General features: G+C 60.5%; 127 protein-coding genes, 1 pseudogene and 1 riboswitch (2 of these 129 cut by a window edge). Of the genes and pseudogenes, 85 read left to right on the plus strand and 43 right to left on the minus strand.

What is annotated here, in order from left to right; genetic code table 11:
- From atpA to RBB29_RS01390, 5 genes are all read left to right on the plus strand, one after another.
- Positions 1–438: the 3' portion of a F0F1 ATP synthase subunit alpha gene (gene atpA, locus RBB29_RS01370; protein WP_306113359.1), read on the plus strand. Its footprint begins 1,101 nt before the window's first position; only the last 438 of its 1,539 coding nucleotides appear in the window; its start codon lies beyond the left edge, outside the window; its stop codon occupies positions 436–438.
- Positions 439–456: 18 nt separating this feature from the next.
- Complete coding sequence (locus RBB29_RS01375) at positions 457–1,332, plus strand: F0F1 ATP synthase subunit gamma (RefSeq protein ID WP_306113360.1); 876 nt, start codon at positions 457–459, stop codon at positions 1,330–1,332.
- An 18-nt stretch (positions 1,333–1,350) separates the two neighbouring features.
- Positions 1,351–2,775, plus strand: coding sequence for a F0F1 ATP synthase subunit beta (gene atpD, locus RBB29_RS01380; RefSeq protein WP_306113361.1), 1,425 nt, complete (start codon positions 1,351–1,353; stop codon positions 2,773–2,775).
- 61 nt (positions 2,776–2,836) lie between these two features.
- Positions 2,837–3,262, plus strand: a complete 426-nt coding sequence (locus RBB29_RS01385) for a F0F1 ATP synthase subunit epsilon (protein ID WP_306113362.1) — start codon at positions 2,837–2,839, stop codon at positions 3,260–3,262.
- A gap of 119 nt (positions 3,263–3,381) precedes the next feature.
- A complete protein-coding gene (locus RBB29_RS01390) occupies positions 3,382–3,732 on the plus strand; it encodes an H-type lectin domain-containing protein (protein ID WP_306113363.1) in 351 nt (116 codons plus the stop codon).
- A 151-nt stretch (positions 3,733–3,883) separates the two neighbouring features.
- On the opposite strand, the gene RBB29_RS01395 is transcribed toward RBB29_RS01390, so the two are convergent.
- Complete coding sequence (locus tag RBB29_RS01395; RefSeq protein ID WP_306113364.1) at positions 3,884–4,804, minus strand: manganese-dependent inorganic pyrophosphatase; 921 nt, start codon at positions 4,802–4,804, stop codon at positions 3,884–3,886.
- A 258-nt stretch (positions 4,805–5,062) separates the two neighbouring features.
- On the opposite strand from RBB29_RS01395, the gene RBB29_RS01400 reads away from it, so the two are divergent.
- Together RBB29_RS01400 and RBB29_RS01405 are read left to right on the plus strand one after the other, a co-directional pair.
- Positions 5,063–5,431: a diacylglycerol kinase gene (locus RBB29_RS01400; RefSeq protein WP_306121090.1), complete on the plus strand. Its 369-nt coding sequence runs from the start codon at positions 5,063–5,065 to the stop codon at positions 5,429–5,431.
- 167 nt (positions 5,432–5,598) lie between these two features.
- A complete protein-coding gene (locus tag RBB29_RS01405) occupies positions 5,599–6,063 on the plus strand; it encodes a hypothetical protein (RefSeq protein ID WP_306113366.1) in 465 nt (154 codons plus the stop codon).
- Between the two features lie 76 nt (positions 6,064–6,139).
- Here RBB29_RS01405 and gcvP read toward each other — a convergent pair whose 3' ends face one another.
- The 4 genes from gcvP to RBB29_RS01425 form a co-directional block, all read right to left on the minus strand.
- A complete protein-coding gene (gene gcvP, locus RBB29_RS01410; protein ID WP_306113367.1) occupies positions 6,140–8,989 on the minus strand; it encodes an aminomethyl-transferring glycine dehydrogenase in 2,850 nt (949 codons plus the stop codon).
- Between the two features lie 79 nt (positions 8,990–9,068).
- Entirely contained in the window at positions 9,069–9,428 is a 360-nt protein-coding gene (gcvH, locus tag RBB29_RS01415; RefSeq protein ID WP_306113368.1) for a glycine cleavage system protein GcvH, read from the minus strand.
- 21 nt (positions 9,429–9,449) lie between these two features.
- Positions 9,450–10,574 carry a glycine cleavage system aminomethyltransferase GcvT gene (gene gcvT, locus RBB29_RS01420; protein ID WP_306113369.1) on the minus strand — a complete coding sequence of 375 codons (1,125 nt, stop codon included), beginning with the start codon at positions 10,572–10,574 and terminating at the stop codon, positions 9,450–9,452.
- Between the two features lie 154 nt (positions 10,575–10,728).
- Positions 10,729–10,815: riboswitch (glycine riboswitch) on the minus strand.
- Positions 10,816–10,906: 91 nt separating this feature from the next.
- Complete coding sequence (locus RBB29_RS01425) at positions 10,907–11,665, minus strand: helix-turn-helix domain-containing protein (protein WP_306113370.1); 759 nt, start codon at positions 11,663–11,665, stop codon at positions 10,907–10,909.
- Between the two features lie 133 nt (positions 11,666–11,798).
- On the opposite strand from RBB29_RS01425, the gene RBB29_RS01430 reads away from it, so the two are divergent.
- Complete coding sequence (locus tag RBB29_RS01430; protein ID WP_306113371.1) at positions 11,799–12,152, plus strand: hypothetical protein; 354 nt, start codon at positions 11,799–11,801, stop codon at positions 12,150–12,152.
- Positions 12,153–12,248: 96 nt separating this feature from the next.
- Here the strand turns inward: RBB29_RS01430 and RBB29_RS01435 are convergent, their stop codons facing one another.
- Positions 12,249–12,659, minus strand: coding sequence for a group III truncated hemoglobin (locus RBB29_RS01435; protein ID WP_306113372.1), 411 nt, complete (start codon positions 12,657–12,659; stop codon positions 12,249–12,251).
- A 125-nt stretch (positions 12,660–12,784) separates the two neighbouring features.
- Between RBB29_RS01435 and RBB29_RS01440 the strand changes: the two genes are divergently transcribed.
- Positions 12,785–14,395, plus strand: coding sequence for a cyclic nucleotide-binding domain-containing thioredoxin-disulfide reductase (locus tag RBB29_RS01440; RefSeq protein WP_306113373.1), 1,611 nt, complete (start codon positions 12,785–12,787; stop codon positions 14,393–14,395).
- Positions 14,396–14,399: 4 nt separating this feature from the next.
- Here RBB29_RS01440 and RBB29_RS01445 read toward each other — a convergent pair whose 3' ends face one another.
- A complete protein-coding gene (locus tag RBB29_RS01445; RefSeq protein WP_306113374.1) occupies positions 14,400–15,032 on the minus strand; it encodes an MSMEG_1061 family FMN-dependent PPOX-type flavoprotein in 633 nt (210 codons plus the stop codon).
- Between the two features lie 229 nt (positions 15,033–15,261).
- On the opposite strand from RBB29_RS01445, the gene ileS reads away from it, so the two are divergent.
- From ileS to RBB29_RS01470, 5 genes are all read left to right on the plus strand, one after another.
- Positions 15,262–18,288, plus strand: coding sequence for an isoleucine--tRNA ligase (gene ileS, locus RBB29_RS01450; RefSeq protein ID WP_306113375.1), 3,027 nt, complete (start codon positions 15,262–15,264; stop codon positions 18,286–18,288).
- A 137-nt stretch (positions 18,289–18,425) separates the two neighbouring features.
- Positions 18,426–19,262 carry a signal peptidase I gene (gene lepB, locus RBB29_RS01455; protein ID WP_306113376.1) on the plus strand — a complete coding sequence of 279 codons (837 nt, stop codon included), beginning with the start codon at positions 18,426–18,428 and terminating at the stop codon, positions 19,260–19,262.
- Positions 19,259–19,942, plus strand: a complete 684-nt coding sequence (gene rnc, locus RBB29_RS01460; protein WP_306113377.1) for a ribonuclease III — start codon at positions 19,259–19,261, stop codon at positions 19,940–19,942. Before lepB ends, rnc begins: the two co-directional genes overlap by 4 nt.
- Before the next feature lie 264 nt (positions 19,943–20,206).
- On the plus strand, positions 20,207–21,103 hold the full coding sequence (locus RBB29_RS01465; protein ID WP_306113533.1) for a mechanosensitive ion channel family protein: 897 nt from the start codon (positions 20,207–20,209) through the stop codon (positions 21,101–21,103).
- Between the two features lie 73 nt (positions 21,104–21,176).
- Positions 21,177–21,365 (plus strand): PLDc N-terminal domain-containing protein, encoded by a 189-nt coding sequence (locus tag RBB29_RS01470; protein ID WP_306113378.1) that lies wholly within the window; start codon positions 21,177–21,179, stop codon positions 21,363–21,365.
- 354 nt (positions 21,366–21,719) lie between these two features.
- Here RBB29_RS01470 and RBB29_RS01475 read toward each other — a convergent pair whose 3' ends face one another.
- Together RBB29_RS01475 and RBB29_RS01480 are read right to left on the minus strand one after the other, a co-directional pair.
- On the minus strand, positions 21,720–22,769 hold the full coding sequence (locus tag RBB29_RS01475; protein ID WP_306113379.1) for an AI-2E family transporter: 1,050 nt from the start codon (positions 22,767–22,769) through the stop codon (positions 21,720–21,722).
- Between the two features lie 63 nt (positions 22,770–22,832).
- Positions 22,833–23,564, minus strand: coding sequence for a Crp/Fnr family transcriptional regulator (locus tag RBB29_RS01480; protein ID WP_306113380.1), 732 nt, complete (start codon positions 23,562–23,564; stop codon positions 22,833–22,835).
- A gap of 82 nt (positions 23,565–23,646) precedes the next feature.
- Here RBB29_RS01480 and RBB29_RS01485 point away from each other — a divergent pair, with 82 nt between their 5' ends.
- On the plus strand, positions 23,647–24,051 hold the full coding sequence (locus tag RBB29_RS01485; protein ID WP_306113381.1) for a hypothetical protein: 405 nt from the start codon (positions 23,647–23,649) through the stop codon (positions 24,049–24,051).
- Between the two features lie 35 nt (positions 24,052–24,086).
- On the opposite strand, the gene RBB29_RS01490 is transcribed toward RBB29_RS01485, so the two are convergent.
- Both RBB29_RS01490 and RBB29_RS01495 read right to left on the minus strand, forming a co-directional pair.
- The gene (locus RBB29_RS01490) at positions 24,087–24,464 is read right to left on the minus strand and encodes a phage holin family protein (protein WP_306113382.1); all 378 of its coding nucleotides are present in this window, start codon (positions 24,462–24,464) and stop codon (positions 24,087–24,089) included.
- The gene (locus RBB29_RS01495) at positions 24,465–24,794 is read right to left on the minus strand and encodes a YqjD family protein (RefSeq protein ID WP_306113383.1); all 330 of its coding nucleotides are present in this window, start codon (positions 24,792–24,794) and stop codon (positions 24,465–24,467) included.
- Between the two features lie 149 nt (positions 24,795–24,943).
- On the opposite strand from RBB29_RS01495, the gene RBB29_RS01500 reads away from it, so the two are divergent.
- Both RBB29_RS01500 and RBB29_RS01505 read left to right on the plus strand, forming a co-directional pair.
- Complete coding sequence (locus RBB29_RS01500; protein WP_306113384.1) at positions 24,944–25,114, plus strand: DUF1328 domain-containing protein; 171 nt, start codon at positions 24,944–24,946, stop codon at positions 25,112–25,114.
- Between the two features lie 79 nt (positions 25,115–25,193).
- Positions 25,194–25,691: a Dps family protein gene (locus RBB29_RS01505; protein ID WP_371931393.1), complete on the plus strand. Its 498-nt coding sequence runs from the start codon at positions 25,194–25,196 to the stop codon at positions 25,689–25,691.
- A gap of 68 nt (positions 25,692–25,759) precedes the next feature.
- On the opposite strand, the gene RBB29_RS01510 is transcribed toward RBB29_RS01505, so the two are convergent.
- Positions 25,760–26,578, minus strand: a complete 819-nt coding sequence (locus RBB29_RS01510) for a response regulator (RefSeq protein WP_306113386.1) — start codon at positions 26,576–26,578, stop codon at positions 25,760–25,762.
- A 142-nt stretch (positions 26,579–26,720) separates the two neighbouring features.
- Here RBB29_RS01510 and RBB29_RS01515 point away from each other — a divergent pair, with 142 nt between their 5' ends.
- The 7 genes from RBB29_RS01515 (at position 26,721) to RBB29_RS01545 (ending at position 31,744) form a co-directional block, all read left to right on the plus strand.
- Positions 26,721–26,867: a NepR family anti-sigma factor gene (locus tag RBB29_RS01515; protein WP_371931394.1), complete on the plus strand. Its 147-nt coding sequence runs from the start codon at positions 26,721–26,723 to the stop codon at positions 26,865–26,867.
- Positions 26,864–27,418 (plus strand): RNA polymerase sigma factor, encoded by a 555-nt coding sequence (locus RBB29_RS01520; RefSeq protein ID WP_306113388.1) that lies wholly within the window; start codon positions 26,864–26,866, stop codon positions 27,416–27,418. Before RBB29_RS01515 ends, RBB29_RS01520 begins: the two co-directional genes overlap by 4 nt.
- A complete protein-coding gene (locus tag RBB29_RS01525; protein WP_306121092.1) occupies positions 27,415–29,163 on the plus strand; it encodes a sensor histidine kinase in 1,749 nt (582 codons plus the stop codon). Before RBB29_RS01520 ends, RBB29_RS01525 begins: the two co-directional genes overlap by 4 nt.
- 81 nt (positions 29,164–29,244) lie before the next feature.
- Positions 29,245–29,376 carry an entericidin A/B family lipoprotein gene (locus RBB29_RS01530; protein WP_306113390.1) on the plus strand — a complete coding sequence of 44 codons (132 nt, stop codon included), beginning with the start codon at positions 29,245–29,247 and terminating at the stop codon, positions 29,374–29,376.
- 194 nt (positions 29,377–29,570) lie between these two features.
- Complete coding sequence (locus RBB29_RS01535) at positions 29,571–30,095, plus strand: hypothetical protein (RefSeq protein WP_306113391.1); 525 nt, start codon at positions 29,571–29,573, stop codon at positions 30,093–30,095.
- A gap of 142 nt (positions 30,096–30,237) precedes the next feature.
- Positions 30,238–31,206: an endonuclease/exonuclease/phosphatase family protein gene (locus RBB29_RS01540; protein WP_306113392.1), complete on the plus strand. Its 969-nt coding sequence runs from the start codon at positions 30,238–30,240 to the stop codon at positions 31,204–31,206.
- A gap of 82 nt (positions 31,207–31,288) precedes the next feature.
- Positions 31,289–31,744, plus strand: coding sequence for an AAC(3)-I family aminoglycoside N-acetyltransferase (locus RBB29_RS01545; protein ID WP_306113393.1), 456 nt, complete (start codon positions 31,289–31,291; stop codon positions 31,742–31,744).
- A gap of 107 nt (positions 31,745–31,851) precedes the next feature.
- Here the strand turns inward: RBB29_RS01545 and RBB29_RS01550 are convergent, their stop codons facing one another.
- The 3 genes from RBB29_RS01550 to RBB29_RS01560 all read right to left on the minus strand — a co-directional run bounded on the left by RBB29_RS01550 (position 31,852) and on the right by RBB29_RS01560 (position 34,066).
- Positions 31,852–32,700 (minus strand): MBL fold metallo-hydrolase, encoded by an 849-nt coding sequence (locus RBB29_RS01550; protein ID WP_306113394.1) that lies wholly within the window; start codon positions 32,698–32,700, stop codon positions 31,852–31,854.
- Positions 32,701–32,781: 81 nt separating this feature from the next.
- On the minus strand, positions 32,782–33,558 hold the full coding sequence (locus tag RBB29_RS01555) for an SDR family NAD(P)-dependent oxidoreductase (RefSeq protein WP_306113395.1): 777 nt from the start codon (positions 33,556–33,558) through the stop codon (positions 32,782–32,784).
- 55 nt (positions 33,559–33,613) lie between these two features.
- Positions 33,614–34,066, minus strand: a complete 453-nt coding sequence (locus tag RBB29_RS01560) for an Rrf2 family transcriptional regulator (RefSeq protein WP_306113534.1) — start codon at positions 34,064–34,066, stop codon at positions 33,614–33,616.
- Between the two features lie 90 nt (positions 34,067–34,156).
- On the opposite strand from RBB29_RS01560, the gene RBB29_RS01565 reads away from it, so the two are divergent.
- Positions 34,157–34,765: a gamma-glutamylcyclotransferase family protein gene (locus RBB29_RS01565; RefSeq protein WP_371931403.1), complete on the plus strand. Its 609-nt coding sequence runs from the start codon at positions 34,157–34,159 to the stop codon at positions 34,763–34,765.
- Positions 34,766–34,954: 189 nt separating this feature from the next.
- Here RBB29_RS01565 and RBB29_RS01570 read toward each other — a convergent pair whose 3' ends face one another.
- A complete protein-coding gene (locus tag RBB29_RS01570) occupies positions 34,955–35,641 on the minus strand; it encodes a response regulator transcription factor (RefSeq protein WP_306113397.1) in 687 nt (228 codons plus the stop codon).
- Between the two features lie 165 nt (positions 35,642–35,806).
- Here RBB29_RS01570 and ribA point away from each other — a divergent pair, with 165 nt between their 5' ends.
- The gene (ribA, locus tag RBB29_RS01575; RefSeq protein WP_306113398.1) at positions 35,807–36,898 is read left to right on the plus strand and encodes a GTP cyclohydrolase II; all 1,092 of its coding nucleotides are present in this window, start codon (positions 35,807–35,809) and stop codon (positions 36,896–36,898) included.
- Between the two features lie 337 nt (positions 36,899–37,235).
- Here ribA and RBB29_RS01580 read toward each other — a convergent pair whose 3' ends face one another.
- The 10 genes from RBB29_RS01580 to RBB29_RS01625 all read right to left on the minus strand — a co-directional run bounded on the left by RBB29_RS01580 (position 37,236) and on the right by RBB29_RS01625 (position 46,433).
- Positions 37,236–37,931 carry an ABC transporter ATP-binding protein gene (locus RBB29_RS01580; protein WP_306113399.1) on the minus strand — a complete coding sequence of 232 codons (696 nt, stop codon included), beginning with the start codon at positions 37,929–37,931 and terminating at the stop codon, positions 37,236–37,238.
- Complete coding sequence (locus tag RBB29_RS01585; protein ID WP_306113400.1) at positions 37,931–38,638, minus strand: ABC transporter ATP-binding protein; 708 nt, start codon at positions 38,636–38,638, stop codon at positions 37,931–37,933. The genes RBB29_RS01580 and RBB29_RS01585 overlap by 1 nt, the downstream gene beginning before the upstream one ends.
- Entirely contained in the window at positions 38,635–39,579 is a 945-nt protein-coding gene (locus RBB29_RS01590) for a branched-chain amino acid ABC transporter permease (protein ID WP_306113401.1), read from the minus strand. The genes RBB29_RS01585 and RBB29_RS01590 overlap by 4 nt, the downstream gene beginning before the upstream one ends.
- Positions 39,576–40,502 carry a branched-chain amino acid ABC transporter permease gene (locus tag RBB29_RS01595; RefSeq protein ID WP_306113402.1) on the minus strand — a complete coding sequence of 309 codons (927 nt, stop codon included), beginning with the start codon at positions 40,500–40,502 and terminating at the stop codon, positions 39,576–39,578. Before RBB29_RS01595 ends, RBB29_RS01590 begins: the two co-directional genes overlap by 4 nt.
- 105 nt (positions 40,503–40,607) lie before the next feature.
- Positions 40,608–41,849 (minus strand): MFS transporter, encoded by a 1,242-nt coding sequence (locus RBB29_RS01600; RefSeq protein WP_306113403.1) that lies wholly within the window; start codon positions 41,847–41,849, stop codon positions 40,608–40,610.
- An 80-nt stretch (positions 41,850–41,929) separates the two neighbouring features.
- Complete coding sequence (locus RBB29_RS01605; protein ID WP_306113404.1) at positions 41,930–43,561, minus strand: hypothetical protein; 1,632 nt, start codon at positions 43,559–43,561, stop codon at positions 41,930–41,932.
- A 10-nt stretch (positions 43,562–43,571) separates the two neighbouring features.
- Positions 43,572–43,913 carry an arsenate reductase (glutaredoxin) gene (gene arsC / locus RBB29_RS01610; protein WP_306113405.1) on the minus strand — a complete coding sequence of 114 codons (342 nt, stop codon included), beginning with the start codon at positions 43,911–43,913 and terminating at the stop codon, positions 43,572–43,574.
- Positions 43,910–44,968 (minus strand): quinone-dependent dihydroorotate dehydrogenase, encoded by a 1,059-nt coding sequence (locus RBB29_RS01615; protein ID WP_306113406.1) that lies wholly within the window; start codon positions 44,966–44,968, stop codon positions 43,910–43,912. Before RBB29_RS01615 ends, arsC begins: the two co-directional genes overlap by 4 nt.
- Positions 44,965–45,303 (minus strand): DUF952 domain-containing protein, encoded by a 339-nt coding sequence (locus RBB29_RS01620; protein WP_306113407.1) that lies wholly within the window; start codon positions 45,301–45,303, stop codon positions 44,965–44,967. The genes RBB29_RS01615 and RBB29_RS01620 overlap by 4 nt, the downstream gene beginning before the upstream one ends.
- A gap of 143 nt (positions 45,304–45,446) precedes the next feature.
- A complete protein-coding gene (locus tag RBB29_RS01625) occupies positions 45,447–46,433 on the minus strand; it encodes a TraB/GumN family protein (RefSeq protein WP_306113408.1) in 987 nt (328 codons plus the stop codon).
- 219 nt (positions 46,434–46,652) lie between these two features.
- Here RBB29_RS01625 and groES point away from each other — a divergent pair, with 219 nt between their 5' ends.
- A complete protein-coding gene (groES, locus tag RBB29_RS01630) occupies positions 46,653–46,940 on the plus strand; it encodes a co-chaperone GroES (protein WP_306113409.1) in 288 nt (95 codons plus the stop codon).
- Positions 46,941–46,978: 38 nt separating this feature from the next.
- Positions 46,979–48,619 carry a chaperonin GroEL gene (groL, locus tag RBB29_RS01635; RefSeq protein WP_306113410.1) on the plus strand — a complete coding sequence of 547 codons (1,641 nt, stop codon included), beginning with the start codon at positions 46,979–46,981 and terminating at the stop codon, positions 48,617–48,619.
- Positions 48,620–48,846: 227 nt separating this feature from the next.
- Here groL and RBB29_RS01640 read toward each other — a convergent pair whose 3' ends face one another.
- From RBB29_RS01640 to greA, 3 genes are all read right to left on the minus strand, one after another.
- A complete protein-coding gene (locus RBB29_RS01640; protein WP_306113411.1) occupies positions 48,847–49,299 on the minus strand; it encodes a hypothetical protein in 453 nt (150 codons plus the stop codon).
- Positions 49,300–49,408: 109 nt separating this feature from the next.
- On the minus strand, positions 49,409–50,428 hold the full coding sequence (locus RBB29_RS01645; RefSeq protein ID WP_306113412.1) for a hypothetical protein: 1,020 nt from the start codon (positions 50,426–50,428) through the stop codon (positions 49,409–49,411).
- Between the two features lie 32 nt (positions 50,429–50,460).
- Positions 50,461–50,931: a transcription elongation factor GreA gene (gene greA / locus RBB29_RS01650; protein WP_306113413.1), complete on the minus strand. Its 471-nt coding sequence runs from the start codon at positions 50,929–50,931 to the stop codon at positions 50,461–50,463.
- A gap of 345 nt (positions 50,932–51,276) precedes the next feature.
- Here greA and RBB29_RS01655 point away from each other — a divergent pair, with 345 nt between their 5' ends.
- From RBB29_RS01655 to RBB29_RS01670, 4 genes are all read left to right on the plus strand, one after another.
- Positions 51,277–52,062 (plus strand): DUF2927 domain-containing protein, encoded by a 786-nt coding sequence (locus RBB29_RS01655; RefSeq protein WP_306113414.1) that lies wholly within the window; start codon positions 51,277–51,279, stop codon positions 52,060–52,062.
- Positions 52,063–52,217: 155 nt separating this feature from the next.
- Positions 52,218–53,852: an electron transfer flavoprotein-ubiquinone oxidoreductase gene (locus RBB29_RS01660; protein WP_306113415.1), complete on the plus strand. Its 1,635-nt coding sequence runs from the start codon at positions 52,218–52,220 to the stop codon at positions 53,850–53,852.
- 108 nt (positions 53,853–53,960) lie between these two features.
- Complete coding sequence (locus RBB29_RS01665; protein WP_306113416.1) at positions 53,961–55,676, plus strand: tetratricopeptide repeat protein; 1,716 nt, start codon at positions 53,961–53,963, stop codon at positions 55,674–55,676.
- On the plus strand, positions 55,663–56,502 hold the full coding sequence (locus RBB29_RS01670) for a 4-(cytidine 5'-diphospho)-2-C-methyl-D-erythritol kinase (protein ID WP_306113417.1): 840 nt from the start codon (positions 55,663–55,665) through the stop codon (positions 56,500–56,502). The genes RBB29_RS01665 and RBB29_RS01670 overlap by 14 nt, the downstream gene beginning before the upstream one ends.
- Here RBB29_RS01670 and RBB29_RS01675 read toward each other — a convergent pair.
- A complete protein-coding gene (locus RBB29_RS01675; RefSeq protein ID WP_306113418.1) occupies positions 56,499–57,500 on the minus strand; it encodes a polyprenyl synthetase family protein in 1,002 nt (333 codons plus the stop codon). The genes RBB29_RS01670 and RBB29_RS01675 overlap by 4 nt on opposite strands.
- 55 nt (positions 57,501–57,555) lie before the next feature.
- On the opposite strand from RBB29_RS01675, the gene RBB29_RS01680 reads away from it, so the two are divergent.
- The 3 genes from RBB29_RS01680 (at position 57,556) to RBB29_RS01690 (ending at position 58,821) form a co-directional block, all read left to right on the plus strand.
- Positions 57,556–57,771: a DUF2007 domain-containing protein gene (locus RBB29_RS01680; protein WP_306113419.1), complete on the plus strand. Its 216-nt coding sequence runs from the start codon at positions 57,556–57,558 to the stop codon at positions 57,769–57,771.
- A complete protein-coding gene (locus tag RBB29_RS01685) occupies positions 57,764–58,540 on the plus strand; it encodes a tRNA1(Val) (adenine(37)-N6)-methyltransferase (protein ID WP_306113420.1) in 777 nt (258 codons plus the stop codon). Before RBB29_RS01680 ends, RBB29_RS01685 begins: the two co-directional genes overlap by 8 nt.
- 110 nt (positions 58,541–58,650) lie before the next feature.
- On the plus strand, positions 58,651–58,821 hold the full coding sequence (locus RBB29_RS01690) for a YdcH family protein (RefSeq protein WP_306113421.1): 171 nt from the start codon (positions 58,651–58,653) through the stop codon (positions 58,819–58,821).
- Here the strand turns inward: RBB29_RS01690 and gcvA are convergent.
- The 6 genes from gcvA to RBB29_RS01720 all read right to left on the minus strand — a co-directional run bounded on the left by gcvA (position 58,818) and on the right by RBB29_RS01720 (position 64,920).
- A complete protein-coding gene (gene gcvA, locus RBB29_RS01695; protein WP_306113422.1) occupies positions 58,818–59,768 on the minus strand; it encodes a transcriptional regulator GcvA in 951 nt (316 codons plus the stop codon). The genes RBB29_RS01690 and gcvA overlap by 4 nt on opposite strands.
- 290 nt (positions 59,769–60,058) lie before the next feature.
- Entirely contained in the window at positions 60,059–60,226 is a 168-nt protein-coding gene (locus RBB29_RS01700) for a hypothetical protein (RefSeq protein WP_306113423.1), read from the minus strand.
- 78 nt (positions 60,227–60,304) lie between these two features.
- Positions 60,305–61,711: a heme peroxidase family protein gene (locus tag RBB29_RS01705; RefSeq protein WP_306113424.1), complete on the minus strand. Its 1,407-nt coding sequence runs from the start codon at positions 61,709–61,711 to the stop codon at positions 60,305–60,307.
- A 153-nt stretch (positions 61,712–61,864) separates the two neighbouring features.
- Positions 61,865–62,587: an acetoacetyl-CoA reductase gene (gene phbB / locus RBB29_RS01710; RefSeq protein ID WP_306113425.1), complete on the minus strand. Its 723-nt coding sequence runs from the start codon at positions 62,585–62,587 to the stop codon at positions 61,865–61,867.
- Positions 62,588–62,774: 187 nt separating this feature from the next.
- Positions 62,775–63,950 carry an acetyl-CoA C-acetyltransferase gene (locus RBB29_RS01715; protein WP_306113426.1) on the minus strand — a complete coding sequence of 392 codons (1,176 nt, stop codon included), beginning with the start codon at positions 63,948–63,950 and terminating at the stop codon, positions 62,775–62,777.
- Between the two features lie 133 nt (positions 63,951–64,083).
- Positions 64,084–64,920, minus strand: coding sequence for an EAL domain-containing protein (locus tag RBB29_RS01720; RefSeq protein WP_306113427.1), 837 nt, complete (start codon positions 64,918–64,920; stop codon positions 64,084–64,086).
- A gap of 112 nt (positions 64,921–65,032) precedes the next feature.
- Here RBB29_RS01720 and RBB29_RS01725 point away from each other — a divergent pair, with 112 nt between their 5' ends.
- Both RBB29_RS01725 and RBB29_RS01730 read left to right on the plus strand, forming a co-directional pair.
- On the plus strand, positions 65,033–65,602 hold the full coding sequence (locus tag RBB29_RS01725; protein WP_306113428.1) for a DNA-3-methyladenine glycosylase I: 570 nt from the start codon (positions 65,033–65,035) through the stop codon (positions 65,600–65,602).
- 157 nt (positions 65,603–65,759) lie between these two features.
- Positions 65,760–66,671, plus strand: a complete 912-nt coding sequence (locus RBB29_RS01730; protein WP_306113429.1) for a DMT family transporter — start codon at positions 65,760–65,762, stop codon at positions 66,669–66,671.
- 24 nt (positions 66,672–66,695) lie between these two features.
- On the opposite strand, the gene RBB29_RS01735 is transcribed toward RBB29_RS01730, so the two are convergent.
- Together RBB29_RS01735 and RBB29_RS01740 are read right to left on the minus strand one after the other, a co-directional pair.
- Positions 66,696–68,258, minus strand: coding sequence for a PepSY domain-containing protein (locus RBB29_RS01735; protein WP_306113430.1), 1,563 nt, complete (start codon positions 68,256–68,258; stop codon positions 66,696–66,698).
- 9 nt (positions 68,259–68,267) lie between these two features.
- A complete protein-coding gene (locus RBB29_RS01740) occupies positions 68,268–68,603 on the minus strand; it encodes a hypothetical protein (RefSeq protein WP_306113431.1) in 336 nt (111 codons plus the stop codon).
- A gap of 239 nt (positions 68,604–68,842) precedes the next feature.
- Between RBB29_RS01740 and RBB29_RS01745 the strand changes: the two genes are divergently transcribed.
- Genes RBB29_RS01745 through RBB29_RS01775 form a run of 7 tightly spaced genes read left to right on the plus strand, consistent with a single transcriptional unit; the run spans position 68,843 to position 74,102 of the window.
- Positions 68,843–70,942 carry a TonB-dependent receptor gene (locus RBB29_RS01745; protein WP_306113432.1) on the plus strand — a complete coding sequence of 700 codons (2,100 nt, stop codon included), beginning with the start codon at positions 68,843–68,845 and terminating at the stop codon, positions 70,940–70,942.
- Positions 70,943–70,951: 9 nt separating this feature from the next.
- On the plus strand, positions 70,952–71,275 hold the full coding sequence (locus tag RBB29_RS01750; protein ID WP_306113433.1) for a hypothetical protein: 324 nt from the start codon (positions 70,952–70,954) through the stop codon (positions 71,273–71,275).
- A 39-nt stretch (positions 71,276–71,314) separates the two neighbouring features.
- On the plus strand, positions 71,315–71,749 hold the full coding sequence (locus RBB29_RS01755; RefSeq protein ID WP_306113434.1) for a hypothetical protein: 435 nt from the start codon (positions 71,315–71,317) through the stop codon (positions 71,747–71,749).
- Positions 71,749–72,402: a MotA/TolQ/ExbB proton channel family protein gene (locus RBB29_RS01760; protein WP_371931404.1), complete on the plus strand. Its 654-nt coding sequence runs from the start codon at positions 71,749–71,751 to the stop codon at positions 72,400–72,402. The genes RBB29_RS01755 and RBB29_RS01760 overlap by 1 nt, the downstream gene beginning before the upstream one ends.
- Positions 72,395–72,775 (plus strand): biopolymer transporter ExbD, encoded by a 381-nt coding sequence (locus RBB29_RS01765; protein WP_306113436.1) that lies wholly within the window; start codon positions 72,395–72,397, stop codon positions 72,773–72,775. Before RBB29_RS01760 ends, RBB29_RS01765 begins: the two co-directional genes overlap by 8 nt.
- On the plus strand, positions 72,772–73,161 hold the full coding sequence (locus RBB29_RS01770) for a biopolymer transporter ExbD (protein ID WP_306113437.1): 390 nt from the start codon (positions 72,772–72,774) through the stop codon (positions 73,159–73,161). The genes RBB29_RS01765 and RBB29_RS01770 overlap by 4 nt, the downstream gene beginning before the upstream one ends.
- On the plus strand, positions 73,161–74,102 hold the full coding sequence (locus RBB29_RS01775) for an energy transducer TonB (protein ID WP_306113438.1): 942 nt from the start codon (positions 73,161–73,163) through the stop codon (positions 74,100–74,102). The genes RBB29_RS01770 and RBB29_RS01775 overlap by 1 nt, the downstream gene beginning before the upstream one ends.
- Positions 74,103–74,171: 69 nt before the next feature.
- Here the strand turns inward: RBB29_RS01775 and RBB29_RS01780 are convergent, their stop codons facing one another.
- Entirely contained in the window at positions 74,172–76,187 is a 2,016-nt protein-coding gene (locus tag RBB29_RS01780) for a TonB-dependent receptor domain-containing protein (protein WP_306113439.1), read from the minus strand.
- Between the two features lie 226 nt (positions 76,188–76,413).
- On the opposite strand from RBB29_RS01780, the gene RBB29_RS01785 reads away from it, so the two are divergent.
- The 30 genes from RBB29_RS01785 to rpmD all read left to right on the plus strand — a co-directional run bounded on the left by RBB29_RS01785 (position 76,414) and on the right by rpmD (position 97,161).
- Positions 76,414–77,472 carry a hemin-degrading factor gene (locus tag RBB29_RS01785; RefSeq protein WP_306113440.1) on the plus strand — a complete coding sequence of 353 codons (1,059 nt, stop codon included), beginning with the start codon at positions 76,414–76,416 and terminating at the stop codon, positions 77,470–77,472.
- Positions 77,469–78,359 (plus strand): hemin ABC transporter substrate-binding protein, encoded by an 891-nt coding sequence (locus RBB29_RS01790; RefSeq protein WP_306113441.1) that lies wholly within the window; start codon positions 77,469–77,471, stop codon positions 78,357–78,359. The genes RBB29_RS01785 and RBB29_RS01790 overlap by 4 nt, the downstream gene beginning before the upstream one ends.
- Before the next feature lie 27 nt (positions 78,360–78,386).
- Positions 78,387–79,436, plus strand: coding sequence for an iron ABC transporter permease (locus RBB29_RS01795; protein WP_306121093.1), 1,050 nt, complete (start codon positions 78,387–78,389; stop codon positions 79,434–79,436).
- Positions 79,433–80,215, plus strand: coding sequence for a heme ABC transporter ATP-binding protein (locus RBB29_RS01800; RefSeq protein ID WP_306113443.1), 783 nt, complete (start codon positions 79,433–79,435; stop codon positions 80,213–80,215). Before RBB29_RS01795 ends, RBB29_RS01800 begins: the two co-directional genes overlap by 4 nt.
- A gap of 465 nt (positions 80,216–80,680) precedes the next feature.
- Positions 80,681–81,052, plus strand: a complete 372-nt coding sequence (gene rpsL / locus RBB29_RS01805; protein ID WP_085800764.1) for a 30S ribosomal protein S12 — start codon at positions 80,681–80,683, stop codon at positions 81,050–81,052.
- A 12-nt stretch (positions 81,053–81,064) separates the two neighbouring features.
- Positions 81,065–81,535, plus strand: coding sequence for a 30S ribosomal protein S7 (rpsG, locus tag RBB29_RS01810; protein ID WP_306113444.1), 471 nt, complete (start codon positions 81,065–81,067; stop codon positions 81,533–81,535).
- A 21-nt stretch (positions 81,536–81,556) separates the two neighbouring features.
- Complete coding sequence (gene fusA, locus RBB29_RS01815) at positions 81,557–83,674, plus strand: elongation factor G (protein ID WP_306113445.1); 2,118 nt, start codon at positions 81,557–81,559, stop codon at positions 83,672–83,674.
- A 12-nt stretch (positions 83,675–83,686) separates the two neighbouring features.
- Positions 83,687–84,220, plus strand: coding sequence for a hypothetical protein (locus tag RBB29_RS01820; RefSeq protein WP_306121094.1), 534 nt, complete (start codon positions 83,687–83,689; stop codon positions 84,218–84,220).
- A gap of 84 nt (positions 84,221–84,304) precedes the next feature.
- Entirely contained in the window at positions 84,305–85,480 is a 1,176-nt protein-coding gene (gene tuf, locus RBB29_RS01825; protein WP_306113447.1) for an elongation factor Tu, read from the plus strand.
- A 105-nt stretch (positions 85,481–85,585) separates the two neighbouring features.
- On the plus strand, positions 85,586–85,894 hold the full coding sequence (gene rpsJ, locus RBB29_RS01830) for a 30S ribosomal protein S10 (protein ID WP_057795293.1): 309 nt from the start codon (positions 85,586–85,588) through the stop codon (positions 85,892–85,894).
- 15 nt (positions 85,895–85,909) lie between these two features.
- Positions 85,910–86,776: a 50S ribosomal protein L3 gene (rplC, locus tag RBB29_RS01835; RefSeq protein WP_306113448.1), complete on the plus strand. Its 867-nt coding sequence runs from the start codon at positions 85,910–85,912 to the stop codon at positions 86,774–86,776.
- A complete protein-coding gene (gene rplD / locus RBB29_RS01840; RefSeq protein ID WP_306113449.1) occupies positions 86,773–87,390 on the plus strand; it encodes a 50S ribosomal protein L4 in 618 nt (205 codons plus the stop codon). Before rplC ends, rplD begins: the two co-directional genes overlap by 4 nt.
- The gene (locus RBB29_RS01845) at positions 87,387–87,683 is read left to right on the plus strand and encodes a 50S ribosomal protein L23 (RefSeq protein WP_306113450.1); all 297 of its coding nucleotides are present in this window, start codon (positions 87,387–87,389) and stop codon (positions 87,681–87,683) included. The genes rplD and RBB29_RS01845 overlap by 4 nt, the downstream gene beginning before the upstream one ends.
- Positions 87,684–88,889: 1,206 nt before the next feature.
- Positions 88,890–89,732 (plus strand): 50S ribosomal protein L2, encoded by an 843-nt coding sequence (gene rplB, locus RBB29_RS01850; RefSeq protein ID WP_306113451.1) that lies wholly within the window; start codon positions 88,890–88,892, stop codon positions 89,730–89,732.
- Between the two features lie 3 nt (positions 89,733–89,735).
- A complete protein-coding gene (rpsS, locus tag RBB29_RS01855; RefSeq protein WP_008236480.1) occupies positions 89,736–90,014 on the plus strand; it encodes a 30S ribosomal protein S19 in 279 nt (92 codons plus the stop codon).
- Between the two features lie 3 nt (positions 90,015–90,017).
- Positions 90,018–90,398 carry a 50S ribosomal protein L22 gene (gene rplV / locus RBB29_RS01860; protein WP_085801960.1) on the plus strand — a complete coding sequence of 127 codons (381 nt, stop codon included), beginning with the start codon at positions 90,018–90,020 and terminating at the stop codon, positions 90,396–90,398.
- A complete protein-coding gene (gene rpsC, locus RBB29_RS01865) occupies positions 90,398–91,105 on the plus strand; it encodes a 30S ribosomal protein S3 (RefSeq protein WP_306113452.1) in 708 nt (235 codons plus the stop codon). The genes rplV and rpsC overlap by 1 nt, the downstream gene beginning before the upstream one ends.
- Positions 91,106–91,117: 12 nt before the next feature.
- Complete coding sequence (gene rplP, locus RBB29_RS01870; RefSeq protein ID WP_306113453.1) at positions 91,118–91,531, plus strand: 50S ribosomal protein L16; 414 nt, start codon at positions 91,118–91,120, stop codon at positions 91,529–91,531.
- Between the two features lie 363 nt (positions 91,532–91,894).
- Positions 91,895–92,515, plus strand: a complete 621-nt coding sequence (locus RBB29_RS01875; RefSeq protein ID WP_306113454.1) for a 2OG-Fe(II) oxygenase family protein — start codon at positions 91,895–91,897, stop codon at positions 92,513–92,515.
- Between the two features lie 355 nt (positions 92,516–92,870).
- On the plus strand, positions 92,871–93,077 hold the full coding sequence (gene rpmC / locus RBB29_RS01880; protein ID WP_306113455.1) for a 50S ribosomal protein L29: 207 nt from the start codon (positions 92,871–92,873) through the stop codon (positions 93,075–93,077).
- Positions 93,078–93,088: 11 nt separating this feature from the next.
- Positions 93,089–93,319, plus strand: coding sequence for a 30S ribosomal protein S17 (rpsQ, locus tag RBB29_RS01885; protein ID WP_299849197.1), 231 nt, complete (start codon positions 93,089–93,091; stop codon positions 93,317–93,319).
- A 79-nt stretch (positions 93,320–93,398) separates the two neighbouring features.
- The gene (rplN, locus tag RBB29_RS01890) at positions 93,399–93,767 is read left to right on the plus strand and encodes a 50S ribosomal protein L14 (protein ID WP_085892917.1); all 369 of its coding nucleotides are present in this window, start codon (positions 93,399–93,401) and stop codon (positions 93,765–93,767) included.
- A 1-nt stretch (position 93,768) separates the two neighbouring features.
- A complete protein-coding gene (rplX, locus tag RBB29_RS01895) occupies positions 93,769–94,080 on the plus strand; it encodes a 50S ribosomal protein L24 (RefSeq protein ID WP_306113456.1) in 312 nt (103 codons plus the stop codon).
- Positions 94,073–94,636 carry a 50S ribosomal protein L5 gene (rplE, locus tag RBB29_RS01900; RefSeq protein ID WP_306113457.1) on the plus strand — a complete coding sequence of 188 codons (564 nt, stop codon included), beginning with the start codon at positions 94,073–94,075 and terminating at the stop codon, positions 94,634–94,636. Before rplX ends, rplE begins: the two co-directional genes overlap by 8 nt.
- Before the next feature lie 19 nt (positions 94,637–94,655).
- Positions 94,656–94,961: a 30S ribosomal protein S14 gene (gene rpsN / locus RBB29_RS01905; protein WP_306113458.1), complete on the plus strand. Its 306-nt coding sequence runs from the start codon at positions 94,656–94,658 to the stop codon at positions 94,959–94,961.
- 12 nt (positions 94,962–94,973) lie between these two features.
- Positions 94,974–95,366, plus strand: a complete 393-nt coding sequence (rpsH, locus tag RBB29_RS01910) for a 30S ribosomal protein S8 (RefSeq protein WP_306113459.1) — start codon at positions 94,974–94,976, stop codon at positions 95,364–95,366.
- Between the two features lie 12 nt (positions 95,367–95,378).
- A complete protein-coding gene (gene rplF, locus RBB29_RS01915; RefSeq protein ID WP_306113460.1) occupies positions 95,379–95,912 on the plus strand; it encodes a 50S ribosomal protein L6 in 534 nt (177 codons plus the stop codon).
- 12 nt (positions 95,913–95,924) lie between these two features.
- Positions 95,925–96,284 carry a 50S ribosomal protein L18 gene (gene rplR / locus RBB29_RS01920; protein ID WP_306113461.1) on the plus strand — a complete coding sequence of 120 codons (360 nt, stop codon included), beginning with the start codon at positions 95,925–95,927 and terminating at the stop codon, positions 96,282–96,284.
- Between the two features lie 106 nt (positions 96,285–96,390).
- Positions 96,391–96,960, plus strand: a complete 570-nt coding sequence (rpsE, locus tag RBB29_RS01925) for a 30S ribosomal protein S5 (protein WP_306113462.1) — start codon at positions 96,391–96,393, stop codon at positions 96,958–96,960.
- Between the two features lie 12 nt (positions 96,961–96,972).
- Positions 96,973–97,161, plus strand: coding sequence for a 50S ribosomal protein L30 (rpmD, locus tag RBB29_RS01930; RefSeq protein ID WP_069301454.1), 189 nt, complete (start codon positions 96,973–96,975; stop codon positions 97,159–97,161).
- Between the two features lie 113 nt (positions 97,162–97,274).
- Here rpmD and RBB29_RS01935 read toward each other — a convergent pair whose 3' ends face one another.
- Together RBB29_RS01935 and RBB29_RS01940 are read right to left on the minus strand one after the other, a co-directional pair.
- On the minus strand, positions 97,275–97,943 hold the full coding sequence (locus RBB29_RS01935; RefSeq protein WP_306113463.1) for a hypothetical protein: 669 nt from the start codon (positions 97,941–97,943) through the stop codon (positions 97,275–97,277).
- 319 nt (positions 97,944–98,262) lie between these two features.
- Entirely contained in the window at positions 98,263–98,985 is a 723-nt protein-coding gene (locus tag RBB29_RS01940) for a VWA domain-containing protein (protein WP_306113464.1), read from the minus strand.
- 75 nt (positions 98,986–99,060) lie between these two features.
- Between RBB29_RS01940 and RBB29_RS01945 the strand changes: the two are divergent.
- Positions 99,061–99,447, plus strand: a pseudogene (locus tag RBB29_RS01945) (ectoine synthase).
- A gap of 10 nt (positions 99,448–99,457) precedes the next feature.
- Here the strand turns inward: RBB29_RS01945 and RBB29_RS01950 are convergent.
- Positions 99,458–100,246 carry a hypothetical protein gene (locus RBB29_RS01950; RefSeq protein WP_306113465.1) on the minus strand — a complete coding sequence of 263 codons (789 nt, stop codon included), beginning with the start codon at positions 100,244–100,246 and terminating at the stop codon, positions 99,458–99,460.
- A gap of 263 nt (positions 100,247–100,509) precedes the next feature.
- Here RBB29_RS01950 and rplO point away from each other — a divergent pair, with 263 nt between their 5' ends.
- From rplO to rplQ, 7 genes are all read left to right on the plus strand, one after another.
- Entirely contained in the window at positions 100,510–100,983 is a 474-nt protein-coding gene (rplO, locus tag RBB29_RS01955; protein ID WP_306113466.1) for a 50S ribosomal protein L15, read from the plus strand.
- A gap of 112 nt (positions 100,984–101,095) precedes the next feature.
- Positions 101,096–102,460, plus strand: a complete 1,365-nt coding sequence (secY, locus tag RBB29_RS01960) for a preprotein translocase subunit SecY (protein ID WP_306113467.1) — start codon at positions 101,096–101,098, stop codon at positions 102,458–102,460.
- Entirely contained in the window at positions 102,457–103,101 is a 645-nt protein-coding gene (locus RBB29_RS01965; protein WP_306113468.1) for an adenylate kinase, read from the plus strand. The genes secY and RBB29_RS01965 overlap by 4 nt, the downstream gene beginning before the upstream one ends.
- A gap of 389 nt (positions 103,102–103,490) precedes the next feature.
- Entirely contained in the window at positions 103,491–103,859 is a 369-nt protein-coding gene (gene rpsM, locus RBB29_RS01970) for a 30S ribosomal protein S13 (RefSeq protein ID WP_306113469.1), read from the plus strand.
- A gap of 15 nt (positions 103,860–103,874) precedes the next feature.
- Positions 103,875–104,264: a 30S ribosomal protein S11 gene (gene rpsK / locus RBB29_RS01975; RefSeq protein ID WP_165196943.1), complete on the plus strand. Its 390-nt coding sequence runs from the start codon at positions 103,875–103,877 to the stop codon at positions 104,262–104,264.
- A 110-nt stretch (positions 104,265–104,374) separates the two neighbouring features.
- Complete coding sequence (locus RBB29_RS01980) at positions 104,375–105,391, plus strand: DNA-directed RNA polymerase subunit alpha (RefSeq protein ID WP_306113470.1); 1,017 nt, start codon at positions 104,375–104,377, stop codon at positions 105,389–105,391.
- 118 nt (positions 105,392–105,509) lie between these two features.
- Entirely contained in the window at positions 105,510–105,929 is a 420-nt protein-coding gene (gene rplQ / locus RBB29_RS01985; RefSeq protein ID WP_306113471.1) for a 50S ribosomal protein L17, read from the plus strand.
- A gap of 79 nt (positions 105,930–106,008) precedes the next feature.
- On the opposite strand, the gene RBB29_RS01990 is transcribed toward rplQ, so the two are convergent.
- Positions 106,009–106,905: a helix-turn-helix domain-containing protein gene (locus RBB29_RS01990; RefSeq protein WP_306121095.1), complete on the minus strand. Its 897-nt coding sequence runs from the start codon at positions 106,903–106,905 to the stop codon at positions 106,009–106,011.
- A 172-nt stretch (positions 106,906–107,077) separates the two neighbouring features.
- On the opposite strand from RBB29_RS01990, the gene RBB29_RS01995 reads away from it, so the two are divergent.
- The 3 genes from RBB29_RS01995 to RBB29_RS02005 form a co-directional block, all read left to right on the plus strand.
- Positions 107,078–107,239 carry a hypothetical protein gene (locus tag RBB29_RS01995; RefSeq protein WP_306113473.1) on the plus strand — a complete coding sequence of 54 codons (162 nt, stop codon included), beginning with the start codon at positions 107,078–107,080 and terminating at the stop codon, positions 107,237–107,239.
- Between the two features lie 93 nt (positions 107,240–107,332).
- Positions 107,333–108,712 carry a trypsin-like peptidase domain-containing protein gene (locus RBB29_RS02000; RefSeq protein ID WP_306113474.1) on the plus strand — a complete coding sequence of 460 codons (1,380 nt, stop codon included), beginning with the start codon at positions 107,333–107,335 and terminating at the stop codon, positions 108,710–108,712.
- Between the two features lie 4 nt (positions 108,713–108,716).
- Positions 108,717–108,742: the beginning of a replication-associated recombination protein A gene (locus tag RBB29_RS02005; protein ID WP_306113475.1), read on the plus strand. The gene runs 1,285 nt beyond the window's last position; only the first 26 of its 1,311 coding nucleotides appear in the window; the start codon lies at positions 108,717–108,719; its stop codon lies beyond the right edge, outside the window.

Here is a 108,742-nt window from a genome sequence, read left to right on the forward strand (position 1 = left end):
AACACCGGTCTGTCGGTGTCTCGTGTGGGCTCCTCGGCCCAGACCAACGCGATGAAATCCGTCGCCGGTCCGGTGAAACTGTCGCTGGCTCAGTACCGCGAAATGGCCGCCTTTGCGCAGTTCGGTTCTGACCTTGACGCCGCGACACAGCAGCTTCTTGCTCGTGGTGCGCGTCTGACCGAACTGATGAAGCAGCCGCAGTATTCACCGCTGACCAACGCGGAAATCGTCTGCCTGATCTACGCCGGTGTGAACGGCTACCTCGACAAGATCGAAGTCAACCAGATCGGCCGTTTCGAAGAAGGTCTGCTGGGTCACCTGCGTGGCAAGCATTCCAAACTTCTCGACATGATCACCAAGGAAGACCCGAAGATCAAAGGCGATGCCGAAGATCAGATCAAGGCCGCGCTGGACGAATACGCAGCCGACTTCGCTTAAGGGAAAGGTGATTGGCCTATGCCAAGTCTAAAGGACCTTAAAACACGGATCGAGTCGGTCAAATCGACCCGCAAGATCACCAAGGCCATGCAGATGGTTGCCGCGGCGAAACTTCGCCGCGCGCAGGAAAAGGCCGAGATGTCGCGCCCCTATGCCGAGCGGTTCAACGCCGTGATGGCAAAGTTGGCGGCGTCGGTCGGATCCTCGGATAATGCACCCAAGCTCTTGAGCGGGACCGGGAGCGATCAGACCCATCTGCTGGTTGTGATGACTGCCGAACGCGGCCTGTGTGGCGGCTTCAACGGCAACATCGCCAAGCTGGCCAAGGCCGAGGCACAGAAGCTTCTGGCCGAGGGCAAGACCGTCAAGATCATCACCGTCGGCAAGAAGGGCCGGGACGCGATCAAGCGCGACCTGGGCGATCACTTCATCCACCACGTGGATCTGACCGAGGTCAAGAATGTGGGCTATGGTGACGCGCAAGGCATTGCCGCGGGCATTCTTGACCGGTTCGAAGCGGGCGAGTTCGACGTGGCCAAGATCTTCTATGCGAAGTTCGAGAACGTCGTCAGCCAGATCCCGACCATGCAACAGGTCATCCCCGCGTCCTTCGAGGCCGAAGAGGGCGAAAGTGACAACACTTTCTACGACTTCGAGCCCGACGAGCAGGCGATCCTGTCGGATCTGCTGCCACGCGGTGTGGCCACGGCGATCTTCAGCGCGCTTCTGGAAAACGGCGCGTCGGAACAGGGTGCACGGATGTCCGCGATGGACAACGCGACACGCAACGCGGGCGAGATGATCGACAAGCTGACGATCCAGTTCAACCGCTCGCGTCAGGCCGTGATCACCAACGAGCTTATTGAAATCATTTCGGGCGCGGAAGCGCTCTAGAAGAACCGGAGACGAAAAATGGCAAACGCAAAAGGCAAAATCACTCAGGTGATCGGCGCCGTTGTGGACGTGCAGTTCGACGATCACCTGCCGGAGATCCTGAACGCGCTCAACACGGACAACAACGGCAAGAACCTGGTTCTGGAAGTGGCCCAACACCTGGGCGAAAACACCGTCCGCGCCATCGCGATGGACGCCACCGAAGGTCTGGTGCGCGGTCAGGAAGTTGTTGACACCGATGGCCCGATCACCGTGCCGGTGGGCAACGCGACCCTGGGCCGCATCCTGAACGTCGTGGGTGAGCCCGTGGACGAAGGTGGCGACGTGGCCAAAGACGAAACCCGTGCGATCCACCAGGATGCCCCTCAGTTCGCCGAGCAGTCGACCGAATCCGAGGTACTGGTGACCGGCATCAAGGTTGTGGACCTGCTGGCCCCCTACGCGAAGGGTGGTAAAATTGGCCTCTTCGGCGGTGCCGGTGTGGGTAAGACCGTTCTCATCATGGAACTCATCAACAACATCGCCAAAGTGCACTCGGGTTTCTCGGTGTTCGCGGGTGTGGGTGAGCGGACCCGTGAGGGCAACGACCTTTATCATGAGATGATCGAATCCGGCGTTATCAACACCGAAGACCTGTCGAAATCGCAGGTGGCCCTGGTCTACGGTCAGATGAACGAGCCTCCGGGAGCACGTATGCGTGTTGCCCTGACCGGTCTGACACTGGCCGAACAGTTCCGCGACCAGTCCGGTACCGACGTTCTCTTCTTCGTCGACAACATCTTCCGCTTCACGCAGGCGGGTTCCGAGGTTTCGGCCCTTCTGGGTCGTATCCCTTCGGCCGTGGGCTATCAGCCGACACTGGCGACCGACATGGGCGCGATGCAGGAACGCATCACCTCGACCAAGGCCGGTTCGATCACCTCGGTGCAAGCGGTCTACGTCCCTGCGGACGACCTTACCGACCCGGCGCCTGCGACCTCGTTTGCGCACCTTGACGCCACAACCGTTCTGTCGCGTGCGATTTCCGAGCTGGGTATTTACCCCGCCGTGGACCCGCTCGACTCGACATCGCGTCTGATGGACCCCGCCGTTGTGGGCGAGGAACACTACCAAGTGGCGCGTGACGTGCAGGGGATCCTGCAACGCTACAAGTCGCTGCAGGACATCATTGCCATTCTCGGCATGGACGAACTCAGCGAAGAGGACAAACTGACCGTGGCCCGCGCCCGGAAGATCCAGCGTTTCCTCAGCCAGCCGTTCGACGTGGCGAAGGTCTTCACCGGTTCCGACGGCGTTCAGGTGCCGCTGGAAGAAACCATCGCGTCCTTCAAGGCCGTAGTTGCCGGCGAGTACGACCACCTGCCCGAAGGTGCCTTCTACATGGTGGGTGGCATCGAAGAGGTGAAAGCCAAAGCCGAGAAAATGGCCGCGGAAGCCGCCTAATCACACGTTTGCCAATCCGGGGTCGCTAGAGGCCCCGGGGCGGCCAGACAAGGAGGCCTAAATGGCTGACACAGTGCAATTCGATCTGGTTTCACCCGAACGCCTGCTGGCGTCGGTCGATGCCAAGGAAGTGCAGATCCCGGGTGCCGAAGGTGACATGACCGCGCTGCCCGATCACGCGCCGCTGATCACCACATTGCGCCCCGGCGTGCTGAAGGTGACAAGCAGCGAAGGCGCGGCGGAATACGTCGTGACCGGCGGTTTTGCCGAGATCAGCCCAGCGGGAATCTCGGTCTTGGCCGAACGCGCGGTGCCCAAGGGCGACATGACACAGGAAGCCTTCAACGCGATGGTGGACGAGGCCAAGGAAAAGCTCGCCAAGGCGCAGGAAACCTTCGTCAATGAGCCCGGCCCCGTGGATGACGCCGCCAAACTGCTGGCCGATATGGTCGCAATGGGTAGCGAAATCGGCCTCGGCGCCAACTGATCTGCCGTGCAGATTTGACCGGGATTTGGGGGCCTTTTGAGGCCCCTTTTTCTTTTTTCTTTCTCAATTTCGTCGAAAAGCACTGGTAAGGCTGCCGCGATGTGTTGAGTGTGTGACCGATGAAAAAGTTTTTGAAACAAGCGATTGGCGTCGATCAGGGCGAAGACGTGCTGTTCTCGGATTACGAGGACGGGGGTGAGATGTGGACGGGTAACGGCCCGCGCGAACGCCGCCACGCCCTGACCTTCAAAGAGCCGTTCAAGGCGCCGCCCGTCGTGCATGTCGCCCTGTCGATGTGGGACATGGACAGCGCCACCAACGCGCGCGCCGATATCTCGGCGGAGAACATCACCGCCAAGGGGTTTGACATGGTGTTCAAAACCTGGGGCGACAGCCGCGTGGCCCGCGCCCGCGCCCGCTGGATGGCAATCGGTGCGGTTTCCCATGACGATGATTGGGAACTCTATTAGCGCCCACCAGTATCTGCTTGGGGCAGTGTTTTAACGGGCGCGGTCGACAATAAAAACAGGTTTTCGCAACTCAGATGCCGCTGCGGATCAGCTTGGCATAATCAAAAGCCCCGCGCAGGGCGCAGGGCTTCGATGTCTATAGGACGTCGGTTCAGACCGCCAGGTTCGGAATGATCTGTTTCTTGCGGCTCATGACGCCGGGAAGGACAACCGTGTCACCGGCGACCGAGGCACCAAAGCTCTTTTCGGCAACTGTCTTCACCAGGTCGTTCGGCACGAGAAGCGTGGCCTCTTCGTTCAGGATGTCGACGACGAAAAGCAATACCTGGTCTACCCCGTCTTCGGAGGCAACGGCGGTCATGCTGTCCATCAGGCTGGCCTTGCGGTCGAGGACGGTGGCGGGCGCGGTTGTCTCCAGGACGCTCACGCGGAAGGTTGTGTCGCCCACGCCATACTCCTTGCTGTCCATGCGCAGAAGCTCGGCATCCGAAAACGCGCTGACGTCCGATTTCGCGGCAAACATCTCGGCGGCATAGTCGCTGATGTTGATGCCCAGATCGGCGGCCAGTTTCTCAGCCACGGCACGGTCATGCGGGGTGGTTGTCGGGCTGCGGAATTCCAGCGTATCGCTGAGGATGCAGGTCAGGGCCGCGCCCTTGGCCCAATCTGGCATCCGCGCGGCGTCGTCACCCATCAGGTCGACCATGATTGTTGCGGTGCAGGCCAGCGGGCGCACGGTGATGTCGATCGGCCCCTTTGTTTCCAGCCCGCCGACCAGCTTGTGATGGTCGATGATCGCCTGCACATCCGCGCCGTTGATGTTCTCGGGCAATTCGGCAGGGTTGTTGGTATCCACGATCACGCAGGGTTGATCGGTATCGACATCCGCGATGATGCGCGGTTTGGGCAAGTCCCAGCGGGAGAGCATGAACGCGGCTTCGGTATTCGGCTCACCCAGCAGAACGGCCTCCGCATCGCCGCCTTTTACCTCGTTGAGATACCAGGCCCAAAGGATCGGAGAGCCGGTCGAATCGGTGTCGGGGGATTTGTGGCCGAAAACAAGAGTTGTCATGGTGGGGTTCCTGTTAAAATCCAAAGTTTGGAGGCCTTATAGGGTGCTCGGTCCCGCTTGTCACCCACTGATGCTGCAATGCAGCATTGCGGGGGGGATGGAGAGCGGAAAGGCCCGCCTGCGACGATCTGATTGTGACCTTTCCGGGCCAGTATCACGGAGAAAAATCCACCGCTATCGACAGGCTTTTGGCAGAGCACTAGGGTGCAGGCGGAGGGCGCAGGACGAAACGGGAGCGCAGCATTGGGAAACCAGCCATTGAAAGGTGTCGCGCGCCTGATCGCGGCTTTCCATAACTCTGTCGCGGGTTTCGGCGATGTGTGGCGGGGCGAAGAAGCGTTCCGGCTTGAAGTCATCATCTTCGTGCTGTCCATCCCGGCAGCCTTCTGGCTCGGGAGCAGCATCTTTTCGGTGGTGCTCCTCATCGTTTCGGTTCTGCTTGTGGTGATCGTCGAAGTGCTGAACAGCGCGATCGAAGCCGTTGTGGATCGCATCGGGCCGGAACGCCACGAATTGTCACGCGTCGCCAAGGATCTGGGGTCTCTCGCGGTGCTGTTGTCGATGCTGGTGCCGGGCATCGTGTGGTCCGGCGCGCTTTATGCCAAGCTCTCAGGGCAGGCATTCTAACGCCACTTTTGCGATCACCGGTCGTGTCCGGGCGAGGGCCGACCCATACCCCAAGCTCAAACCGCCAAAAGATGACCCAAGGTAAGGGAAACCTGACTAACCCTCCGCGACGTTTCCTCTTAGGCTAAATTTATTCTCCCGGGCTCCGCCAGAGGGGATGCCAGGGATTGCTGGTACCGGCGGGGACGGATTTTTCGAAGGGGTTATTAATGCAGTCTGTTATCGAGTTCATCCGGGCGTATCCCGACCTTGCCGAGTTCATTGGTGTCATTGGTTTCATGCTCTATATTGGTGGTTTTTTCTCAGTTCAGAGTGGTATTCTGTGCGGCAACGGCATCACCTTTCCGGTGCTGCAGGTCTGTGCTGCGAGCTGTGTGCTCGTCAGCCTGAGCAGCGCCTATAATCTGCCGTCCTTCATGATCCAGACGAGCTACATCGCGATCGGCCTTTTCGGGATTGCGTTGCGCCTGCGTCGTGTCCGCAGCAACCGGTTCCGGGGGAATGGGCGGCCGATCCTGCCGGCCAATGTCGAACCGATCAGTTTCGATGCCGATTGTCATCAACCTGCAACACTGTTTCGGCATACCCCTGAGCAGAGCGATCCCCCCAAATCCCCGGCGCTCTGTCCCTGAATTTCAGAAATCTATTTTAGCACGAAAAAAGGGCGGCCCGTCAAAAGGCCGCCCTGTTACGTTTCTCGCGTGCTAATTACTCCGCTGCTTCGGCATATTCGTCCATCGGCGGGCAGGTGCAGACAAGATGCCGGTCGCCATAGACGTTGTCGACGCGGTTCACCGGCGGCCAGTATTTGTCGACCCGGAACGACCCCGGCGGGAAGCACCCTTGTTCGCGGCTATAGGGCCGGTCCCAGTCACCCACGAGGTCATTGACCGTGTGGGGCGCGTGTTTCAGCGGGTTATTGTCGGCGTCGATCTTGCCGTCCTCGATGGCGCGGATCTCTTCGCGGATGGCGAGCATCGCGTCGCAGAACCGGTCGAGCTCGGCCTTGGTCTCGCTCTCGGTCGGCTCGACCATCAGCGTGCCCGCCACGGGCCAGCTCATCGTCGGCGCGTGAAAACCACTGTCGACCAGACGTTTGGCGATATCGTCGACGGTGACATGGGCGCTCTCGGCAAAGGGGCGCGTATCGAGGATGCACTCATGCGCCACCCGGCCGCCGCGACCGCGGTAGAGCACCTTGTAAGACCCTTCGAGCCGCTTGGCGATGTAGTTGGCGTTAAGGATCGCCACGCGCGTTGCCTGCGTCAGGCCCTCGCCGCCCATCATCAGGATATAGGCCCAAGAGATCGGCAGGATCGAGGGTGACCCGAAAGGTGCCGCCGAAACCGGCCCCTGTTCGCCGCCGGTTTCCGGATGGCCCGGCAGATGCGGGATCAGGTGTGCCTTGACGCCAATCGGTCCCATGCCGGGGCCGCCGCCCCCATGAGGGATGCAGAAGGTCTTGTGCAGGTTGAGGTGGCTTACGTCACCGCCCAGATCGCCGGGACGGCTCAGACCCACCATCGCGTTCATGTTGGCGCCGTCGATATAGACCTGCCCGCCATGGTCATGGACCAGCTTGCAGACGTCCTTGACGGTCTCCTCGAACACGCCGTGAGTCGACGGATAGGTGATCATGCAACCCGCGAGGTTCTCGGAATGCTCCTCGACCTTGGCCTGGAAATCCTCCACGTCGATATCGCCGTTTTCCTTTGACTGGATCGGCACCACCTTCCAGCCGACCATCATCGCGCTCGCGGGATTGGTGCCATGGGCTGACATCGGAATGAGGCAGATGTTGCGGTGCCCTTCGCCATTGGCCCGGTGATAGGCCGCGATGGTCAGAAGCCCAGCATATTCGCCCTGCGCGCCCGAGTTGGGCTGCATCGACAGGCCATCGTAGCCGGTGATCGTGCAGAGCTTGGCGCTCAGATCATCAATCAACTCCTTGTAGCCTTCGGCCTGATTGGCCGGAACAAACGGGTGCATCCGCGAAAACTCCCGCCAGCTCACCGGCATCATCTCCGCAGCGGAGTTGAGCTTCATGGTGCAGCTTCCGAGAGGGATCATCGCCCGATCAAGCGCCAGGTCACGATCCGCCAGGCGGCGCATGTAGCGCATCATCTCTGTCTCGGCCCGGTTCATGTGGAAGATCGGGTGCGTCAGGTACTCGGTCTTGCGGTGCATGTTTTCCGGCACGCGGTATTTGGGTTCGAAATCATCGTCGTTCTTGACGATCCCAAAGGCGCGCCAGACGGATTCGATGTTTTCCGGCCGGGTGCACTCGTCAAGGCTGATGCCGACGCGGGTTTCGCCCACTTTGCGCAGGTTGATCTTTTCATCCACGGCCGATTTCATCACGGCCGCCTGGAGCGGTCCGACATCGACGGTAATCGTGTCGAAAAATGCCTTGGGATCGACCTTGAAGCCCGCGTTTTCCAAACCTTCGGCAAGGCGCACTGTCTTGCGGTGGATGCGCTGCGCGATGGCCTTGAGGCCCTTGGGTCCGTGGAACACCGCGTACATCGACGCCATCACCGCCAGCAGGGCCTGCGCGGTACAGACGTTCGACATCGCCTTCTCGCGGCGGATATGCTGCTCGCGGGTTTGCAGTGACAGGCGATAGGCGCGGTTGCCGTTGGCGTCGATGCTGACGCCGATGATCCGCCCGGGCATGGAGCGTTTATAGGCGTCCTTGCAGGCCATGTAGGCCGCGTGCGGTCCGCCATAGCCAAGCGGCACGCCAAAGCGTTGCGTGCTGCCCACGGCAATATCGGCGCCCATTTGACCGGGCTCCTTGAGCAGCGTCAGCGCCAGCGGATCGGCCACCACGATGCCGATGGCCTTGTGCTCATGCAGCTTGGTGATGTGATCGGTGAAATCGCGCACATGGCCATAGGTGCCCGGATATTGGAAGATGGCGCCGAAAACCTGTTCGGGGTCCAGCTTGTCGGGGTTGCCGACGATCACCTCGATCCCCAGAGGCTCCGCACGGGTCTTGATGACGGCGATGTTCTGCGGGTGACAATCGCGATCGACGAAGAACGCCATTTGTTTGGATTTCGACACCCGCTGCGCCATGGTCATGGCCTCGGCGCAGGCGGTGGATTCGTCCAGGAGTGAGGCATTGGCGATCTCGAGCCCGGTGAGGTCGCTGACCATGGTCTGGTAGTTCAGGAGCGCCTCAAGGCGGCCTTGCGAAATCTCCGGCTGATAAGGCGTGTAGGCCGTGTACCAGGCCGGGTTTTCCAGGATGTTGCGCTGGATCGCGGGCGGGGTCACGGTGCCGTGGTAGCCTTGCCCGATGAGCGACGTCAGAACCTTGTTCTTGCCCGCAGTCAGGCGCATGTGGTGCAAGAGTTCACGCTCCGACATGGGCCGCCCGAAATCCAGGGGCTCTTCCTGACGGATCGCTTTCGGAACCGTTTGGTCGATCAGCTCATCAAGGCTTTCCACGCCCAGTTCGGCCAGCATTTCGTCCATTTCCTCGGGGGAGGGGCCGATATGACGCCGGTTGGCAAAGTCGTACGGAAGATAGTTGGTTGGTTCAAAAGCCATTCCACACTCCATCAGGTAAGAGGCAGACCCGCATCGGACGGGTCCGCGAAGTTTGCAATTTTTTCAAGCGGTTGAAGCGTTAGCCGATAAACTTCTTATAGGCCGCTTCGTCCATGTAGTCGTCCATCTGACCGGGATCGCTGGCCTTGATCTTGAAGAACCACGCATCACCCTCCGGGTCCTCGTTGACCTTGCCGGGTTCATCGGCCAGGGCTTCGTTCACTTCGACGATCTCACCGTCGATCGGGGCCAGGATATCGCTGGCGGCCTTCACGGATTCGATCACGACGGCATCATCGTCCTTGGTCACTTCGGTGCCGACCTCGGGCAGTTCGACAAAGACCACATCGCCCAACTGCTCGCTGGCATGGGCGGTAATGCCCACCACCACAACATCATCCTCGACGCGCAGCCATTCGTGTTCTTCGGTGTATTTCATCTGGGTCTCTCCCTTGGTTGATCAGCGTTTGAAATTGGCGGGGGTGAAGGGCATGGCGGTCACCGTCACCGGCTGGCGTTTACCGCGAACCTCCCCGAAAAGCTGCGTGCCTTCTGCGGCTAGGTCGGACGTGACATAGGCCATCGACATTGGCCCTTCGATCGTCGGGCCAAACGCGCCCGAGGTGACATGGCCGATCTGCTCACCACCCTCGGCGCCGGCAAAAAGCGGCGTGCCGTCGCGCATCGGTGCGCGGCCTTCGGGGCGCAGGCCCACACGGGTGCGGGAGGCACCATTTTCCAGCTCGCCCAGGATGCGGTCGGCCCCGGGGAAGCCCCCCTCGCGCTCACCGCCCTTGCGGCGTACCTTCTGAATGGCCCAGGTCAGCGCGGCCTCGACCGGCGTGGTGCCGGTGTCGATGTCATTGCCATAAAGGCAAAGTCCGCCCTCAAGCCGCAGGCTGTCGCGGGCGCCAAGGCCGATGGGTTCCACGTCGTCATGCGCGAGCAGCGCCTTGGCCAGGGCAACGGCGTTTTCGTTCAGAACGGAAATCTCGTATCCGTCCTCACCGGTATAACCCGAGCGCGAGATCCAAAGCTCGTCAAAATCCGAGCTGAAGATGCCCACATCCATGAATTTCATGTCGGCCACCCCGGGAACAAGCGCCTCCAGCACCGCTTCGGCGGCGGGACCTTGCAGCGCCATCAACGCCCGTTCGGTGATCTCGTCAACGGAACATCCTTCAAGGCTTTCGCGCATATGCGCGATGTCCGCTTCCTTGCAGGCGGCATTGACCACGACGAACATGTGGTCGCCGCGATTGGCCAGCATCAGATCGTCGAGGATGCCGCCATGGTCATTCGTGAAGAACCCATAGCGTTGGCGATTTGTGCCCAGCCCGGCCAGGTTCACCGGCACCAGCTTTTCCATGGCAAGTGCGGCGGCTTCATACCCATCGGCGGAATAGACGATGACCTGACCCATGTGGCTGACGTCAAAAAGCCCGGCCTTGGCGCGGGTGTGCAGATGTTCCTTCATCACGCCAAGCGGATATTGCACCGGCATTTCATAGCCTGCGAAGGGTACCATCTTGCCGCCCAGCTCGACATGCAGGTCATGCAACGGAGTCGTCTTCAGATCGCTCATCGCTTTCCTCCCAATCTCTCGCCGGGGAAAATCTGTCGATCCGTCCGGCATCGGTTACGCAAGCTCAGCGGCTTGCCACGATGCCCCCTCTGTCCTTTCGCCTGAGATCGCTATCCCTTCGGCGGGTGCAGCTTGCACCACTCTCCAGAGTTTATCAATCTGATCGGTCCTGAGGGCCTGAGAGTTTCCGGGGCGGTTGCTCCTTCGGCACCGGCATTGCCGGTTCTCCCGTTCAGATTTGTGCATGCTTTAGTGTACAAAGTGAGTCGGGGCAAGGTGGTTTCTCAATCCAGCATAGCCTTTGCCGGTTGGCGGGCGCAATTATTTGATATCTATTGGTAATTTTTTGCCAATGATCGCAGAGCCACCTCTGATGCGGTATCCGCGGGAAAGAAAAGTTCGATTCTCAGATCATCCAGTAACAGGTCTTCGGGCGTCCCGAACTGTGCGATGGTAGCAAAGAGCGCGAGGCGCAGATCACCCGCCCGGTAGATTGCTGGCACTACTGGACCAAGGGTTGGCGTGTCCGGTTCGGGGACGCGCGACAGATGATCTGCAACCCGATCCAGTGCCGGTATGCCACCCTGTGCCGCGCTTTCCGTCCGCAATCGTCGCGCGGTGTGATGAGCGACCTCGGGCCAGTTTTCGATCACTTCGGACAATTCTTCGGCGACGAGAAGATCAAGCAAACTGTCGCCTTCGCCGATGCCCATCAGACCAAACAGGTTTTCGGCGGGGGTATTCATCCGAACCAGCGACCAGAGCCGGTCAAGTGCAATCGCGGGGTAGGGTGCATGGCAATCAAGCATGTGATCGATGGCGCCGCGGATGGGGGCCATCTCGGCATCGTCCCAGGCCCGCTGGGGATAGCGCGCGGCAAATCCCGCATGGGTCAGCATCTGGTTGCGCGCGTCCAGTGGCAATTCCAGCGCATCACCCAGACGCCCGATCATGTCGCGGCTTGGCCGGGCGCGCCCGGTTTCGAGAAAGGAGATATGGCGGGCCGACACATCGGCCTCAAGCGCGAGGTCAAGCTGGCTGAACCGACGTGCCTTGCGCCAGGTCTTCAGGGAATGGGGAAATCCGGTCATGCCCCCATCCATACCTCATGATGCGGCGCAGGTCAGTTACCTGCGAGGTAATTGTTTTGCGAATGGAGGGGCCGATAAACAGCAAGGCAAGCCCCGAGAAGGGCGTAACGAACACCGATGGAGACCCCTTCACATGACCTTTCTGCGCAATTTCACCCTCGTGCTCTTCCTCGCGATCACGGCCCATACGCTTTACACCGGCATCGTTTACGGCTGGAATTTCGTCTCCGTTTTCCTTGCGGTCCTCTTCAGCCTTACCTGGCAGGGGCAGTTTGCTTTGGATTTCCTGTGTTACCTGATGCTGTCAGGGCTTTGGGTCGCCTGGCGCGGGGGCTTCACCGGGGCTTCTATCGCCTTGGGCCTGTTGGCGTCGGTGATGGGGATGCTGGTCTTTGCCGTTCTGATCCTGATCTTCATCAGGCAATCGAGCGGGGATATGCGCAAGCTGCTTCTGGGCGTGCACGGGGACCCCGATAAGCCGTCATAAGAGCAAAGGCATTTGCACCGGTCTACCGGCCGCGATTGCCGTGTTTGGCTGGCGCCATACCAGGCACCCTGTTCGGGCCAATGATCCCGCGCGACTTCAACTCAGTTTCGGCACGCCACCCGGCAGTTTGTCTCGGTCCACGACAGCCGCCCGCAAACTGCGGCCGATACGGTGCGCCAAGGCCGACCAAGCATCGGCCTGCTGCGGCGTCAACTCGGCCCTGAGGGTCTTGTCAAACAGCGCCAGCCAGCTTTCGAACATGCCCGGACGCACATTGCCTGCGTTGACATGGGCACTGACCGGGCTGCCCTCATAGCTGCGTTCGTGCAGGATCGTATTGGCCCAGAAATCGGCCACCTTGGCCTCATGCGACGGCCAGTCATCGACATGCACGGCGAAAATCGGTCCCAACCCCGGGTGCTGGCGAATGGCCTCGTAGAACGCGGCGACAACCCGCTCGATTTCCGGGCGGGTCACATCAAATCGTGGGGGCAAAACCGGTGCCATGCTTTTCTATTGGCGCAGGACGGCACGGCATGCAATGGCGTTGTCGCGTGGGGTGGATGACAGGCGGCGCCGCTGCGCTATGTTAGGCGAAAGGAGCCAAATGCGCGCAACAGGGGAGATCGGCAATGGAGAGCCTGGCTGGAGATCTGCGGGAAATGCAGCGAACACCGCTGCATGATAATCACGTCGAGGCGCTTAAAAAGGCGGGCGAAATCAAGACCTTTTCCGCGGGTACAATCGTGGGTGAAATCGGCGAACCGATGGACCATTTCATCTATGTGCTCGAGGGAGAGATCGTCGTGCTCGACGCGATGACCCGCAAACCCTACCTGCCGCATTCCCTTGGTCCGACGCAGTTCATGGGTGACATTTCGTTCCTGAACGGTGGGACGTTCAAGCTGCCGATGCAGGCATCGCAAGAGACACGGGTCATTTGTGTGCCCCGCAAGGTGATGCTCGAGTTGATGGCGAAAGTCCCGGAGATGAGCGATATCGTCATCACCGTTTTTGCCGCGCGCCATCGCCGTCAGGTCGAGGACCGCGACAGTGGCATCACCCTGATTGGCGCCGAAAGTGATCGCAACATCCGCCGCATCGCCTCCTTTGCGTCGCGTAACCGCATCCCCGTGCGGATGCTTGAGTTGCAGACCGAAGAGGCCGAGGTAGAGGCCAAGGAATGTGCCATCGCGCTCAACCGGCCCGCTGTGATCTTCGGCAAGCATGATGTGATCGAGGACCCGACACCGGCCAGCATTGCCGAAAGGCTGGGCATGGGATTGGAGGTCTGTCGGGATGAGGTTCTGGACGTCCTGATTGTCGGTGGCGGCCCTGCCGGTGTTGCGGCGGCGGTTTATGCCGGCGCCGAAGGCTTGAGCGCGCTGGTGATCGAGGACACGGCCATCGGCGGGCAGGCTGGCACCTCAAGTCGGATCGAGAACTACATGGGCTTTCCCACAGGTATATCCGGGGGTGACCTGGTCTGGCGCGGTGAGGTGCAGGCGATGAAATTCGGCACCCGTTTCGCCATGCCCCTGCGCGTGGTCTCCCTGGAAAAGCGTGAGGATGGGCTTTTCTGCGCGACGCTGGATGACGAGACAGAGCTTTGCGCCAAGGCAATCGTCGTCGCGACCGGTGTGCAGTACCGCCGGCTGCCGATCAACCGGCTCGAGGCGCTGGAAGGCGCGGGGGTCTATTACGCCGCCACCGAGACCGAGGCGCGGTATTGTCGCGACAGCGAGGTCTTTGTCGTCGGCGGTGGCAATTCCGCGGGGCAGGCGGCGATGTATCTCTGTCGCAGCGCGCGACATGTGCATGTACTGATCCGCGGTAACTCGCTTGCCGCGTCGATGTCGGATTACCTGTCGAGCCGCCTCGATGCGGACCCATCTGTCACTGTGCATTTCGGCGCGCAAGTGTTTGAGCTGCACGGGGGTGACACGCTCGAAGCAATCACCGTGACCGGCCCCGATGGCCCGCGCAAATGCGAGACAAGCGGCCTTTTTATCATGGCGGGTGCCGCGCCTAATACCGGTTGGCTGTCCGACCTGATCGCGTTGGACGACAAGGGGTTCGTCAAGACCGGCGATGCCGTCGGTCAAAGCTCGCCCTTTGCCACTTCCGAGCCAGGCATTTTCGCGGTGGGCGATGTGCGCGCCGGATCGGTCAAGCGCGTGGCCTCTGCCGTGGGCGAAGGATCGGTGGTGATTTCAAGGGTCTGGGAACATGTGAACGCCTGAGGCGTCATTCGTCGTAAAGCCGCTTTTCGTCGTTATGCCTGAGCCGTGCGGCCAGGTCGGCAATGTCCTCGGTCAACTCGCCATGGGCCATCAACGCCTCGGCATAGGTCGGCAGGGCATCGACCGGCAATTGCGCATCCGGATGCCAGAGCCGTGAGCGGATGATCGACTTGCCGCAATGATAAAACGCCTCTTCGACCCGTACGATCACGGCGAAGTCGGGAACGCGCCCCTTGATCGCGCATTGCTCCCGCACGGCCATATCCTCGACCACAACGGCGCTGCCATTCACGCGCACCACCTCGTTGCGGTTCGGCACCAGGAAAACCAGCCCCACGCGCCCCGTCTCCATGATGTTGCGAAACCCGTCGTAGCGGTGATTGCCGGGCCGGTCGGGGATGGCCAATGTCTTGGGGTCCAGCACTTTGACAAACCCCGCCGGGTCGCCCTTGGGCGAGATATCCATGTTGCCCGCCCTGTCCACCGTGGCCATCGTCAGGAAGGTCGAATGTTCGATCCAGATGCGGCAGAGATCGTCAATGTGGTCGATGAATTTCTGTGTCTGGCTCTCGTAGGGCTGACGTTGATTTGCATAGACCTGCTCGATCGAGGTCAGCACATCCTTGGGCTCGTACATGGGTGTTCTTTCCTGTTGTCACGCCAAGCCTAGCAGATCAACGCGCCCTACGTCTTGTGCCTGTGTTCTCGGGTGCCTATAAGGCCCACGATGACATGGGATTTGGCGATCATTATTCGAATTATATGCCCGGCGCTCTGAGACGATCGAGCCGCCGGGACAAGGCGTATGTGAGACCCCGCGCCGCCCCCACAATCCCCAAGTTACCCGCATATGAAGGACGCCACCAATGTGCGCCGAGACACCTGACTACAAAGACACCCTGAACCTGCCCAAGACGGATTTTCCGATGCGCGCGGGCCTGCCCAAGCGCGAGCCGGAATGGCTGGAGCGGTGGAACAATCTGCGCATCTATACCCGTCTGCGCGACAAGGCCGCCGCCGAGGGGAACCGCACGCCCTTCACCCTGCATGATGGTCCGCCCTACGCCAACGGGCACCTGCATATCGGCCACGCGCTCAACAAGATCCTCAAGGATATGGTTGTCCGCTCGCAACAGATGATGGGTCGCGACGCGCGGTATATCCCCGGCTGGGACTGCCATGGTTTGCCGATCGAATGGAAGATCGAGGAGCAGTACCGCAAGAAGGGCCGCAACAAGGACGAGGTCGATATCGTCGACTTCCGCCAGGAATGCCGCAAGTTTGCCGAGGGCTGGATCGACATCCAGCGCGACGAATTCAAGCGACTTGGTGTGACCGGGAAATGGTCCAAGCCCTACCTGACGATGGATTTCCGCTCTGAGCGGATCATCGCGGAAGAGTTCCAGAAATTCCTGATGAACGGGACGCTCTATCAGGGGTCCAAACCGGTCATGTGGTCGCCCATCGAACAAACCGCGCTGGCCGAGGCCGAGGTGGAGTATCACGACAAGGAAAGCTTTACGATCTGGGTGAAGTTTCGTGTTGAGGTGCTTGCCGAAGAGGAATTCTTTGTTTCTGGTTTGCCTGACCATGTAGTCGAGGCTTTGGCAGATGGGGTATCAGCTTCGGATGTAGATAAAGCCTCGCAAGAACTATATGTGAAAGCCAAAGAGCTGGAAAACGCCCACGTCGTCATCTGGACCACGACCCCCTGGACCATCCCGTCCAACAAGGCCGTGGTCTATGGCGAGAACTTCTCTTACGGGCTCTACGAAGTCACCGGCACACCCGACGAATGCTGGGCGTCGGTGGGCGACCGTTTCATCCTCGCCGATAAGCTCGCTGGAGACGTGCTGGGCCGTGCGCGGCTGACCGAAGACCAGTGGACGCGCGTTCGCGATGTGACGGCTGCGGAACTCTCAAGCCTCTCGCTGCAACACCCGCTGGCGGGCGCCGAGGGCGGCAATGGCGAGTGGGACGACCTGCGCGACTTCCGCGCTGCCGAGTTTGTGACCGATGAGGAAGGCACCGGGTTTGTTCACTGTGCGCCCAGCCACGGGATGGAGGAATACGAGCTCTACCGTGATCTGGGCATGCTTGATCAGGTCATCACCTATAACGTGCTGGACGATGGCTCTTTCCGGCCTGACCTCCCGTTCTTCGGTGGCACATACATCCTTAGCCGCAAGGGCGGGGAGGGCGACGCCAACAAGGCCGTGATCGACAAACTGGTCGAGGTTGGCGGCCTTCTGGCGCGTGGAAAGATCAAGCACAGTTATCCGCATAGCTGGCGGTCCAAGGCACCGGTGATCTATCGCAACACACCGCAGTGGTTCGCCGCGATCGACAAACCGGTGGGCGACGGGCAGGATACCCATGGCACGACCATCCGTGAACGCGCCCTGACCGAAATCGACAACGTGACCTGGACGCCGAAGACCGGACGCAACCGGCTCTATGCGATGATGGAGGCGCGGCCCGACTGGGTGCTCAGCCGCCAGCGCGCCTGGGGTGTGCCGCTCACCTGCTTCGTCAAGGCGGGGGCGCTCCCGACCGATCCGAATTTCCTGCTGCGCGACGAGACAGTCAATGCGCGCATCCTTGAGGCGTTCGAAGCCGAGGGTGCCGATGCCTGGTACAAAGACGGCGCCAAGGAGCGGTTCCTCGGCAATGATTACGCCCATGATGAATGGGAAAAGGTCGATGACATCCTTGATGTGTGGTTCGATAGCGGCTCCACCCATGCCTTCGTGTTGCGCGACCGCGAGGACGGCTCCGAGGATGGGCTTGCCGATCTCTACCTCGAAGGCACGGATCAACACCGCGGGTGGTTCCACTCGTCGCTTCTGCAAAGCTGTGGCACCCAAGGTTGTGCGCCCTATCGCGGGGTGCTGACCCACGGTTTCACGCTGGACGAGAAGGGCAACAAGATGTCCAAATCGCTCGGCAACACGATCGTGCCGGACGAGGTCGTCAAACAATATGGTGCCGATATCCTGCGCCTCTGGGTGGCGCAGGTGGATTATACCGGGGATCAGCGGATCGGGCCGGAAATCCTCAAAGGGACCGCCGACAGTTACCGCCGTCTGCGCAACACCATGCGCTTCATGCTGGGTGCCTTGGCGCATTTCGACGAGGCTGATCGGGTGGACCCCGCGGATATGCCGGAGCTGGAACGCTGGGTGTTGCACCGGATGGCCGAGTTGGATCACAAGGTGCGTACCGGCTATGCCGCCTATGATTTCCAAGGCGTTTTCCAGGCGCTCTTTAACTTCGCCACGGTCGAACTTAGTGCGTTCTACTTCGATATCCGCAAGGACGTGCTTTATTGCGATGGGGATACACCGCGTCGCCGCGCCGCGCGCACGGTGCTGGACCTCCTGTTCCACCGCCTGACCACCTGGCTGGCGCCGGTGCTGGTCTTCACGATGGAAGAGGTCTGGCTCGAACGGTTCCCGGGCGAGGAAAGCTCGGTCCATCTGACGGATATCCCCGCCACCCCCGCCGACTGGCTGGACGAACCGCTCGCCGCGAAATGGGCGCAGGTGCGCCAGGCCCGGCGGGTGGTCACCGCCGCACTTGAAGTGCAACGGACGGATAAAGTGATCGGTGCCTCACTTGAGGCCGCCCCGGTTGTCCATGTCCGCGACGCCGAGATGTTGAGCGTACTGAAATCGGTGAATTTCGAGGACATCTGCATCACCTCCGACATCTCGCTCAACGGCGATCCCAGCCCGGCCGAGGCGTTTCGCCTGCCGGAAGTGGATGGTGTCACGGTTGTCTTCGAGAAGGCCGAGGGCGAGAAATGCCAACGCTGCTGGAAAATCCTGCCCGATGTCGGCAATCACGCGCATCCCGGCACCTGCGGACGCTGCAACGAGGCGCTTGGGTAAGGCGCGGGCCAGCGATATCAGATCAACGGGCGGGGCGGTTGCGCCCCGTCTTGCTTTTCAAACACCCCCCTGCTGCTTGACACCCGGTCCGATGCTGCTCATGTAGCGCCCCAGACCCTGACACCCGGAGGCGCCACATGGCCGCGGAAGAAAAAGAGAAGAACTCGATCATCGAGACCATCAAGACGATTGTCTATGCGTTGCTGATCGCGGGCATCTTCCGGACAGTTTTCTTTCAACCCTTCTGGATCCCGTCCGGGTCAATGAAAGACACATTGCTGATCGGGGATTTCCTCTTCGTCAACAAGATGGCCTATGGCTATTCCTATGCGTCGTGCCCCTCGATCCGCATTCAACGTCTGGGCATCGACATTGATGCGGCGGATATCTGCGGTTTCCTCGACGGAGACAACACCCGCATCCTGGGGTCCGAGCCGGAACGGGGCGACATCATCGTCTTTCGCCACCCCGTGACGGGGACGGATTTCATCAAGCGGGTGGTTGGCCTGCCCGGTGACACGATCCAGATGAAAAACGCGGTGCTGCATATCAACGGATCGCCGGTCAAACTCGAAGATGCAGGCGTGTTTGAAGAGGTGTTCGGCCCGCAAGGACCGCTGCGCAATCGCCCGCGTTGTGAAAACGGCGTGGTGGGCGAGGGTGCGATCTGCAAAAAGTCGCGCCAGACCGAAACACTGCCCAATGGCCGCTCACACAGCATCCTGAACATCGCGCAGCAGCGCCATGACAATACCGGTGTCTATACCGTGCCGCCGGGGCATTACTTCTTCATGGGCGACAACCGCGATAACTCGACCGACTCGCGCGTGCCTCCCGCGGCCGCTGGTGTGGGCTATGTGCCGTTTGAAAACCTGATCGGTCGGGCGGATCGCGTCATGTTCTCCTCCGCGGGCCGGTCGATGCTGTTCTTCTGGACCTGGCGCGGGGATCGCTTCTTCAAGGGGCTGGATTGAAGCTCGGGGCCGAGTTGAAGGCGCTTGAGGCGCGGTTGGGTCACCAGTTTTCCGACCCCGAACTTTTGGTGCGCGCGGTCACGCATTCCTCCATGTCGTCGCCCACCCGCGAGGATAATCAGCGGCTGGAGTTTCTTGGTGACCGGGTGTTGGGCCTGGTGATGGCGCAAGCCGTGCTGGAGCATGACAGGTCCGCATCCGAGGGTCAGCTTGCGCCGCGGTTCAATGCGCTCGTGCGCAAGGAAACCTGCGCCGATGTAGCCCGTGCGGTCGATATCGGGGCGGTCCTGAAACTGGGCCGGTCCGAGATGGTGTCGGGCGGACGCCGCAAGCAGGCGCTTCTGGGCGACGCGATGGAGGCGGTGATTGCCGCGGTCTATCTAGATGCGGGATTTGACGCGGCGCAAGCCATGATCCTGCGGCTTTGGGGAGATCGCATCCGCACCGTCAAGGCAGATGCCCGGGACGCCAAGACGGCATTGCAGGAATGGGCGCAGGCACGCGGGCTTCAACCCCCGCGCTATGTCGAAACCGACCGGTCCGGCCCTGACCATGCGCCCCAATTCACCATTGAGGCGCAACTGGATGGCCAAGACCCCGAAGCTGCCACTGCCGGGTCCAAGCGCCTCGCGGAGCAGGCGGCGGCCAAGGCGCTCTTGGCGCGGGTGGAGCAACAATAACGGCGCGATCGGCCTGAGATCTTTGCAGGGAATCGCCGTTTTGCGGGACGGCCTTAGGTCCCGGCGCAGGCATCATCCGCAAAAGGGCCGCCCAGAGAGAATCCGGCACCATCGAAGGTCATCCCGCCCCGGTAACCATCCTCCTTGAAGACCTGTCTTTTTTGGAACTCACGCGAAACTCGCGCGTTAAAGCACTGAAAAATGCAGATTTCGAGGTTTGAAATGGAAAATTTGGAATCCGTGGCTGAAGACGCCACAAACTGGATGTCGTCGATGTGGACGACCGACCTTTTTGACGGCAAATCAATGGCCGATATGCTGACGCTGGAGGCGATTTTGAGCCTCGCGGGCAACATCATCGGTGCAATTGTCATAATTCTCCTGGGTTTCACGATCTCGGGCATTCTGAAACGGCGCATCCAGCGTCTTGCCGAAAAGCATGCACGGCTTGATGATACGCTCTTCAACTTCCTGTCCAACCTTGCAGGCTATGGCGTTCTGGCCTTCACCGCGCTCTTTGTGCTGAACACGTTCGGGGTGCAGACCACTTCCATCGTTGCGGTGATTGGTGCCGCGGGACTGGCCGTCGGTCTGGCGCTGCAAGGTACGTTGTCGAATATCGCCGCGGGTGTGATGATCATCCTGTTCCGTCCGCTGAAAATCGGCGATTTTGTCGAAATTGATGGTGTCATGGGTACCGTGAAGGATATTGCGCTGAACTACACCGAGCTTGCCGATATGGGCAATGTGAAGGTTATCGTGCCGAATTCCGAGGTCTGGGGGAACACGATCCACAATTATTCGGTCTACTCGACCCGCCGGGCCGAATGGACATTCGGCGTGGGGTATGGCGTCAATCTTGGCAAGGCCGAAGAAGTGATCCGCGAGACGATCATGGCGGATGACCGTTCGCATACCGACCCCGAGCCGTTTATCCAGGTCAACAACCTGGGCAGCAGCAGCGTGGATTTCCTCGTGCGGGTGTGGTGCGATTCTTCGGAATACTTCCAGTATCAGGCCGATATGAAGCGCAAGGTGAAAGAGGCGCTTGACCAGGCCGACATCGACATTCCCTTCCCGACGCGGACACTGGTGCATGACACACCTGCGGTCAGGTTGGTGGCGGATGACGACGAACCAAACCTGGTCGCGGCGGAGTAGGCGCGGCGCTTGGAACAATACCGCCCACCTGGGCGTTACCCCAACAATGCAACCGTAAACACGGAGAAAAACAATGGAATATGCTGGCATAGGTGGATTTTTGGTCTTGGTCCTGAATGTATGGGCGATCGTGTCGATCATCGGATCTGGTGCGTCGACCGGCGGCAAAGTCCTGTGGACGCTGCTCGTTCTGGTCCTGCCCGTCATTGGCTTCATCGTTTGGCTTCTCGCAGGGCCGAAATCCGCCAAGAGCGTCGCCTGAGACCAAAATGCAATGATGAGGAAAAGCGCGTAGCCGGGGGCTGCGCGCTTTTTCTTTGCCGCTAACCTTTATCGGGTGGTGTGCCCGGTATGCGTCAACCGAGGCTCTCTGCACGGCAAGTGGTACCGACGTAGACAGGTTGCCGTAGCGTCAGTGGGAACCTTGAGCATGAGTGTGCGTTTGCTTCTCAGCGGCCAGCTTGACCAATTCCTGGCCGCTGCTAGGGGTTGCAGCCATAAAGATGTCCCAACATTGGTGAGACCCTCCGCATCCCAAGCGTCCCAGGGATGCTGTACCCCCACCAGTTCACTGGCGGGGGTACGTCGTTCTGTGCAATCATTTGTGGTTTTGTGCTCAGGCGGATTCTGTCGGTTCTTCCGAGAGGTTAAGCATCACCAGTGCGATCACGAGGATGGGGATAGCGATAATCCCGCCGACCGGACCCCAGAGCCACAACCAGAACAGCAGCGAGACAAAAACCAGCAGCGGGTTGACCGAAATGTGTTTGCCGATCGTGCTTGGCGTGACCAGTTGGGATTCGATGATGTTGAGCGTGAGGAAGATCAGCATCGGCACCACCACCATCGCCCCGCTGAACGCCACGAGCCCCGCGAGCAGGAGGCCAAGGCTCAGCACAAGTGGCCCCAGGTACAGCACGAAATTGAGCAGGGTTGCAGCCACGCCCCAGACAAACGGTGCGGGCAGACCGATCAGCCATAGAAGCAAGGCAAGCGTGACCCCAAGGCCCAGGTTGATGATCGAGATGGTCAGCACGTAGCGCGATACCATCTTTTCGGCGCAGCGGACGCGGCTTATGAAGTGCCCTTCTTCTTGATCGCCCTCCAGAAACCGGGAAATCCAGTCGTAGATGCCCTGTCGGGTGAGCAGAAAAAAGAAGAGCGACCCCGCGAAGATCAGGAAATGTGCCACAAGAACCGGCGCCAGGAAAAGCGCATCGGTGACCGTGGGCATCGCGGTTTCGTCTGTGGCGGCTGGTGCGGCTTCGCTCTCATTGACCGCGCCTAGGACTTCTTCGACCTCCTTGTTGACCTCATCCAGACCCTGGATGATGCCGCGAAACTCGGCGATCAGGTTGCTGATCTCCCATTTGAGCTTTGGCAACTCGTCCACGATGCGCCAGATGAGCGGTTCCGCCGCCAGCGCCAGGCCCGCGATGGAGATGACCCCGATGGCCAGTACCGAGATCGCGGCAAGGGCCACAGGCAGGCCGGCACGCTGCAACAGATCGGTGAAGGGGCCGAGTATGACCCCCGTGACGAGGGCGAGGATCAGCGGCGCGAAGACGTCCTGCCCCAGTTTCAGGGCTATGAAGGTCAGGATTGTGGCCATGAGAAAAATGGCGACCCGAACTGCGGGATCAATCATCACTTGGCGATCGGACATGGAATTCAGCCTCTTTTGTCGGGTCTGTCGGTTTGGGCTTGGTGCACGGCGGGAAGGTGGGCCTTAAAGCAGCGGGCGGATAATCGGCTCGCGGGTGGGGCTAAGCTGCGCGATGTCGCAAAGGCGGTCGTAATTGATCACCTCAAGTCGGCCATTGGACCAGTTGGCCACCGACTGATCGCGTAGTTTTCGTAACGTCTTGTTGGTGTGAACCAGCGACAGGCCCAGGGCGTCCGCAAGATCCTGTTGCCGGAAAGGCAGCGGAATGAACGCGCCCTTTTTCAGATCGAGCGCATCGCAGCGGTCGTTCAACCGAACGAAGGCGCGCGCCACCCGTTCGATCCCACTCATCTGGCCCAGGATCGCCAGGCTTTCGCCCAACAAGTGCTCTTCAACCGCGGCGAGCCATGTCAGATCGAAGGCGCGTTCCGGATGGCTTTCAAAGAGGTGCCAGAGTGACTTTCTGTCGAACACGCACAAAAGCATGTCGGTGCTGGCCTCGACGGTATGCTGCATCTCTTGCATGACACCCGCCTGCAGCCCAAGAAAATCGCCGGGCAGGATGAAGTTGATCACTTGGCGGTCGCCGTCTTCGAGGGTTTTGTAACGCAGGCCCATCCCCTCCAGCACGGTAAAGAGCTGCGGGCTGTTCGAGCCTTCCATCATCAGCGTCGTGCCAGCCTCGACCCGCAATTCGCCGGCCTTGAACTCCTGCATGAACCGGACTTCATCGGTCGTCATCTTGTCGAACAACGTCTTCTTCCGCAGTGGACAGTGCTTGCATTTCACTGGCATTTTCGCCCCCTCGCATATGTCATAGTTTAATGCGCGGGCTCGGGTTTTGTTCCATGTTGTCCAAAAGAATTGGACAAATCCTATGGATTCGAGCCTGAAACCGCCCCTTGATTCAGTGACCAGAATGAACGGCCACCCTGTTTTCCTGCTATTGGAAAGTAACCCGATTATCGCGGCGGACATGGTGGGTACGCTCAAGGCCTGCTGCGATTGTCATGTGGTGCATGTCGTCACGAGTGACGAGATGGCGGAGGCGCTCTCTTGGATACCCGCCCTGACGGCGGCGTTCCTCGAGATGAGCTTTCCCAAACTTGATGGAAGTGAACTGCATGTGGCCCTGAACCAGAGCGGTGCCAGGATCGTCCTGACGCAAGGAGAGATGCACGAGGACGAGGTGCGCCAACGAGGTTGGCACATGCTGGTCAGGCCGTTTTCCGATGAAATGGTGCGCGATATACTCAAAAAAATGCAGCTCCCGCTGGCGTGACGGGAGCTGGTGGTTTGGCAAATTCGTAAGTGCGGTTACGGCGACCGTGCGGAACGGCCCGCCTGCAACCCCATCGCAAACCCTTCGGCCATCTGCAGAAAAGGCTCGCGTGGCGTGTTGGCAGCTTCCTGGCCTTGGCTGCGCCCGCTGCTGAATTCATAACTGTCCGTGGTGGTGTGCTTTCGACCCTTCAGCCCAACGGCCAGAAGGATGAACCCGAACGCACAATAGAGCGCCCCGATGACGGTTGCGGCGAAAAGCGCGCTTTCAACGCTGACCAGAAGCAGCCAGAGGGCAAGGGTCAGAAACCCGGTGCCGACAAGCGCGAAGAAACCGCCTAGCGTCGAGAAAAGGGCCGCACGTGCGGTGGCACGCGCGGTATCCTTGACGTCGTTTGCGATCCGCTGCAGCATTTACTTACGCCCGCTGAGAAAGCCCAGGAGGAAGCCCACACCAACGGCAATCCCGACGGCGGTGGCCGGTTGGTTGCGCACTGCATCGCCGGTGCGATTGGCGATCTCTTCGGCTTTGCCTTGCATCTCCTGCAGGCGTTTTTCGCTGCTTGTCTTGAGATGCGCGACCTTTTCCGAGGCGTCATTGACCACCGCATCACGGCGAGCCGATCCCATTTCGACCAGTGTCTTGGAAATCGTTGCAATATCGTCCTTCAGCGCGTCGATCTGAGCCGACAATTGTTCGGTTTCCGAGGCGCTTGCTTTCGTCGCGGATTTTGACTGTGCCATTTGAAACTCCTTTCATTTGGTTCAAATCCCCAACGTCCCTTCGCCAGCAGTTGTTCCAAAGAACCGAAAATTTCTTTTTTCACTGCTTTTGGAACCGAACGGCGACCGGGGCGTTGATCTGCCAGCAAACGACATGAAAGGAAAACGAAATGCTTAGTTGGGCACTTACATTCTTGGTTGTCGCCATCATCGCGGCTGTTTTCGGATTTGGCGGCATCGCATCCGCATCTGCCGGGATCGCGCAGATCCTGTTTTTCATCTTCATCGTACTCTTCGTGCTGGCGATGGTGATGCGGGCGCTCAAGGGCCGAACACCCTGACCCTGGCGAACGACCACGGCAAACAAAATTTGCGCTCCCTTGGAGCGCATTTTTTCATCCACTTAACGCAGAGGACGAAATGCAAGACATGCTACAAGCACAGATGCAACGAACCGAGACCGACACCGGCGTCCGTAACACCAAGGCCGTAGCGGAGGGATTGACCAATATACTGGCCGATACCTATCGCCTTGTGTTCAAGACGCATGCGTATCACTGGAACGTAACCGGACCGATGTTCTATTCGATCCACAAGCTGACCGAAGAGCACTACGAGGACATGTTCAAGGCGGCCGACACCCTCGCCGAACGTATTCGCGCCCTGGGAGAGATCGCACCGATGACCCTGTCGACCGTGACCGGCAATTCGGTCATCGGCGATAAAGGTGGCCACCTCACCGCGCGGCAGATGGTGGTTGACCTGGCGGACGATCACGAACGGATCGCGCACCGGCTTCATGATTTGATCGAAATGGCCGGTGAGCAACGCGACCCGGTGACCGAAGATCTGGCAACGGCGCGTGCGGCCTTCCATGAAGAGGCCACGTGGATGCTACGGGCCATCGCGGCTGAATAGCGCGATCTGCCAGCACAACAAAAAACCCCCGTCCGGGATCACCGGGCGGGGGTTTTCGTTTGCGTTGTTCAGGTTTCGATTTCTTCCGAACTGGCGAAGAACATGGCTTGGCTGACTGCCGATTGCACCTGATCTTCTGTGTAGGGCTTGGTGATCAGGAAGGCGGGTTCGGGCCGTTCGCCGGTCAGCAGGCGTTCAGGGAAAGCGGTGATGAAAACCACCGGCACTTCGCCCATTTCGGAGAAGATGTGATTGACCGCGTCAATCCCCGACGATTTGTCCGCCAACTGAATGTCCGCAAGGATCATGTCCGGCGGCTGCTTGCGCGCCAGATCGACCGCGGCATCGCGGGTGCGGGCAATGCCGGTCACCTCGTGGCCCATCTCTTCGACGATCCCCGAGATGTCCATGGCGATGATGGCCTCGTCTTCGATGACCATGATGCGCCCATGGATGTGTTGCTGCATCTCTTTGCGCGCGATGTCGAGAAGTTCGCCCGCTTCGGCTTCATCTATTTCCATGATCTGCGCGACCTGGGGCACGGTGAAGCGTTCAATACTGTGCAAAAGCAAGGCTTCGCGGGTATTGTCGGTCAATTCCGAAAGCAGCTTTTGCGCCCGCGCTTCTTTTTCGGACATGTCCGTCGGGCCGGCGATCTGCGCACCGGAGGATTTCCAGATGGAATTGAAGGCTTTGAACAGCGCCTCCTTAACCGGCATCCCGGTCGAGATCACATCGGTGTCCTCAAGGATCGCTTCGAGTGTGGCCAATGCGTAGGTGTCACCGCTGCTTTGGCTACCGGTCAGCGCACGCGCATAGCGGCGCAGATAGGGCAGTTCCGCACTGATCGCGGATGACAGATCGCCCTGGTTTTGCATGTCGTTCATCTCGTCCCCTCAAAAAAATTCCGATGTTTCGGAACCTAACGCCTTGAGCCGGAGTTGGGTTCCAAGCAGATAGTGTGTTAAGTGACCATTTTAGTGTGACAGAGCCGCGAGTGCGATGACAAAAAAACGCAGGAATCCCCAAGTGGACCAACAAATCGACGAAAATCTCCGCCGCGTCTACTCGGAAGCGGCAAATGAACCCGTGCCGGACCGGTTTACGCAACTGCTTGACCAGCTGCGGCAGCAGGAGAAGTCGAAGACCGCCGATCAGGACGGATCGGACTCGTGACAGCGCATTCCGATCCCAAAGAGGAACTGGTCGAACACCTGCCGGCCATGCGGGCCTTTGCGCTCAGCCTGACGCGGAACGCTGCGACCGCGGATGACCTCGTGCAGGAAACGGTCGTCAAGGCGTGGGGTAATCTCGACAAGTTCCAGGAAGGGACAAACCTGCGGGCCTGGCTCTTCACGATCCTGCGGAACACCTTCTATTCGCTGCACCGCAAGCGCCGTCGCGAGGTCGAGGACCCCGAAGGCGTCATGGCCGATTCGCTTTCCGAGAAGCCGCATCATGATGGTCGTCTGGCGATGAACGACTTCCGCGAGGCGTTTGCCCAACTGACCGATGAACAGCGCGAGGCACTGGTTTTGGTCGGCGCCGAGGGGTTTTCGTATGAAGACGCCGCAGAGATGTGCGGTTGTGCCATCGGTACGATCAAAAGTCGCACGAACCGGGCGCGAAAGCGGCTGGCGGAGCTGATGCACCTCAACGACGAAGAAGACCTGGAATTGACGGATCCCGCAACGCTTGCGGTTGTGACGGGGCAGCCTGCTGCATGAACGGGTCCGAGCGGCGCGGCGGCAGCGCAAGATCTCGTCTTGCACTGCAATTGATCGCCGTTTTGTCCGTTGCAGTGCTCCCGCTTGGCCTGATCTCGATTTACCAGACGTCCAAGGTACTCGAAGAATCCCGCGCCTTGTCCGAAATCGCACTTCTGGACCGGACGCGCCGGGCCGCCTCAGAGGAGCGGGAACTGATCCAATCCGCCTTCGGGGCGGTCGAGGCGATCAGTGCCGCCGCCCGGGTATTCCAGGGACAGTTGGAAGGCTGCGACAAGGTCCTGGAGCAGTTGATCGAAGTGGATCCGCGCTACACCTTTGCCGGCTTCGTCGATCTCGACGGTCAGATGACGTGTTCCTCGACCCGCGAACGCATCGACATGAGCGCCTCGCCGTTTTTCCACAACCTTGTCACGCTGCCCGAGCGCAGGGTGGATGCCCACCCGCTGGCGGCGCTGGATGGCCGCATCGCATTGAATGTCAGTGTGCCGGTAACAAATGACACCGGCACTATGGGCTATGTCTGGATTTCGATCCCCTTCAAGCTGGCCAACGCGCTGCTGCGCGAGGGGGAAGATGCGAGTGATCTTATCGTCTTCAACAACGAGGGGGACATCCTTGCTTCCGAAGGGTTTCAGGATGACCGCCGCGCCATTCTGCCCCAGGATCGTTCATTGGAAGAGCTGTCGCAGGACAGTCGTCAGACGTTCCGGGGCATCAACCGCCGCGGCGAGGTGCGTGATTTTGCGGTTGTGCCGATTGTCGATGAAACCGTCTTTGTGCTGGGAAGTTGGGAGCCGCGCAACCAACGCTCCTTGACCGGGCGGGGGGAATCCGCGGCGCTGTACTTTCCGCTGCTCATGTGGATTGCGGCCATGGCCGTGGCGTATTTCGGTGTGAACCGGCTGGTTGTCAGGCATGTGCACCGCCTGCGGCACTGGATGCGGCTCTATGCCGGTGGCAAGACCGACTTCGACGCCGAAAAACTCGAAAATGCGCCCGAGGAGTTGGAAATCGTCGCGGAGGCGTTCCGGTCGATGACCCACAAGCTCGCCCAACAGGACCGGTTGCTCAAGGAAGATCTCGAGGAAAAGACGACCCTGCTGCGCGAGGTGCACCACCGCGTCAAAAACAATCTGCAGCTCATTTCCAGCATCATGAACATCCAGATCCGCAATACCGGAAGCGATGAGGCCAAACATCTCCTCCGGCGGGTGCAGGATCGCGTGATGGCGCTCTCGGCCATTCACCGTTACCTCTATCTTTCGCGCAAATTGTCGATGGTGCGGGCAGATCAGTTGCTCGACGACATCATCAAGCAGCTTGTGGTGGTCGGAAGCATCGACGAGCCCGAAAACCGGGTGCGTATTTCCACCGATCTGAGCCCTGTCGAGATCACACCGGATCAATCCGTTCCCCTGACCTTGCTCGCGACCGAGGCAGCGATCAACGCGGTCAAATACTGCAGCGCAGCGCCGGGGAGCGATCCCTGGATCAACATCGTGCTGCGCGATCTCGGGGAAAATCGCGTCGGCCTCAGCATCGTCAATTCGCATGACCCGGAAAGGTCATTCGAAGATCAGGACGATGCAAAAGGCTCTGGTCTCGGCTCGCGTCTGATCGATTCTTTCGTGTCGCAACTGGATGGGTCGATGGAGGTAAACCGCCTGCCGGACCGCTACGAGCTTCACCTGGCCTTCACCCGGCTTGAAGAAGACGCCGACGAAGAGTTCGCGGTGCAATAATCCGCCCCGGTTCGAAATTTTTTGGAACCCATAGCCGCACGAGGCGTTTCTATTCCACAACAAGGCAAATGGAGTGTGAATATGACACGTCTCAAAACAGTTACTCTGTCACTTGTCGCCATCATGGGTCTGACAGCATGTGAAACAGTCGAAGGCGCAGGGCGCGATATCTCGAGCGCCGGTGAAGCCATCAGCGAAGCCGCTGAAGAGTAATTCGACCAGCTCTGACCGATGCCCGCGGGGGCCGGACCTCTGTTCAGGAGGGAACCGGCTGAACACCGCACCGGGCTAATGTTCCGAACAACTTATGAAATCCGAATTCGGGGATCTGATGATCGCACGGCATCCCAAGGCTTTTTTCGCGGTATGCGTTGACGAGTGGCCTTGACGAAAGAAGGAGATGAAACATGAAACTGATGCAAACCACCGCACTTGTCGTCGCGTCCGTCGCCGCAACAACCGCCTGGGCTGCGCAGGACGTGAGCCTCAATGACGTTGAAGTCCGCGCGGAACTGAGCGACTTTTCTGACAGCAACGCCCTGAAATACTGGCCCAATCTGGAGGCTGACCTGCAACGTGCGATCGTAGACCGTGTCGAGTTGTCAGGGGCCGCCGAAGATCCGCGGATCGAGGTTGAGATCAGCAAGATCAGCGTCGATGGTGATACTTTCCTGCCCGACAGCGGTGAGTTCAACGAGCTCGAAGGTGTCGTCAAGTTCTACGAAGGCGATTCCGCCGTATCGGTTCAGGGGAAAGCCACGTCGGACCAGAACCTGCCCGATTCAAGCTACCCCCTGCGCCTGAGCGCCCGCAGCCCCGAAGGCAATCCGCCGGAAGGCTGGGTAATGGTGCCGCCGTCGCAGGATGATTTCTACAACGTGATGGTCGAAGCCTTCGCCGATGAGATCGTCGAAGACATCGAACAGCAATAATCCGTTGTCGAAGACATGCGAAAAGATGCGTCGGGCGATGTCCCGGCGCATTTTTTGTGTTTGAGTTTCGAGTGCCGTTTCACGAAGATGAGAGGCACCAATTTCCATCACCCTCGGCAGACCAAGTGAGCGGCCCTGAGACATGAACCTGGCAATTTCCATCCTGTTCTGGCTTTTGACCGCCGCGGTACTATTCACGACGCTCGCCCCGATGACCGGTAGCGTCCAGTGGTGGATCCGCGGCTGGGATTTTCCAAGGGTGCACATCACTGTCCTGGCCCTTGCAACGGCGGTGGTGGGCCTCTGGTTATTCACGCCCACCGCGTTGTTCTTCAGCGCCGCGATGCTTGCCTGCGCCGCCTATCAGCTCACGTGGATTTACCCCTACACGCCGCTTTCGCACAAGGAAATCGCTTATGAAGAGGACGTCGCGGCAGACACGACCGTGTCGCTTCTATCGGTGAATGTCCTCAAGGAGAACGAAGATCACCACTCCTTGCTGGACCTGATCGACCGCGAAGATCCCGATGTGCTGCTGCTGATGGAGGTGGACAGCGTCTGGGAAGCGGCATTGGCCGAGCAACTGGACCGCTACCCGACGGTCGTACGCCATCCGAAGTCTGACCACTACGGGATGGTTTTCGCCACGCGGCTCAAGGCTCACGACGCCAAAACCGTGTTCCTCAGCGAGGACGATACGCCGACCCTCCTGGCGGATCTTGGCGGGCCGACGGGCCGGTTTTTCTTCGTGGGGTTACACCCGCAACCGCCGGTACCCGGGACCGATACCGAAGCGCGGGACAAACAGATCAAGAAAGCGGCGCTTCTGGCCGATCGGACGGTGCTGCCGGTCGTGGCGATGGGGGATTTCAACGATGTCGCCTGGTCGTGGAGTTCCGCGCGGTTCAAGGAATACGGTGATTTCCGCGACCCGCGGGCCGGACGCGGTATTCTGCCCAGTTTCGACGCGACATCCTGGCTGATGCGCTTCCCTATAGATCAGCTTTACCTTACCGATGGCCTGGGCCTTGTGTCTTTCGAAAGGCTCGAAGATATCGGTTCGGACCACTATCCGATGAAAGCGGTCATCACGGTCAAACCGGCCAAATGAGGCCCTACGCGCGATCTTCGACCGACGGACCGGGCACGCGAATTGCCTTTATAGCAACCCGCAAAGGGCGGAACGGTACGCCATGACAAAACAGCAAATTCACCGGCTTCGGCCCGGCGACGAGAGATGGTTCGAGGGAATGCTCGATCTGTTCGCCGCCGCATTCGAAGATAACCAAAGCTACACGGCCGCCCGGCCCGGTCGCAGGTATCGGACCGATCTTCTGAACCGCAGGGACGTGATCGCGCTTGTCGCAATTGAGGGTGAAGAGGTGGCCGGTGCAGCGGTGGCCTATGAGCTACCAAAGCTGGAGCAGGAGCGGTCGGAGATGTACCTCTACGATCTGGCCGTAGCCTTGCCCTACCGCCGCCAAGGCGTTGCGACCGCCCTCATCGAAACGTTGCGAAAGATCGCGCGGGAGCAGGGTGCCTGGGTCTTATTCGTCCAGGCTGATTACGGTGACGATCCCGCCGTCGCGCTCTACACGAAGCTGGGACAGCGAGAGGATGTCATGCATTTTGACATCCCGATCGACTAAGGCGGCGTCTGCTTCGGCAGAACATGGTAAGGTTCAAAGCCGGTTGCCGCAGTTCTTGGCATAGGTTGCAAACCTGCCCACGCGTGAAGGCTGCGTCGAGCGCACCCTTACCGTTCTTCCCAGGCAAAGGCGTCCCCCTGCGCCTTAACGCGACCGATGGAGGGCAGGGCGAAGTGGCTGCCGAGCACAGTTCTGCCGGTCTCGGCGGCAGTTTCCAGCAATTGGCGACGAGACACTGCCGCCTGCGCACCGTCGGCGTCGAACTTGAAATGCCATTCCGGGTGATAGCACTGCGCCGTGGAATGCAGCGCGTCGCCGGTGATGATCGCTTCGCACCCGTCGCTTTGCACCAGGACCGAGACATGCCCCGGCGTGTGGCCCGGTGTCGGTATCAGTGTGACGTGATCGCCCAGCATATGGCCCGCCTGGACCAGTTCGGCCTGTCCTGCGGCGACCACTGGCAGGACGCTTTCGGTATACATCGCCCCATCATGTCCGCGCAGCATCTCTTCATCCGCCGAGGGCATCAGGTACCGCGCCTTGGGAAATGTCGGCACCCACCGCCCGTCGATCAGTTGCGTGTTCCATCCGATGTGATCCGTGTGCAGATGGGTGCAGAGCACATAATCAACATCCGTCGGCGCCACCCCGGCGGCGGTCAATGCGGCCATAAACCGGTTGTCGGACCGTTGATGCCAATCGGGCATCCGGGGCACCGTTTTGTCATTGCCCACGCAGCTATCGACCAGGATAACATGCGACGGTGTCTTGAGCAGGAAACCCTGCACCGGCAGGATCAGGCGACCGGTTTCGGGACAGGTGCCGCCTGGGACATGTTTTTCAACGATGTCGCGCACATCGGGACCGGCGGTGGGATAGAGCTCTTCCGGCGTCAGAAACGGCGCGTGGATTTCCAGAATCCGCCAAACCTCGACCTCTCCGATACGACATAGCATGGTGTGGCTCCTCTGCTTGCACTGCGGTTCTGCCGCGACCCTGACCGACAGCGCGGCGGTTGTCGACCGCTTCGACGAAGGTTACCGCGCGCCCAGCGATGCGCCACCATCCAGCACGATATTTTCCATGGTGATATGCCGCGCCTTCTCCGACAGGAGAAAGAGCACCAGGTCGGCCACATCTTCCGGCATTGCCAATCGCCCAAGCGGGATGCCGAGCCGCCAGTTTTCGGGATCGCCCTTTACCACCTGTTCAAACCCGTTCTTGTCGGATTGATAACTGCGTTGCATCTCGGTGTCGGTCGAACCGGGTGACACGATGTTGCAACGGATGCCGTGGGCGGCGAGTTCCAGCCCAAGGCATTTCATCGCCTGCTCTACCCCGGCTTTGGACGCAGGATAGATGCCGAGGCCCACGCGCGGAGTCGTTCCCGAATTCGAGCCGATGGTGACGATCGAACCCGCGCCGTGACCCACCATCTGACGCGCGACCAGTTGTGTGAAAAGCATCGTTGCGGTGAGGTTGATGTCGATGATCTCACGCAGGACCGCCTCGGACGCATCGAGCAGGCTGCCGGGGTTGAGGACGCCCGCCGCGTTGACCAGATACCGGACGGGTTCGGCTTGGTCGTCCGACAGCGCGGCTTTCGCGGCTTCGGTGTCGCGGATGTCCAGAGCCGAAACAATGACCCGCTCCGGGCTCACGTCCGCCTCGGCCACAAGGGTTTCCAGCTTGCTGCGATCGCGTCCAATCGCCTGCACTGTGGCGCCCGCCGACAGCAACCCGAGCGCGATTGCCCGGCCAATTCCCTGTCCGGCGCCTGTCACCACCGCGCGGCCCGTCAACTCCAGTTTCATCAAACGCTCCTCCGCCCCGTTTCCGGGGGATCAAGCGGCGGCGCCGGGCGAATTGTCAAGGTTGATGGGCGCAGCCCTCGGGTACAAGAAGCTCGAAAAGCGGCCTGTTCTCACAGACCAGCGCGTCGAGCGACACCCCATCCAGCCGCGCATAGAATGCTTCGGCCGCATCGGCAATGGCATGACGCAGACGGCAGGCATCGACCAGCGGACAGGTGTTATCGACATCGGCAAAACATTCGGCCAGCGGCGCGTCGGCTTCGAGGACACGAAAAATCTCACCGATGGTTATCTGGGTCATGTTTCGCGCCAGCCGGATGCCGCCGTTCCGGCCCCGATGGGTTTCTAGATACCCCAGTTGCCCCAACTGGTTGATGACCTGCGCCAGGTGACTTTCGGATGTGTTGCAGCGCGCGGCGATTTCGGACTTGGTGACCAACCGATCCCGATTGACCCCGCAGAACATCAGGACGCGCATGGCAATATTGGTTCGTTTGGTTATCCGCATGACCGGTCCGGCACATCCAGTGGCTTGATCTCGCGCCATCCTGCCTGCAAAAAGGCGGCACCCCCTTGATCGAGATCAAGAGACAGAAAGATAACAAAAACACCGCATTCATATTTCTTTGGCTATGGCAGCCTGGTGAATCGCAAGACCCACGGGTTCGAGGGGGCCGAGGTGGCCTTGCTCGACGGGTGGCGGCGGATCTGGCGCTATACGACGCTGCGCGAGGTGGCATACCTGACCGTCGTACCGGACCCGGATTGCCGGATCGACGGGCTGATCGCGCCGGTCCCGGATCAGGATTGGGAGGCGCTGGATTACCGCGAACGCGCCTATGCCCGTGTGCCTGCCGCGCATCAGGTGACGCATGGCTTGGCACATGCGCCGCAGATCGCGGTCTATGCCATTCCTGCGGGACAGCATGAGGCCCCCACGCAAACCCATTCGCTGCTCCTGAGCTATATCGACGTGGTGGTGCAGGGCTACCTGACGGAATTCGGCACGGGCGGGGTGGAGCGGTTCTTTGCGACTACCCATGGCTGGGACGCGCCGATCATCGACGACCGCAGCGCACCGCGATACCCGCGTCATTGCACGCTTGGCCCGGATGAGATTGCCCTGGTGGACGACCATCTTGCCCGCCTGAACGTGTCGATCCTTCCGCCTGACGAAGGTCCGAACCCGACCGCCTGGCGGGAGTGACAGGCTGCACCCTTCGCGATGCTTCGCCCAAAAGCCTCGGAGAGCCCTGGGCAAAAAAAGACCCCGGGCGATGCCGGGGCCAGTCCAACAGGGAGGTACATATGATTGCCCGCATATGCGACGGGTGTTGGTCTGATCCTAGAGGAGGGACGGCGGAGCAGACATTGATCTTGGTCAAGGCGCAGGCATTTAGGCCAGCAGGCGGTAACCGCCGGATTCGGTGACCAGAAGACGCGCGTTCGAGGGATCGGGCTCGATCTTCTGGCGCAGGCGGTAGATATGGGTCTCCAGCGTGTGGGTCGTGACCCCCGCGTTATAGCCCCAGACCTCGTGCAGCAGCACATCGCGCGGCACCACGCCCTCGGTCGAGCGGTAGAGGAACTTGAGGATGTTGGTCTCTTTCTCGGTCAGGCGTACCTTCTTGTCGTCCTGCGTCTCCAGCATTTTCATCGCCGGTTTGAACGTATACGGCCCAAGCTGGAAAACCGCGTCTTCGGATTGCTCATGCTGGCGCAGTTGTGCGCGAACACGGGCCAGAAGAACCGGGAATTTGAAGGGTTTGGTGACGTAATCATTGGCCCCCGCATCGAGGCCCAGGATCGTATCGGCATCACCGTCATGGCCGGTCAGCATCATGATCGGGGATTTCACGCCCTGCTTGCGCATCAGCCGGCAAAGCTCGCGGCCATCGGTATCGGGAAGGCCCACGTCCAGGATGACCAGGTCGTAAATGGCATCCTTGGCCTTGGTCATCGCCTCTGATCCGCTTGCGGCCTCGAAGACGTCGAAATCCTCGGTCATGACCAATTGCTCGCTCAGCGCCTCGCGCAGATCATCATCGTCGTCGACCAGCAAAATCTTTTTCAATTGTCCCATAGGAAAATTCCCTGCGTTGTTTCACCGAAGATGCGGTAGGCGGTGGCCGTCGACAAGGTGTGCTACAGTCTTTTCACGGCCACGTGTTGGGCTGCGAGCGAATGTTTCAATCCGTTTCAAAAGCCTGTACATCTGACGGTGAAATCCAAGAGGAAGCGCCTGCCGATGAGTCTGGCTCCCGACATAACAGAAATCCTGGCCCGCGCCCGTGCGGACTTGCGCATGGGGGTGCCGGTGGTTCTGATGGATCACGCTGGTGCTGCACTTGTGCTGGCGGCCGAAACGCTGGATGCGCAGCGTCTTGCGGATGTGCGGGCTTTGGGCGATGGCTCGGTCCTCGCGATCACCGCGCGCCGGGCCGAGACGCTCAAGGCACGCGCCTATGACGGCGATCTGGCCCGTGTCGAACTGCCGCCCGATGCGACGCTTGCCTGGGTGCTGGGCGTGGCCGATCCGGCGGATGATCTCAAGACGCCGATGAAAGGCCCGCTGATCTCGCAACGCGATGGCGCGGCGGAGTTGCATCGCGTGGCCCTGCGCCTGACCAAGGCCGCGCGACTCCTGCCCGCCGCATTGGTCTTGCCGCTTTCCGATGCGTCCGGATTTGCCGCGCGCAACGGGCTGACCTTGGTGGATGTGGCGGAGGCAGCGCCGCTGCTGGCGGCGTCGAGTGCGCTCAACCCGGTGGTGAGCGCCCGGTTGCCGCTTGAGGTGAGCGAGGCGGGGCGGCTTCATATCTTCCGCCCCGAGGATGGCGGCGAAGAGCATTATGCCGTCGAGATCGGCAAGCCCATGCGCGACCGGCCTGTTCTGGCGCGGCTGCATTCGGCCTGTTTTACCGGCGACCTGATGGGCAGTCTGAAATGCGATTGCGGCCCGCAACTGCGCGGCGCGCTGGCGCAGATGGGGGCAGAGGGCGAAGGCGTGCTCTTGTACCTCAACCAGGAGGGCCGCGGGATTGGCCTCGCCAACAAGATGCGCGCCTATTCCTTGCAGGATCAGGGGTTCGACACGGTTGACGCCAATCACCGACTGGGCTTCGAGGATGACGAACGCGATTTCCGCATCGGCGCGGACATTCTCAGGTCTATGGGCTTTGCCGAGGTGCGCCTGCTGACCAACAACCCGTCAAAGATCGAGATGATGCAGGCCAACGGTGTCGCTGTCACCGAACGCGTCCCCCTGCAGGTAGGCGAGAACGCCCATAACCGGGCCTATTTGGCGACCAAGGCAAAGAAATCGGGGCACTTGCTGTAGATCGAGAGCGGCTTGTAGACAGATGGCGGCGCGCGCGGGTAATCTATGGCCGCTTAGCGGACCAACCGGACATCCGATAACGAGCCGCGCGATTGCCAGACCGCGGGATGGCGATCGACCGTTGTGAGGCGCACTTTATCTTTGCCAACTCTAAAAAACCTCAATTCGGAGCGCAGCCTCTCCCAATCGCCAGCCCGTGCGGGCGGTCTGGCGATCGCGCGGCGGCCTTCGGCCTTGATTCCGCGCGGGAGGCGAACTCGAACGTCCGCGATGGGATCAAACTAGAACTCGACTTCAGGTTATGATCGAGATAGCGGAGGCCGTGCGAAAACAGTTCTCAAACGCCGATATACCGCTCCACAATGGAATGGTCCCGGCGGAGGGTTTCGGCGTCAATTACCTCGCCGCCCTGGCCGTTTTCGATGAAGGCCACCCGGTCGGCCACGGAAATCACCGCATCGACGCGCTGTTCGACCAGCAGGACCGCCACGCCCTGGCTGCGCATCTGGACGATGACCTGCCGGATGGCCTCGATCATCGACGGCTGCAACCCCTCGGTCGGCTCATCGAGCAAAAGCGCCTTGGGCTTGAGGCAGAGCGCCCGCGCCGTGGCAAGCATCTGTTGTTCTCCGCCCGACAGGGTCTCGGCCCGCTGGCGAAAGCGTTCGCGCAGGCGGGGGAAGAGTTCCAGCACTTCGTCCAGCGTCTCAGGCCCATGATTGCGGGTGCGCAGCCCGATTTCGAGGTTTTGTGCCACGCTGAGCCCGGCAAAGAGGCGCCGCCCCTGTGGCACATACCCGATCCCCGCGCGGGGCACGAGATGCGGCGGAAGCCTGCCCACATCCTGACCGTCCAACGTGATCTGCCCGGACATGAGCGGCAGAAGCCCCATGATTGTTTGCATGGTCGTTGTCTTGCCCGCGCCATTGCGGCCCAACAGGCAGAGGATCTCGCCGCTCTTCACGGTGAGCGAAAGATCCCGCAGGATCTGCGCGCGGCCATAGCCGGAATTGATCTTGTCGAGTACCAGCATCACCCTGTCCCCAGATAGGCGGCTTGCACATCGCGGTCTGCGCGGATCTCATCTGGCGTGCCTTCGGCCAGCACCGCGCCGAAATTCAGCACGGTCACCTGATCGGCGGTCTCCATCACGACGCTCATGTTATGTTCGATCAGAAGGATCGTCGTCTTGCCCGCCAGATCGCGTACCAGCGCCTTGAAATTCGTGATCTCACTGTCGGTCAGGCCCTGCGTCGGCTCATCCAGGATCAGGAGGCGGGGTTGTTGCACCAGCCCCATCGCGATTTCCAGCAGGCGTTGGTGACCATAGGACAGATCGCCAGCCTCATGGTCGGCCAGATGCGCCAGCCCCACGCGATCCAGCGCCCCGGCCACCGCGTCGGTCACTTGCGTCCCCTTGAGCCGCCGCCGCGCGGCCAATGCGACGTTCTCCCCGGCGGGGAGGCGTTCGAAAACGGACGTGATCTGAAACGTGTAGGCCATGCCGCGCAGGATGCGTTTGTGAGCAGGCAGGGCGGTCACATCCGCCCCGTCGAAATGCACCTGCCCCGAAGAGGGCGCGATGCGTCCGCTAATCATGCCCACGAGCGTCGTCTTGCCCGCGCCGTTTGGGCCGATCAGGGCACGGACCTCGCCCTCGGGGACCGCCATGGTGACATCCTCTACGGCTTGCAGCCCACCGAAATGTTTGGAGAGCGCGCGGGTCGACAGGAGGCTCATGGTAGCCACCGCCAGAGCCGGTTGCGCAGCTCTCCGATCAGGCCTTGGGGCGCAAAGAGTGTCAGAAGCACCAACACCACGCCCGCGATGAGCATGTAGGCCGTGGTGATGCCGGAGCTGAGGTCGATCAGATAGAACATGAAGAGCGTGCCGACAAAGGGGCCAAGGACGGTTCCGGCCCCACCCAGGAGCACCCAGAGAAGCGGGAAGATCGAGTATTGCACGCTGGCGAAACTGGCCCCTGCATAGCCAAAGAGAAGCCCATAAGCCGCGCCCGCGGCCGCCGAGATCGTACCCGAGATGACCATCGCCATGAGCTTGTGCTTGTAGGTGTCATAGCCCAGCATCCGCACCCGTTCCTCGTTCTCGCGGATGGCGACGAGGGTTTTGCCGAAAGGCCGCCGCACGAGCCAGAGCGAGGCCAGAAGGCTCAGCGCAAAGAGGATCAGGGCGGCAAAATACCGGTTGGTCGGATCACTGAGGTCGATGCCCCAGAGCACCCTCTGCGCCTGCTGGATCACGAAACCCTCGTCGCCGCGTGTGAACTCGCCGAAATAGAGCACGGTGAGGTAGCCCGCCTGCGCGAACATCAGTGTCACGATCATGAAGGCCACGCCCGAGGTGCGCAGTGCCAGAAGCGCCAGCGCGGTCGAGACCACGGCCCCGGCCAGCACCCCGGCGAGCAGCGCGGGTGCCACGGAGAGGTCCAGATGCTGGATGCCAAGCCCCATGCCATACATGCCCGCGGCAAAGAAGAGCGCGTGGCCGAGGCTGAGAAGGCCCGTATAGCCAAAGAGGATGTTGTAGCCGACGGCGTAGCTTGCCAGCACCATGATCCGCGCCAAGTTGCCGTGGTGATAGGCTGGCAGGATGAATTGCAGCACGAAGAGCAGCACCAGCACCCCGCCGTGAAGCGCCATGACCTTGGCCCCGGTGCTCATGCGCCGCGTTTCCCGGCAAGGCCTTCGGGGCGGAAGACGAGGACGAGGCCAACGAGCAAGGTTGCTAGAATCTTGGCCAGGGTGGGCGAGAAGAAGACCGAGATAATGCCATCCGACAGCCCGATCAGCACGGCGGCCAGCACCGTGCCGGGCAGGCTGCCGAGGCCGCCGATAATGACCACGATGAAGCTCAGCAGAAGCGGATCGGCCCCCATCAGGTAATGTGCCTGCTGGATGGGTACGATCAACACCGCCGCCAGTGCCGCCAGCGCCGCACCCATGCCGAAGACCATCGCATAGACCCGCTCGACCGGGATACCAAAGGCCAGCGCCATGTCGCGGTCGGCCTGCGTGGCGCGCATGACCAGCCCGATCCGGGTGCGTTTCATCAGAAGCCACACGCCGAGCAACACCGCCACTGCGGCGCCGATCACCGCGAGCTTGTAGGTCGTGGTGCCAAGGCCCCAGGGCCAGATCATCTGCCAGCCGCCCTCGCCACGCTCGAACCACGGAAGGGCGATGCGGGTGTTGAACGGTGCCTCGACCGGGCGGGCATCGGGGCCATAGGTCATGAGTGCCAGTTGCTGGATGATGTAGAGGAGCCCGATGGTGGCGACGATGGTGCGTTCCGGGTCATAGTCCACCCGTTTGAGGATGGTCATGTCCGCCGCGACCGCAATGGCGCCAACGATCAGCGGTGCGGCGACAAGCGCCACGGCAAATCCGACGGCCGGGTGACCACCAAGGCTATGGGCGATAAACCAGGCGATGACCGCGCCCAGCATGAAGAACTCACCATGGGCGATGTTGACCACGCGCATGACGCCAAAGACCAGTGACAGGCCCACGGCGGTTAGCGCCAGAACGGCGGCGGTCACGGCCCCTTCGAGCGAGGCGAGGATAAGGTAAGGTCCCAGTTCCATTACGCGCCAAGCTGCCCCGATGCAGCGCGGGGGGCAAGGGTGGAACGTGGCCCGGTGCGATTTTGTTGCCGGACGTGTCGCCTGCGCGCGCGCGGGACCGCGAGGTCAGGTCGTCTTGGAGGGTTCAATCGCGATCGAGCGCGCCAGCAACAGCAACGAGGTCAGCGCGACGACACCGGCCACCACGTACCAGCCGAGGATGACCTGCAATTCCGCGTAGGCCAGCGTGTCTTGCGCCGATGTCGACTGCGACGCGAGATAGAGCGACCCGGCAAAGAGGAGCCGAGCACAGAAGCTGCGCAGGGACAGGTAGGTGGCGCGGCTATCGTCATCGAGGAGCGGTTGGGTGCGGGCCAGGATGAAGGGCTGCGACAGCGAGTTCGGCACCATCCGAAAGAAGAGAAGCACGATGGCCGCCAGCGAATTGGTCAATGCCAGGACCCCCACCAGGGCGATCTGCATGGCAAAGGCCAGCAGCAGGATACCTGGCAGACCGATGGCATGGCGCAGACGCAGGGCAATGAGCGAGGTCATAACCGACAGTAGCATCATCACCGCCGAGGTCGCACCGCTGACGATCGGGGCCTCTGCGGCCAGCCCTGCGCCGTTCAGGGCTTCGAGGATGAAGGGTTGTCCGAAGACAAAGGGCAGGTGGCTGAACCCGTACATCAGGACACTGAGCAGAAAGAGCCAGCCCAGAACCGGTTGCACCAGCGCGGGTTTGAGCGAGGCTAGCCGCATCAACTCGGAGCCTTGTGGGTGAGGCGCGCCGTGGGTCTGGGCTTCGCTGAATTTCCACGTCAGGACCAAGACGCCCACGGCCACGATCGTGCCCGCGATGAACGGCAGTTCCGCATCGGCATAGGACATCACCCCGCCCAGCACAGCCGACAGTGCCAGCGCGACGAAAGAGAATCGCCAGGCGCGCAGCTCCTGCGCCTCGATTTCGTCCTGCCGGTCATCCGCAGCGAGCGATTCGAACAAGAGCGCGCTGTCGGTGCCGGAATTGAACGCGGTGCTGGCCCCGAGGAAAACTTGCGCGAGGGCAAAGACGGCAAAACCATCGCCGAAACTCAAAAGCGCCGCGCCGATCAGGGCCGCGATGCCCGACGCGATCAGCGTGAAGCGCCGCCCGATCCGGTCGGACAGGTATCCCGACGGCACTTCCAACGCGGTCGTGCCAATGTCGTAGATCGCATAAAGCAGAATCGCATCGGCCGGGGTCAGGCGGTCCTGGAAGAAAAGGAACCAGACCGCCTGCCAGAAGACGAGGTTGCGGCAGAACTGGTACCACGGATAAAGCGCGATATTGCGGGTGGGGCCATCCGTGGCATGTTGAGACGTCATGAGCCGGTTCCTTCGCGGGCCCAGGGGGTCTGACCCTGTTCCCTGTCACCGTTCATCAGTGTGAGATCACCGCCGATGCGTCAATCGTTGCTGCGCAGGGGAGAGCGTTTGACGACAAGTATTGTCAGGATCGGCAGGGCCACGGTCAGCGCGGCAACCGTCAGCAGAAGCCAGCCCAACTGGCTGTAATCCGCCGCGACCTCGACGGTACCCGTGGCCGCATCGCGCACCTCTCGGGTGACCTCATAGATCTGGTTGAGATACTTGGTGAGGAGTGCGCTGGCCGAGAGCGCGAGGTTTGTGAAGGACGCCATCACGGCGAAAAACGTGGCCTTGAGGTGCCCGGGCGCATTCCGGGCGATCCAGGCCAGCATCGGAATGACCGCCACCTGTCCCAGGGGCGATTCGACCGCCGTATCGAGGACCGCGATGAAACGCGCATCGACGATCCCGCCGGTCAGGGCGGAGGTCCAATGATGCACGCCGTAATAGAGCCCGATGTTGGGCAGGGTCAGCAGGCCCGCCACCAGTGTAAGCATGACGACGAGCCAGGTGATCGAGCGGGTGGCCATCATCGGACGCAATACGACCATGCCGACGAGTGTCAGCACCGAGACGATCAATGACAGGACCGACAGGAATTGCTGGTCAAAGCCCAGGATGTCGATTTCGAACCATGTCTGCCCGGGGCCGGGGCGGGGGACGGCGCGAAAGAAAAAGAGGATCAGCGCAGTGCCGATCAGCGCCCTGGCCTGTGCCGGGCTGAGGACAGACACGAGCTGTCGCATCAGCAGGGCCACGATGATCATCGACCCGGCAAAGATGATTTCCTGACCATAGGCGATGTCCGACAGGCCAACGCCGAGGGTGAGCGCCACGAAACCGGCACCGCCGATGAAGTACCAAGGGTTCGGCGTGGTTTCTTCCTCCGGGCGGTCCAGCGCGGCAATGTCTGCCTCGGATGCGCCGTGCAGTCGCAAACGGCGGCGGTGCAGGTTTTTCTGGACCCCGGCGAGCACCACGCCCGAGACGGACAGCAATGGCACGATCAGGCCAAGGAGGTAGATCCGCGCATAGATCGCTTCTTTGTCGGCGCCGGTCAGGGCCTCGATATCCGAGAACATGTAGATGTTGAGCAGTGCCACCACGACCGTGCCGCCAATCAGGGCAAAACGGCCCAGCGTCTGCATCGTGACATGCATCGCCCTGGCGTCTTCTTCGGGGATCGGCTGGCCAGTTTGGTCCAGCTTCGGCACCGCCTCGACCGACATGGCATCCGCGACGGCGTCTTGAATGACAAGGCCGCAGGGGGCGAGGATGAAGGAGGTGATGTACCAGCTGCTGATGGGCATCACCGCCTGCATCATGTCGGTCTGAACGATGACCAGATACATGATGAACATGCTGGCAGCCGTTAGCGCCGCGCCCAGCCAGACCAGCACCCATTTCCATTTCCAGATGATGTCGACCAGATGCCCCAGGGGCATCTTCAACGCCCAGGGCAGCCCCGCCCAGAAGGCCAGACCGGCCAGGTAAGCGGCGGAGAGGTCGAGGTAATCCTTGACAAAGAACGTCCCCACGATCCCGGTCAGCGTGGCCACGCCATAGGCGAAATAGATCATGATCGGCGGCAGGAAGGACCAGCGCAATTGCCGGATCAGGTCGAAGACAACCGCATCGACGGCGCGATGGAACTTGCCGAGTATCGTCATCTGATCCCGGTCACAAAATGGCCAGCACGCTTTCCGGCGGGCGTCCAAGTGCGGCGCGGTCGCCTTTGAGAACAATCGGACGTTCGATCAGTTTCGGGTGCTGGGCCAGCGCCGCGATGAGGTTTTCGTCATCGTCGGTTTTCGCAAGGCCAAGCTCCTTGAAAAGCGCCTCGCCGGTGCGGGTGATGTCAATGGGTTTAAGGCCGAGGGCCGTTAGGGCCGCGCGGATGTCATCGGCGCTTGGCGCATCGTCGAGATAGGTGCGGATGCTGACGTCCTCCCCGCGCTCCTGCAGAAGCGCCAGCGTCTGGCGGGATTTGGAACAGCGCGGGTTGTGCCAGATGGTGGTCATAGCCAGTCCTGTCTTTTGGTGCCGATGGCCTCGGAGATATTGGTAAATCCGTCGGCGTCAAGCAGTGGTTCGAGACCTCGTGCGATATCTGCGGCAAGCGACAGCCCGCGATAGACCATCGCGGAATAGAGCTGTACCGCGCTCGCCCCGGCGCAGATTTTGGCATAGGCTTCCTCGGCGCTGCTGATGCCGCCCACGCCGATCAGGGGCAGTTTGCCGTCGGTGAGCTGCGTAAGCTGCGCCAGAACACGGGTGGATTTTTCGAAAAGCGGGGCACCGGAAAGGCCCCCGGCCTCGTCCCGGTGCGGGCTTGTGAGGCCTTCGCGCGACAGCGTGGTGTTGGTGGCGATGATCCCGTCGAGCCCGGTTGAAAGCGCGACCTCGGCAATGTCCCCCAAATCGGACAGCGCGAGATCGGGGGCGATCTTGAGGAAGACGGGGATCGGGTTTTGCAGCCAGTTGCGCGCCTCGATCACGCCTTTGAGCAGGGCGGTGAGAGCCTCGGGTCCCTGCAGGTCCCGCAGTTTTTCGGTGTTGGGGCTGGAGACATTGACCGTGGCGAAATCCAGGTAGCGGCCGCAATGGGACAGGACCCGGGCAAAATCCTCGGCCCGGTCATCGCTGTCCTTGTTGGCACCGAGGTTGAGGCCGATGATGGCCGCCTTGGGCCGTTTGGCGAGTCGGCGGGCGGCGGCCTCCATCCCGTCATTGTTGAACCCGAAGCGGTTGATCACCGCATCGTCGTCGGAGAGGCGAAAGAGCCGGGGGCGCGGATTGCCCGGCTGCGCGCGCGGGGTGATGGCGCCGACTTCGATGAAGCCGAAGCCCGCGCGGCTGAGGGGCGCGAGCGCGGTGGCGTTCTTGTCAAACCCGGCGGCGAGGCCCACCGGGTTGGGCAGATCAAGCCCGGCAAGGTTTGTGCGCAGGCGCGGCGAGGTGACCGGCCCGGGCGTTGGTGCGAGCCCAAGGCGCAGTGCCCGGACGGCGAGGCCATGGGCGGTTTCCGGGTCACATCGGTGCAGCGCGGCGAGACCCGCGCGTTCGATCAACTTCATGTCAGACCCGGCGGGAATTGATGTTCGCCGTCGACGAGGGGCAGCGGCTGCGCCCAGTGGACATCGGACAGGTGCAGGTTGCGATAGAGATGCGGGAAGAGCGCGCCGCCGCGCGAGGGTTCCCATTTCAGCGCGTCGCCAAGCGTGTCGGCCTCGACCGCCAGGAGCATCAGCCCCTCTTCACCAGCGAAATGTTTGGCGGCGGTTTCGGGTGCTTGCGCGAGTGTCGAGAAATGCACGTAGCCATCGGCCAGGTCGACCGGCGCGCCGGCGGTTTCCTTGTTGGCTTTCAGATCGGCCCATTCGGAGGCGTGGAAAATCTTGTAGATCAGCATGAAAGCGTGATGCCTCGCGCCCGGTTGGCGGTCAAGCGCGAAGCGCAGCCGTTGTTAAATTGAGTGCGCTGGACGCGCACGCCGGATATCTCGTCGTTGCCCTCCGGGCGCCTCCTCGGGTCGCGTGTGGCGTGGGTAGGGGCCTAGCCGTCGAAGGGCAGGCGCGTGATGTCGAAACCTTCCGCGTCGAGCAGGTGCAGCAGGCCGTGCTCACCAGGCAGGTGGGCGGCGCCCACTGCGATGAAAACCGTCTGGTTCGTCGTGTCGCGCATCAGCACCTCCACCCAGCCGTGATTGCGTTCGATCAGCAATTGTTGTTCGAAGAGATCGAAATCCGTTTCGGCGTCCGGGCCGCCGTATTTGAGTGAAATCAGGCGGGAGAATTCCCAGATCAGCGCAACCTCCTGCGCGAGGTAGCGTTGACGCAGCGTGTAGGCCAGGTCGTCCGCATCGCCGGACCAGGAGAACATCAGGCGGATCATGTCCAGCTGTTCTTCTTGCGGGTAGCTGTCGAAGAGAGTGAGCAGTTTGCGGAAATCTTCGAGCGAGCGGCTCGGGTTGCCGATTTCACTGGCGTAGTCACCGATCCGCTTGTCGATGCCGGCGTCGCTTGCGAGACTGTTGCGGGCTTCGCAGGGGCCGATCCCCAGCATCATCGCGGCCCAGAAGGGTTTGAACTTGGCAGCCATGAACCCGGGGATGGCGCGGGCATTCATTTCTTCGGTTAGGCGTTGCCAGTCCTCTTCGCCCAGGAGGTCGGGCAGGGTTGGGCCCTGCATGATGAACATGATCGACGGGTCCCGCGCCAGTTCGCGCTGCAACTGGTCCTGGTCATCGTTCGAGACTTCGAGATAGACCCTGTCCGCCTGATCGATCATCGGCTTGAGTGCGGCCAGGTGGGCGGCCGTGCGATCATGTTCGAAATGGTAGGTGCCAAAGAGAGTGAAGGTCGTGTCGCCGCGGGTCGCGCGCCACAAGAGCCCCTCGGGATAGGCGGTTTCTGCTGCGCGCTCGGTGAGTGTTGCCCGGTCTGCGTCCGACAGGGTTTGGATCAGGTCCTGACCTTCGCATTGCGCGAAAGCGGTGGGCGGCATCAGCAGGCAGAAGCCAAGAGTAAGAAAACGTAGCATGGGGCAACACTACGCAGCCCGCCGCGACCCGCAAGGGCAAAGCGGGGTCTGCTGCGTTGTAAATGCTTCGAAAAAATTTGCGCGAAGTTGTTGACTCCGTTTTCTCACGTCCTTAGCTATGCGCCGTTAGCACTCGATCAAGGTGAGTGCTAACGGCCCCACCATGATCTTTTGGGGAGGGGCCAAGAGGGAGTAACTTTGAGCTAAGGAGCCTCAGAGATGGCATTTAAACCGCTACATGATCGCGTCGTTGTACGCCGCGTTGAAAGCGAAGAGAAAACAGCCGGTGGGCTGATCATCCCCGACAGCGCCAAGGAAAAGCCGAGCGAAGGCGAGGTTGTCGCCTGCGGCGAAGGCGCCCGCAAGGACAGCGGTGAACTGATCCCGATGGCCATCAGCGCCGGTGACCGGGTCCTGTTCGGCAAGTGGTCGGGCACCGAGATCACGCTGGACGGTGAAGAGCTGCTGATCATGAAAGAAAGCGACATTCTGGGCGTGATCGCCTGAGCCGCTGACTGAAACACTAATTCAAAGGAATTCGAGATATGGCTGCTAAAGACGTCAAATTCGATACCGATGCCCGCAACAAGATGCTCAAGGGTGTGAACATCCTGGCTGACGCGGTGAAGGTAACCCTGGGCCCCAAAGGCCGTAACGTCGTTCTGGACAAGAGCTTCGGCGCACCGCGCATCACCAAAGACGGTGTGTCGGTTGCCAAGGAAATCGAGCTGGAAGACAAGTTCGAGAACATGGGCGCGCAAATGGTGAAAGAAGTCGCCAGCCGCACCAATGACGAAGCCGGCGACGGCACCACCACAGCAACCGTTCTGGCCCAGGCCATCGTGCGCGAAGGCATGAAAGCCGTGGCCGCGGGCATGAACCCGATGGATCTGAAGCGTGGTATCGACCTGGCGACCTCGAAAGTGGTTGCGTCGATCAAGGACGCAGCGCGCGAAGTCAAAGACAGCGCCGAAGTGGCTCAGGTTGGCACCATCTCGGCCAACGGCGAAGCCGAAATCGGTCAGCAGATCGCAGACGCGATGCAGAAGGTCGGCAACGAGGGTGTCATCACCGTCGAGGAAAACAAAGGCCTGGAAACCGAGACCGACGTGGTCGAGGGCATGCAGTTCGACCGCGGCTATCTGAGCCCCTATTTCGTGACCAACAGCGACAAGATGATTGCAGAGCTTGAAGACTGCATGATCCTGCTGCACGAAAAGAAACTCAGCTCGCTGCAGCCGATGGTGCCGCTGCTTGAGCAAGTCATCCAGTCGCAAAAACCGCTGCTCATCATCGCGGAAGATGTTGAAGGCGAAGCACTGGCAACCCTCGTGGTCAACAAGCTGCGCGGCGGTCTGAAAATCGCGGCTGTCAAGGCACCGGGCTTCGGTGACCGCCGCAAGGCCATGCTGCAGGACATCGCGATCCTGACCGGCGGTCAGGTCATCTCCGAAGATCTGGGCATGAAGCTGGAATCGGTCACCATGGACATGCTGGGCTCGGCCAAGCGCGTTGACATCACCAAGGATGAAACGACCGTCATCGACGGTGCCGGTGAGAAAGCCGAGATCGAAGCGCGCGTCACACAGATCCGCACCCAGATCGAGGAAACCACGTCCGACTACGACCGTGAGAAGCTGCAAGAGCGCGTTGCCAAGCTGGCAGGCGGTGTTGCCGTGATCCGCGTCGGCGGCATGACCGAAGTGGAAGTGAAAGAGCGTAAGGACCGTGTCGATGACGCGCTGAACGCGACCCGTGCCGCCGTTCAGGAAGGCATCGTGGTTGGCGGCGGTGTGTCGCTGGTTCAGGCCGCAAACGCGATTGCCTCGCTCGAAGGTGCCAACAGCGACCAGAACAACGGTATCGCCATCGTGCGCCGTGCGCTCGAAGCACCGCTGCGTCAGATCGCCGAGAACTCGGGCGTTGACGGATCGGTCGTTGCCGGAAAGATCCGCGAAAGCAGTGATGCCAAGTTCGGCTTCAACGCGCAGACCGAAGAATATGGCGACATGTTCTCGTTTGGCGTGATTGACCCGGCCAAGGTTGTCCGCACCGCGCTGGAAGACGCAGCCTCGATCGCAGGCCTGCTGATCACCACCGAGGCGATGGTTGCCGACAAGCCCGCCAAAGACGCCCCCGCCGGTGGCGGCATGCCCGACATGGGCGGCATGGGCGGCATGATGTAAGCCAAGCCTTCGCGCTAAAGGATTGGGGTCGCCTCCGGGCGGCCCCAATTTCGTTGAATGCCCGCTTTGAGCCCGAAGCGGACATTTTTCGTGGTGCCGCGAACGTCCGTTCCACAAACAGTGCTCAAAAGTGACCCATAGAATTGGCGCTGAACAGTTGGCACATGATCGTTGGGTCAGGCGCTTCTCGTATCGAACCGAACATAGATGTATCTATGCGTGGTATATCAATCGTTATACAATTCTAACGGAAGCATCTTATCCTTCAGAAGGCGTTTTTCGACTTTAGCCCATAAACCTTCTCCGACTTCGTTCGTAACCGATGTACCCAGTGCCTTTGCCAGACGCGTTTTATTTTCAACCGAATATGTAGCTTTGTGGGCACCAATCAAAATGCTCGCAAGTGCAAACACTGCATTCTCGTCCGATGCGTTTTCTTCCAAATAACTAGAAATTAGTTTTTGAAGTATGTCGAATGCGCCAGTTACAGAAAAAAAGTGAATTGACGCGATTAGTTCTTGTTCGCCAAATCCTGACTCTGTGATGAGTTCTTCCAAATCGCCATTCGTCATCGATACGAGCATGCAGACATCACTCAACCAAGCGTCCAAATCCGGATTTTCCGACGCATAGTTTCTTTTGCACAGACTAACTAACATTTTGGGGACGAATGGGGGCACGTTTAAGTTCTCCTTCTGTTAGTTATTGAAACTACTTGGATACCGTCGTTCAGGCTATCACATTGAACGGTCGGTTTGTCCGCACAGCAGACAATCCCAGAGTGTTGAGTTAGTTGAACGTCCCCGCCACGCGGCCCAATAGCATGAAGGCGCGGGCGGTGCGGGTGTCGGAGAGTTCGGATATCTCGGCATCCGTCGCGGTTTCGGCGAATTGTGTGAACATCCGGTCGAAGAGGCGCAGGAAGTGATGCGCGGCATCGCGGAAGATCGTGTCGTTTCGCATCCGTGTGGCGGCAAGCGCCAATGACGAGCGGTCGCGCACACCGCCCAGGGAGGCGATTGTCCGACCGCGTTCGCCGGCGGCGAAGCGGCGCCAGATTTCGGGGCGGGCCATGTCGGGGCGCAGATCATCCATGTAGATTCCGTCCTGCGACAGGAGCGTCAGCACGTCCTGCGCGGCCTGAATAAGCTGCGATGTGGAACGATCCTTCAAGGCCCGGCGCAAGGCGGCAAACCCGGCCTTGTCCGCGGCATTTTCCGGGAAGTTCAGGGCCAGGATGAAATCGGGCCGTTCCGGTGGCGGCTGGATATCCTCGGCCGAGGTGCCAAGCGGCAGTGCCACCTGGTCGTCGCTTGCGGCCTCTGGTGCGGCGGGCGGTGGTGCCGGGCGGGCAGTGGCCGTCTCGCGCGATGAGGAAAACGTGGCCAAGGCGCTTTCGGTCTTGCGTTGCGCGGCGGCGATCTCGTCAAGTTTCTTGGACACCGACGGTTCGGTAACCGTGTTCCGCCCCTGGCTTTGCGCGACATAGGTCTGCCGGATGGCGTCGATGGCCGTCTGCAACCGCTGGCTTTCCTCGCGCATGACCTTGCTGGCCCGCGCCGCCGTCGCCGCTACCCAGATCATCGCGACCGGCATGAAAATCGCCAGCAGGACCATCACGAATTGCAACGCCCCGCCCGAGCCGTTGAACATCCCGCTTGGTGCCAGCACGAGGAAAAACACCGCCGTGGCCAGCAACCACAGCAGGGACAGCGCAATCGCGATCACCTCGATGCCGGTAATCGTCTCCTTGCGCGCCTTGTCATAAATCCCCAAGGGGGTCGGATGTGACTCCGGTTGATCGGACATGATGCTTTGCCATTCAATAAATTGCAGGCGCTTCAGATATAGGCGATCTTTAACACTTCGTAAGACTTGTCGCCACCGGGCGTGCGTACCTCGACGCTGTCGCCCTCATCCTTGCCGATCAGCGCCCGGGCAATGGGCGATTTTATGTTCAGAAGGCCATTTTCGATGCTGGCTTCGTGTTCGCCAACGATCTGCCAGGTCTTTTCCTCGTCAGTATCTTCATCGACCAGCGTGACCGTCGCACCGAACTTGATCGTGCCAGAGAGCCTTGCAGGGTCGATCACCTCGGCGAGGCCAATCACCCCTTCAAGCTCCTTGATGCGGCCCTCGATGAAGGACTGCTTTTCCTTGGCAGAATGGTACTCGGCATTCTCGGACAGATCGCCATGCTCGCGCGCTTCGGCAATGGCGCGGATGATGGCCGGACGCTCGACCGATTTGAGTTGCTTCAGTTCCGTCTCAAGCGCGGCAAACCCCGCATGCGTCATTGGAATCTTGTCCATTTCGATCGTCCACTGTCTTGTCATTGAGCCGCGGTCTGGCCCGGTATCTATGGGTTGCGTCGTGCAAGACTGCCCCGAGCGAGAGTGCGGATGCAATAGGGGATGACATTTGGCAAGCCATTCCTGTTCGGGACGGTCCAAAACTGCCGCTTTCCGCCGGTCCGGCGGTGCAAGGTTTCGTTAGGGAATTGCGGCGCGCGGGGTCATTGGCGAAGCCGCCGCGCCCTCCAGGGCGATAACGTCACGTTCGAATCACAAAACATTCCAAAAAAGTGACAAGTGTGATTTGACACAGGCGACTATTTTGGCGATTTTCTGCCTATACGGGTAATGTTGAGGTTTCGCATGTGCAGAGTGTTGAGTGTTTTGGTGGCGGCGGTGGCGGCCTTGTCGATGTCAATCGGAGGGTCAGCCGCCGCTGACGACCTGGAAGATGCGCGGATCATCGTTGCCGCGAAGTCGAATACCGTCAAAAAGTGGCACTATCCGCCGCGGTTCGTCGTGGTGCATGATCAGCCGGTGGATCAAGGCGCGTTTCAAGACGTGACCGACTTCATCGTGAGCGCCACGGGCCTGCCGATCCAGCCGCCGACCTTCGTGAACATCGCCGAAGACACGTTCGATCCGCGGTTCTACACCGCATCGCGTTACAATCCGCGCCGCACCGAAGCGGGTCAGATGACGTCGGACCTGTTGATCGCGCAGAAGGAAGATGTGCAGCTTTCGGCCAATGTCTTTGTGTTCATGGTATCGCCGCACCTTGCCTCGCATTTCATCGCGCTGACGTCTTATGGCCGGTTCTCGGGCAGCCTGACGCGCGGCTATGTGCAGGGCAATGGCCCGTGCTATTTCAAGGTGCTGTCCAACGGTGACAGCATCCAGTTCGGCACCATCCTGATCGCGCCCGATGCCGAGGACAACATCCGGCGCCACTGCATCTATGAAGAGATGGTGCAGGCCATGGGCCTGATGAACGATGCGCAGGATTCGAGCTATTTCACCTTCGACAACCTGCTCGACAACAAGCCGCGGGACTATGACCGCCGCCTGCTTGCCGCGCTTTATGATCCGCGGATTCGCAATGGCGACGAAGTCGACGATGTGCTCAACATCTATGCCAACCTGCAATAGGCAATAGCCGGGCGCCCCCGAATTCCGTCAAATCCCGCAAGATTTGCGCAAAATGGTCGCGACGACATGGTTTAACGTGCCGTCGCGATTGCAATGGTGGCATCTCTAGTTTAGCCAATCTCAAATCGAATTTTTGCCCGAGAGGAGCGAGCAGAATGGCCGAGATTGAACGCGAAGCAATGGAATACGATGTTGTCATCGTGGGCGCCGGTCCTGCGGGGTTGAGTGCCGCGATCCGTCTGAAACAGCTGGACCCGAGCCGCGAGGTGGTGGTGCTGGAAAAAGGCAGCGAAGTGGGCGCGCATATCCTGTCGGGCGCCGTGCTTGATCCCTGCGGTCTCGATGCGCTGATCCCCGATTGGAAGGAAAAGGGCGCGCCGCTCAACACGCCGGTCAAGGATGACAATTTCTTCATGCTGGGCGAGGCGGGCAAAATCCGCATCCCGAACTTCCCGATGCCGCCGCTGATGAACAACCACGGCAATTACATCGTGTCGATGGGCAATGTCTGCCGCTGGATGGCGGAACAGGCCGAAGAAATGGGCATCGAGATTTTCCCCGGCATGGCCTGCTCGGAAATCGTTTATGACGAGGCGGGCAACGTCAAAGGCGTGGTCGCCGGTGAGTTCGGCAAAGAAGCTGATGGCAGCCATGGTCCGAACTACGAGCCGGGCATGGAATTGCACGGCAAATACGTCTTCCTCAGCGAGGGCGTGCGCGGCAGCTTGGCCAAGGAAGTGATTGCCAAATACGACCTGTCGCAGGGCAAGGAGCCGCAGAAATTCGGCATTGGCATGAAAGAGATCTGGGAGATCGACCCGCCCAAGCACAAGGAAGGCTCCGTCACCCACACGATGGGTTGGCCGCTGGGGGGTAATGCCGGCGGTGGCTCCTTCATCTATCACCTTGAGAACAATCAGGTTTACGTGGGTTTCGTGGTCCACCTGAACTACCGCAACCCGCATCTCTTCCCGTACATGGAGTTCCAGCGGTTCAAGCATCACCCGATGGTGGCTGAACTGCTGAAAGGCGGTAAACGCGTTGCTTATGGCGCCCGTGCGATCAGCGAAGGCGGCTATCAGTCGATGCCCAAGATGGTCGCGCCCGGCGTGGCGCTTCTGGGGTGTTCGGTGGGCATGGTGAACGTGCCGCGGATCAAGGGCAACCACAACGCGATGCTGAGCGGCATGGCTGCCGCCGAGGCGGCTCACGCGGCGATCGAAGCGGGCCGCTCGGGCGATGAGCTTAACGACTACGAGACCGAAGTACGGACCGGCAAGATCGGCAAGGACCTCAAGAAGGTCCGCAATGTCAAACCGCTCTGGTCGAAATACGGCCTGCTGGCCAGCCTGACCCTGGGCGGGTTCGATATGTGGACCAACACGTTCGGTTTCTCGCTCTTCGGGACGCTCAAGCACGGCAAGACCGACGCGGCGGCGACCGAGCAGGCCAGCACGCACAAACCGATCGATTATCCCAAACCGGATGGCAAGCTCAGCTTTGACCGGCTGACCAATGTCAGCTTCTCGATGACCAATCACGAGGAAAGCCAGCCCGCGCACCTGCAGCTCAAGGACCCGAACGTGCCGATGTCGATCAACATGCCGAAATACGCCGAACCGGCGCAGCGGTATTGCCCGGCCGGGGTCTATGAGGTGGTCGATGACAAGTTCGTCATTAACTTCCAGAACTGCGTGCATTGCAAGACCTGCGATATCAAGGACCCGAGCCAGAACATCAACTGGGTCACACCGCAGGGCGGGGATGGTCCGAACTATCCCAATATGTAAAAGGCGCGTGATTTCTTGCTTGCGGGGCAGCTTATCGGCTGTCCCGCATTGCGTTGAAGGGGCGGGCGGATTAGTTTGCCGGGTGAGCAATCCCAAAGGCAGGCGCACGTGAAACTCAGATCTCTTTCCCTTGCCGTTCTGGCAGCCGCGTTGCAGCTGTCCCCGGCCCCCGTAAAGGCAACCGAAGATGTGGGTGCCTATCTGGCCGCGCTTCAGGCCCGGTATCAGAATGACTTTACCGCGGCGGCGGAGCATTTCACGCGGGCGCTGATCAAGGACCCGTCCAATCCCGCATTGATGGAAAACGCCATTGCGTCCTTCGTCGGTCTGGGTGAGATCGACAAGGCGCTGCCAATCGCGCAACGCATCGAGGAGGCCGACCTGCTGAGCCAGGTCGCGCATATGGCGCTTGTTGCGGATGAGGGGCGGCGCGAGGATTACGATGCGCTACTTGACCGGATCGAGCGCAACCGAGGTATCGGTGAGTTGGCCGATGGCCTGATCTCCGCCTGGGCGCATATGGGCAAAGGCGACATGAAGACCGCGCTCGAGCTTTTTGACAAGGTGGCCGATCAGCGCGGATTGCGCAGCTTCGCGATCTATCACAAGGCGCTGGCCCTGGCATCTGTCGGTGATTTCGAAAGCGCCGAACAGATTTTCACCGGCGCCTCCGATGGCCCGATGCAGCGCACACGGCGCGGCACCATGGCCTGGGCGCAGGTTTTGAGCCAGTTGGAGCGCAACGAAGAAGCGGTCGCGGTCATCGACGATGTCTTTGGTGCGGGCCTTGACCCGGAGATCGAAGAATTGCGGCGCAAACTTGCCGCGGACGAACGCCTTCCCTTCAGCGTAATCGGTGGCGCCCGCGATGGTGTGGCCGAGGTGTTTTTCTCGCTCGGACGGGCGTTGCAGGCCGACGCGGGGCAGGATTACGTGCTGCTTTACGCGCGGATTGCCGAATACCTGACGCCTGACAATGTCGATGCGATCCTGATGACGGCAGAGCTTCTGGAAAACCTGCAACGCTATGAACTGGCAACCGCGGCCTATCGCCGTGTGCCGCGCGATCACCCTTCGTATTACCTTGCCGAACTGGGCCGGGGCGAGGCGCTGCGCCGGTCGGACAAAATCGATGCCGCGGTGGAGGTCCTGGAGCAGCTGTCGCAGACCCATGGCGACGTCCCGGTGGTGCATGTGTCCGCTGGTGATCTCTATCGTCAGCTTGAGCAGTTCAGCAAATCGGCAAAGGCCTATGACCGGGCGCTGCGGATCTATGCCGAACGCCAAGAGGAACAATGGTTTGTCTACTACGCGCGCGGCATCAGCTATGAGCGTTTGGGCGAATGGGACAAGGCCGAGGCAGATTTCCGCAAGGCGCTGGAGCTCAACCCCGAACATCCGCAGGTCCTGAATTATCTCGGCTATTCGATGGTTGAAAAGCAGATCAATCTCGACGAGGCGCTGGACATGATCGAACGCGCCGTCGCTGCGCGTCCGGACAGCGGGTACATCATCGACAGCCTCGGGTGGGTGCTTTACCGCCTGGGCCGCTACGAAGAGGCGGTTGGCCATATGGAGCGCGCCGCCGAGCTTGAGCCCGTCGATCCGGTTGTGAACGACCACTTGGGCGATGTCCTCTGGGCCGTGGGCCGGTACCAGGAGGCCGAATTCCAGTGGCACCGCGCACTGTCCTTTGTGGACCAAGGCGAAACCACGTCGGATGTCGATCCCGACCGCATTCGCCGCAAGCTCGAAGTCGGACTGGATCAGGTGCTTGAAGAAGAGGGCAGTGCCCCGCTGAAAGTCGTCGATGAAGAAGGCTAAGGCGTTTGCACCGGCAAAGGTGAACCTGACGCTGCATGTCACCGGTCAGCGAGAAGATGGATATCACCTGCTCGATTCGCTGGTGATGTTCGCCGATGTCGGTGACCGGATCACCGCCAAATTGTCAGACACGCCGATCATGATCATCAAGGGGCCGATGGCGGAAACCCTGCCCCGCGACCGCAGCAACCTCGTGGCGCAGGCGGCGGATGCCATGGGTGTGTCGGCGCACATCACGCTGGAAAAGAACCTGCCCGTGGCCGCGGGCATCGGGGGCGGATCAAGCGACGCCGCGGCGACCTTCCGCGCGCTCTCGGAAGTAAGCGGCAAACCGATCCCCGAAGACCTTGTGCCGTTTGGCGCGGATGTGCCGGTTTGCATGCACGGCCAGGCGGCGCGGATGCGGGGCATCGGTAATGATATTCATTCCGTGCCGGACCTGCCGGTGCTGCACGCGGTTCTGGTCAATCCGAAACTGCCCGTGATGACCGCCGAGGTGTTCAAACGCCTGCGCAATCACAACAATCCGCCGATGCCCGATGACCTGCCGGCCGGGGCTTCCGCGCGCGAACTGGTCTCCTGGCTCGGGGATATGCGCAACGACCTGCAGGATGCCGCGATCGAGGCGGAACCGATCATCGAACATGTCTTCAATACGCTGGCCGTCACGCCGGGCTGCCTTTTGACGCGGATGTCGGGGTCCGGTGGCACCTGCTTCGGTCTTTATGGCGATGCGGAAACCGCGGCCTCTGCGGCGGGGCGCCTGCATCAGGACTATCCAGGATGGTGGGTGGCGGCGACGCGGTTGAACGGCCCCGTGGCCTAGCTCACTCGCGCGACCACGAAATCGGCCAGGTCGATCAGCATCTGCCGCACCGGATGATCCGGAAGCTTGGTGATGGCGTCCTTGGCCTTGGATGTCCATTGCAGCGCATCCTGCCGCGTCCGCCCAAGCGCATCATGCTGCGCCAGAAGGGTCAGTGCATGCTCGAGATCACCGTCTCGCTGATCGCCTTTTTCGATGGTCCGGGTCCAGAACGCACGCTCCTCCGTATCGGCGGCGGCCACGGCCTTGATGACGGGCAGCGTCAGTTTGCGTTCACGGAAGTCATCGCCCACATTCTTGCCGGTCGCGGCGCTTTGCCCTTGATAATCAAGCAGATCGTCCACGATCTGAAACGCGATACCGAGGGCGTCACCATAGTCAAAAAGCGCCTGTATCTGGTCTTCGGCCACGCCCGAGATCACGCCGCCCACTTCCGTCGCGGCAGAGAAAAGTGCGGCTGTCTTGCCGCGTACGATCTGCAGGTAAATGTCTTCGTCCGTTGCGAGATCCCGCGCGGCGGTGAGTTGCAATACTTCACCTTCGGCAATCGTCGCAGACGCATTCGCCAGGATATCCAGTACCCGTAGAGAGCCGGTTTCGACCATCAACTGGAATGCGCGTGCAAAGAGGTAATCGCCCACAAGCACGCTCGACTTGTTGTCCCAGAGCAGGTTGGCCGTGGGCCGTCCGCGCCGCTGCGCGCTTTCATCGACTACGTCGTCATGCAGAAGCGTTGCGGTGTGGATGAATTCGACTGTCGCAGCCAGGTGCACGTCATACTCGCCGCCATAGCCGCAGAGGTCCGCGGCGGCGAGCGTGAGCATCGGGCGCAGGCGCTTGCCACCCGCTTCGACCAGATGCGCGGTCACTTCGGGGATACGCGGGGCATGGCGCGATTCCATCCGAGTGCGGATCAGTGCATTAACCCCGTCCAGCTTGTCGGTCAGGTGCGCAGCCAGCTTCTCATGCGGTTTCGTTGCGGCGTGGTCCAAACCCATCACACTCCTGTCACACCGCTCGACAAACGGTTAGCGGTGCCCTTAAGTCATCCCCATGAAACAGCTTTTGCGCACAACCGACCCCACATCAATTGCCTTTGCCCAGGCGCTGCTTCAGGGCGAGGGTATAGACTGCTTTGAAATGGACGTAAATATGAGTGTTCTCGAAGGTTCCATCGGTATTTTCCCACGTCGCCTGATGGTGCGGGAGGGCGATTATGATCGCGCCGCGCGGACGCTTCGGGACAACGGGATCGACGTGGATGGCTGACACCCGCGCAGAGGACGGGGTGACCACCGATGACTTCCTCGGTGGGCGGTTGCGGATCCACCAGCCAAAACGGGGCTACCGGGCCGGAATTGACCCTGTTTTACTGGCCGCCAGCGTCCCTGCGCAGGCGGGCGACACTGTGCTCGAGCTTGGCTGCGGCGTCGGCACGGCATTGCTTTGTCTTGCGCGGCGGGTCCCGGGCCTGTCGCTGACGGGGATCGAGATACAGCCGGACTATGCCGATCTTGCGCGCCGCAACGCGGCTGAAAACGGGTTTGAGGCCCGGATCATCACCGGCGACCTTGCGCAGATGCCCGCAGAGCTGACGCAACGTCAGTTCTCTCATGTCTTCGCGAACCCACCCTATTTCGACCGTGCCTCCAGCACACCGGCGCGCGACCACGGGCGGGAAACCGCCTTGGGCGAAACACTCTCCCTGGCTGAGTGGATCGCGGTCGCGGCCCGGCGCACGGCGCCCAAGGGACATGTCTGTTTGATTCACCGCGCCGCGAAACTGCCCGAGATTCTCACCGCTGCATCGCAGCATCTGGGCAGTCTGGAAGTCCTCCCCCTGATTCCCAGGGCCGGTCGGGCGGCGCATCTGGTCCTGGTTCGAGGGCGAAAGGGCGGCAAAGCGGCCTTTAAATTGCATGCTGGATGGGTGTTACACGAAGGTGCGTCCCATGAGGTGGATGGGGAAAACTACACGAGAGCAACGGCTTGTATCCTCCGGGAGGGGGCTGACTTGCCCTTTCAGCAGGTTTGTTAATACAACTTAAAGTAGATTTTTTATCGAATATGCTGCGCGCGCAGCGTGACATGGGGCGGAAATTGTGGTGCACTGGCGTACCATTCCAAATTTCTGAGAGGAGACCGCCCATGAGCTTGAGTTCGCACGTTGAGGAACTGAAGAAGAAACACCAATCTCTCTCGAACCAAGTTGAAGAAGCGCAACGCGCACCAGGCTCCAGTGATATGGAAATCGCTGAACTCAAGAAGCAGAAACTGCGGTTGAAGGAAGAAATCGCACGGCTAAGCGTCAACGCCTAGTCAGGCGATACATTTCGCAGGTCAACCAGATCGTGATTGCGGGCCAGCACCGCAACACTCGCAGTCTGTTCGATCAGCCAGTCGCGAAAGGCGACAATCTGGGGCCGGGTTTCGGCCCCTTTTTCACAGATAATCCGATAATTTGCGATCGTCTTCAGCGCCAGCCGGAACGGCGCCACCAGGCGGCCCTCTTCCAGCGCGCGCGCGGCGAGAGCGCCGCGCCCCAGGATGACCCCGGCCCCCGACATGGCCGCATCCATGGCATGGTCTGCCTGCGAATAGCGCGGTCCTGACCAATCCCGTTCAGGCAAATCTGCCGCCCGAAACCAGGCGGGCCAATCGCATGGCGGATCGAGAAACCTGATGTCGTCCTGATGGATCAATTGAGCGTCCTGAAGGTCCGCGGGATGGCGGATCTTTTGTGCCAATTGTGGCGACATCATCGGGGTCACCCAATCATCCAGGAATTTCTCCGCGTGCAGATCCGGCGTGTCCGGGCCGTAACCAAAGCGGATTGCGATATCCACTTCGGAATGCGTCAGATCGACCAGTGCCAGGCTCGCACTGAACCTGAGTTCGATGTCCGGGTGGGCGCGTGCAAAGCTGTACAGGCGCGGTGCAAGCCATGTGGCCGTGAACGACGGGCCCGTTGTGACCGTAAGCGACGTGTGGTCGGTAACCCGGCGCGCGGCGCGCCAGGCGGCGGTGAGTGTTTCAAAACCGTCCCGCGCGCCGGGGGCAAGCGCACGACCCGCCTCGGTCAATTCAACGGCGCGGTTGAGGCGGATAAAGAGCGGCCCGCCGAAATGCTCTTCCAGTGACTTGATCTGAAAGCTCAACGCGGCCGGTGTCACGTTCAATTCAACGGCGGCCTCTTGAAAAGACATATGGCGCGCGGCCGCGTCAAAGGCGCGCAAAGCGGTCAGAGGGGGCAGTCGATCACTCATCATCAGTTAAGTATCACTTAAGTGAAACCAAAGAAAGTCTCGTTTGTGAAGGCGTGTCGCATCATCCATATTTAACCCAAGTCAGACAACGCGAATAAGAAAGGCCCTGCCATGACTGAAGCATCGACAAACGCCCGCACCCGCGACGCCATCCGCGCAGCCCATGATGCTCGTGGTGAAGCCCTGAAGGAATTCTGGCATTGGATCAGGCATCCGCATTCTTCCAAGTGATCGTTGCAAGCGCCTTGGAAAAAAGGGAAAGGCCAGTCATCTGACTGGCCTTTTTCTGTCTATCTGCCGATCATCGGGATGACCCGCCCGGCGATCATGCCGGAAATCTCCTCGCCTATTTCCTCCCGCCTCTGTGGCGAGGCCGTCAGGTATTCTTCGGACAACTCGGCAATCCGGGCAGCGATCGGATTGTGGCTTGCGGGTCGAGATGCGGTGTGGCCGTGCATGGGCCCCTTCCTGATTTCAGGTAAAGAGGCCCAACCTGTAGCACAAATCGGTTAACCCGCGGTAATGCCGCCAGCCGATCAGGTATAGGTCAGGAGATGACCAACGCTCGACAGCTCCACCGCCGGGTTATCCGCGCGCGTCTCGGGCCGCCAGTTTCGGTTGCTGCCAAGCCACGAGCGGCCATCTGATTCGATCAGGCCGATGATGGTTTCCGCCACCATCGTTGCCCCAACCGGTCCTAGCCCTTCGCCCGGCAGCCGGGTGCCATCCAGGTTCTCGCGCCCGATCAACTCGGCCTCTTTCAGGATGTAGTACCACAGCGGCGTGCCACCGTTCAGGTCCGCCTCTTCGGCGCGGGCCGCATCGCTGACCTGTTCGATCTCGGCGTCAGGGCGTCCCATCTCCCGCGCAACCGCTTCGCCAGAGGGTAGCAGGAAGCTCTGACCGCGGATCATGTTGCGCGTGGCGAGCGACTGTCCCGCCGGATCTATGCGCGCGGGCAGGGACAACAGATCGCTCGCCATCTTTGCATCCATCCGTCCTGCGCGTTGCACGGTGCGGCCTTCGAACGTCTCGAATAGCTCGTGCATGTCGGCCACGGCGCGCGCGTCCGTGACCGGGCTGAACCCCTTGCCAAGAACCGTGCCGAACAATTCGAAGGACGAGCCGCCTTGCTGCGTCTGTACCTTCATCGGCACCATCGCGTGGCCAAACCGGTAGGCGGCAACCGAGAATTCGACCGGGATGAACGGGGTGTCGGTCATATAGTGCCGCCGACCTTCGGAGAGGATGCGACTAACAACCCCTTCGCCACAGATATGGTTCAGGAAGTCATGCACGACACACCATTGGTAGTGCCACATGGTCAACCGGCGTGCCTCTTCATAGAGGTCCTTGCCGGAGTGATCGCTCGACAGGTCATCGCAGAGGCGGTTGTGGAACCGGATCATCGCCAATTGAATTTGGCTGACGATCCGGTTCTCGTCATTACGGAAGTCGCCGATCAGGGCCACATCGCCCACCCGGGCCAGGTCATCGGCGGCATGGGGGCCGGTATTCACATCGGCACCGGTGATGAGTTTAACGCCCTTGAAGTCGCCCGATGCGTGGTAGAGATAGGGCTGCGCCTCGGGGCCCATCCCGTAGATGCAATCAAGGTCGAGCGTTGGCGTGCGGGCATTGCGCGTCTCGTGGGCCGAATTGACCGTATCGAGGCTTGTCGTGACGTCGAGCGTGATGTCGTGATCGACGAACTGGCCGAAAAACACGAACCCCACCGGGACGGTCTGCGCGGTCACATCCGGGCTGCCGGCATCCATCGGGCCGCCCGGCCTGCCGAGGCGCTCCAGAACCCGAGGGTCGGTGAAGAGCGGCGCAAGCTGCGGGAACATGCGTCCGAAACGGTCTCCGTCGTTGTGATGATGATTGCGGTTGCAATAGGCTTCGAGGCCGATGAAGTCACTTTGGCCATGCGTGGCGGGCATAAGAAATTCCTTTCCAACTAAGAAAATAATACCCGCTATGGTAGAATTTCAGCAGATCGCGCTGCCAGTGGGGGATTCCATACCACGGCAGAAACCCGCCAAAGAAAAGGGGCCGCCCCATGGGCGACCCCTCGTGAACCTTGTGTCGGGCGATCAGACGAAGAACTGAGCACCGTTGGCTGAGATGGTCGAGCCATTGACAAAGCCCGCGTCGTCGGAGGCGAGGAAGGCCACACAGCGCGCGATCTCTTCCGGCTCACCCAGGCGCCCCGCCGGGATCTGCCCGATGATGCTCTCGCGGACTTTTTCCGGTACCGCCATGACCATTTCGGTCGCGATGTAGCCGGGGCAGACGGCGTTGGCGGTGATGCCTGCGCGCGCACCTTCTTGAGCGAGTGATTTCACGATGCCCAGATCGCCCGCCTTGGTCGCGGCGTAGTTGACCTGCGCGAACTGGCCCTTCTGGCCGTTGATCGAGCTGATGACAATAACGCGGCCGAACTTGCGTTCGCGCATACCGGGCCAGACGGGGTGTACGGTGTTGAACACGCCGGTCAGGTTGGTGTCGATCACCTGGTGCCATTGTTCGGGGGTCATCTTGTGGAACGGGGCGTCCTTGGTGATCCCTGCGTTGGCGACAACCACGTCGATCGGGCCAACTTCGGCCTCGACCTTGGCGATGCCGGCGGCGCTTTCGTCGTAATCGGCCACGTTCCACTTGTAGGTCTTGATGCCCGTTTCTTCGGAAAAGGCGGCGGCGGCTTCGTCATTGCCGGCATAGGTCGCGGCGACGTTATAGCCCTCGGCTTTGAGGGCTTTGGAAATGGCCGCGCCGATGCCGCGGCTGCCTCCGGTGACGAGTGCTGTTCGTGCCATGGTGTCCTCCAGTCTGGCGAATTGGTTTGGTAACTCTGTTACTATTTGGGGTTATGATGCGCAACATTATTGCGTGAAGAAAATGCCGCAGTGCAGCTATTTTTTGCCGAAATTTGGTCGTTTCGGATCTCGAAGACCGCCGGGGGCAGCTTGTGGCGACCCCGGCGGTGTTCGATTCGCGCGGTGCTTACGGACGTTCGACGCAGAGGGCGACGCCCATGCCGCCGCCGATGCAAAGAGTGGCGAGACCCTTCTTGGCGTCACGGCGTTTCATCTCGAACAGCAGCGTGTTTAGCACCCGGCAGCCAGAGGCGCCAATCGGGTGACCGATGGCAATCGCGCCGCCGTTGACGTTCACGATCGCCGGATCCCAGCCCATGTCCTTGTTGACGGCGCAGGCCTGCGCGGCGAAGGCTTCGTTGGCCTCAACCAGGTCCAAGTCTTCGACTTTCCAACCCGCCTTGTCCAGCGCCTTGCGGCTTGCATAGATCGGGCCGACGCCCATGACAGAAGGATCAAGACCGGCGGTGGCGTAGGACGCGATACGGGCAAGCGGCTCGATGCCGCGCTTCTCGGCCTCGTCCGCGCTCATCAGCAGGGTCGCTGCGGCACCGTCGTTCAGGCCCGAGGCGTTTGCGGCAGTCACGCTGCCATCCTTGGTGAAAGCCGGGCGCATCTTCTGCATGGCTTCGATATTGGCGCCGTGGCGGATGTATTCGTCGGCATCCACGACGATGTCCCCCTTACGGGTTTTCACCGTGAACGCCGTGATCTCGTCCTGGAATTTCCCAGCCTTTTGAGCGGCTTCCGCCTTGTTTTGCGAACCGACGGCAAATTCGTCCTGCATGTCGCGGCTGATCTGCCATTGCTCGGCCACGTTCTCGGCGGTTTGACCCATGTGGTAGCCGTTGAACGCATCCCAAAGACCGTCACGGATCATCGAATCGATGTATTTCACATCGCCCATTTTGGTGCCCGCGCGCAGATGTGCGACATGGGGGCTGAGCGTCATGTTTTCCTGCCCACCGGCGGCAACGATGCTCGCATCGCCAAGCTGGATATGCTGTGCACCCAGGGCAACGGCGCGAAGGCCCGAGCCACAAACCTGGTTAATCCCCCAGGCCGCGCTTTCCTTGGGAAGACCCGCGTTGATGTGCGCCTGACGGGCGGGGTTTTGCCCCTGACCTGCGCTCAGTACCTGGCCGAGAATGGTTTCCGACACTTCGGATTTGTCGATGCCCGCGCGTTCGACGACGGCCTCGAGAACGGCAGCGCCCAAATCATGGGCAGGTGTGTTGGCGAATGATCCCCCAAAGGATCCGACCGCGGTACGGGCCGCGGATGCAATTACTACGTTGGTCAATGAATGTCCTCCACCAGGCGGTTGCAAGTCTCACGGGACAGCAGCGGCGCGTTGCATCGCGCATGTCAGCATCCCGCATCTGGTGTGGTCATACCGCAGCCGCAGCAGGGCGACAACCGCGTCAAATCGTCAGTCAGGCAGAGGCTTGCGCCATTCCGTTTTCCCGCCAAGGCGGATTCACGGTCGGCGCGCCGAAGTAATATCCCTGCAGGCAGTCGATCCCCATCTGGGTCAGATATTCCGCATCTTCGGGTTTCTCGACGCTTTCGGCGACGGTGAGCATGTCGAATTGCTCGGCCACCGAAGCCAGTGCGGCGGTGAGTATCTGATTGTCGGAATCATGGGCGATGCCGCGGATGAATTGCCCGTCGATCTTGAGAATGTCGAAATAGAAATCCTTGAGGTACCGGAAGCTCGTGTAGCCCGCGCCGAAATCATCAAGCGCGAAGCTGATCCCCTTGCGCTGCACCTCGTTCATGAAACCGACCACCAGCTCGGGCACCAGCATGGCCGAGCTTTCGGTGATTTCCAGGATCAGGCGTTCGGCAACGGTCGGATCATTGTTCAACCCGCGCTTCAGCGTCTTTATCCAGCGGCCATAGCCGATGGACCGGGCCGACATGTTGATCGACAACCGCAACTCCGGAAATTCCGACAGGGTCTGAATACCCTTCTCCAGCGCCAGGCAGTCGATCACCCTTCCGGTCTCGGTCGTTTCAATCGCGTCGATGAAATCGCGGGCGGGAATGATCCGGCCGGTTTCGTCCAGAACCCGGATCAACCCCTCATAGAACGCCGGATGGTTTTGGTTGGCCGATGGCACCACCGTCTGAAAGGCCAGCATGACCTGCTTGTGCTTGACCGCATGGTTGACCATCTCGATCACCGACCGGTCCCGGGCCGAGACGGCATAGGAAAGGGGGTTGTCATGCCCTGTCGGAAGGTCAGCCCAGTTGAAGGAAGTTGTCATCGTCGTCTCCGGATTCGTTTGCTTGCACACTGGGGTGTTCGGGCTAAGGATGGGTTAAATCGAGGGGATGATATTGGCCGGCTGATTGCCGTGCGCGTCAGGAGGAAGTGTAATGGAAAGATGTGGTTGGGCCGGGCCGGAAGAGATCTATGTCGCCTACCATGACGAGGAATGGGGCGTGCCGGAATATGACAGCCGCGCGCTTTGGGAAAAGCTGATCCTCGATGGGTTCCAGGCGGGGTTGAGCTGGATCACTATTCTAAAGAAGCGTGATAATTTCCGTGAGGCTTTTCAAGGGTTTGATCCAAATGTCATCGCCACTTGGGGAGAGGGTGACGTCACCCGGCTGCTACAGAATCCCGGCATCATACGGCACCGTGGCAAGATCGAAGCGACGATCACCAATGCCATTGCCTGGCAGGCGATCGAGGCCGAAATCGGGTTTGACACCTATCTTTGGTCCTATGTCGGCGGCAGCCCTTTGCAGAACCGTTTCGAGACATTGCAGGACGTTCCGGCCAAGACGAAAATTTCCGAACAAATTTCGAAAGATTTGAAGAAAAGAGGGTTCAAATTTTGCGGACCGACGATTGTCTATGCCTTCATGCAGGCTTGCGGCCTCGTCAATGACCATCTGGTTTCCTGCCCGTGCCGTGAAAAGGTCGCGCGGATGGCGCGATGAGAGGACGGCCAGCCGGGGCAAGTGTGACCGGTTCGGGAGGTGTGAATTCGGTTATCGGTGCCGGGCCTGCCGGGAGGTGAATTGACCGTGCCGGAGCAGAAACCACTTGTTGTCCCGCGATTTCCGCGTCTTAGTCGCAGGCGAAGGGCGGGGCATTATGGCACGATCCGATAATCTTACTGGCGCGGTGCTGATGATGGCCTCGATGGCGGCCTTCACGCTCAACGATACGCTCATGAAGATGATGGCCGGGGATTTGCCACTGTTCCAACTCCTGTTCCTGCGCGGGACGCTGACCTCCGTTGCCGTGGCGGTCCTGGCCTGGCGCATGGGGGCGCTGACATTGCGCCTGCCGCCGCGTGACCTCAAATTCATCGCCCTGCGAACAATGGCCGAGATCGGCGCGACCTACTTTTTCCTGACGGCTCTTTTCCACCTGCCATTGGCAAATGTGACGGCCATTTTGCAGGCCTTGCCGCTGACGATCACGCTGGCGGCGGCAGTCGTTTTTCAGGAGGCCATCGGGTGGCGGCGCCTGTCGGCCATCGTTATCGGATTTGTCGGTGTTCTGCTGATCGTGCGTCCGGGGCTTGAGGGGTTCAACAGCTACTCGCTCTACGGGCTGGCGGCGGTCTGTTTCGTGACACTCCGCGATCTGTCGACCCGCAAGCTCTCGTCGCAGACCCCGTCGATGGTTGTTACGCTGACGACCTCCATCGCGGTGATGGTGGTCTTTGGCCTGGCCAGCAGATCGCAGGAATGGGTGCCGATGGACGCCCGGGCCAGTATTCTGATCGTCGGGGCGGCGTTTTTCGTGATCGGCGGTTACCTCTTTTCGGTCATGGTCATGCGCGTGGGCGAGATCAGCTTCGTCGCACCGTTCCGATATACCAGCCTGATCTGGGCGCTGGGGTTGGGGTGGATCGCCTTTGGCGAATGGCCCGACACGGTCACGTTGGCAGGTGCTGCAATCGTCGTGGGCAGTGGTATGTTCATGCTCTACCGCGAAGCGCAGCTTGGGCTGGCATCCCGGCGGGCATCGCCATCGCGGTCGTTCCGAAAGCCCTGAGAACCTGCGAAAGGGCTAACCTGGCTAAGTATGAGCAGCGGACAATCTTGCCCGGCGCGACCCAGCAAGGAAGATACCAGCGCCCAGAAGACAGAGCGCATCGACAAAGATGACATTGGCCTCTGCGCCCATAATCGCTTCGCCCCAGGAAATGCCGCCAACCTGCAGGCGCAAGAGCGGCAGGCACAGCAACCCGACCCCGAGACCTCGCCGCAGGTGCCGCGCCAAATGCCGGGGCGGGTCGGATCGCCGCAAGAAGCAGAATGCAATCACCAGAAACGATGACGCCAGAAAGGCGGTGACGACCTGGTCCATCGGATCACCCTGAAACTGCGACAGGAAAAAGCCATAAGCCGCGCCCGTCATCGCAAGGGGAAGGCCCCAGACGACCGTCTGAAATACCCACGCGGCCCCGGACCATATGGGCGCGTCGCGGCGGCGCAGCCATAAGCCGACCCCGGAGACAATCGTGTAGGTCATTGCCGCCCCCAAAGCGGCCCAGACAATCCGGGAGGCTTTGCCGGCAAAATTGCCAAAATGCAGCGGCGCGGCGAGTTCGGCCAAGGTATTCCCGACCGAAGGAGCCGCCCCGACAAGGTGTGATTGCCCCTCGAACGCGCCGGTGGCCCCCGAAAACTCGAGCGAGACGCCGCGCACGTCGCCTGGCGCCGTGCCATGAAACGTCTCGACGATGGCATCCGCGCGCCCGGCATTGTGAATGTTGATGACGGCAACAGGCGCCTGGGCCATCTGGTGCGCCGCAGCCAGGATGCGATCGAGGTCGGCGGTTGCCGCGGGCGCGGCATTATCGGCCCTTGGCGTGCCGATGACCGCGTCGAGTGCGGCGCGTTGATCCCCGCCAAATGCAACCATGGCCACGACCGGCAGTCCAAGCGACACGGCAAAGCTCAGGAAGGCGCCGGTGAAGGCCAGCAGGATCGCGAAGGGCAGGGACCAGACCCCGGCAAGGTTATGGGCGTCCCGGGCGGAGACGATCCGTTTGCCGGGCCGCTCGGCGACAAAGAGCTCCTTGAGTATGTTGCGATGGATCAGTACCCCCGTGAGGGCCGCCACCAGCATGGCAATGCCCAGAACGCCGGTCAGGTAGAGGCCCCAGCGGCCCGGAACGTGCAGGCGAACATGCAGATCGACCAGGAAATCCTTGAGCGCGTCCTGCGGCCGGGCGGCGGACAGGTCGGCCAGGAAACCGGTTTTGGCACTCACCACAGATCCGTTGACCGGATCGAGCAGGTATTCGCGCCCGAATGTTTCCACGCCGCCGCCATCAATCCGCGGCCTGGCACCGCCGAAGAACAGGCGAAGCGTGCCCTGCGGACCCCCGCCTATAATGACGTCTTCTTTCAGCGTCGCGGGCACCTGCGCCGCAATGCGTTGGTAATGACGATCGACGGGATGCGAGAAAAGGTCGGCTCGCGGCGCCGTCGTGTTTGACCAATCGCCAATCTCGTCGGAGAAGACAACGATGGTGCCGCTCAGCATGACCGCGTAGAGGAGCAGCGACAGGGCAGTTGCCAGCCAGCCATGCAGGGCAATCAGGCGTTTGGTTTGGAGGGCGTCGCGTGCCATTCCAGCTTCTCAGAAGATGATATTGGTGACGATGGCGAGGACGCAGAAAGTCAGCATAAGCAGATAGATGCGGGCCAGCCTCGCCAATTGCGCCGACGCTACGGGAAGGATGATCAGCACGGCCCACATCAGCGGAAAGAAGATGACCGGCAACACCAGGTGATTGACACCGCCGCGTCCCGCGGGAAGGGCCAATGGCAACGATGCCATCAGGAGTATCGACAAGACAAGCGCCGCCGGCCCTGCGAGGAACCACCTCAGACCCCGCGCATGCCGGTCCGAAAAGGCCCGCACAGGGGTCACGGCTTCGGTGGGATCGGTTGTTTTCAAGGGGAAGTCAGTCATTGGATCTGCCGTTGTCGTTCTGAGGTGGTTGGCTGGCTGATCGCGGTGTCGCGTGGCTGACCCGAAGCTGCGGCTCGGCAGGCGATACCGCCTCAAACCGAATCTGCTTATTTCTGATTAAATTAATTAGGTATTGATCGAAATGCAAAAAATGGTTAATCGCTCAGCGTTGCACCCAGCCGGTTTCGCACCATTGCCAGGTCCGAAAGCAATCGAATTGTCCGCGGCTGGAGTGCATCATGACAAGTCTTCGTTTCATCACAATTTGCGGCGCGTCGGCGCTTGCCGTGTCCCCGGCCCCGGCGCAGGAAACGGGCGATAACTTTGACCTTGGCACCATTGTCCTGCGCGGGGAGTTGCAATCCCGCACCCTGCAGGACAGCCCGACCTCGGCCGCGGTCGAAACCGGCGAAGCCTTGGAAAAACGGGGCGATACAGACCTTTATGACGTGATCGAGCGTACGCCCAATGTCGTCTCATCCTTCGGAGAAAAGGGCTTTGCGATCCGCGGGATTGATCAGCGCGGCGTTGGTGGCGGACAGGGCCTTCTGATTTCAACGCAGATTGACGGCGCGGCGCTGCCCAGCAACCAGGCGACTTTCTTCGGCCCCTATTCCACCTGGGATCTGGAGCAGGTCGAAGTGCTGCGTGGCCCGCAATCCACGCAGCAAGGACGCAATGCCCTGGCCGGGGCCGTGGTCATCCGGTCGAAAGACCCGACCTATGAGCAGGAGTTCAAGCTCCATGGCGAAGTGGGGTCGCGCGATCATCAGCGTCTTGCCCTGATGGCAAACACGCCGCTCATCGACGGAAAGCTGGCGCTGCGGTTTTCGGCCGAACAGGTCCAGAACGACGGTTACACTATCAACCCGACGCTTGGCACCAATGACTATGACGCGCGGGAAATGACCACATATCGCGCCAAGCTGCTCTGGAATGCCACCGAAGATGTCGAGGTGGTGTTCTCCTATTCTCACGTCGACAGTTTCGGTGGCGAAGACTTTGTCGAAGAGCCACCCTTTCCCTCCCGCCGCGTCAACTTTTCAAACGTCCGGGCGAGAGAAGGCTCGGAGCATGACATTCTTGGTGTCCGGGTGAACTGGACCCTCAACGAGATGCTCACGCTGGAGTCTGAGACAAGCTATTACCTGCACGAATACGAACGGGTCGAGGATTTTGACTTCACGGCGGCGGATCTCGGAACGCTGACCGCCACCGGGGACGCGGATTCATTTGAGCAGGATTTGCGGTTGCGGTTCGAAACCGGCGGCCTCAGCGGCGTTGTCGGCCTTTTCTACACCAAGATCGAAAGCAACCGCCCCTCGACGGCGGTTGTCGATCTGGGGTGGTTTTCGGTGGGCGTCCCCAACGGGGTCTTTGTCACCCGCGAGGACACCTTTCCCACCAAGATCGAGAATTTTGCGCTTTTCGGCGAAGCGGACATCGCTGCCGATGGGCTGCTGCCGGGCCTGACCTTCACGGTCGGTGCGCGCTATGACATCGAGAAGTTCAAATTCGCCAACACCTCGACCACCACGCCCGCGGTCTTGCCGCCGGTCAATGTGCGCGGATCGACGGATTACGAGGCATTCCTGCCGAAACTGGGGGTGACCTATGACTTCACCCCGGATCAGTCGGTCAGTTTCACGGTGCAGCAGGGATACCGCGCGGGTGGTGCGCAGGTGAACGGCTTCAATGGAAATCTCAATGAATTCGACCCGGAATTCACGACGAACTACGAACTGGCCTATCGCGGGCAGTTCTATAATGGGGCGCTGAGAGTGGCTGCAAACGCCTTCTACACCCTGTGGCGCGATCAGCAGGTCAGGGTGCCTGGCCGGTCGGGCAACGTGTTGGACAATGATGTGCTCAACGCCGGGAAATCGGAGCTCTGGGGGGCGGAACTGACCGTCGAGGGAGATGCCACCGATAACCTGAGCCTCTTCGGGTCGCTTGGATATGTACAGACTGAGTTCCTGCGCTTCACGACCGGCGGCGTCGACTTTTCCGGCAACGAATTCCCGGGCGCACCGCAATGGACGGCGGCAGTGGGCGGCAGCTATGCGTGGGATAGCGGTGTCACCTTGAGCCTCGATACATCCTACACCGGCGCCAGTTATTTCGATGCGGCAAACAATGTGGGCAACCGAAGCGATGACCGCTGGTTGGTGAATGCTCAGGTTATGTACGAAAACGATTACGGCTGGCTGACAGGGGTCTATGTGCGCAACCTGTTTGACCGCGACTACGCGGTGCAGCGCAACACGAGCGCCACCGGCACCCAGGTGCGCACCGGCGAGCCGTTGACCGTTGGCGCCTTTGTCACCAAGACATTCTGAGGAGGCGGCGTGGACTGGATATCTGTTTTCATTTCTCTCGCCGCCCTTCTGTGGCTGAGTTGGCGCGACCCCAAACGCCGCCGCGTGTTTGGCCTGGCGCCTTTGACGCCGACGCCGCCGCCCGCCTGGCCGGGCTGGGCGTTGGTCTTTGTCCCTGCTGTTTTTCTGCTTCTGTTCGGCACCGCTGCGGGCGTGGTGATCTGGATGGGCTCGGTCTGCGCCTTTGGGTGGATGGTGGTTGCCATCACGCCGGATCACTGGCGCAGCTGTCGCAGGGCGCTCGACCACATGGGCAACCAGTTCGAGCGCAAAATTCAGAACTGGATGGACTGATGCGGGAAACGACCGAAACGAAACCCTGGAGGGCCCTGAATGGCACCTGACCTGAAAAAACTCTGTTTGCTGATCGCTTGTCTGATCCCGGCGGCACCGGGCCTGGCAGATGAAACGGCGATCGGGGCCAATGTCTCTCTCGAACTGAACGCCACCAAGTCCGGCGAGGACAGTTGCACCCTGACCTTCATGGTCATCAACGGACACCCGGAGCCGATCGACAAAGCCGTCTATGAGACAGTGCTTTTCGATGTCGGCGGGCAGGTGGACCGGCTCACCCTGTTCGATTTTGGCACACTCCCCCCGGGCCGGCCGAGGGTGCGGCAGTTTTCCGTCACCGGCACCACCTGTGAGCAGCTTGGTCAGGTGCTCATCAACGGCGCCCACGCCTGTGCCGCACCTGCGCTATCGGCAAGCGCCTGTGAGACCGGCCTGCAACTTTCGACACGCACGGAAATCGAGGTGACCGGATGATGAGTTACATTGAGCCTATCCGGCAGATTGCCGATCTCGGCGGTCCTGTCGTCCTGATCCTGATCGCCGTCTCCATCGTGGCACTGGCCACCGTGCTCTACAAACTATGGCAATTCACCGCTGCCGGGGTTGGCCGACATCGGGCATTGTCCGACGCAGTTGCGGCCTGGGATCGGGGTGATCGGGCAGCGGCCGCCCGGGCGTTGGACAAATCGCGCAGTTACCTGGCGCCCGTGGTCGATATGGCGCTGAATGCCTCGCCTGAGGACACGACGCGCCTTGAGGCGGAGGCGGAAACCCGGTTTGCCCGGCTCGAATCCGGATTTCGGTTTCTCGATTCCGTGGCGCAGCTTGCCCCGCTTCTGGGTCTCTTTGGGACGGTGCTTGGTATGATCGAGGCGTTTCAGTCCTTGCAGGGGGCCGGTGCACAGGTTGACCTGTCGATCCTCGCAGGCGGCATCTGGGTTGCATTGCTGACCACCGCGGTCGGGCTCGCTGTCGCGATGCCAACCGCACTTGTGCTCAGCTGGTTCGAAGGCCGCATGGATGCCGAGCGTATCACTGCCGAGCGCGCCATTGCCACCATCCTGCACCCCAATGGCCGGACCCCGGTCGAAACCGATGCGGCCCAGGGCGCATTGACCCGTGCGTAAGCGGCGAGAGCGGCGGCGGCTGTCACTGACATCCTTGATTGATGTCATCTTCCTGCTGTTACTTTTCTTCATGCTGTCTTCGACCTTCTCGCGCTTTGCCGAGGTCGAGATCGCAGCAGCGGGGGGCGGTGGCACATCGACGTCCGAGACGCCGCCGATGTTCCTGCGCCTTGCGGCGGAGACGCTGAGCCTGAACGGGCAGGCACAATCGCTGGAAACCTTGCCCGACGCGTTTGACCCGCCGCAGGCTGAGGCGGCGGCAACACCCGTCCTCATCAGCCTTCAGGACGACGTCAACGCGCAGCGCCTTGCGGATCTGTTGATCGTTCTGCGCGGGGTGGGCGGCTTGCAGGTCACGGTGCTGGGCTCATGATCAGACGCAAGCGACAGAAGACGGTCCGGGAACCCACCATCGCGCTCATCAACGTGGTGTTCCTCATGCTCGTGTTCTTCATGGTAGCCGGGACGGTGGCGCAGCCATTGGACGGCGATCTGCAACTTGTGCAAACTGCCGATCTTGAGGGCCGCGCGCCCCCTGATGCGTTGATCGTTCATCCCGACGGCACGCTCAGTTACCAAGGCCAGCCGATTGCCGACGCGGCGGCCTTCTATGCCAGCCAGCCCGACGAGGAACGCGACATTATCCGCATCGTGCCGGACCGCGATCTGCCTGCCGCGCAATTGGTTGCAGTGGCCGGAGAACTGCGCGGCCTGGGTGCGAAAAGCGTACTGCTTGTCACCGAAAGGGGGGTGAAGTGATGCTGACCTCCTCGCGGCCCGTGAAGATGATCGCCCTTGCCTCGGCCTGCGCGGTTCATGCGGCGATTCTATGGTCGTATTTCGGCACATTGGAAATCGAGATGGAGGGTGCTGCCGGGTCGGTCGAAGCCAGCCTTGGCAACAGTTTTGCCGACATGGCCCAGGGCAGCATTGCCGCCGAAGAGGTCGAGGAAGTGACCGAAGCTGTCACACCGGAGGAACTGGCAGAGGTCAATCCGCCCGACCCCACCGAAGTGGTGACCCCGGAGGCCGCCGTGACACCGGAGCCGCAGACCGTGACACCGGAGACCCAGGCGATGGAGGTCCCCGAAACGCCGCTGCCGCAGGTCGCGCCGGTACCCGCCGAAGTGCCGCAGGTGACGGTGGCCGAGACACCGCCGGAGCCTACGCCGGATGCGCCGCAGCCCGAGGTGACCGAGGTCATCGAGGCCGAGGATGAGCGCATGGTGACAACATCCTTGCGTCCGAAACCGCGCAGCAAGGAATTCGAAAAGCGTGTGACGCCCAAGAAGAAGGTGGCCAAGGCCGAGCCCAACAAGGCCGCACAGCCCCGCGGCAACGCCCAGCAGAACGCAACCACGGGATCGAATTCGGCTTCGTCCACGCAGAAACAGCAGGTGGCGAGTGTCGGTTCCTCGCGCAAGCAGGAGGCCGGCAACGCAGCGGCTAGCAACTACCCGGGCAAGGTGATGAAGAAGATATCGCGCGTGCCAAAGCCCCGTGTCGGAAGCAAGGGCACGTCTGTCGTGGCCTTCACCATCGCGCCGGGTGGGGCGCTTTCGGCGATTTCGCTGGCCCGGAGTTCCGGATCGCCCAAACTGGATCAGGCGGCCCTGCGGGTGGTGCGCAAGGCCGCGCCGTTTCCGCCGCCACCGGCGGGCGCGCGCCGCAGTTTTTCGATCAACATCAAGGGCCGCTGACGCGCTGTCGCAAAAAAGGCGCGGCCCCGTTACAGACCGCGCCTCAGGCAGACGCCCTCTTCCTTGCTCTCAGAACGTCTTGGCCAGGGTAAACTTGAAATTCCGTCCCGGAGATGGCCGCGTGGACAGCCGGGGTTCGTATTGCTTGTCGAACACATTCTCGACCCCGATGCGGAACTCGGTGTCTTTCCAGACGCCGTTCCGAGGGGCAATCGTGGCCCGCAGGTTGTGGATCACGAAGCTGGAACTGCGGGTGCCGTTGATCTCGATCGCGTCATTGGCAACCACCTCCCAGCTCAGGTCATAGGTGTCGGCAATCCGCTTGCCCACGGTCAGCCGCAGGCTGTCCGCCGCCTGGTTGCGCCAGTCCTGCCTGACCTGGGCGGCGGTTGTCTCCTCGCCATCGGTGATGTTGGCATTCACATCGAAGTAAAGGCCGTTCTGCATCGCGTAGGAGCCTTCAAATTCGATCCCGCGGGTCTTGATATTGTCGAGCGGGACAAAGACGGGCGGCCCGAACGGTGCCGTATTGACGACAAACGAGGTCACGTCCCAGAGCTCGGTCTCATAGAGGTTGACCTTGAGCGCGAGCTTGTCGCCCGACCGGAATGCGCCGGTTTTCTCGTAGGAGGCGCCGATCTCGTAAGTTCTTGATTTCTCGCTCTCTTCGATCCGTGCAAGATTGTCCAGATCGTCGATCGGCGGCAGAACTTCGGTATAAGCGGCGCTGCCGAAGATGGCGAAACCGTTTGCGAACGCATAGCGGAGCGAAACGCCCCCCATCAGCGCCTCGTCGGTGAACCGGCCATTATTCGGTGCGGTCGAGCCCTGGATTTCGGACGTTTCATAGCGGATTGCCGGCGTGACGGTGAATGCGTCGCTGAACGACATTTCGTTGACCGCGAAGATCGCCCAGCGATGATCGTCACCGCCCGGCGCCGAGGAGGCGTCCAGCCGTTCGCGCTGGATATACTCGACACCGGCCACAAGGTCATGCCCGACGCCACCGGTGTCAAACAACGCCCGGTTCTTCAGGGTCACGGTGGTGGTTTCATACCGATGATCCGCATCAAGCAACGGAATGGGCGGCGAAAACGGCGTCGGGGTCTGCTCGATCTCTTCGTTGGCGTAGGAAACCTGGAATGTCAGGTCGATCAGGTCGTTATCCGACGGGTTGAACCCGTATCTGACCATGGCGGTTTCGCTCGTCACATCGCGGTCGACATTGCCGAAACCGACACCGAGGCCAAACGTGTCGTAGGGGACATCGAACTGTGTTGAGCGGGTGCGGGTATACGATGCGGTCAGTGAATGGGCGTCATCCTCGCCAAAGGTCAATTTGCCCTTGAGCAGGTATGAGGGGTCATCGACGCCCCCGCCTGCCGGGTTGATCGGCTGACCCCGGCCGTCTTCCTGAATGCCGAGGTGACGCTCGGTGTAGTTCACGAGAAATTCGAGTTTTTCGGTGGGTTGCCACGCCAGGATGCTCGAACTGGTGATGCCCTCGCCGTTGGTCTGAAACTCCAGCGTTTGGCGAAACCGTAGCCCAACCTCACCGCCGGTGAAATCCGAGGCATCCTTGGTCTCCAGGCGAACCACCCCGCCGACCACGCCGGAGCCATATTCGAATGACCCCACGGTGCCGCGGATGACCTCGACCTCCTTGTAAAGCGCCGGGTCGGTGAAGAGCTGGTTGCCGATCCGGTACAGCTCTTCGCTGCCACGGGTGACACCATCAACCTGGATCAGTACTTTCTGATCGGTGCCGAAGGTGTCGTTGGCGCCATAGCCACGGATGTTGATCCCCGACCCCTGGGCGGTGGCGCCGTTCACCAGGGAGACGCCCGGGACCGAGTCGATCAGCTCCGCCACCGTGCCGGCCTGCCGGTCGTCGATCTCGGTCTGATCGATCTCGGTGATGGCCGTGGCGGTATCGGTGCGCAACTCCCGTTTGCTTTCGCCCAGGGTGATCGTGCCCAGGAATTCGCCCTCACCCTCCTGCTGCGCCATGAGGGGCAGGGACGTGCCCGTCAACAGGCAAAGGCTTGTCGTCCCCAGCACGGCCAGGCGTGCTTTCCGCGTCATCAACATGTGTTCTGTCCTCGCAAATCATCGTGATACCGATTTGCTTGCTGGATGCTGGCGCGGTCTTTTTTGCTCCCAATTTAGGGGCGTTAACTTTTATTGACTTGTGCGGCCCTAAGGAATCATACTAAAAGAGTCAAGAATTTTAACGCTGAACTCCCGGCGTTGCCTCAGCCACATCTGCGTATCCGGATGAAGCCATCATTTTTCTCTGAAAGAGGGTGCTATGGCTGAAACCGCAATCCTGGGTGCCGAAGAAATCCGAGCCGCCAAATCTGAAAACCTCAAGCTGCGGGCGCGTGACCTTGCCGACAAGCTGAAGATCAGCGAGGCCGAACTGGTCGCGGCCGATTGCGGTAAGGGGGTGACGCGGGTCGATCCGCATCCCGACCGGATCATGTGGGCCGCACAGATCCTGGGGGAGGTGATGGCGCTCACCCGCAACGATAGCTGCGTGCACGAGAAGGTGGGAATCTACGACAACTACCACCCCGGCGCCCATGCGGCGATGGTCCTGACCGACGATATCGACCTGCGGATTTTCCCGTCACACTGGAAACACGCCTTCATGGTCGAGGCCCCCACGGATGCAGGCACGCGCCGCAGTCTTCAGGTTTTTGATGCCGCGGGCGACGCGGTACACAAGATTTTCCTGCGCGATGCGTCGAACCACCTTGCGTGGCAGGACCTGCGCCATGATCTGCAACTGGCGGATCAGTCACCCGAGTTGGAGGTTGACCCGCGCAAGCCGCCCGAAGCGCCGAAATCCGATGCAGGCAAGGCCGAAATCCTGCGCAAGGAATGGAAGCGGATGACTGACACGCACCAGTTCCTGCGCCTGACCTCCAAGCTCAAGATGAACCGCCTTGGGGCCTACCGCGTCGCAGGCGCGCCCTTTGTCCGTGCCGTGGAACCGGCCGCGGTCAACCTGGCGCTCAAGCAACTGGCCGAGGACGGGACCGAGGTAATGGTGTTTGTCGGCAACCGGGGCTGCATCCAGATCCACCAGGGGCCGATCGTGACGCTCAAGGAGATGGGACCCTGGCAGAACGTGCTCGACCCGGGCTTCAATCTGCATCTGCGCCTCGATCACATTGCCGAGGTCTGGGCCGTCGACAAACCGACGCAGCGCGGCGCGGCGGTTTCGCTAGAGGCGTTCAATGACAGGGGTGGTCTGATATTCCAGATGTTTGGCGTCGGCAAGGAAGGCCGCGACAGCCGCCCGGCCTGGCGGGACTTGGTGGCGGGTCTACCCGACCTCAAAACACGGGAGTTCCAGGAATGAAGGCGTGCAAAACTGCGGGTCTCGTACCCGCCATTATGATGTCCTTCATGGGTGCGGCCATCGCCGTCGCGGTGTCGAACACGCAAGCCCAGAGCGGCGACAACCCCCATGCTGAGATTCTCAGCATCGGCGGATCGGTGACCGAAATCGTCTATGCGCTTGGTCAGGAACACAGGCTGGTGGCCCGCGACACCACCTCCGTCTATCCGCCTGAGGCGCATGACCTGCCGGATGTGGGGTATATGCGCGCGCTCTCTCCCGAGGGTGTTCTGGCGGTCGATCCGGCGATGATCCTCTCCGAAGAGGGCGCCGGACCGCCCGAGACCATCGACGTGCTGAAATCGGCGGATATCCCCTTTATCACCGTCCCGCTGGTGCGTGACGGCGCCGGGATCGCACAGAAGATCCGCGTTGTCGGTCACGCCCTTGGCGTGTCGGAGGAGGCGGACGCCCTTGCCGAAGACGTTCAATCAAAAATGGACGCCGCCCGGGAGCGGGCATCTGAAATGGCCGGTACCGAGCGAAAGCGTGTGCTCTTTGTCCTGAGCACCCAAGGTGGGCGTATTCTCGCCTCGGGCTCTGACACCGCCGCGGATGCCATCATCAGGCTTGCCGGGGCCGACAACGCCGTGACCGAGTTCGAAGGGTATAAACCCATGACCGATGAAGCCGTCAGCCGTGCACAGCCGGACGTGATCCTGATGATGGATCGCACGGATGATCATGGCGCGGACAACCGGACGCTCTTTTCGATGCCCGCGCTGAGCCCGACGCCCGCGGCAAGGAACGACGCCGTGGTTCGGATGAACGGTCTTTACCTGCTTGGTTTCGGCCCGCGCACCGCGGAGGCCGTGACCGAGCTGAGCGAAACACTCTACACGCCCTGAGCGATGGTTCAGGTCTGCGAGATCGACATGCGCGCGCCATCCCGGGATCGGTCCCTGCTGGCCCGGCGCGCGCATCTGTGGCTGGCGCTGTTCCTCGCGGCGTCTTGCGTCGCAAGTCTTGCCATCGGCGCGTCGGGCACATCCCTCTGGTCGGCGCTTGGCCGTTTGATTGCCGGTGAGCCGCTGACACAGATGGAGAGGGTGGTGCTTTGGGACATCCGCCTGCCGCGCATGGTCCTTGGTGTGCTGGTCGGTGCGGCGCTGGCGGTGTCTGGCACCGTCCTGCAGGGGCTCTTCCGGAACCCGCTGGCCGATCCGGGGATCGTCGGGATCACCGCGGGGGCCAGTCTCGGCGCGATCAGCGCGATTGTCTTCGGCGCCAGCCTGCCCCTGGCCCTGCGCAGCAGCATCGGCATGTACCTGATCCCGTTGCTCGCCTGCCTCGGCAGTTGGGTGTCGGTTTTGCTTCTGTACTCGGTCTCGACTCGCAATGGTCGCACGTCGGTCGCGACGATGCTTCTGGCGGGGATCGCGCTGGCCGCCCTGGCGGGGGCGTTGGTCGGCGTGATGATCTACGTTGCGGACGATCAGCAGCTGCGTGACCTGACATTCTGGCAGCTTGGATCGCTTGGCGGCGCGACCTGGACCAAGATTGCCACCGCAGGCCCCATCATCGGCGTGGCGGTGATCGGCGCGGTGACGCTGGGCGCCTCTCTCAACGGGATTGCCCTGGGCGAAGCGACGGCATTGCATCTTGGCATCCCGGTCCAGCGCGCCAAGAACCTCGCCATTCTGGCGGTGGCCGCGGCCACCGGTGCCGCGGTGGCGGTCTCGGGCGGGATCGGGTTCGTCGGCATCGTCGTGCCGCACCTGCTCAGGCTTGCAACCGGCCCGGATCACAAACCGCTTCTCGTGAATGCGGCGCTTCTGGGCGGTGGGCTTCTGATCTGGGCGGATGTGCTGTCGCGGGTGGTGATCGCCCCGGCTGAACTGCCCATCGGGATTGTCACGGCCATCCTTGGCGCACCGGTTTTCCTCTGGATCCTGCTGCGCCGCCGGGGGCTTGTGGATCTATGAGTTTGCAGGCGCAGGATATTGACCTCACCATCGGCGGAAAACGCATCCTCAGGGGGGTGGACTTCACCGCCCGGCCCGGAGAGGTGACCGCCATCGTGGGGCCGAACGGGTCGGGCAAGACCAGCCTCTTGCGGGTCATGACCGGGGAGACCGAGGCAGGCGGCGCGACCCATCTGAACGGTCTTCTGGTGACGCGCCGCAACGCACCGCAGCTTGCAGCGATCAGGGGGGTGCTGCCGCAGGCGTCGCGACTGGCCTTTCCATTTCAGGCCCTTGAAGTGGTGCGCGTGGGCCATCAGGCCGGCCCCCATGGCGCCGATCCCGACGTGCCCCACCAAGCCCTGCGGGCGGTCGGGTTGCCGGGGTTCGAACACCGTTTCTACCAGGACCTTTCCGGCGGCGAGCAGCAGCGGGTGCAACTGGCGCGGGTCTTGGCCCAGATATGGAAACCGGTGCGGGGCGGGCAGCCGTGCTGGCTCTTTCTGGATGAACCGGTCGCAAGCCTCGATATCGGTCACCAGCTTGGCATCATGAACCTAGCGCGGGATTTCGCCCAACGTGGCGGGGGCGTCGTGGCGGTCATGCACGACCTCAACCTAACAGCCATGTTCGCCGACAAGGTCGCCATCATGAAAGAAGGCGCGTTTATCGCCGCAGGGACCCCGTCTTCGGTCTTCGACGACGCGAGACTTTCGGACGCCTATGGCTGCGATCTGCGGATCAACAAACGCCCCGACGCGGGAATGCCTTTCATCCTGCCGCAAACTGCCGGCGGTTGAAACGCGATTGCGGGTCGGGTTCTGCGCGGCAATACCCGGGCGGTAGGGGAGGCGCTTGCCCATTGTTTTCGCCCGTCCCCGTGATGAGATCCGATTCTCCGTCGCGCGCAGGATTGCCGGCACCTTTCACTGCGCAAGACTCCTTGTTACATTGGGACAGGATGGCCGGAAGGCCACAGGCCTGAAACCCCCTGTGGCGCTGTTGACAAGCTATCGGCAACCGCCTATACGCCCCCTCATCCGGCCAAGGGGGTCGCCCCGGCAGCCGAAATCAAAATTGAGATGGTCAAGATCCGGGCCGATTGTTGCGCCCCGATCCTCTGAATAGCCAGCCGCGTCGTTTACCTCGGAATGGAAACGATTGCGGCGTTTGCGCTTTGCGGACGCGTGAGGGGCAAAAACAGAATGAACCCGCATGGGGGCCCCCATGCAGAAAGATATGTTGAGAGACGGGAAGAGACCGGAATGCCAACGATCCAACAGCTGATCCGCAAACCGCGGCAGCCGAAAGTAAGAACGCAAAAATCGCAGCACCTGCAAGGGTGCCCGCAAAAACGTGGCGTTTGCACGCGCGTTTACACCACCACACCGAAGAAGCCGAACTCGGCCATGCGGAAGGTTGCCAAGGTGCGCCTGACCAATGGCTTTGAGGTCATCAGCTACATCCCGGGCGAAAGCCACAACCTTCAGGAACACTCGGTTGTCCTGATCCGTGGCGGCCGTGTGAAAGACCTTCCCGGTGTGCGCTACCACATCCTTCGCGGTGTTCTGGATACCCAGGGCGTCAAAGACCGTAAGCAACGCCGTTCGAAATACGGCGCCAAGCGTCCTAAGTAAGGAGTCACGAGCATGTCACGTCGTCACGCCGCAGAAAAACGCGAAGTCTTGCCCGACGCCAAGTTCGGCGATCTGGTTCTGACCAAATTCATGAACAACCTGATGATCGACGGCAAGAAGTCGGTCGCAGAGAAAATCGTCTACAACGCGCTCGACCGCGTTGAGGACAAGATCAAGCGTGCGCCGTTGGAAGTTTTCCACGAGGCGCTCGACAACATCCAGCCGTCGGTCGAGGTTCGCTCGCGCCGTGTGGGTGGTGCCACGTACCAGGTTCCCGTCGAAGTGCGCCCCGAGCGCCGTCAGGCCCTGGCGATCCGCTGGTTGATTTCGGCCAGCCGCAGCCGCAACGAAAACACCATGGAAGAGCGCCTTGCCGGTGAACTTCTGGATGCGGTTCAGTCGCGCGGTTCCGCCGTGAAGAAACGCGAAGACACCCACAAGATGGCCGAGGCGAACAAAGCCTTCAGCCACTACCGCTGGTAAAAACTCAGAGGCAAGAAACCAATGGCACGCGATTATCCGCTCGACCGCTACCGCAACTTCGGCATCATGGCCCATATCGACGCAGGCAAGACCACCTGCTCGGAACGGATCCTGTACTACACCGGCAAATCCCACAACATTGGCGAGGTGCACGATGGTGCGGCCACCATGGACTGGATGGAGCAGGAGCAGGAACGCGGGATCACCATCACCTCGGCTGCGACCACCACCTTCTGGGAGCGCACCGAAGACGGTCAGACCGCCGACACCCCCAAGCACCGCCTGAACATCATCGACACCCCCGGCCACGTGGATTTCACCATCGAGGTTGAGCGTTCGCTGGCCGTTCTCGACGGTGCCGTCTGTGTTCTGGACGCTAACGCTGGTGTTGAGCCGCAAACCGAAACCGTTTGGCGTCAGGCTGACCGTTACAAGGTGCCGCGGATGGTCTTCGTCAACAAGATGGACAAGATCGGTGCCGATTTCTTCAACTGCGTGAAGATGATCGAAGACCGCACCGGCGCGCGTGCCGTTCCCGTCGGTATCCCGATCGGCGCGGAAACCGAGCTGGAAGGCCTGGTTGACCTCGTAACCATGGAAGAGTGGCTGTGGCAAGGCGAAGATCTGGGCGCGTCCTGGGTCAAGGCGCCGATCCGCGACAGTCTGAAGGACATGGCCGACGAATGGCGCGGCAAGATGATCGAAGCGGCCGTCGAAGAAGACGACGACGCGATGATGGAATACCTGGAAGGCAACGAGCCCGACGTGCCGACCCTGCGCAAATTGCTGCGCAAGGGCACGCTGGCGCTGCATTTCGTGCCGGTCCTCGGTGGTTCCGCGTTCAAAAATAAAGGTGTGCAGCCGCTCCTGAACGCCGTGATCGACTACCTGCCCAGCCCGCTGGACGTTGTCGACTACATGGGCTTCAAACCCGGTGACGAAAGCGAAGAGCGTAACATCGCCCGCCGTGCGGATGATGACATGGCGTTCTCGGCGCTGGCGTTCAAAATCATGAACGACCCGTTTGTCGGCTCGCTGACCTTTACCCGCATCTATTCGGGCGTCCTGAACAAGGGCGACACGCTTCTGAACTCGACCAAGGGCAAGAAAGAGCGCGTTGGCCGGATGATGATGATGCACTCCAACAACCGCGAGGAAATCACCGAAGCGTTTGCGGGCGACATCATCGCGCTGGCGGGTCTCAAGGACACCACGACCGGTGACACGCTTTGCGCGGTTAACGATCCGGTGGTTCTGGAAACCATGACCTTCCCCGATCCGGTGATCGAGATCGCGGTTGAGCCGAAAACCAAGAACGACCAGGAGAAAATGTCCCAGGGTCTGGCCCGTCTGGCCGCCGAAGACCCGTCCTTCCGTGTCGAGACCGATCTTGAAAGCGGTCAGACCATCATGAAGGGCATGGGCGAACTTCACCTGGACATCCTGGTGGACCGCCTGAAGCGCGAATTCAAGGTTGAGGCCAACATCGGTGCGCCACAGGTGGCCTACCGTGAGACCATCGGTCATGAGGTTGAGCATACCTACACCCACAAGAAGCAGTCGGGTGGTTCGGGTCAGTTCGCCGAGGTCAAGATGATCATCTCGCCGACCGAGGCGGGCGAAGGCTATTCCTTCGAGAGCCGCATCGTTGGTGGTGCCGTTCCCAAGGAATACATCCCGGGTGTTGAAAAAGGCATCGAGAGCGTCATGGATAGCGGCCCGCTGGCCGGCTTCCCCGTAATCGACTTCAAGGTCGCCCTGATCGACGGTAAGTTCCACGATGTGGACTCGAGCGTCATGGCGTTCGAAATCGCGGCGCGGATGGGCATGCGCGAAGGTCTGAAGAAGGCCGGTGCGAAACTGCTTGAGCCGATCATGAAGGTCGAAGTGATCACGCCGGAAGAGTATACCGGTGGCATCATCGGTGACCTCACCAGCCGTCGCGGCCAGGTCTCGGGTCAGGAACCGCGCGGCAACGCGATCGCGATCGACGCAAACGTGCCGCTGGCCAACATGTTCGGCTACATCAACACGCTGCGTTCGATGTCCTCGGGCCGCGCCCAGTTCACAATGCAGTTCTCGCATTACGATCCGGTGCCGTCGAACATCTCGGAAGAGATCCAGGCGAAATACGCTTAATCAGGGTACGTTATGTTTAGCCGTAGAACATTCATCGCTTTGGCCGTTGCGGTCTTGGTCTCGGGCTGTGATGTGCCCGAGGTCGAGACCTATTCGCCCTATGCGATCCGGAATGTGACGGTTGATACGTCGCGTTTTGCAGGCTTTACCGGCACGCTCAGCGAATACTCGAACGACGTCGTTGCACGGGATATTCGGGCGGCTCTCCTGAAGTCATTCAATGAGTTGGAACAGGGTAGCCGTCCGGTGAACGTACATTTTTCATTGCAGGACATGAAAGTGCGTTCGCTCGGCGAATCCATTCTTGGAAACGCTCGGAACGAGGTGAGCGGCGCATTTGTTGTCAAAGATGCGGGATCCGGGAAAACGGTTTCGGAAGGTACGCTGAAATTCACTGGAGCCTCCAAAGGAGAGGGCTCTGCGCCCCTGATCGACCAGTATACCAAGCCCCGGAGACAATTGCAGTATTCCGGCCTGATCGAAGAATTCGCCGAACAGGCGAGTGAGAAAATTTTCTTGCGCCACAGAAAAGTTGGCGCTGAATGACCCAGAACACGGAAAACAAACAGCACCCGTAGGATCAGATGGCGGGGTGAGACACGCCATTCGAATGAAGATAAGGAGGCCATCATGGCAAAGGAAAAGTTTGATCGTTCTAAACCGCATGTGAACATCGGGACCATTGGTCACGTGGATCACGGCAAGACGACGCTGACGGCGGCGATTACCAAGTATTTTGGTGATTTCAAGGCCTATGACCAGATCGACGGCGCGCCCGAGGAGAAAGCCCGCGGGATCACGATTTCGACGGCCCACGTGGAATACGAGACCGACAGCCGTCACTATGCCCACGTCGACTGCCCCGGCCACGCGGACTACGTCAAGAACATGATCACCGGTGCGGCGCAGATGGACGGCGCGATCCTGGTGGTGAACGCGGCCGATGGCCCGATGCCCCAGACCCGCGAGCACATCCTGCTGGGCCGTCAGGTCGGCATCCCCTACATCGTTGTTTACATGAACAAAGTTGACCAGGTGGACGATGACGAGCTGCTGGAACTGGTGGAAATGGAAATCCGCGAGCTCCTGAGCTCGTATGAATTCCCCGGCGACGACATTCCCGTGATCCCGGGCTCGGCCCTGGCCGCGATGGAAGGTCGTGACGAGGCGATCGGCGAAGAGTCGATCAAGAAGCTGATGGCCGCCGTTGACGAATACATCCCGACGCCGGCGCGCGCCGTGGATCAGCCGTTCCTGATGCCGGTCGAAGACGTGTTCTCGATCTCGGGCCGCGGTACGGTTGTGACCGGCCGGGTTGAGCGCGGTGTGATCAACGTGGGCGACGAGATCGAAATCGTCGGCATCCGCGACACCAAGAAGACCACCTGCACCGGCGTTGAAATGTTCCGCAAGCTGCTGGACCGCGGTGAAGCGGGCGACAACATCGGCGCGCTGCTGCGCGGTATCGACCGTGACGGCGTTGAGCGTGGTCAGGTTCTGTGCAAGCCGGGTTCGGTGACGCCGCACACCAAGTTCGAAGCCGAAGCCTATATCCTCACCAAAGAGGAAGGGGGCCGTCACACGCCGTTCTTCGCGAACTACCGCCCGCAGTTCTACTTCCGGACCACCGACGTGACCGGCACGGTTGAGCTGCCCTCGGGCACCGAGATGGTGATGCCGGGCGACAACCTGAAGTTCACCGTCGAGCTGATCGCACCGATCGCAATGGAAGACGGCCTGCGCTTCGCCATCCGCGAAGGCGGCCGCACCGTCGGCGCAGGCGTCGTCGCCAAAATTATCGAATAATCCCAAAAGGCGCTCCGGGCCAACCCGGGGCGCAGGGTTCGACGAGGGGGGCCGGGTGGTCCGGCCTTCCTCCTATCAACTCCAACGCCTTGAAAGGCTAAGACAATGCAAAGCCAAAATATTCGCATCCGGCTGAAAGCGTTTGACTATCGTGTACTGGACGCCAGCACACAAGAGATCGTCAACACCGCGAAACGCACCGGTGCCGACGTTCGGGGGCCGATCCCGCTGCCGAACAAGATCGAGAAATTCACCGTTCTGCGTGGTCCCCACGTGAACAAGAAATCCCGCGATCAGTTCGAGATCCGCACGCATAAGCGTCTGCTGGACATCGTTGATCCCACACCGCAGACCGTGGACGCGCTGATGAAGCTCGACCTGGCCGCCGGTGTTGACGTTCAGATTTCGGTCTAAGGAGGGCACTAGGATATGTTGCGCTCTGGTGTAATCGCAAAGAAAGTCGGCATGACCCGGCTTTTCATGGAAGACGGACGGCAGGTGCCGGTTACCGTTCTCCAATTGGACAAACTGCAGGTTGTCGCACAACGCACCCCCGAGGCCCACGGCTATGCCGCGGTGCAACTGGGCGCGGGTACGGCCAAGGCCAAGCGGACCTCGAAAGCCATGCGTGGCCATTTCGCCGCCGCCAAGGTCGAGCCCAAGCGCAAGGTCGCGGAATTCCGCGTGGCGCCTGAGGCGATGATCGAAGTGGGTGAAGAGATCACCGCGAACCATTACTTCGAAGGTCAGTTCGTAGACGTCTGCGGCACCTCGATCGGTAAGGGTTTTGCCGGTGCCATGAAACGCCACAACTTCGGTGGTCTGCGCGCCTCGCACGGTGTGTCGATCAGCCACCGTTCGCACGGCTCGACCGGTCAGTGTCAGGATCCGGGCAAGGTCTTCAAAGGCAAGAAGATGGCTGGCCATATGGGTGCTGCACGGGTGACCACGCAGAACCTGCAAGTGGTCAAGACCGATGCCGATCGTGGTCTCATCATGATCAAAGGCGCGGTGCCGGGCTCCAAAGGTGGCTGGGTCACCGTCAAGGATGCGGTGAAAAAGCCGTTCCCTGAGAATGCCATTCTGCCTGCGGGTCTGAAATCCATGGCCGAAGAAGCCGCGAAACTGGCCGAAGAAGCTGCCGCCGCTGCTGCTGCCGAAGCCGAAGCTGCCGCAGCCGCCGCCGCAGAGGCCGAACAGGCCGCTCTGGAAGCTGCCGAGGCCGAAGAGGCGAAGGTCGATCAAGTTGCTGAAGCCGAAGCGGCCGAAGCCGAGAAGAAGGAAGGCGAAGAATGAAACTCGACGTGATCAAACTGGACGGCAAGAAGGCCGGCTCGGTCGATCTGGGCGAAGAAATCTTCGGCCTGGAGCCGCGCGCGGACATCCTTCACCGTGTCGTCCGCTGGCAGCGCAACAAGGCGCAGGCCGGTACGCACAAAGTCAAGACCCGGTCCGAGACATCGTACTCGACCAAGAAGATCTATCGCCAGAAGGGCACCGGTGGCGCACGCCATGGTGACCGCAACGCGCCGATCTTCCGCAAGGGTGGTATCTACAAGGGCCCGACACCGCGCAGCCACGCGCATGATCTGCCCAAGAAGGTCCGCCTGCTGGGTCTGAAACACGCCCTTTCCGCCAAGGTCAAAGCTGGCGAGCTGGTCGTGATCGACGAAGCCTCGTCGAACGGCAAGACCGCGGCCCTAGCCAAGCAGGTCAAGGACCTGGGCTGGAAGCGCGCGCTGATCATCGATGGCGCCGAGGTGAATGCAGATTTCGCCAAGGCCGCCCGTAACATCGACGGTCTGGACGTGCTGCCGACCATGGGCGCAAACGTATATGACATCCTCAAGCGTGACACCCTGGTGATCACCAAGGCAGGTGTCGAAGCACTGGAGGCTCGGTTGAAATGAGCGCGAAGGCAGAACATTACGACGTGATCCGCAAGCCGGTCATCACCGAGAAGGCCACCATGGCGTCGGAAAACGGCGCGGTTGTCTTTGAAGTGGCGATGGACAGCAACAAGCCGCAGATCAAGGAGGCCGTCGAGGCGCTCTTTGGTGTGAAGGTCAAAGCTGTCAACACCACGATCACCAAGGGTAAGGTCAAACGGTTCCGTGGCTCGCTTGGCCGCCGCAACCACATCAAGAAGGCCTACGTGACCCTGGAAGAGGGCAACACGATCGACGTGACCACCGGTCTTTGATTGGCTCCTCAATCTATAGAATGAAAGCCCGGTCACGAAGGTGACCGGGTTTTTTGTGAGAGATACAACAATTCGTGCTAGTCTTGAATTCTGATCTCAGGCGGCTGGGTGTCAGAATTCGATTTGAAAGGAGTAGATAATGAAGGATTGTGGTATTTGCGGAGGTACCGGGGAACGGTTAACTGGCAGGACAGATACGCCATCAGAAACGTGCTACAATTGCAGTGGTTCGGGAAAAGTCAACGACAATAACATCTACAAGTCCACTTCTAGTGGAACTTGTTTTTCCGGTGGAACACCTGTTTTGACCGCAAATGCAGTGTGGACAGCTATTTCAGACGTCCAATCCGGAGATGATGTTCTAACTCTGGGTCAGGCTGGTGAGATGGTGACAGCGCCGGTGAAGAAAAGGGTTTGCTATTCTACTGGGCGTATCTGGAAGATCACTACAGAACTAAACAGTCATCCAATTAAAACAACAGCGTGGCATGCATTTGCCACAAGTTCTGGTAGGTGTAGCGCTTGGAGATTGAGGGCAGGAATGTGTCTGCTGCATGCGGATGGAACGGGTAAACTGGCCCACGATAGAGTTATCTCTGTAGAAAGGACTGCTCTTTTCGAACCAGTATACAATCTAATCGTAAGCAATGAATTCAGCTTCATCGCGCAAGGCGTCTTAGCATACAGTTTTGGGGTATTGGGTAAAGAACGAGAGCGGTTTCACAAGTTGTGTGATCGCTTCACTAGACCGCGCGTTATACTTGGCCCTCAGGTCGCCGCGAGATAAGCAGACTGCCCGTCACGCCGGAGGCGTGACAGATAGATAGCGGCGCAACTTTGGTGCGACTCGCTAGCAATTGGGTGGGGTAAGTGCTGCGATCTGAGGGTTTTCGGTTTTGGCTGGGATAAAGTGCGTTGAACCAGCGTTGCATCGCCATCCCGCGGTCTGGCTAGCGCGCGGCTTTAGGGCAGGGAGGCCATATGCACAGAAGGCCAGGATTTCTTGGCGCTGAGGCTTGACCCGGCAGTCTGTCTCTCGTAAACGACCCCATCGGTAGGCCCCGGATTCGTCCGGGGCTTGCGTTTTCGTTCGCAAGAACACGAAATAGCCGGGGACCTTCGGGGCCCTATAACCCGGGCGGAATATCCGCCCAATCACATAGGTGGGGCAGGACCCTGCCGTTTGCTAAACGGAAGACAGAAAGCATGGCACTCAAGTCGTATAAGCCAACGACGCCGGGCCAGCGCGGGCTGGTGCTGATCGACCGTTCGGAGCTGTGGAAAGGACGCCCCGTCAAAGCCCTCACCGAGGGTCTGACGAAATCGGGTGGCCGGAACAACACCGGACGTATCACATCACGCCGACGTGGTGGCGGGGCAAAACGCCTCTACCGGATCGTTGATTTCAAACGCAACAAATTCGACGTGGCGGCCACCGTCGAGCGGATCGAATATGACCCGAACCGGACCGCCTTCATCGCGCTCGTCAACTATGACGACGGCGAAAAAGCGTATATCCTGGCGCCGCAGCGTCTGGCGATTGGTGACAAGGTCATCTCGTCGGCCAAGGCGGACATCAAGCCCGGTAACGCGATGCCCTTCTCGGGCCTGCCCATCGGTACCATCGTGCACAATATCGAACTGAAGCCCGGCAAGGGTGGTCAGATCGCCCGTGCCGCCGGTACCTACGCCCAGTTCGTCGGCCGCGATGGCGGCTACGCTCAGATCCGTCTGAGCTCGGGCGAGCTGCGCATGGTGCGTCAGGAGTGCATGGCCACCGTTGGTGCCGTGTCGAACCCCGACAATTCGAACCAGAACTACGGTAAAGCGGGCCGCATGCGCCACAAAGGCATCCGTCCGTCGGTTCGTGGTGTCGTGATGAACCCGATCGACCACCCCCACGGTGGTGGTGAGGGCCGCACATCGGGTGGTCGTCACCCGGTCACGCCCTGGGGCAAACCCACCAAGGGCGCACGCACCCGCAACAAGAACAAGGCGTCGCAGAAGCTTATCATCCGCTCGCGTCACGCCAAGAAGAAGGGCCGCTAACACATGGCACGTTCTGTATGGAAAGGCCCCTTTGTGGATGCTTATGTGCTGAAGAAAGCCGAAGCATCGCGCGAAAGCGGGCGTAACGAAGTCATCAAAATCTGGTCGCGCCGCTCGACGATCCTGCCCCAGTTCGTGGGCCTGACGTTTGGCGTCTACAACGGCAAGAAACATATCCCCGTCAACGTCAGCGAAGACATGATTGGTCAGAAGTTCGGCGAATACAGCCCGACTCGCACCTATTACGGTCATGCCGCCGACAAAAAAGCGAAGCGGAAGTAAGTCATGGGCAAGGAAAAGAACCCCCGCCGCGTGGCCGATAACGAAGCAATGGCAAAATTGCGCATGCTTCGCACCAGCCCGCAGAAACTGAACCTCCTGGCCGGGATGATCCGCGGCAAGAAGGTTGAAAAGGCGCTCAACGATCTGACGTTTTCGAACAAGCGGATCGCGGAAGACGTGAAGAAATGCCTTCAGTCGGCCATCGCCAATGCTGAAAACAACCACAACCTGGATGTGGACGAGCTGATCGTGGCCGAAGCCTATGTGGGCAAGAACCTGGTTATGAAGCGCGGTCGTCCGCGGGCCCGGGGCCGGTTTGGCGCGCTGCGCAAGCCGTTCTCGGAACTGACAATCAAGGTTCGTGAAATCGAGGAGCAAGCCTGATGGGTAACAAAGTAAATCCGATTGGCATGCGCCTGCAGGTGAACCGCACCTGGGACAGCCGCTGGTACGCCGACACCAAGGACTATGGCAATCTGCTGTTGGAAGACATCGCGATCCGCGAGTTTATCAACAAGGAATGCAAACAGGCCGGTGTCAGCCGCGTGATCATCGAACGCCCCCACAAGAAGTGCCGTGTGACCATTCACACCGCGCGTCCGGGTGTGATCATCGGCAAGAAAGGCGCCGATATCGAGGGTCTGCGTCGCAAGCTGGCCGCGATGACCGACAGCGAGTTGCACCTCAACATCGTTGAAGTGCGCAAGCCCGAGCTGGATGCCGCCCTCGTGGGTGAGAGCATCGCACAGCAGCTTGAGCGTCGTGTGTCGTTCCGTCGTGCCATGAAACGCGCGGTTCAGAACGCCATGCGCATGGGTGCCCTGGGCATCCGGGTCAACGTCGCGGGCCGCCTTGGCGGTGCCGAGATCGCCCGGACCGAATGGTACCGCGAGGGCCGCGTGCCCCTGCACACCCTGCGTGCTGACATCGATTATGCCAATGTCGAAGCCTCGACACCTTACGGCATCATCGGCATCAAGGTCTGGATCTTCAAGGGTGAGATCATGGAGCACGATCCGTCGGCCCGTGACCGCAAAGCCCAGGAACTCCAGGATGGTCCCGCGCCCCGTGGCGCCGGCGGCCGCCGCTAAGGAGGGAATGACATGCTACAACCAAAACGCACGAAATTCCGCAAGCAGTTCAAGGGCCGCATCCGCGGTGAAGCCAAGGGCGGGTCTGACCTGAACTTCGGCACCTATGGCCTGAAGGCGACCCAGCCCGAGCGCGTGACAGCGCGTCAGATCGAGGCGGCACGCCGTGCCATGACGCGTCACATGAAACGTCAGGGCCGTGTCTGGATCCGGATCTTCCCGGATGTGCCGGTCACCTCGAAGCCTACCGAAGTTCGGATGGGTAAGGGTAAAGGTTCTGTCGATTTCTGGGCGGCCAAGGTCAAACCCGGCCGGATCATGTTCGAAATCGACGGCGTAAGCGAAGGCATTGCGATGGAGGCCCTGCGCCTCGCCGCGATGAAACTGCCGCTGAAAACCCGCGTCGTGGTCCGCGAGGACTGGTAAACGGGCGGGGATCAAGCCCCTCACGAAGGAAACGAACCCCTGCCGAGATTTCGGCAGGGGTTTTTCTTTGGTGCAGATGTTCGGTTTAAGCCCAATGCGGACATTGCTCCCGCCCGGAATCAAGGTGCGCAGCACCGCCGGGCAGCGCCCGACCGCCCCATGGGCGGGCGCTCTATCGCCGTTACAATCCGAATGATTGTGGGAGGTACACGTCACCATAAAGTGCGATCAACATCTCTGGGGGCGCCCACCCGCGGTCGGGCGATACCCTCTGTTTCAATGGCGATTGAAGGACCGCTTTGTCCGCAACTTGGATCTTGTTTCGCCTCGCCAAACGCCTTTGCCTCAGGTAATGCTCGCGTCATGCCCAAGATAAATTCCCTCTTCGTTACCCGCCTCTATCGCGCTGCTTTGTCCGAGATGGGCGAGGCGCCTGATGCGTCCGAACTGGAGGCGTCCTGCTACTCGATTGCCGAAGATGACGAGGCGGGGCAGGCTTGGTGTGAGGAGAACGGGTACCCTGGTTACACCTCCTATGCCTCGCTCACCGATCTGGGGTGGCGGTTTCCGATCTTTGCGGTTTTGGTGAAACTCCTAGATAAGCACGTCGCGGCATTTGCCGAAGATCTGGAATTTGATCTCGACGGGCGGGAGCTCAAGTTGGAAGACATCTGGATCAACATCCTGCCCGAAGGCGGCAGCCACGCCAGCCATATCCACCCGCATTCAGTCATCTCGGGCACAACCTACGTGGCCATGCCCGACGGCGCGAGTGCCTTGAAACTGGAAGATCCCCGCTCCGCCATGATGATGGCCGCCCCCGCGCGCCACAAAGACGCGCGGGAGGAAATGCGCTCGTTCATCTATGCCACTCCGAAGGTGGGGGATGTCCTCCTCTGGGAAAGCTGGCTCCGCCACGAGGTGCCGATGAACATGTCCGAAGAGGACCGGATCAGTGTGAGCTTCAATTACGGGTGGTCCTGACGTCTTTTGGGGCGCGTGCCTAAGGCACGAGCCACGCCCGACCCTCCCCAAGGGAGGGCGTTTTGCGACGTTTCGATTTAGAAAGATGTTGCGGCTCTTGCACCGAATAGCGGACGAGAGTCGTTGCGCCTGCCCTCCCAGGGTCGGGCGTGGCCCCCTGGACTGAAAGTGCGACCATTTTGCTGGGTCAAGAAACTTTCCCTTGCCCTCCAAATCTCCCTCCCTTATAGAGCGGCATCTCGCGATGACCGGGCAACCGGGATTCGTCTGTATCTGCAATTCATCCACCGGGTTTTGGTGACCCTGAACCAATCGTCAGGGGCTGGCCGGTGTTTTGAGAAAAGGAAAAGGCGATATGAACGCCCAGGAACTACGTGAAAAGACGCCGGATCAGCTCCGCGATGAGCTGGTTGCGCTGAAGAAAGAGCAGTTCAACCTGCGCTTTCAGTCGGCCACCAATCAACTCGAAAATCCGGCCCGCATGCGCCAGGCCCGCCGTGACGCGGCTCGTGTGCTGACCATTCTGAACGAAAAAGCCGCCGAAGCGGCCAAAGACGCGTAAGGAGAGCCTCAATGCCCAAGCGTATTCTGCAAGGCGTCGTGACCTCCGACGCAAACGCCCAAACCGTCACGGTCTCGGTTGAACGCCGTTTCAAGCACCCGGTTCTGGCGAAAACCATCCGTAAGTCCAAGAAATACCGGGCTCACGATGAAAAGAACGCTTTCAAGGTCGGTGACCAAGTCCGCATCATCGAATGCGCACCGAAATCGAAAACGAAACGCTGGGAGGTTCTGGAGGCCTGAGGCCTGACGAACTTTCCGGTTTAATCGAAACCCTGGGGACAAGGCAAAGCAACGCCCCCCAAAGGTCGGGAGAAACCAAATGATCCAGATGCAGACCAATCTGGATGTTGCTGACAATAGCGGCGCCCGCCGTGTTCAGTGCATCAAGGTCCTGGGTGGTTCCAAGCGTAAATACGCATCCGTGGGCGACATCATCGTCGTCTCGGTCAAGGAAGCCATCCCGCGCGGCCGCGTGAAGAAAGGGGACGTCCGCAAGGCCGTCGTCGTACGCACCGCCAAAGAAGTCCGTCGCGAAGACGGCACCGCCATCCGCTTTGACCGCAACGCCGCCGTGATCCTGAACAACGCAGGTGAGCCGGTCGGCACCCGTATCTTCGGGCCGGTTGTACGCGAACTGCGTGGCAAGAACTTCATGAAGATCATCTCGCTCGCCCCGGAGGTGCTGTGATATGGCTGCGAAACTGAAAAAAGGCGACAAGGTTGTCGTTCTTGCCGGCAAGGACAAAGGCAAGGAAGGCACAATCGCATCCGTGGACCCCAAGGCCGGCAAGGCCGTGGTTGACGGGATCAACATGGCCGTGCGCCATACCAAGCAGAGCCAAACGAGCCAAGGCGGCCGCATCCCCAAGGCGATGCCGATCGAACTCAGCAACCTGGCATTCCTGGACAAGAACGGCAAAGCGACCCGTGTCGGCTTCAAGGTTGAAGACGGCAAGAAGGTGCGTTTCGCCAAGACCACGGGGGACGTGATTGATGCTTGATACTGCAAACTACACCCCGCGCCTGAAGACCCAATATCGCGAGACCATCCGTGCCGCGATGAAAGAGGAATTCGGCTACAAGAACGACATGATGATCCCTAAGCTGGACAAGATCGTTCTGAACATCGGTTGCGGCAAGGCTGCTGTGAAAGACAGCAAGAAAGCCAAATCGGCCCAGGAAGACCTGAGCACGATTGCCGGCCAACACGCCGTCATCACCAAGGCACGCAACTCGATTGCCGGTTTCCGGGTTCGTGAAGACATGCCGATGGGCGCGAAGGTCACCCTGCGCGGCGACCGGATGTACGAATTCCTTGATCGCCTGATCACCATCGCGATGCCCCGTATCCGCGACTTCCGCGGCGTGTCGGGCAAATCGTTCGACGGGCGTGGCAACTACGCCATGGGCATCAAGGAGCACATCGTGTTCCCCGAAATCAACTTCGACAAGGTCGATGAGATGTGGGGCATGGATGTCATTATCGCAACCACGGCGCAAACCGACGCTGAAGCCAAGGCGCTGTTGAAGAACTTCAACATGCCCTTCAACAGCTAAGCGGCGGGAGGAAAGAATTATGGCTAAAAAAGCAATGATCGAACGCGAGAAGAAGCGTCAGCGCCTGGTTGAGAAATACGCAGCCAAGCGTGCCGCGCTGAAAGAGATCGTGAATGACGAAAGCAAGCCGATGGAAGAGCGTTTCCGCGCTTCCCTGAAGCTGGCGAAACTGCCGCGCAACAGCTCGGCCACCCGGCTGCACAACCGTTGTCAGCTGACCGGTCGTCCGCATGCGTATTACCGCAAACTCAAAGTGTCGCGGATCGCGCTGCGCGAGCTTGGCTCGAACGGCCAGGCCCCCGGCCTCGTGAAATCAAGCTGGTAAGGGAGATTTGATATGAATGATCCTATCGGCGATATGCTGGCCCGTATCCGCAACAGCCAGATGCGCGGTAAATCCACCGTCATGATGCCTGCCTCGAAAATGCGCGAGCGTGTTCTGGGCGTGCTGGCGGATGAGGGTTATATCCGTGGCTTTGAGGCGACCACCGGCAAGGATGGTCACCCGGCGATTGAAGTCAGCCTGAAATATTTCGAAGGCGAACCGGTTATCCGCGAAATGAAACGGGTCTCGAAACCCGGTCGTCGCGTGTACCTGGGCGTCAATGACATTCCGCAGGTCCGCCAGGGCCTGGGCGTGTCGATTGTCTCCACGTCGAAAGGCGTGATGTCGGATGCAAGTGCCCGCAGCCAGAATGTTGGCGGCGAAGTGCTCTGCACCGTATTCTAAGGGGGCTTTGAGATGTCTCGTATCGGAAAACAACCCGTCGCACTGCCCTCTGGTGTGACCGCAACCCTGTCGGGTCAGACCATCGAGGTCAAAGGCCCGAAAGACACGCAAAGCTTCACCGCGACTGACGATGTCACGCTGGCCGTCGAAGAAGGCCAGGTCACCGTGACACCGCGCGGCAAGTCCAAGCGTGCGCGTCAGCAGTGGGGCATGACCCGCACGGTGATCGCGAACATGGTCCAGGGCTGCAACGAAACCTTCAAGAAAGAGCTTGAGATCCGCGGTGTGGGTTATCGGGCCACGGTTCAGGGCAACATTGTCAAACTGAACCTGGGTCTGTCGCATGACGTTGATTTCGAAGTTCCCGCTGGAGTGACTGTCACGGCCCCGAAGCAGACCGAACTGGTCATCGAGGGCACGAACAAGCAACTCGTCGGTCAGGTCGCGGCCAATATCCGCGATTGGCGGCGCCCCGAGCCCTACAAGGGCAAGGGCATCCGCTACAAGGACGAGTATATCTTCCAGAAGGAAGGCAAGAAGAAGTAAGGACGCGATAAAATGGCAAACAGCAAAAGAACTCTGTTCCTTAAGCGCCGCCTGCGCGTTCGGAACAAACTTCGCAAGGTCAATGCAGGGCGCGCGCGCCTGAGCGTTCACCGCTCGTCGAAGAATATCAGCGTGCAGCTGATTGATGACGTCAACGGCGTGACACTGGCCTCGGCCTCGACCCTGGAAAAGGATCTAGGCGTGGTTGGCAAGAACAACGTCGAAGCAGCCACCAAGGTGGGTGCGGCGATTGCGGAACGCGCCAAGAAGGCCGGTGTAAGCGAAGCTTATTTCGACCGTGGCGGTTTCCTCTTTCACGGCAAGGTCAAGGCAGTCGCCGACGCCGCCCGTGAAGGTGGTTTGAAAATCTAAGACAGCGCAGGCGGCCCGTTCAGGGCCGTCTCGATGATCCGGGGGCTTCGGCCCACTGGGATTGAAGAAAACAGGGCCGGGTGGCCCGCATGGAAAGGACGCCACAATGGCAAGAGATGACAACCGCCGTGGAGGTCGCGACCGCGACGAAACGCCGGAATTCGCCGATCGTCTGGTTGCAATCAACCGCGTATCGAAAACAGTTAAAGGTGGTAAGCGTTTTGGCTTCGCTGCTCTGGTCGTTGTTGGCGACCAAAAAGGCCGCGTAGGCTTCGGCAAGGGTAAAGCCAAAGAGGTGCCCGAGGCGATCCGCAAGGCCACCGAGCAAGCCAAGCGTCAGATGATCCGCGTGCCGCTGCGCGAAGGCCGCACGTTGCACCACGACATCGAAGGCCGCCATGGCGCCGGTAAAGTGGTCATGCGCACCGCGCCGACCGGTACCGGGATCATCGCCGGTGGTCCGATGCGGGCCGTGTTCGAGATGCTGGGCGTGCAGGACGTTGTTGCGAAGTCGATCGGCTCGCAGAACCCCTACAACATGATCCGCGCCACGCTGAACGGTCTGGGCCGTGAGGCCAGCCCCCGCATGGTCGCACAGCGCCGTGGCAAGAAGGTTGCCGACATCCTGAAAAAGGATGACGCACCGGCACCTGCCGCCGAAGCGGCAGAAGCGTAAGGAGACGGACACATGGCCAAGACCATCGTTGTAAAACAGATCGGCTCCCCGATCCGCCGCCCGGAAAAACAGCGCCAAACGCTGATCGGCCTGGGCCTGAACAAGATGCACAAGACCCGCGAGCTGGAAGACACCCCCGCCGTGCGCGGCATGATCGCCAAGATCCCGCATATGGTCGAGATCATCGAAGAAAAGGGCTGAGATCGGGCATTGTGAGCTAAATCTACCCGACATCCAGAAGCGCCCTGGTTCATGGTAGCCGGGGCGTTTTCGATTTCGAGGCCCTGAAAAGACTTGTGTTTGTGATTTGCGATTCAACTGTCATTAAACTGCTCCAAACGCCCCAAAATTCTTTCAAGCAGTTCTGTTGTGTTGGGTACTAAACCCAAATCCTCCCACTTTTGTTTTGGCTTTTTCTTGTATTGAGGTCGGATTTTGGGGCCACTTAGATCATCGGTTCCGAAGGCGCGAATTTGCCCTTCTTCACCGTGCTCGATCAACTTGTTTCGGACCATCTTGGCACCAATGAACCGGGATTTTTTCTTTCCAAGTAAATCTTCGTCTACTATGTCCCAGATTTTGCTTGCTTCTCGATAATAGGCTTCAAGGTTGTATGCTAATTTTCGTCCGATTTCTTCATGCTCAACAACTGGGTCTTTGGGGGGCTTTGGTTTGAAGCCAGTTACGGTGTTTCCCCCGATATACTCGATCGGTACATCTGGATCGGCCCTATTCAGTTTCGCGACTTTTCTGCGAACACCGTCCTCTTCGACCGAAAGCACGCTGGTGTCCGGATCAAAATGTACTTTAGGTACATTGGGATTAGTTTTTACATACTGTTGATTTAGGTCCATCAAATCTTCAAAAGCACCTGATAGGGCCGAGAGTCGCGTAGAAAGATCGTTTAACAACGCTTCGAAGTCTGTCTGTTGTTGAACGATTTCATGCAGTTGCAGTATGAGAGCTTCAAATTTTTCTTTCATAGTTCCTTCGTCAGACGTTTTCATTTACTTGAGCGAGCATCGATATCGGGAGGCGGTGGGTAGCAGAGCAACTATAGGCGGAGCTATCTGTCAATCGAACCAATAATCGATTTGTTGCGTGATAACCGAATGGTTTGATCTGGGTGACAGCCCGGCTTGCCCGGGCAGCGCCCGACCCTGGGAGGGCGCTTCGGCGACGTTGCGGTTTGAACTGAGGTTGGATGGCTTGGCGGCTGGTGCGCTTCTAGCTGAGGTTGCAAGCGCCATCCCAGGGTCAGGCGCTGCCCTCTGTTGTGCCTGACTCTGGCTTTTCGCGTGGCTAGGTAGGACGTCTTGCCGGTGGAATTTGTCCGATCAGCGCACAGCCGAGCGTTTCCTGCAACGCCTCGGCCAGTTCGTCCACGGTGTCGGTCGAGACATATCGGCCCCCGGTGCCATCGCTGAGGCACTTCGCGACCGACGCGCCATCGGAATACACCCCCGCCTCGGGGCTGTCCCAGGCAAACGGGTCGGCGACCACACGGAAGCCGATGACGTGGATCGTGAGATCCCGCGCGGCGATGGCGAGCTCCTTGCCGGTGGCGCAAGGACGGCCGCCGCAGGTCTCGTTCCCGTCGGTCACCAGCACGACGATCCCGGGCTGGTTGCGGTAGTCCAGGATCTCGGCTGCGGCGCGGACGGAGGCGGTAAGCGGTGTCAGCCCGTTGGGATCGACCGTATCAATCGCTGCAACCACCGGGTCCGCCGCATCCGGAACAGGGGCGAAATGCAGGTTGATCCCGTCGCATGACCCCTCCGGCCCCGGGCCATAGACCAGGAGGCCCACGCGCCGGACGGGGGCGATCTGCGGCATGGCGCGGCGCATCGCCTCGCGGGCGTCGTCGATGCGGGTGGGGGCGGTCGGATCAAACCCGACCTCTGCCATCGAGGCGGAGCCATCGAAGACCAGCATCGCATCGGCCGCGCAGTTTGACGCCGCCCCAACTGGGGCAGGGGGCGCCACGAGGACCGACAGCACCACGACACCGATCAGCGTGGACAAATGTGGTTTGCAACCCGTTCTCATAGTCCAAGTCTGGCACTAGAGTGTCTTGGAAATCAATGAAGGGACCGCACGATGTTCATCAAAACACTGTCAGAGACGCTTGGCACACCCGATCACGTGACCGGAGAGGCGTTTGAAAGCCGCCGCATCCTGCTGGCCCGCGACGGGCTGGGTTATTCCTTTCACGACACGCTGGTCAAGCAGGGCAGCACGCAGCATCTTGAATACTAGAACCATTTGGAGGCCAACTATTGTATCGCGGGGGAGGGCGAGGTCGAAGAGGTCGCCACTGGCCGCACCTGGCCGCTGGTGCCGGGTACGATGTATGTGCTCGACAACCACGACGCCCATATCATCCGGGCGACCAAATCCGATCTGCGCCTCATCTGCATCTTCACGCCGGCGCTGACCGGGCAGGAGGTGCATGACGCCGACGGGAGCTATGCCGCGAGCGCATAGGAAGCTGACCCTAGTTGCTGATCCAGACCTCGAGAACGCCTGTATCGTTGAGCGATGCGAATTTGGTTTGCGACAGGTCGCGGACCGACAGCGCATGACCTGCCGGTGAAATTTGCGATGACCGAAGGGCAAGTGCCTCGGCGGCGGGGCGGTCTTCGGGATGGAAGAACCGGACTTCGTTGAGGCCTGCGGATTTGCCGGTCCGTTCGCCGCCCGTTTCCGCGTCCTCCACGGGCCAGCCGTCCTCGGCGAGGGTCTCGGCGTATTCCGTGATCTCTTCGCGGCTCAGCAGCCCCGCGAACCGGACAAGGACGGCGGTGACTGGTGGGTGCGGGGCCACGGCGGGTTCGTCGGGCGTATTTCCACCCCGGTCCGGTTGCGTCGCATCATCTGCGGCAGGCACCGTGTCCTCGTCTAGTGCCGCGATGGTCTCGGTCGTGGAGCCCTGGGTGATCGCGCAGCTATTGGAAAGCGGAAAGATCAGGCATTGCGTGGAGGCAAGCCAGGTGATCTTGCCCCCGGTCAGGGTCTGGGCAACCACGGCCGACAGCCAGACACAAAAGGCGATGGTCAGGACCCAGCCGATCACGCGGATCAAGAGGCCGTGGAGGTTGACCAGGATGAAAACGGCCACCGAAAAGGCGATGACGACAAGCCCGGTGCGGATCAGGCTGTCGAGCGCGACGCCAAAGCTGACCACAACCGCCGCCGCGGTCAGAACAAGCAGGCCGATGGTCACAAATTTCCCGGCCAGCGGGTTGATCTTGAGCAGTTTCGAGAACAGGTCAAACTGTGGCATCGGTAAAAACTCCAAAAACGTGCAAGAAAAGAACTTAAATCAACTATAGGATTTGTCTCATATAGGGCTGCGCCTTGTCCAGTCGATGTCGGGGTTACAATCGGACGAGGGGAAAGGCGTGCCGTGCTATCTATGCTTGATCCCGGCGCAATCCCCGTCTATACGCCCCCGGTGGCCCTCAGGGCTGCACGACTCAACAATCAAGAAATGCCGTGGTTGGCCCGTTACGCTTCGGGGGTCACATCCGGCTTAGGAGAAGCGAAATGAAACTGAATGAACTGCGTGACAATCCCGGCGCCACCAAGAAACGCAAGCGCGTTGGCCGTGGTCCGGGCTCGGGTATGGGTAAAACCGGTGGCCGGGGTATCAAGGGTCAGAAATCCCGTTCGGGTGTGGCCATCGGCGGGTACGAAGGCGGTCAAATGCCGCTTTACCAACGTCTGCCCAAGCGTGGCTTCAACAAGCCCAACCGCAAGCAATTTGCCGTTGTGAACCTTGGTCTGATCCAGAAATTCGTCGATGCCAAGAAGCTCGACGCCAAGAAAGCGATCACCGAGGACGTGCTGGTCGAGACCGGTGTTGTGCGCCGCAAGCTCGACGGTGTGCGTATCCTCGCCAAGGGTGAAATCAGCGCCAAAGTGCAGCTGGAAGTGACCGGCGCCTCGAAATCTGCCGTCGAAGCGGTGGAAAAAGCCGGCGGCAAACTGACGATCACATCCGCGCAGGCGGCTGAATAAGAGGTTGTGGCAGGCGCATCGGCGCCTTACATAAACCTCAAGTTTTCCTTTTGACGCCGCCCGAGCTGGAAAACAGCTTGTGGCGGCGTTGGACTTTAGAGAGAGACCGCGAATGGTATCTGCAGCAGAGCAAATGGCCGCCAACACCAGCTGGTCGGCATTGGGCAAGGCAACCGATCTTCGCAATCGCATCTTCTTCACGCTTGGTTTGTTGATCGTCTACCGGTTGGGGACCTATATCCCCGTGCCCGGGATTGATGGTGCCGAACTGCGCGCGTTCATGGAAGAAGCCTCGCAAGGCATCGGCGGCATCCTGTCGATGTTCACGGGCGGTGCGCTTGGCCGGATGGGCATTTTTGCTCTGGGCATCATGCCTTACATCAGCGCCTCGATCATCGTGCAGCTTCTGACGGCGATGGTGCCGCAGCTCGAACAGCTCAAGAAGGAGGGCGAGCAGGGTCGCAAGAAGATCAACCAGTATACCCGCTACGGCACGGTGTTCCTGGCCACGCTGCAATCCTACGGCATGGCGGCGAGCCTTCAGGCCGGTGGGCTTGCCACCGATCCCGGCATGTTCTTCATCGTCTCGTGCATGATCACCCTCGTGGGTGGCACGATGTTCCTGATGTGGCTGGGCGAGCAGATCACCGCGCGCGGCGTCGGCAACGGCATCTCGCTCATCATTTTCGTGGGCATCATCGCCGAACTTCCCGCCGCCCTGGCGCAGTTCTTTGCCTCGGGCCGGTCGGGAGCGATCAGCCCGGCGGTCATCATTGGCGTGATGATCCTCGTCGTGGTCACCATCGCCTTCGTGGTTTTCATGGAACGCTCGCTCCGCAAGATCCACATCCAGTATCCGCGCCGCCAGGTGGGCATGAAGGTCTATGACGGCGGCTCAAGCCACCTGCCGGTCAAGGTCAACCCCGCAGGCGTGATCCCGGCGATCTTCGCGAGTTCGCTCCTGCTTCTGCCGGTCACAGTGAGCACCTTCTCGGGCAACCAGACCAGCCCGATCATGTCGACGATCCTCGCCTATTTCGGCCCGGGTCAGCCGGCATACCTGCTGTTCTTCACGCTGATGATCGTGTTCTTTGCGTATTTCTATACCTACAACGTCTCGTTCAAACCGGACGAGGTGGCCGATAACCTCAAGAACCAGAACGGCTTTGTCCCCGGTGTTCGTCCCGGCAAGAAAACCGCCGAATACCTGGAATATGTGGTCACCCGCGTGTTGGTTCTGGGCTCGGCCTATCTGGCGGCGGTGTGTCTCCTGCCGGAAATCCTGCGCAGCCAGTTGCAGATCCCGTTCTATTTCGGCGGTACTTCAGTATTGATTGTGGTATCCGTGACGATGGATACAATCCAACAGGTCCAGTCGCATTTGCTGGCGCATCAATATGAAGGCCTGATCGAAAAATCGCAGCTCAGCGGCAAGGGTCGCAAGCGTGCACGGAGGAAGGGAACAACTCGCCGATGAACATCATTCTACTGGGACCGCCGGGCGCGGGCAAAGGCACACAAGCACATCTTCTCGTCGAAACCCGCAACATGATCCAGCTTTCTACCGGCGATATGCTGCGCGAAGCCAAGGACAGCGGCACCGAGATGGGCAAGATCGTGGCCGATGTCATGGCGCGGGGCGACCTGGTAACCGATGAGATCGTGATCGGGTTGATCCGTGAAAAGCTGCAAGGCGACAAGCAGGGCGGGTTCATCTTCGACGGCTTTCCCCGGACGCTGGCGCAAGCCGATGCCCTGGCGGAGCTTCTGAACGAGACCGGCGAGACGCTCGACAAGGTCGTCGCGATGGAAGTCAATGATGATGCGCTCGTGGCCCGGATCACCGCACGCTCGACCTGCGCGGGCTGTGGCGAGGTCTATAACGACATCACCAAGCCCATCCCGGCGGATGGCAAATGCACCAAATGCGGCAATACCGAATTCAAGCGCCGCGCGGATGACAACGAGGAAAGCCTAAAGAACCGCCTGATGGAGTATTATAAGAAAACCTCCATGCTGATCGGCTACTACCACGCCAAGGGCAACCTGAGCTGGGTCAACGGGCTGGGCGAGATCGACGAGGTTCAGGCTGAGATATCGGCGGCGTTGGATAGCTGAACAAGTTTCGGTTGGCGCCATTTTTGGCCGGGCTTGTCATCGGAGGTTTGTTGATGTTCGCGGCAGGTTTTTTCGCGGGAATGGTCGTCGAAGATTTGACGTGGAGCCTCGATCTTTGCGGGGATGAAACGTCGGGCAGATATGTATTCGATATGGAACTTCGGCGTCGTATTTGCCCTGGTGTCCGCTAAGTTTCACGCAGGGGTTGACGCCCCCGGAAAATCCCCATAACCAGCACCATCTCGCATGAGAATTGATTCTTTCTCGGGTCGCCCCCGACGCGGAATCGACCACCTGAATTCAGCTGCGGCCCGGAGCGAAAACGCCTCGGGCCTACGTTGTGAAAAAAGGTTCTGGAGCTACGGAACCGCAACGAAAGGAAAAGACACGTGGCACGTATTGCCGGCGTAAACATCCCGACCTCTAAACGGGTCCCAATCGCCCTGACATATATCACCGGAATTGGTCACTCGACCGCCAAGGCCATCTGTGAAGCCGTGAACATCGACCAGTCGCGTCGTGTGAACGAGCTGAGCGATGCAGAGGTTCTGACCATCCGCGAACACATTGATGCCAACCTGAACGTCGAAGGCGACCTGCGCCGCGAAGTTCAGATGAACATCAAGCGCCTGATGGATCTCGGCTGCTACCGCGGCCTGCGTCACCGCCGCAACCTGCCGGTTCGCGGTCAGCGCACCCACACCAACGCTCGTACCCGCAAAGGCCCCGCAAAGGCCATTGCCGGTAAGAAGAAATAAGGGAGGGCTGATCTGATGGCACGCGATACCCGTCGTACAAAGAAGAAGGTCTCCAAGAACATCGCCACCGGCGTTGCGCATGTGAACTCTTCGTTCAACAACACCAAGATCCTGATCTCGGACGTGCAGGGCAACGCCATTGCATGGTCCTCGGCAGGCACCATGGGCTTCAAAGGCTCGCGCAAATCCACCCCCTATGCCGCGCAGATGGCCGCCGAAGATGCGGGCCGCAAGGCACAGGAACACGGCATGCGCACACTCGAAGTCGAAGTGCAGGGCCCCGGTTCGGGCCGTGAGTCGGCGCTGCGCGCGCTGGCCGCCGTTGGGTTCAACATCACCTCGATCCGTGATGTGACCCCGATCGCGCACAACGGTTGCCGCCCGCCGAAACGCCGCCGGGTCTGATCTTTTTTACTGCTTTGGGGCCGCGTGTTCTGCACGGCCCCATTCCGTCATTTTAACCTCGGGCGTTCCGCCTTTTTGGACATGAGGGCTGAACAGGAATGGAGGGACACATGATCCACAAAAATTGGGCAGAGCTGATCAAGCCGACGCAATTGGAGGTGAAGCCGGGCAATGACCCGATCCGCCAGGCAACTGTCGTGGCTGAACCGCTGGAGCGCGGTTTCGGCCTGACGATGGGCAACGCGCTGCGTCGCGTCCTGCTGTCGTCGCTGCAAGGTGCTGCCATCACCAGCGTTCAGATCGACAACGTGCTGCATGAGTTCTCGTCGGTGGCCGGTGTACGTGAAGACGTGACCGACATCGTGCTGAACCTCAAGGGCGTCAGCCTGCGCATGGAAGTCGAAGGGCCCAAGCGCCTTTCGGTCACGGCCAAGGGGCCGGGCGTTGTCACCGCTGGCGATATCTCGGACAGCGCGGGTATCGAGGTTCTGAACAAGGATCACGTGATCTGCCACCTCGACGAGGGTGCGGATCTGTTCATGGAACTGACCGTGAATACCGGCAAGGGCTATGTCGCCGCCGACAAGAACAAGCCCGAGGATGCGCCGATTGGCCTGATCCCGGTTGACGCGATCTATTCGCCGATCAAGAAGGTCAGCTATGACGTGCAGCCGACCCGCGAAGGTCAGGTTCTGGACTATGACAAGCTGACCATGAAGGTTGAAACCGATGGCTCGATCACGCCGGACGATGCCGTGGCCTACGCCGCGCGGATCATCCAGGATCAGCTCTCGATCTTCGTGAACTTTGAAGAGCCCGAAAGCGCCAGCCGTCAGGACGAGGATGATGGTCTCGAGTTCAACCCGCTTCTCTTGAAGAAGGTAGACGAGCTGGAACTTTCCGTCCGTTCGGCAAACTGCCTGAAGAACGACAATATCGTGTATATTGGCGATCTGATCCAAAAGACCGAAGCAGAGATGCTGCGCACCCCGAACTTCGGCCGCAAGTCCTTGAACGAGATCAAGGAAGTCCTGAGCGGCATGGCGCTGCACCTGGGTATGGATGTCGAGGATTGGCCGCCGGACAATATCGAAGATCTGGCGAAGAAATTCGAAGACGCGTTTTAACGCGCGTCTTCGTCACTGCCCGGCCTGATCCGGGGAAAACACGGGCAATACTGCCCCAAGGAGAGCGGCTGACACGCATCAGACCGCCGGACAAAGCAAAACACGAAGGAATGAAATCATGCGTCACGCACGAGGCTATCGCCGCCTGAACCGCACCCACGAGCACCGCAAGGCGCTCTGGGCCAACATGGCCGGCTCGCTCATCGAACATGAGCAAATCAAGACCACGCTGCCCAAGGCCAAAGAACTGCGCCGGGTGGTGGAAAAACTCATCACGCTCGGCAAGCGCGGCGATCTGCACGCCCGCCGTCAGGCCGCAAGCCAACTCAAGCAGGACCAGTACGTCACCAAGCTGTTTGACGTCCTTGGCCCGCGCTACAAAGAGCGCAATGGCGGTTACGTCCGCGTCCTCAAGGCCGGTTTCCGTTATGGCGACATGGCCCCGATGGCGATCATCGAATTCGTTGACCGCGACGTCGATGCCAAAGGCGCTGCCGACAAGGCACGCGTTGCTGCTGAAGACGCCGCAGAAGAATAAGCATCCGGGGGCTAAGCCCAAGAATGCAGCGCCGTCGGATACTCTCCGGCGGCGTTTTCTTTTGTGCGGCCAGGATGCGTCAGGATGTGAAGGCGTCCGTGTAGCATCGGCGCAGCAGCGGACTGCGCCGCGCAAAGATCGACGTCGCAATCGTGGCGCCGGTCATCTCCCAGACGTCGAAGGACGCGCCCGTGCAATAGGCCCCCAGCCGGATCATCCCCAGATCGCGACATACCTGCCTGCCACCCTCCGAGCAGGCAATCGTGCCGAAGCCGTGCAACAGAATCTCGCGCTCGGCCAGTTTTTCCAGGTAGTGTACGAAAGAGGACATCAGAAGTGGCGCCGCCGCCTCATGCCCCTTGCAGACGACGAGCGCGGGGCAATAGCCGAAATAGGTGCCGGGTAAAAGGGGGCGGTGGATCCGGTCGACCGACATGTCGGCCTCGATCAGGCGACCATCGCGAAACCGCGCCTCGTCCTCCGGCAGAAGAAGGGGAAGCGCCCATTTTGCAATTATACAGCCCTGATGGAGCACAGCGGCCCAACTGTCGCGATAGGTATCGTAGATCGGCAGGAAGATGTCGGCATTGGCGGCCAGTTCATCGGGCAGCCTGCCTAGTTCGTGGTCGACCATGTCGATCATGGTCGCGATGGCTTTGTGCCATGATCCGTCGAAATGCGCCGCAACGCTCGCGTCATCCAGCAGGCGGTAGGCGCTTTGTGCCGGACGGTGTTGCCGCGTGTTCCAATCCTCGCGGCAGGCGAGAATGTCGTCACGGCTCCACCCCAGATGTTCGGCCAATCGGTGCTCCAGATCGCCGCGAATGAAGGACGCGGAGCGTTCATACTTGCTGATCGCGTCGACGCTGACACCCAGCGTTTCTGCCAACATCTCCTGCGTTATGCGGCCATGATCGCCGTGGCTGGCGCGCCAGTCGCGCAGCTTTTTGGCAAAGAGAGAAGGGCGGTTGGTCATCGGGTCTGCGGGATCGTTGATTGCGTTGGCGTGACCATGACCCATCGCGGGAGGGTCTGCCAAGGGATTTACGGGTGACTTACGGGTTGTGGCGGGTTGGCGGCTCGGGTCGGTGGGAAAGCCGCGACGACCCGCGCAGTTTCAGTCGCAGAACCCTGCACGGAGGCTGCACATGACCCGTCCTATCCCCGACACCTATAGTTTTCTGAACCTGATGAACCCGTTCTTTGTCCCGCCGCGAAATGACCGCCACCCGCGCGCCGAGCCAGAGGATTGGCGCCCGGGGCGCCGGGTGTTCCATCCCGCCCCCAAGGACAGGTCACCAACCGGCTGATCCGCCACGCCCGGGCGCAGCATACCGCCGTCCAAATGTTGCATTCATCCGCCGTCACGCGCATATGCAAGGAAACGGACGAAAAGGCGGACCATGTTGCGTTCACTCATTCTGGCAATGATCCTGACCTGCGGGATGGCGTCGGCGCAGACCGCGGTTCCCGAGAGCCAGGCGCAGATCCAACTGAGCTTTGCGCCCGTGGTAAAGCAGGCGGCCCCCGCCGTGGTGAACATCTATGCCAAGCGCGTCGTCAATGTCCGCACCAACCCGTTCCGCAACGACCCGTTCTTCGACAACCTCTTTCGTGACTTCGGCGCGCCGCGCCAGCGGGTGGAAAATTCGCTTGGCTCCGGGGTGATCCTCTCCGAAGACGGCATCGTCGTCTCGAATTACCACGTTGTCGGGCAGGCCACGGATATTCGGGTCGTTCTGACCGACCGGCGCGAGTTCTCCGCGCGGGTTTTGCTGGCGGACGAAGAAAGCGACCTGGCCATTCTGCAGATTGACGAGGCGGAGGGGCTTCATGCGCTGGAGCTGCGTGACAGTGACAGCGTCGAAGTGGGCGAGCTTGTGCTGGCCATCGGAAATCCGTTTGGCGTCGGCCAGACGGTCAGCAGCGGGATTGTCTCGGGTCTTGCGCGCTCGGGCGTGGCGATGGGCAATGCGCGCGGCTATTTCATCCAGACCGACGCGCCGATCAATCCCGGCAATTCCGGCGGTGCGCTAGTCGATGTCGCGGGGCGGCTTATTGGCATCAACACTTGGATCCTGTCGCGTTCGGGCGGATCGAACGGCATCGGTTTCGCCATCCCGAGCGCGCTCGTCTCTGAGTTCGTGGCGCAGGCCCGCGCGGGCAAGGATCGGTTCACGAGGCCTTGGGCGGGCCTCAGCGGTCAGCCGGTGATGGCGGATATGGCCGAAGGTCTTGGCCTCGACCGCCCTGGCGGCATCGTGATTTCGCAGGTGCATGAGCAAAGTCCCTTCATGGATGCCGAAATCCGGCCCGGCGATGTGATCGTGGCCGTGGATGGCCTGACCGTGAACACACCTGCCGAGATGATCTATCGCATGTCCGTTGCGGGCATGGGCGACACCGCCCGGATCAGCGTCATTCGCAACGGTGAGGCGCGCGAGGTGACGGTCCGCTTGATCCCGGCGCCTGACATGCCGCCGCGCGCCGAGGTGCAAACCGGCCGGAAATCCGCCATCCCCGGCATGACCTTGTCGAACATCAACCCGGCGGTGATCGACGAATACGGGCTGGGGCTTTCGGCGAGTGGCGTGCTGGTGGTTGATCCCGGGCGGGCGGGCCTGCGCGCCGGGCTGCGGCGCGGCGACATCCTGCGGGGGATTAACGATACCGACGCGGTGGATACCGACACCGCAGCGGCGCTTTTAGAGGAGCGCATGCGCTGGTTGTCGCTGGATGTGCAGCGCGGCACGCAGCGCAGCGTGCTCCGGTTCAGGCTGTGATCTGATGGCCGATCTTTTCGATACCGCCCC

The sequence above is a fragment of the Roseovarius sp. MMSF_3359 genome, assembly GCF_030733385.1.
Classification (GTDB): Bacteria; Pseudomonadota; Alphaproteobacteria; order Rhodobacterales; family Rhodobacteraceae; genus Roseovarius.

Bases quoted from the DNA above. Each gene is read 5' to 3' on its own strand.
- RBB29_RS01550 (WP_306113394.1), bottom strand. From the start codon at position 32,700: ATGCTATGTCGTATCGGAGAGGTCGAGGTTTGGCGGATTCTGGAAATC.
- RBB29_RS01440 (WP_306113373.1), top strand. From the start codon at position 12,785: ATGGAGAGCCTGGCTGGAGATCTGCGGGAAATGCAGCGAACACCGCTG.
- RBB29_RS01950 (WP_306113465.1), bottom strand. From the start codon at position 100,246: ATGCCACAGTTTGACCTGTTCTCGAAACTGCTCAAGATCAACCCGCTG.
- RBB29_RS01800 (WP_306113443.1), top strand. From the start codon at position 79,433: ATGAGTTTGCAGGCGCAGGATATTGACCTCACCATCGGCGGAAAACGC.
- rpsJ (WP_057795293.1), top strand. From the start codon at position 85,586: ATGCAAAGCCAAAATATTCGCATCCGGCTGAAAGCGTTTGACTATCGT.
- greA (WP_306113413.1), bottom strand. From the start codon at position 50,931: ATGGACAAGATTCCAATGACGCATGCGGGGTTTGCCGCGCTTGAGACG.
- RBB29_RS01705 (WP_306113424.1), bottom strand. From the start codon at position 61,711: ATGCCCGCCACGCATGGCCAAAGTGACTTCATCGGCCTCGAAGCCTAT.
- RBB29_RS01510 (WP_306113386.1), bottom strand. From the start codon at position 26,578: ATGAACGACATGCAAAACCAGGGCGATCTGTCATCCGCGATCAGTGCG.
- RBB29_RS02000 (WP_306113474.1), top strand. From the start codon at position 107,333: ATGTTGCGTTCACTCATTCTGGCAATGATCCTGACCTGCGGGATGGCG.
- rpsG (WP_306113444.1), top strand. From the start codon at position 81,065: ATGTCACGTCGTCACGCCGCAGAAAAACGCGAAGTCTTGCCCGACGCC.
- rpsQ (WP_299849197.1), top strand. From the start codon at position 93,089: ATGCCCAAGCGTATTCTGCAAGGCGTCGTGACCTCCGACGCAAACGCC.
- RBB29_RS01595 (WP_306113402.1), bottom strand. From the start codon at position 40,502: ATGGAACTGGGACCTTACCTTATCCTCGCCTCGCTCGAAGGGGCCGTG.
- RBB29_RS01790 (WP_306113441.1), top strand. From the start codon at position 77,469: ATGAAGGCGTGCAAAACTGCGGGTCTCGTACCCGCCATTATGATGTCC.
- ileS (WP_306113375.1), top strand. From the start codon at position 15,262: ATGTGCGCCGAGACACCTGACTACAAAGACACCCTGAACCTGCCCAAG.
- fusA (WP_306113445.1), top strand. From the start codon at position 81,557: ATGGCACGCGATTATCCGCTCGACCGCTACCGCAACTTCGGCATCATG.
- gcvT (WP_306113369.1), bottom strand. From the start codon at position 10,574: ATGAGCGATCTGAAGACGACTCCGTTGCATGACCTGCATGTCGAGCTG.
- tuf (WP_306113447.1), top strand. From the start codon at position 84,305: ATGGCAAAGGAAAAGTTTGATCGTTCTAAACCGCATGTGAACATCGGG.
- rpmC (WP_306113455.1), top strand. From the start codon at position 92,871: ATGAACGCCCAGGAACTACGTGAAAAGACGCCGGATCAGCTCCGCGAT.
- RBB29_RS01620 (WP_306113407.1), bottom strand. From the start codon at position 45,303: ATGCTGATCTACAAGATTTTCCACGCCTCCGAATGGGCCGATCTGAAA.
- RBB29_RS01730 (WP_306113429.1), top strand. From the start codon at position 65,760: ATGGCACGATCCGATAATCTTACTGGCGCGGTGCTGATGATGGCCTCG.
- RBB29_RS01720 (WP_306113427.1), bottom strand. From the start codon at position 64,920: ATGACAACTTCCTTCAACTGGGCTGACCTTCCGACAGGGCATGACAAC.
- RBB29_RS01535 (WP_306113391.1), top strand. From the start codon at position 29,571: ATGAAACTGATGCAAACCACCGCACTTGTCGTCGCGTCCGTCGCCGCA.
- RBB29_RS01570 (WP_306113397.1), bottom strand. From the start codon at position 35,641: ATGGGACAATTGAAAAAGATTTTGCTGGTCGACGACGATGATGATCTG.
- rplF (WP_306113460.1), top strand. From the start codon at position 95,379: ATGTCTCGTATCGGAAAACAACCCGTCGCACTGCCCTCTGGTGTGACC.
- RBB29_RS01680 (WP_306113419.1), top strand. From the start codon at position 57,556: ATGAAACAGCTTTTGCGCACAACCGACCCCACATCAATTGCCTTTGCC.
- RBB29_RS01655 (WP_306113414.1), top strand. From the start codon at position 51,277: ATGTGCAGAGTGTTGAGTGTTTTGGTGGCGGCGGTGGCGGCCTTGTCG.
- RBB29_RS01745 (WP_306113432.1), top strand. From the start codon at position 68,843: ATGACAAGTCTTCGTTTCATCACAATTTGCGGCGCGTCGGCGCTTGCC.
- RBB29_RS01660 (WP_306113415.1), top strand. From the start codon at position 52,218: ATGGCCGAGATTGAACGCGAAGCAATGGAATACGATGTTGTCATCGTG.
- RBB29_RS01480 (WP_306113380.1), bottom strand. From the start codon at position 23,564: ATGCCAGTGAAATGCAAGCACTGTCCACTGCGGAAGAAGACGTTGTTC.
- RBB29_RS01845 (WP_306113450.1), top strand. From the start codon at position 87,387: ATGAGCGCGAAGGCAGAACATTACGACGTGATCCGCAAGCCGGTCATC.
- groES (WP_306113409.1), top strand. From the start codon at position 46,653: ATGGCATTTAAACCGCTACATGATCGCGTCGTTGTACGCCGCGTTGAA.
- ribA (WP_306113398.1), top strand. From the start codon at position 35,807: ATGAGTCTGGCTCCCGACATAACAGAAATCCTGGCCCGCGCCCGTGCG.
- rplC (WP_306113448.1), top strand. From the start codon at position 85,910: ATGTTGCGCTCTGGTGTAATCGCAAAGAAAGTCGGCATGACCCGGCTT.
- RBB29_RS01760 (WP_371931404.1), top strand. From the start codon at position 71,749: ATGAGTTACATTGAGCCTATCCGGCAGATTGCCGATCTCGGCGGTCCT.
- RBB29_RS01645 (WP_306113412.1), bottom strand. From the start codon at position 50,428: ATGTCCGATCAACCGGAGTCACATCCGACCCCCTTGGGGATTTATGAC.
- RBB29_RS01875 (WP_306113454.1), top strand. From the start codon at position 91,895: ATGCCCAAGATAAATTCCCTCTTCGTTACCCGCCTCTATCGCGCTGCT.
- rplP (WP_306113453.1), top strand. From the start codon at position 91,118: ATGCTACAACCAAAACGCACGAAATTCCGCAAGCAGTTCAAGGGCCGC.
- RBB29_RS01775 (WP_306113438.1), top strand. From the start codon at position 73,161: ATGCTGACCTCCTCGCGGCCCGTGAAGATGATCGCCCTTGCCTCGGCC.
- RBB29_RS01795 (WP_306121093.1), top strand. From the start codon at position 78,387: ATGCGCGCGCCATCCCGGGATCGGTCCCTGCTGGCCCGGCGCGCGCAT.
- rpsC (WP_306113452.1), top strand. From the start codon at position 90,398: ATGGGTAACAAAGTAAATCCGATTGGCATGCGCCTGCAGGTGAACCGC.
- RBB29_RS01555 (WP_306113395.1), bottom strand. From the start codon at position 33,558: ATGAAACTGGAGTTGACGGGCCGCGCGGTGGTGACAGGCGCCGGACAG.
- RBB29_RS01375 (WP_306113360.1), top strand. From the start codon at position 457: ATGCCAAGTCTAAAGGACCTTAAAACACGGATCGAGTCGGTCAAATCG.
- RBB29_RS01670 (WP_306113417.1), top strand. From the start codon at position 55,663: ATGAAGAAGGCTAAGGCGTTTGCACCGGCAAAGGTGAACCTGACGCTG.
- lepB (WP_306113376.1), top strand. From the start codon at position 18,426: ATGGCCGCGGAAGAAAAAGAGAAGAACTCGATCATCGAGACCATCAAG.
- RBB29_RS01580 (WP_306113399.1), bottom strand. From the start codon at position 37,931: ATGCTGGTACTCGACAAGATCAATTCCGGCTATGGCCGCGCGCAGATC.
- RBB29_RS01545 (WP_306113393.1), top strand. From the start codon at position 31,289: ATGACAAAACAGCAAATTCACCGGCTTCGGCCCGGCGACGAGAGATGG.
- rplX (WP_306113456.1), top strand. From the start codon at position 93,769: ATGGCTGCGAAACTGAAAAAAGGCGACAAGGTTGTCGTTCTTGCCGGC.
- RBB29_RS01430 (WP_306113371.1), top strand. From the start codon at position 11,799: ATGACCTTTCTGCGCAATTTCACCCTCGTGCTCTTCCTCGCGATCACG.
- gcvP (WP_306113367.1), bottom strand. From the start codon at position 8,989: ATGGCTTTTGAACCAACCAACTATCTTCCGTACGACTTTGCCAACCGG.
- rplD (WP_306113449.1), top strand. From the start codon at position 86,773: ATGAAACTCGACGTGATCAAACTGGACGGCAAGAAGGCCGGCTCGGTC.
- RBB29_RS01605 (WP_306113404.1), bottom strand. From the start codon at position 43,561: ATGACGATACTCGGCAAGTTCCATCGCGCCGTCGATGCGGTTGTCTTC.
- RBB29_RS01600 (WP_306113403.1), bottom strand. From the start codon at position 41,849: ATGACGTCTCAACATGCCACGGATGGCCCCACCCGCAATATCGCGCTT.
- rplQ (WP_306113471.1), top strand. From the start codon at position 105,510: ATGCGTCACGCACGAGGCTATCGCCGCCTGAACCGCACCCACGAGCAC.
- RBB29_RS01390 (WP_306113363.1), top strand. From the start codon at position 3,382: ATGAAAAAGTTTTTGAAACAAGCGATTGGCGTCGATCAGGGCGAAGAC.
- RBB29_RS01500 (WP_306113384.1), top strand. From the start codon at position 24,944: ATGCTTAGTTGGGCACTTACATTCTTGGTTGTCGCCATCATCGCGGCT.
- gcvH (WP_306113368.1), bottom strand. From the start codon at position 9,428: ATGAAATACACCGAAGAACACGAATGGCTGCGCGTCGAGGATGATGTT.
- RBB29_RS01965 (WP_306113468.1), top strand. From the start codon at position 102,457: ATGAACATCATTCTACTGGGACCGCCGGGCGCGGGCAAAGGCACACAA.
- rplE (WP_306113457.1), top strand. From the start codon at position 94,073: ATGCTTGATACTGCAAACTACACCCCGCGCCTGAAGACCCAATATCGC.
- rplB (WP_306113451.1), top strand. From the start codon at position 88,890: ATGGCACTCAAGTCGTATAAGCCAACGACGCCGGGCCAGCGCGGGCTG.
- rpsE (WP_306113462.1), top strand. From the start codon at position 96,391: ATGGCAAGAGATGACAACCGCCGTGGAGGTCGCGACCGCGACGAAACG.
- RBB29_RS01780 (WP_306113439.1), bottom strand. From the start codon at position 76,187: ATGACGCGGAAAGCACGCCTGGCCGTGCTGGGGACGACAAGCCTTTGC.
- RBB29_RS01740 (WP_306113431.1), bottom strand. From the start codon at position 68,603: ATGACTGACTTCCCCTTGAAAACAACCGATCCCACCGAAGCCGTGACC.
- RBB29_RS01385 (WP_306113362.1), top strand. From the start codon at position 2,837: ATGGCTGACACAGTGCAATTCGATCTGGTTTCACCCGAACGCCTGCTG.
- RBB29_RS01935 (WP_306113463.1), bottom strand. From the start codon at position 97,943: ATGAAAGAAAAATTTGAAGCTCTCATACTGCAACTGCATGAAATCGTT.
- RBB29_RS01490 (WP_306113382.1), bottom strand. From the start codon at position 24,464: ATGCTGCAGCGGATCGCAAACGACGTCAAGGATACCGCGCGTGCCACC.
- RBB29_RS01395 (WP_306113364.1), bottom strand. From the start codon at position 4,804: ATGACAACTCTTGTTTTCGGCCACAAATCCCCCGACACCGATTCGACC.
- RBB29_RS01625 (WP_306113408.1), bottom strand. From the start codon at position 46,433: ATGCTACGTTTTCTTACTCTTGGCTTCTGCCTGCTGATGCCGCCCACC.
- rpsK (WP_165196943.1), top strand. From the start codon at position 103,875: ATGGCACGCGATACCCGTCGTACAAAGAAGAAGGTCTCCAAGAACATC.
- RBB29_RS01495 (WP_306113383.1), bottom strand. From the start codon at position 24,794: ATGGCACAGTCAAAATCCGCGACGAAAGCAAGCGCCTCGGAAACCGAA.
- rpsN (WP_306113458.1), top strand. From the start codon at position 94,656: ATGGCTAAAAAAGCAATGATCGAACGCGAGAAGAAGCGTCAGCGCCTG.
- RBB29_RS01425 (WP_306113370.1), bottom strand. From the start codon at position 11,665: ATGACCGGATTTCCCCATTCCCTGAAGACCTGGCGCAAGGCACGTCGG.
- RBB29_RS01675 (WP_306113418.1), bottom strand. From the start codon at position 57,500: ATGGGTTTGGACCACGCCGCAACGAAACCGCATGAGAAGCTGGCTGCG.
- RBB29_RS01590 (WP_306113401.1), bottom strand. From the start codon at position 39,579: ATGAGCACCGGGGCCAAGGTCATGGCGCTTCACGGCGGGGTGCTGGTG.
- rpsS (WP_008236480.1), top strand. From the start codon at position 89,736: ATGGCACGTTCTGTATGGAAAGGCCCCTTTGTGGATGCTTATGTGCTG.
- RBB29_RS01505 (WP_371931393.1), top strand. From the start codon at position 25,194: ATGCAAGACATGCTACAAGCACAGATGCAACGAACCGAGACCGACACC.
- RBB29_RS01470 (WP_306113378.1), top strand. From the start codon at position 21,177: ATGGAATATGCTGGCATAGGTGGATTTTTGGTCTTGGTCCTGAATGTA.
- RBB29_RS01995 (WP_306113473.1), top strand. From the start codon at position 107,078: ATGACCCGTCCTATCCCCGACACCTATAGTTTTCTGAACCTGATGAAC.
- RBB29_RS01785 (WP_306113440.1), top strand. From the start codon at position 76,414: ATGGCTGAAACCGCAATCCTGGGTGCCGAAGAAATCCGAGCCGCCAAA.
- gcvA (WP_306113422.1), bottom strand. From the start codon at position 59,768: ATGAGTGATCGACTGCCCCCTCTGACCGCTTTGCGCGCCTTTGACGCG.
- RBB29_RS01820 (WP_306121094.1), top strand. From the start codon at position 83,687: ATGTTTAGCCGTAGAACATTCATCGCTTTGGCCGTTGCGGTCTTGGTC.
- RBB29_RS01465 (WP_306113533.1), top strand. From the start codon at position 20,207: ATGTCGTCGATGTGGACGACCGACCTTTTTGACGGCAAATCAATGGCC.
- rplO (WP_306113466.1), top strand. From the start codon at position 100,510: ATGAAACTGAATGAACTGCGTGACAATCCCGGCGCCACCAAGAAACGC.
- phbB (WP_306113425.1), bottom strand. From the start codon at position 62,587: ATGGCACGAACAGCACTCGTCACCGGAGGCAGCCGCGGCATCGGCGCG.
- rplR (WP_306113461.1), top strand. From the start codon at position 95,925: ATGGCAAACAGCAAAAGAACTCTGTTCCTTAAGCGCCGCCTGCGCGTT.
- arsC (WP_306113405.1), bottom strand. From the start codon at position 43,913: ATGACCACCATCTGGCACAACCCGCGCTGTTCCAAATCCCGCCAGACG.
- RBB29_RS01475 (WP_306113379.1), bottom strand. From the start codon at position 22,769: ATGTCCGATCGCCAAGTGATGATTGATCCCGCAGTTCGGGTCGCCATT.
- RBB29_RS01540 (WP_306113392.1), top strand. From the start codon at position 30,238: ATGAACCTGGCAATTTCCATCCTGTTCTGGCTTTTGACCGCCGCGGTA.
- RBB29_RS01560 (WP_306113534.1), bottom strand. From the start codon at position 34,066: ATGCGGATAACCAAACGAACCAATATTGCCATGCGCGTCCTGATGTTC.
- rplN (WP_085892917.1), top strand. From the start codon at position 93,399: ATGATCCAGATGCAGACCAATCTGGATGTTGCTGACAATAGCGGCGCC.
- RBB29_RS01685 (WP_306113420.1), top strand. From the start codon at position 57,764: ATGGCTGACACCCGCGCAGAGGACGGGGTGACCACCGATGACTTCCTC.
- rpsL (WP_085800764.1), top strand. From the start codon at position 80,681: ATGCCAACGATCCAACAGCTGATCCGCAAACCGCGGCAGCCGAAAGTA.
- RBB29_RS01770 (WP_306113437.1), top strand. From the start codon at position 72,772: ATGATCAGACGCAAGCGACAGAAGACGGTCCGGGAACCCACCATCGCG.
- RBB29_RS01690 (WP_306113421.1), top strand. From the start codon at position 58,651: ATGAGCTTGAGTTCGCACGTTGAGGAACTGAAGAAGAAACACCAATCT.
- RBB29_RS01735 (WP_306113430.1), bottom strand. From the start codon at position 68,258: ATGGCACGCGACGCCCTCCAAACCAAACGCCTGATTGCCCTGCATGGC.
- rpmD (WP_069301454.1), top strand. From the start codon at position 96,973: ATGGCCAAGACCATCGTTGTAAAACAGATCGGCTCCCCGATCCGCCGC.
- RBB29_RS01990 (WP_306121095.1), bottom strand. From the start codon at position 106,905: ATGACCAACCGCCCTTCTCTCTTTGCCAAAAAGCTGCGCGACTGGCGC.
- RBB29_RS01445 (WP_306113374.1), bottom strand. From the start codon at position 15,032: ATGTACGAGCCCAAGGATGTGCTGACCTCGATCGAGCAGGTCTATGCA.
- RBB29_RS01530 (WP_306113390.1), top strand. From the start codon at position 29,245: ATGACACGTCTCAAAACAGTTACTCTGTCACTTGTCGCCATCATGGGT.
- groL (WP_306113410.1), top strand. From the start codon at position 46,979: ATGGCTGCTAAAGACGTCAAATTCGATACCGATGCCCGCAACAAGATG.
- secY (WP_306113467.1), top strand. From the start codon at position 101,096: ATGGTATCTGCAGCAGAGCAAATGGCCGCCAACACCAGCTGGTCGGCA.
- RBB29_RS01485 (WP_306113381.1), top strand. From the start codon at position 23,647: ATGGATTCGAGCCTGAAACCGCCCCTTGATTCAGTGACCAGAATGAAC.
- RBB29_RS01725 (WP_306113428.1), top strand. From the start codon at position 65,033: ATGGAAAGATGTGGTTGGGCCGGGCCGGAAGAGATCTATGTCGCCTAC.
- RBB29_RS01525 (WP_306121092.1), top strand. From the start codon at position 27,415: ATGAACGGGTCCGAGCGGCGCGGCGGCAGCGCAAGATCTCGTCTTGCA.
- RBB29_RS01615 (WP_306113406.1), bottom strand. From the start codon at position 44,968: ATGAAGTTGATCGAACGCGCGGGTCTCGCCGCGCTGCACCGATGTGAC.
- RBB29_RS01585 (WP_306113400.1), bottom strand. From the start codon at position 38,638: ATGAGCCTCCTGTCGACCCGCGCGCTCTCCAAACATTTCGGTGGGCTG.
- RBB29_RS01700 (WP_306113423.1), bottom strand. From the start codon at position 60,226: ATGCACGGCCACACCGCATCTCGACCCGCAAGCCACAATCCGATCGCT.
- RBB29_RS01980 (WP_306113470.1), top strand. From the start codon at position 104,375: ATGATCCACAAAAATTGGGCAGAGCTGATCAAGCCGACGCAATTGGAG.
- rpsH (WP_306113459.1), top strand. From the start codon at position 94,974: ATGAATGATCCTATCGGCGATATGCTGGCCCGTATCCGCAACAGCCAG.
- RBB29_RS01435 (WP_306113372.1), bottom strand. From the start codon at position 12,659: ATGGCACCGGTTTTGCCCCCACGATTTGATGTGACCCGCCCGGAAATC.
- RBB29_RS01755 (WP_306113434.1), top strand. From the start codon at position 71,315: ATGGCACCTGACCTGAAAAAACTCTGTTTGCTGATCGCTTGTCTGATC.
- atpD (WP_306113361.1), top strand. From the start codon at position 1,351: ATGGCAAACGCAAAAGGCAAAATCACTCAGGTGATCGGCGCCGTTGTG.
- rplV (WP_085801960.1), top strand. From the start codon at position 90,018: ATGGGCAAGGAAAAGAACCCCCGCCGCGTGGCCGATAACGAAGCAATG.